The organism is Mesorhizobium sp. M0340, from assembly GCF_040321535.1.
Taxonomy (GTDB): domain Bacteria; phylum Pseudomonadota; class Alphaproteobacteria; order Rhizobiales; family Rhizobiaceae; genus Mesorhizobium.
In genome coordinates, this window is the sequence record NZ_JAMYRR010000011.1 from 1 (window position 1) to 115,343 (window position 115,343).

At 60.1% G+C, this 115,343-nt stretch carries 90 protein-coding genes and 4 pseudogenes (1 of these 94 running past the window's edge); 53 read left to right on the plus strand and 41 right to left on the minus strand.

Annotated features, from left to right (window positions below):
- Positions 1 to 1,042: 1,042 nt before the first annotated feature.
- Positions 1,043 to 2,077 (minus strand): LacI family DNA-binding transcriptional regulator, encoded by a 1,035-nt coding sequence (locus NKI79_RS17165; RefSeq protein WP_352802946.1) that lies wholly within the window; start codon positions 2,075 to 2,077, stop codon positions 1,043 to 1,045.
- Between the two features lie 166 nt (positions 2,078 to 2,243).
- Here NKI79_RS17165 and NKI79_RS17170 point away from each other — a divergent pair, with 166 nt between their 5' ends.
- The 11 genes and pseudogenes from NKI79_RS17170 (at position 2,244) to NKI79_RS17215 (ending at position 11,125) form a co-directional block, all read left to right on the plus strand.
- Complete coding sequence (locus tag NKI79_RS17170; RefSeq protein ID WP_352479343.1) at positions 2,244 to 3,290, plus strand: sterol desaturase family protein; 1,047 nt, start codon at positions 2,244 to 2,246, stop codon at positions 3,288 to 3,290.
- A 97-nt stretch (positions 3,291 to 3,387) separates the two neighbouring features.
- Positions 3,388 to 4,353, plus strand: coding sequence for a sugar ABC transporter substrate-binding protein (locus tag NKI79_RS17175; protein WP_352509023.1), 966 nt, complete (start codon positions 3,388 to 3,390; stop codon positions 4,351 to 4,353).
- 134 nt (positions 4,354 to 4,487) lie between these two features.
- Positions 4,488 to 5,497 (plus strand): annotated as a pseudogene (locus NKI79_RS17180) (ABC transporter permease).
- Between the two features lie 9 nt (positions 5,498 to 5,506).
- The gene (locus NKI79_RS17185; RefSeq protein ID WP_352704698.1) at positions 5,507 to 6,529 is read left to right on the plus strand and encodes an ABC transporter permease; all 1,023 of its coding nucleotides are present in this window, start codon (positions 5,507 to 5,509) and stop codon (positions 6,527 to 6,529) included.
- Between the two features lie 58 nt (positions 6,530 to 6,587).
- Positions 6,588 to 7,382, plus strand: a complete 795-nt coding sequence (locus NKI79_RS17190) for an ATP-binding cassette domain-containing protein (RefSeq protein ID WP_287219718.1) — start codon at positions 6,588 to 6,590, stop codon at positions 7,380 to 7,382.
- A 138-nt stretch (positions 7,383 to 7,520) separates the two neighbouring features.
- A complete protein-coding gene (locus NKI79_RS17195; RefSeq protein ID WP_352802950.1) occupies positions 7,521 to 8,525 on the plus strand; it encodes a Gfo/Idh/MocA family oxidoreductase in 1,005 nt (334 codons plus the stop codon).
- Positions 8,522 to 9,481 (plus strand): sugar phosphate isomerase/epimerase family protein, encoded by a 960-nt coding sequence (locus NKI79_RS17200; RefSeq protein ID WP_352479339.1) that lies wholly within the window; start codon positions 8,522 to 8,524, stop codon positions 9,479 to 9,481. The genes NKI79_RS17195 and NKI79_RS17200 overlap by 4 nt, the downstream gene beginning before the upstream one ends.
- Positions 9,482 to 9,493: 12 nt before the next feature.
- Positions 9,494 to 9,802: a MocE family 2Fe-2S type ferredoxin gene (locus NKI79_RS17205; RefSeq protein ID WP_352802953.1), complete on the plus strand. Its 309-nt coding sequence runs from the start codon at positions 9,494 to 9,496 to the stop codon at positions 9,800 to 9,802.
- A 5-nt stretch (positions 9,803 to 9,807) separates the two neighbouring features.
- Positions 9,808 to 9,894: pseudogene (locus tag NKI79_RS33245) on the plus strand (hydroxypyruvate isomerase); the annotation flags it as partial.
- 50 nt (positions 9,895 to 9,944) lie between these two features.
- A complete protein-coding gene (locus NKI79_RS17210; protein ID WP_352479337.1) occupies positions 9,945 to 10,769 on the plus strand; it encodes a 3-methyl-2-oxobutanoate hydroxymethyltransferase in 825 nt (274 codons plus the stop codon).
- Positions 10,770 to 10,774: 5 nt separating this feature from the next.
- Positions 10,775 to 11,125 carry a MurR/RpiR family transcriptional regulator gene (locus NKI79_RS17215; protein WP_352802956.1) on the plus strand — a complete coding sequence of 117 codons (351 nt, stop codon included), beginning with the start codon at positions 10,775 to 10,777 and terminating at the stop codon, positions 11,123 to 11,125.
- A gap of 644 nt (positions 11,126 to 11,769) precedes the next feature.
- On the opposite strand, the gene NKI79_RS17220 is transcribed toward NKI79_RS17215, so the two are convergent.
- Positions 11,770 to 12,639, minus strand: a complete 870-nt coding sequence (locus tag NKI79_RS17220) for a LysR family transcriptional regulator (RefSeq protein WP_352648298.1) — start codon at positions 12,637 to 12,639, stop codon at positions 11,770 to 11,772.
- A gap of 234 nt (positions 12,640 to 12,873) precedes the next feature.
- Here NKI79_RS17220 and NKI79_RS17225 point away from each other — a divergent pair, with 234 nt between their 5' ends.
- Positions 12,874 to 13,029 (plus strand): YjiS-like domain-containing protein, encoded by a 156-nt coding sequence (locus tag NKI79_RS17225; RefSeq protein WP_352802959.1) that lies wholly within the window; start codon positions 12,874 to 12,876, stop codon positions 13,027 to 13,029.
- Positions 13,030 to 13,039: 10 nt separating this feature from the next.
- Positions 13,040 to 14,023, plus strand: a complete 984-nt coding sequence (locus NKI79_RS17230) for an aldo/keto reductase (protein ID WP_352802961.1) — start codon at positions 13,040 to 13,042, stop codon at positions 14,021 to 14,023.
- Positions 14,024 to 14,132: 109 nt separating this feature from the next.
- On the opposite strand, the gene NKI79_RS17235 is transcribed toward NKI79_RS17230, so the two are convergent.
- The 3 genes and pseudogenes from NKI79_RS17235 to NKI79_RS17245 all read right to left on the minus strand — a co-directional run bounded on the left by NKI79_RS17235 (position 14,133) and on the right by NKI79_RS17245 (position 19,298).
- On the minus strand, positions 14,133 to 16,022 hold the full coding sequence (locus tag NKI79_RS17235; protein ID WP_352802964.1) for a calcium-binding protein: 1,890 nt from the start codon (positions 16,020 to 16,022) through the stop codon (positions 14,133 to 14,135).
- A gap of 1,090 nt (positions 16,023 to 17,112) precedes the next feature.
- Positions 17,113 to 17,706: pseudogene (locus NKI79_RS17240) on the minus strand (calcium-binding protein); the annotation flags it as partial.
- Positions 17,595 to 19,298 (minus strand): calcium-binding protein, encoded by a 1,704-nt coding sequence (locus NKI79_RS17245; protein ID WP_352802966.1) that lies wholly within the window; start codon positions 19,296 to 19,298, stop codon positions 17,595 to 17,597. The gene NKI79_RS17245 and the pseudogene NKI79_RS17240, both read right to left, overlap by 112 nt.
- An 885-nt stretch (positions 19,299 to 20,183) precedes the next feature.
- On the opposite strand from NKI79_RS17245, the gene NKI79_RS17250 reads away from it, so the two are divergent.
- From NKI79_RS17250 to NKI79_RS17265, 4 genes are read left to right on the plus strand one after another with little or no spacing between them, the layout of a single operon-like run.
- Positions 20,184 to 21,404 carry a glycosyltransferase family 4 protein gene (locus NKI79_RS17250; RefSeq protein ID WP_352802968.1) on the plus strand — a complete coding sequence of 407 codons (1,221 nt, stop codon included), beginning with the start codon at positions 20,184 to 20,186 and terminating at the stop codon, positions 21,402 to 21,404.
- A 44-nt stretch (positions 21,405 to 21,448) separates the two neighbouring features.
- Positions 21,449 to 22,657, plus strand: a complete 1,209-nt coding sequence (locus NKI79_RS17255; RefSeq protein ID WP_352802971.1) for an O-antigen ligase family protein — start codon at positions 21,449 to 21,451, stop codon at positions 22,655 to 22,657.
- A gap of 4 nt (positions 22,658 to 22,661) precedes the next feature.
- Positions 22,662 to 24,656 carry an asparagine synthase (glutamine-hydrolyzing) gene (gene asnB, locus NKI79_RS17260; protein ID WP_352802973.1) on the plus strand — a complete coding sequence of 665 codons (1,995 nt, stop codon included), beginning with the start codon at positions 22,662 to 22,664 and terminating at the stop codon, positions 24,654 to 24,656.
- A 1-nt stretch (position 24,657) separates the two neighbouring features.
- Entirely contained in the window at positions 24,658 to 26,874 is a 2,217-nt protein-coding gene (locus tag NKI79_RS17265; protein WP_352802975.1) for a GumC family protein, read from the plus strand.
- Positions 26,875 to 27,186: 312 nt separating this feature from the next.
- On the opposite strand, the gene NKI79_RS17270 is transcribed toward NKI79_RS17265, so the two are convergent.
- The 5 genes from NKI79_RS17270 to NKI79_RS17290 all read right to left on the minus strand — a co-directional run bounded on the left by NKI79_RS17270 (position 27,187) and on the right by NKI79_RS17290 (position 33,104).
- On the minus strand, positions 27,187 to 28,233 hold the full coding sequence (locus NKI79_RS17270) for a class I SAM-dependent methyltransferase (RefSeq protein ID WP_352480469.1): 1,047 nt from the start codon (positions 28,231 to 28,233) through the stop codon (positions 27,187 to 27,189).
- Between the two features lie 95 nt (positions 28,234 to 28,328).
- Entirely contained in the window at positions 28,329 to 29,372 is a 1,044-nt protein-coding gene (locus NKI79_RS17275) for a glycosyltransferase family 2 protein (protein WP_352480470.1), read from the minus strand.
- On the minus strand, positions 29,369 to 30,904 hold the full coding sequence (locus NKI79_RS17280; RefSeq protein ID WP_352802978.1) for a lipopolysaccharide biosynthesis protein: 1,536 nt from the start codon (positions 30,902 to 30,904) through the stop codon (positions 29,369 to 29,371). Before NKI79_RS17280 ends, NKI79_RS17275 begins: the two co-directional genes overlap by 4 nt.
- A 163-nt stretch (positions 30,905 to 31,067) precedes the next feature.
- Positions 31,068 to 32,150: an NAD-dependent epimerase/dehydratase family protein gene (locus NKI79_RS17285; protein ID WP_352803232.1), complete on the minus strand. Its 1,083-nt coding sequence runs from the start codon at positions 32,148 to 32,150 to the stop codon at positions 31,068 to 31,070.
- Between the two features lie 243 nt (positions 32,151 to 32,393).
- Entirely contained in the window at positions 32,394 to 33,104 is a 711-nt protein-coding gene (locus NKI79_RS17290) for a helix-turn-helix transcriptional regulator (protein ID WP_352507238.1), read from the minus strand.
- Positions 33,105 to 33,391: 287 nt separating this feature from the next.
- Here NKI79_RS17290 and NKI79_RS17295 point away from each other — a divergent pair, with 287 nt between their 5' ends.
- Positions 33,392 to 35,131: a PAS domain S-box protein gene (locus NKI79_RS17295; RefSeq protein WP_352480473.1), complete on the plus strand. Its 1,740-nt coding sequence runs from the start codon at positions 33,392 to 33,394 to the stop codon at positions 35,129 to 35,131.
- A 181-nt stretch (positions 35,132 to 35,312) separates the two neighbouring features.
- Here NKI79_RS17295 and NKI79_RS17300 read toward each other — a convergent pair whose 3' ends face one another.
- Positions 35,313 to 35,987, minus strand: coding sequence for a LuxR C-terminal-related transcriptional regulator (locus NKI79_RS17300; RefSeq protein ID WP_352480474.1), 675 nt, complete (start codon positions 35,985 to 35,987; stop codon positions 35,313 to 35,315).
- A gap of 510 nt (positions 35,988 to 36,497) precedes the next feature.
- Between NKI79_RS17300 and NKI79_RS17305 the strand changes: the two genes are divergently transcribed.
- The 6 genes from NKI79_RS17305 (at position 36,498) to NKI79_RS17330 (ending at position 42,674) form a co-directional block, all read left to right on the plus strand.
- On the plus strand, positions 36,498 to 37,220 hold the full coding sequence (locus NKI79_RS17305) for a nucleotidyltransferase family protein (protein ID WP_023675619.1): 723 nt from the start codon (positions 36,498 to 36,500) through the stop codon (positions 37,218 to 37,220).
- A 47-nt stretch (positions 37,221 to 37,267) separates the two neighbouring features.
- Entirely contained in the window at positions 37,268 to 38,404 is a 1,137-nt protein-coding gene (locus tag NKI79_RS17310) for a DegT/DnrJ/EryC1/StrS family aminotransferase (protein WP_352480475.1), read from the plus strand.
- On the plus strand, positions 38,401 to 39,075 hold the full coding sequence (locus NKI79_RS17315) for a sugar transferase (protein WP_352802982.1): 675 nt from the start codon (positions 38,401 to 38,403) through the stop codon (positions 39,073 to 39,075). The genes NKI79_RS17310 and NKI79_RS17315 overlap by 4 nt, the downstream gene beginning before the upstream one ends.
- 74 nt (positions 39,076 to 39,149) lie before the next feature.
- A complete protein-coding gene (locus tag NKI79_RS17320) occupies positions 39,150 to 40,154 on the plus strand; it encodes an SDR family NAD(P)-dependent oxidoreductase (protein WP_352802985.1) in 1,005 nt (334 codons plus the stop codon).
- On the plus strand, positions 40,151 to 41,425 hold the full coding sequence (locus tag NKI79_RS17325; protein ID WP_352803234.1) for a hypothetical protein: 1,275 nt from the start codon (positions 40,151 to 40,153) through the stop codon (positions 41,423 to 41,425). Before NKI79_RS17320 ends, NKI79_RS17325 begins: the two co-directional genes overlap by 4 nt.
- On the plus strand, positions 41,412 to 42,674 hold the full coding sequence (locus NKI79_RS17330; RefSeq protein ID WP_352802988.1) for a polysaccharide biosynthesis/export family protein: 1,263 nt from the start codon (positions 41,412 to 41,414) through the stop codon (positions 42,672 to 42,674). Before NKI79_RS17325 ends, NKI79_RS17330 begins: the two co-directional genes overlap by 14 nt.
- Before the next feature lie 37 nt (positions 42,675 to 42,711).
- Here the strand turns inward: NKI79_RS17330 and NKI79_RS17335 are convergent, their stop codons facing one another.
- The gene (locus tag NKI79_RS17335; RefSeq protein WP_352802989.1) at positions 42,712 to 44,010 is read right to left on the minus strand and encodes an HlyD family type I secretion periplasmic adaptor subunit; all 1,299 of its coding nucleotides are present in this window, start codon (positions 44,008 to 44,010) and stop codon (positions 42,712 to 42,714) included.
- A gap of 242 nt (positions 44,011 to 44,252) precedes the next feature.
- A complete protein-coding gene (locus NKI79_RS17340) occupies positions 44,253 to 46,004 on the minus strand; it encodes a type I secretion system permease/ATPase (RefSeq protein ID WP_352802992.1) in 1,752 nt (583 codons plus the stop codon).
- Between the two features lie 406 nt (positions 46,005 to 46,410).
- Here NKI79_RS17340 and NKI79_RS17345 point away from each other — a divergent pair, with 406 nt between their 5' ends.
- A complete protein-coding gene (locus NKI79_RS17345; protein WP_352802995.1) occupies positions 46,411 to 47,103 on the plus strand; it encodes a N5-glutamine methyltransferase family protein in 693 nt (230 codons plus the stop codon).
- A gap of 85 nt (positions 47,104 to 47,188) precedes the next feature.
- Here NKI79_RS17345 and NKI79_RS17350 read toward each other — a convergent pair whose 3' ends face one another.
- From NKI79_RS17350 to NKI79_RS17380, 7 genes and pseudogenes are all read right to left on the minus strand, one after another.
- The gene (locus tag NKI79_RS17350) at positions 47,189 to 47,455 is read right to left on the minus strand and encodes an acyl carrier protein (RefSeq protein WP_254819389.1); all 267 of its coding nucleotides are present in this window, start codon (positions 47,453 to 47,455) and stop codon (positions 47,189 to 47,191) included.
- 56 nt (positions 47,456 to 47,511) lie between these two features.
- Complete coding sequence (locus tag NKI79_RS17355) at positions 47,512 to 49,068, minus strand: class I adenylate-forming enzyme family protein (RefSeq protein WP_352802998.1); 1,557 nt, start codon at positions 49,066 to 49,068, stop codon at positions 47,512 to 47,514.
- Positions 49,065 to 51,086, minus strand: coding sequence for an asparagine synthase (glutamine-hydrolyzing) (gene asnB, locus NKI79_RS17360; RefSeq protein ID WP_352803000.1), 2,022 nt, complete (start codon positions 51,084 to 51,086; stop codon positions 49,065 to 49,067). The genes NKI79_RS17355 and asnB (NKI79_RS17360) overlap by 4 nt, the downstream gene beginning before the upstream one ends.
- A gap of 3 nt (positions 51,087 to 51,089) precedes the next feature.
- The gene (nadE, locus tag NKI79_RS17365; RefSeq protein WP_352803236.1) at positions 51,090 to 52,073 is read right to left on the minus strand and encodes an NAD(+) synthase; all 984 of its coding nucleotides are present in this window, start codon (positions 52,071 to 52,073) and stop codon (positions 51,090 to 51,092) included.
- On the minus strand, positions 52,070 to 54,808 hold the full coding sequence (locus NKI79_RS17370) for an AMP-binding protein (RefSeq protein ID WP_352803003.1): 2,739 nt from the start codon (positions 54,806 to 54,808) through the stop codon (positions 52,070 to 52,072). Before NKI79_RS17370 ends, nadE begins: the two co-directional genes overlap by 4 nt.
- 260 nt (positions 54,809 to 55,068) lie before the next feature.
- Positions 55,069 to 55,317: a hypothetical protein gene (locus NKI79_RS17375; RefSeq protein WP_352803004.1), complete on the minus strand. Its 249-nt coding sequence runs from the start codon at positions 55,315 to 55,317 to the stop codon at positions 55,069 to 55,071.
- 262 nt (positions 55,318 to 55,579) lie between these two features.
- Positions 55,580 to 55,891: pseudogene (locus tag NKI79_RS17380) on the minus strand (proline iminopeptidase-family hydrolase); the annotation flags it as partial.
- Between the two features lie 540 nt (positions 55,892 to 56,431).
- Here NKI79_RS17380 and NKI79_RS17390 point away from each other — a divergent pair.
- Genes NKI79_RS17390 through NKI79_RS17410 form a run of 5 tightly spaced genes read left to right on the plus strand, consistent with a single transcriptional unit; the run spans position 56,432 to position 61,002 of the window.
- Positions 56,432 to 57,640 (plus strand): ABC transporter substrate-binding protein, encoded by a 1,209-nt coding sequence (locus NKI79_RS17390; protein ID WP_352803007.1) that lies wholly within the window; start codon positions 56,432 to 56,434, stop codon positions 57,638 to 57,640.
- Positions 57,641 to 57,651: 11 nt separating this feature from the next.
- Entirely contained in the window at positions 57,652 to 58,425 is a 774-nt protein-coding gene (locus NKI79_RS17395; RefSeq protein WP_352803010.1) for an ABC transporter ATP-binding protein, read from the plus strand.
- Positions 58,418 to 59,128: an ABC transporter ATP-binding protein gene (locus NKI79_RS17400; RefSeq protein WP_352475717.1), complete on the plus strand. Its 711-nt coding sequence runs from the start codon at positions 58,418 to 58,420 to the stop codon at positions 59,126 to 59,128. Before NKI79_RS17395 ends, NKI79_RS17400 begins: the two co-directional genes overlap by 8 nt.
- A 7-nt stretch (positions 59,129 to 59,135) precedes the next feature.
- Positions 59,136 to 60,023 carry a branched-chain amino acid ABC transporter permease gene (locus NKI79_RS17405; protein ID WP_352803013.1) on the plus strand — a complete coding sequence of 296 codons (888 nt, stop codon included), beginning with the start codon at positions 59,136 to 59,138 and terminating at the stop codon, positions 60,021 to 60,023.
- 1 nt (position 60,024) lies between these two features.
- Positions 60,025 to 61,002 carry a branched-chain amino acid ABC transporter permease gene (locus NKI79_RS17410; RefSeq protein WP_352803016.1) on the plus strand — a complete coding sequence of 326 codons (978 nt, stop codon included), beginning with the start codon at positions 60,025 to 60,027 and terminating at the stop codon, positions 61,000 to 61,002.
- A gap of 19 nt (positions 61,003 to 61,021) precedes the next feature.
- Here NKI79_RS17410 and NKI79_RS17415 read toward each other — a convergent pair whose 3' ends face one another.
- The 4 genes from NKI79_RS17415 to NKI79_RS17430 all read right to left on the minus strand — a co-directional run bounded on the left by NKI79_RS17415 (position 61,022) and on the right by NKI79_RS17430 (position 65,050).
- Positions 61,022 to 62,002, minus strand: a complete 981-nt coding sequence (locus NKI79_RS17415) for an ABC transporter ATP-binding protein (protein WP_352803019.1) — start codon at positions 62,000 to 62,002, stop codon at positions 61,022 to 61,024.
- A 186-nt stretch (positions 62,003 to 62,188) separates the two neighbouring features.
- A complete protein-coding gene (locus NKI79_RS17420) occupies positions 62,189 to 63,331 on the minus strand; it encodes an extracellular solute-binding protein (RefSeq protein ID WP_352803021.1) in 1,143 nt (380 codons plus the stop codon).
- A gap of 22 nt (positions 63,332 to 63,353) precedes the next feature.
- Positions 63,354 to 64,175 carry an ABC transporter permease gene (locus tag NKI79_RS17425; RefSeq protein WP_352803023.1) on the minus strand — a complete coding sequence of 274 codons (822 nt, stop codon included), beginning with the start codon at positions 64,173 to 64,175 and terminating at the stop codon, positions 63,354 to 63,356.
- On the minus strand, positions 64,172 to 65,050 hold the full coding sequence (locus tag NKI79_RS17430) for an ABC transporter permease (RefSeq protein WP_254819522.1): 879 nt from the start codon (positions 65,048 to 65,050) through the stop codon (positions 64,172 to 64,174). Before NKI79_RS17430 ends, NKI79_RS17425 begins: the two co-directional genes overlap by 4 nt.
- A 252-nt stretch (positions 65,051 to 65,302) precedes the next feature.
- On the opposite strand from NKI79_RS17430, the gene NKI79_RS17435 reads away from it, so the two are divergent.
- The 6 genes from NKI79_RS17435 to NKI79_RS17460 all read left to right on the plus strand — a co-directional run bounded on the left by NKI79_RS17435 (position 65,303) and on the right by NKI79_RS17460 (position 72,262).
- Entirely contained in the window at positions 65,303 to 66,229 is a 927-nt protein-coding gene (locus NKI79_RS17435; protein WP_352803026.1) for an ArsR/SmtB family transcription factor, read from the plus strand.
- 184 nt (positions 66,230 to 66,413) lie between these two features.
- Positions 66,414 to 67,925: an arabinosylfuranosidase ArfA gene (gene arfA, locus NKI79_RS17440; protein ID WP_352803029.1), complete on the plus strand. Its 1,512-nt coding sequence runs from the start codon at positions 66,414 to 66,416 to the stop codon at positions 67,923 to 67,925.
- A 49-nt stretch (positions 67,926 to 67,974) separates the two neighbouring features.
- On the plus strand, positions 67,975 to 69,066 hold the full coding sequence (locus tag NKI79_RS17445; protein WP_352704757.1) for an ABC transporter ATP-binding protein: 1,092 nt from the start codon (positions 67,975 to 67,977) through the stop codon (positions 69,064 to 69,066).
- A 1-nt stretch (position 69,067) separates the two neighbouring features.
- The gene (locus tag NKI79_RS17450; RefSeq protein WP_352737326.1) at positions 69,068 to 70,003 is read left to right on the plus strand and encodes a carbohydrate ABC transporter permease; all 936 of its coding nucleotides are present in this window, start codon (positions 69,068 to 69,070) and stop codon (positions 70,001 to 70,003) included.
- On the plus strand, positions 70,000 to 70,848 hold the full coding sequence (locus NKI79_RS17455) for a carbohydrate ABC transporter permease (RefSeq protein WP_352803032.1): 849 nt from the start codon (positions 70,000 to 70,002) through the stop codon (positions 70,846 to 70,848). Before NKI79_RS17450 ends, NKI79_RS17455 begins: the two co-directional genes overlap by 4 nt.
- Positions 70,849 to 70,942: 94 nt before the next feature.
- Positions 70,943 to 72,262: an ABC transporter substrate-binding protein gene (locus NKI79_RS17460; RefSeq protein WP_352803034.1), complete on the plus strand. Its 1,320-nt coding sequence runs from the start codon at positions 70,943 to 70,945 to the stop codon at positions 72,260 to 72,262.
- Positions 72,263 to 72,441: 179 nt separating this feature from the next.
- Here the strand turns inward: NKI79_RS17460 and minE are convergent, their stop codons facing one another.
- From minE to minC, 3 genes are read right to left on the minus strand one after another with little or no spacing between them, the layout of a single operon-like run.
- Positions 72,442 to 72,714, minus strand: coding sequence for a cell division topological specificity factor MinE (minE, locus tag NKI79_RS17465; protein WP_023677151.1), 273 nt, complete (start codon positions 72,712 to 72,714; stop codon positions 72,442 to 72,444).
- Entirely contained in the window at positions 72,711 to 73,526 is an 816-nt protein-coding gene (minD, locus tag NKI79_RS17470) for a septum site-determining protein MinD (protein ID WP_254819515.1), read from the minus strand. Before minD ends, minE begins: the two co-directional genes overlap by 4 nt.
- 19 nt (positions 73,527 to 73,545) lie before the next feature.
- Positions 73,546 to 74,265 carry a septum site-determining protein MinC gene (gene minC, locus NKI79_RS17475; RefSeq protein WP_352475705.1) on the minus strand — a complete coding sequence of 240 codons (720 nt, stop codon included), beginning with the start codon at positions 74,263 to 74,265 and terminating at the stop codon, positions 73,546 to 73,548.
- A 239-nt stretch (positions 74,266 to 74,504) separates the two neighbouring features.
- Between minC and NKI79_RS17480 the strand changes: the two genes are divergently transcribed.
- Positions 74,505 to 75,365, plus strand: a complete 861-nt coding sequence (locus tag NKI79_RS17480; RefSeq protein ID WP_352803036.1) for an alpha/beta hydrolase — start codon at positions 74,505 to 74,507, stop codon at positions 75,363 to 75,365.
- Between the two features lie 93 nt (positions 75,366 to 75,458).
- Here NKI79_RS17480 and NKI79_RS17485 read toward each other — a convergent pair whose 3' ends face one another.
- Positions 75,459 to 76,565: a glycosyltransferase gene (locus tag NKI79_RS17485; protein ID WP_352803039.1), complete on the minus strand. Its 1,107-nt coding sequence runs from the start codon at positions 76,563 to 76,565 to the stop codon at positions 75,459 to 75,461.
- 8 nt (positions 76,566 to 76,573) lie between these two features.
- A complete protein-coding gene (locus NKI79_RS17490) occupies positions 76,574 to 78,124 on the minus strand; it encodes a GumC family protein (RefSeq protein WP_352803041.1) in 1,551 nt (516 codons plus the stop codon).
- 323 nt (positions 78,125 to 78,447) lie between these two features.
- On the opposite strand from NKI79_RS17490, the gene NKI79_RS17495 reads away from it, so the two are divergent.
- Both NKI79_RS17495 and NKI79_RS17500 read left to right on the plus strand, forming a co-directional pair.
- A complete protein-coding gene (locus NKI79_RS17495; protein ID WP_352803044.1) occupies positions 78,448 to 79,515 on the plus strand; it encodes an acyltransferase family protein in 1,068 nt (355 codons plus the stop codon).
- Between the two features lie 159 nt (positions 79,516 to 79,674).
- On the plus strand, positions 79,675 to 81,054 hold the full coding sequence (locus tag NKI79_RS17500) for a VpsF family polysaccharide biosynthesis protein (RefSeq protein WP_352803047.1): 1,380 nt from the start codon (positions 79,675 to 79,677) through the stop codon (positions 81,052 to 81,054).
- Here the strand turns inward: NKI79_RS17500 and NKI79_RS17505 are convergent.
- Positions 81,003 to 82,445, minus strand: a complete 1,443-nt coding sequence (locus NKI79_RS17505) for a glucosamine inositolphosphorylceramide transferase family protein (RefSeq protein ID WP_352475699.1) — start codon at positions 82,443 to 82,445, stop codon at positions 81,003 to 81,005. The two genes, NKI79_RS17500 and NKI79_RS17505, sit on opposite strands and share 52 nt — an antisense overlap.
- 201 nt (positions 82,446 to 82,646) lie before the next feature.
- On the opposite strand from NKI79_RS17505, the gene wecB reads away from it, so the two are divergent.
- From wecB to NKI79_RS17520, 3 genes are read left to right on the plus strand one after another with little or no spacing between them, the layout of a single operon-like run.
- The gene (wecB, locus tag NKI79_RS17510) at positions 82,647 to 83,801 is read left to right on the plus strand and encodes a non-hydrolyzing UDP-N-acetylglucosamine 2-epimerase (RefSeq protein WP_352475698.1); all 1,155 of its coding nucleotides are present in this window, start codon (positions 82,647 to 82,649) and stop codon (positions 83,799 to 83,801) included.
- Positions 83,794 to 85,125: a UDP-N-acetyl-D-mannosamine dehydrogenase gene (gene wecC / locus NKI79_RS17515; protein ID WP_352507205.1), complete on the plus strand. Its 1,332-nt coding sequence runs from the start codon at positions 83,794 to 83,796 to the stop codon at positions 85,123 to 85,125. The genes wecB and wecC overlap by 8 nt, the downstream gene beginning before the upstream one ends.
- A complete protein-coding gene (locus tag NKI79_RS17520; RefSeq protein WP_352803051.1) occupies positions 85,122 to 85,925 on the plus strand; it encodes a WecB/TagA/CpsF family glycosyltransferase in 804 nt (267 codons plus the stop codon). Before wecC ends, NKI79_RS17520 begins: the two co-directional genes overlap by 4 nt.
- Positions 85,926 to 85,969: 44 nt before the next feature.
- On the opposite strand, the gene NKI79_RS17525 is transcribed toward NKI79_RS17520, so the two are convergent.
- Positions 85,970 to 87,409, minus strand: a complete 1,440-nt coding sequence (locus NKI79_RS17525) for a lipopolysaccharide biosynthesis protein (protein WP_352803053.1) — start codon at positions 87,407 to 87,409, stop codon at positions 85,970 to 85,972.
- Positions 87,410 to 87,578: 169 nt separating this feature from the next.
- Here NKI79_RS17525 and NKI79_RS17530 point away from each other — a divergent pair, with 169 nt between their 5' ends.
- Complete coding sequence (locus NKI79_RS17530; RefSeq protein ID WP_352803056.1) at positions 87,579 to 88,697, plus strand: glycosyltransferase family 4 protein; 1,119 nt, start codon at positions 87,579 to 87,581, stop codon at positions 88,695 to 88,697.
- On the opposite strand, the gene asnB (NKI79_RS17535) is transcribed toward NKI79_RS17530, so the two are convergent.
- On the minus strand, positions 88,671 to 90,596 hold the full coding sequence (gene asnB / locus NKI79_RS17535; RefSeq protein WP_352803059.1) for an asparagine synthase (glutamine-hydrolyzing): 1,926 nt from the start codon (positions 90,594 to 90,596) through the stop codon (positions 88,671 to 88,673). The genes NKI79_RS17530 and asnB (NKI79_RS17535) overlap by 27 nt on opposite strands.
- 166 nt (positions 90,597 to 90,762) lie before the next feature.
- The gene (locus NKI79_RS17540) at positions 90,763 to 92,004 is read right to left on the minus strand and encodes a glycoside hydrolase family 5 protein (protein ID WP_352803062.1); all 1,242 of its coding nucleotides are present in this window, start codon (positions 92,002 to 92,004) and stop codon (positions 90,763 to 90,765) included.
- Between the two features lie 116 nt (positions 92,005 to 92,120).
- Here NKI79_RS17540 and NKI79_RS17545 point away from each other — a divergent pair, with 116 nt between their 5' ends.
- The 3 genes from NKI79_RS17545 to NKI79_RS17555 all read left to right on the plus strand — a co-directional run bounded on the left by NKI79_RS17545 (position 92,121) and on the right by NKI79_RS17555 (position 96,448).
- A complete protein-coding gene (locus tag NKI79_RS17545) occupies positions 92,121 to 94,049 on the plus strand; it encodes a heparinase II/III family protein (RefSeq protein WP_352803065.1) in 1,929 nt (642 codons plus the stop codon).
- Positions 94,050 to 94,286: 237 nt separating this feature from the next.
- On the plus strand, positions 94,287 to 95,282 hold the full coding sequence (locus NKI79_RS17550; RefSeq protein ID WP_352803068.1) for a sterol desaturase family protein: 996 nt from the start codon (positions 94,287 to 94,289) through the stop codon (positions 95,280 to 95,282).
- A complete protein-coding gene (locus NKI79_RS17555) occupies positions 95,279 to 96,448 on the plus strand; it encodes a GNAT family N-acetyltransferase (protein ID WP_352803070.1) in 1,170 nt (389 codons plus the stop codon). Before NKI79_RS17550 ends, NKI79_RS17555 begins: the two co-directional genes overlap by 4 nt.
- 112 nt (positions 96,449 to 96,560) lie before the next feature.
- On the opposite strand, the gene NKI79_RS17560 is transcribed toward NKI79_RS17555, so the two are convergent.
- The 5 genes from NKI79_RS17560 to NKI79_RS17580 all read right to left on the minus strand — a co-directional run bounded on the left by NKI79_RS17560 (position 96,561) and on the right by NKI79_RS17580 (position 101,691).
- Positions 96,561 to 96,872, minus strand: a complete 312-nt coding sequence (locus NKI79_RS17560) for a UBP-type zinc finger domain-containing protein (protein ID WP_036238601.1) — start codon at positions 96,870 to 96,872, stop codon at positions 96,561 to 96,563.
- Positions 96,869 to 98,560, minus strand: coding sequence for an FAD-dependent oxidoreductase (locus NKI79_RS17565; RefSeq protein WP_352803073.1), 1,692 nt, complete (start codon positions 98,558 to 98,560; stop codon positions 96,869 to 96,871). Before NKI79_RS17565 ends, NKI79_RS17560 begins: the two co-directional genes overlap by 4 nt.
- A 360-nt stretch (positions 98,561 to 98,920) precedes the next feature.
- The gene (locus tag NKI79_RS17570) at positions 98,921 to 99,847 is read right to left on the minus strand and encodes an NADP-dependent oxidoreductase (protein WP_352803075.1); all 927 of its coding nucleotides are present in this window, start codon (positions 99,845 to 99,847) and stop codon (positions 98,921 to 98,923) included.
- Positions 99,848 to 99,960: 113 nt separating this feature from the next.
- Positions 99,961 to 100,398: a CBS domain-containing protein gene (locus NKI79_RS17575; protein WP_352803078.1), complete on the minus strand. Its 438-nt coding sequence runs from the start codon at positions 100,396 to 100,398 to the stop codon at positions 99,961 to 99,963.
- A gap of 495 nt (positions 100,399 to 100,893) precedes the next feature.
- A complete protein-coding gene (locus NKI79_RS17580) occupies positions 100,894 to 101,691 on the minus strand; it encodes an AraC family transcriptional regulator (protein WP_352475745.1) in 798 nt (265 codons plus the stop codon).
- A gap of 277 nt (positions 101,692 to 101,968) precedes the next feature.
- Between NKI79_RS17580 and NKI79_RS17585 the strand changes: the two genes are divergently transcribed.
- The 6 genes from NKI79_RS17585 (at position 101,969) to NKI79_RS17610 (ending at position 110,962) form a co-directional block, all read left to right on the plus strand.
- The gene (locus tag NKI79_RS17585; RefSeq protein WP_352803079.1) at positions 101,969 to 103,435 is read left to right on the plus strand and encodes an alpha-glucosidase/alpha-galactosidase; all 1,467 of its coding nucleotides are present in this window, start codon (positions 101,969 to 101,971) and stop codon (positions 103,433 to 103,435) included.
- A 125-nt stretch (positions 103,436 to 103,560) separates the two neighbouring features.
- Positions 103,561 to 105,645, plus strand: a complete 2,085-nt coding sequence (locus NKI79_RS17590; RefSeq protein WP_352803082.1) for an ABC transporter substrate-binding protein — start codon at positions 103,561 to 103,563, stop codon at positions 105,643 to 105,645.
- A 104-nt stretch (positions 105,646 to 105,749) separates the two neighbouring features.
- The gene (locus tag NKI79_RS17595; RefSeq protein ID WP_352803084.1) at positions 105,750 to 106,757 is read left to right on the plus strand and encodes an ABC transporter permease; all 1,008 of its coding nucleotides are present in this window, start codon (positions 105,750 to 105,752) and stop codon (positions 106,755 to 106,757) included.
- Position 106,758: 1 nt separating this feature from the next.
- A complete protein-coding gene (locus NKI79_RS17600; protein WP_254819490.1) occupies positions 106,759 to 107,892 on the plus strand; it encodes an ABC transporter permease in 1,134 nt (377 codons plus the stop codon).
- A 10-nt stretch (positions 107,893 to 107,902) separates the two neighbouring features.
- Positions 107,903 to 109,570 carry an ABC transporter ATP-binding protein gene (locus NKI79_RS17605; RefSeq protein ID WP_352803238.1) on the plus strand — a complete coding sequence of 556 codons (1,668 nt, stop codon included), beginning with the start codon at positions 107,903 to 107,905 and terminating at the stop codon, positions 109,568 to 109,570.
- A 21-nt stretch (positions 109,571 to 109,591) separates the two neighbouring features.
- Positions 109,592 to 110,962 carry an alpha-glucosidase/alpha-galactosidase gene (locus NKI79_RS17610; RefSeq protein ID WP_352803087.1) on the plus strand — a complete coding sequence of 457 codons (1,371 nt, stop codon included), beginning with the start codon at positions 109,592 to 109,594 and terminating at the stop codon, positions 110,960 to 110,962.
- Positions 110,963 to 111,058: 96 nt separating this feature from the next.
- On the opposite strand, the gene ftsZ is transcribed toward NKI79_RS17610, so the two are convergent.
- Both ftsZ and NKI79_RS17620 read right to left on the minus strand, forming a co-directional pair.
- On the minus strand, positions 111,059 to 112,066 hold the full coding sequence (gene ftsZ, locus NKI79_RS17615; protein ID WP_352803089.1) for a cell division protein FtsZ: 1,008 nt from the start codon (positions 112,064 to 112,066) through the stop codon (positions 111,059 to 111,061).
- Positions 112,067 to 112,284: 218 nt separating this feature from the next.
- Entirely contained in the window at positions 112,285 to 113,403 is a 1,119-nt protein-coding gene (locus NKI79_RS17620) for an NAD(P)/FAD-dependent oxidoreductase (RefSeq protein WP_352803092.1), read from the minus strand.
- Positions 113,404 to 113,569: 166 nt separating this feature from the next.
- Between NKI79_RS17620 and NKI79_RS17625 the strand changes: the two genes are divergently transcribed.
- The gene (locus NKI79_RS17625) at positions 113,570 to 114,946 is read left to right on the plus strand and encodes an aspartate aminotransferase family protein (RefSeq protein ID WP_352803093.1); all 1,377 of its coding nucleotides are present in this window, start codon (positions 113,570 to 113,572) and stop codon (positions 114,944 to 114,946) included.
- A 5-nt stretch (positions 114,947 to 114,951) separates the two neighbouring features.
- On the opposite strand, the gene NKI79_RS17630 is transcribed toward NKI79_RS17625, so the two are convergent.
- Positions 114,952 to 115,343 carry the 3' portion of an alcohol dehydrogenase family protein gene (locus tag NKI79_RS17630; protein ID WP_352803095.1) on the minus strand. It continues 709 nt past the right edge of the window, so the window shows 392 of its 1,101 coding nt (coding positions 710-1,101); its start codon lies off the right edge, out of view — the gene reads right to left on this strand; its stop codon occupies positions 114,952 to 114,954.

Sequence of the window (115,343 nt, forward strand, 5' to 3'; positions counted from 1 at the left end):
ACACTATTTTTTGGACCCAACCCCCCCCAACATCAAAATACACCCCCCCGCGCCCCCCCCCGCCCCCCGTCCGCGGCGGCGGGGGCGGGCCCCCAAAATATAACGCCCGCCCCCGAGGCCGAGCTTGGCGGCATGACGCTCGATCCATGGAAGAAAGGATGCCGCTTTGACATCGCCGAGGATTGTCATGCGCTCGCGCGTAAAACGTCGATCTTGCTCGTTCATGAAGGACCCTAACAACGAAATTGATGTACAGATACGTCGTATCCAATCACGTGGCTAAGGGCGTGAAAAGGCGGGCGGATCTTTCGCCGACAAGAACGCTCGTCATCCTCGCCGACCGGTCAAGACCGGTCGCTGCCGTCCCGATGCTCCTTGGTAAGCGACAGACCTTTGACCGGCCATGTCCGGTAGCCCGTCATCGAGGGATCGGTTCGGAACTGCGTCGCAAGATCGGTCATCCGGCTCCAGGACTTTCCTAAAAGCGTATTTTCGGGAAACCAAGCCAGACGGCACCTGCGGAATAGTGGCGCCGGGGTCGCGGAACCATACGGAACGATGCGGGAAGATTTCTGATTTATACGAAAGGAGTACAATTCATTGAGGTCGGCCAGGAACCACCGACGGCTGGCGGTTGGCCAACTCCTGAAGGGCTCACGCAAAGGGCTGTATCGATGGCCACAGCGTTGGTTGTTCAAAGCGCTGCAGCCGGGATTGCTCGGCGCCGGAGATGGCGCGCAGCTCTTCGTGGATGATGCGAAGCAGGCATTTGGTGTGGCCAATTTCAAAGCGTCCGGTGGGGGCGGAACGATACGAGACAATACGGGAAACTCTCTGATTTAGGCCCACGAAAAAGCCAATAAAATCAATAGTTCGAGGACGTCCCCCAACAGTGCGCGACAGTGACCGTCCTACCAATAATGAATGGTGCCTTTAAATTGTTCATGCAGTCTCGACGAGGTTCGGAACCAGCGATCGGCAGCCTTGGCCGGACTAGCCCGATCCGCAAAGCACCGCTTGAATCATCGCCGAGATAAAAGCGTCAGATGTTTTCCGGCGTGACTATTTCAAAAGGTATAGACCGCTGAAGGGTCGCGACCGGTGCTTGCGGTCCAATCACGTCAATCATCGTCTGCACAAGGAGAGCCGAGGTCGCCTCGAGTGGATGACAAAGAGCTGCAGTGATCATTCCCTCGGACAAGCCTTTTCGCGTATCGGGGCCAATGTCACGGCAAACCAGCTTGATGCCCGCCCGCCTTTCAGCAGGGATCTCTCGAAGCGCACGGAGCACTCCAGTTATTCCGCCGCCCACGATCAGAATTCCTACGAGATCATCAGTCGTCTTCAGGAGTTCGGCCACCATACGGTAAGCCTCGCTCGATTCCTCATGAGTAGGGCGACTTTCTTCCACTGTGAGCCGCGGAGCGTGTTCGCGCAAATACGAACGGAAGCTGGCATCTGAAACGTCTTGGCATTGATATCGGTGATTTCCTATGAAAACCGCAATGCGACCCGGACCTTGGGTGGTTTGCGCAATCAAGAATGCCGCCGTACGCCCGAGCTTCCAGTTGTCCGTTCCCACATAGGCCGCTCGTTCCGGCGCGGATTGGTCCGTAATGTAAGCAACAACGGGCTTCCCCATTTCCTTCAGTGAACGGATTGCCTGTCCTATTATAGGGTGATCTGGTGCGATCACCGCGACTACGTCGCAGGTGTCGCCGAGCGCCACGAGTCGGCTAGAGATAATCTCCGGCGTCAGGAGATCCACAAACTCGACGACGGCCTCAACAATTTCGTCGCGACGATCGCGACAAGCTGCGATGATTTTCTTCCCGAACAGTTTGTAGAGTTCACGGGTCGATTGCTGCAGCAGGAAACCAAATCGGTGATGCGGCGACAGTTTCTTGGCCCGGTCGTCGATCGCCCCGAGCCCATAGAACCCGATTTCTTCGGCTGCGCTTTGTACTCGTTGCACGGTCTTTGGGCGAACGGAAACCGTCCCGCTGAGGATTCTGTTCACAGTCGCCACTGATACGCCAGCGGCTTGAGCGAGGTCGCGAATGGTAGGCCGCCTCATTGATCCTCCGCTACTGTATCATCATGATTGACACTAAATGATACGAATGCGACCTAAATACTATTTTTGTGTTCCGACGATATCAAGCCTCCGATATGAATCGCCTCTGCATTGAAGCCCGAACTGGTCCAAGGCCGGTTGGATGGTCGGTCAGGAGGCTATTAAGATGGATGACCTTCAGTATGGAACGCGCGACAAACGCGGAAACTGGGTCCCGCACCGCCGCGCCGAGCCGGTGCCGATCTGGCATCGCCCGTTCAACGCCAAGAAGGTACTGGCTTGGTTTCCCGAGTTTCTGTGGCCTTGGAACGCCTTCCACATGGCCACGGCAATCATCTGGGTCAACTTGCTCATTCCGAGCTGGGACAGCCTGGCAACATTTTCGCTGCTCAACTACCTTTGGCTGTACGGCCTGAACGCAGGGGGCATTTTTCTCTTCTACGGGTTCTTTGAGCTGCGCTATTACATCCAGCGCAAGCAAGAGACGCGCTTCAAGTATAATCCAAAATTCCCCTCCGACGCGCCGTCCGACGTCTTCTGGTTTCAGAGCCAGAATATCGACAATTTCAGCCGGTCGTTTTTCATCACTATACCGCTGTGGACCGTGGTCGAAATCGTGATGCTGTGGGCCTACGCTAATAGCTGGGCGGTCTGGCTGCCCTGGACGACGAATTGGCTTTACCTATCGTTCCTCGTCATCATCGCGCCGGCCGTGCATGAGATCTATTTCTTCTTCCTGCACCGCGCCATCCATTGGCCGCCGCTCTACAAATGGGTGCACTCGGTTCACCACAACTCGATCAACCCCAGTCCGTGGTCGTCGCTGTCCATGCATCCGGTGGAAGGGTTCCTCTACCATGCCGAAGCCTGGCTGCACCTGCTGATCCCATCCAACCCTGTCTGCGCGTACTTCACACTGCATGGGGCCGGCTTCGGAGCGGTGAATGGCCATCTTGGGTTTGAGACCTTCGAACTCACCGACAAGATCAAGCTCGATAGCCATTCCTATGTCCACTACCTGCACCACAAGTATTTCGAGGTGAACTACGGCGGTGACGGTCTGGTTCCTCTCGATAAGCTTTTTGGCACTTGGCACGACGGTAGCAAAGAAGCTGACGAGGCTATGAAGGCGCGCTTCCGCAAAAAGAAAGAAAAGCTGCGCGCGCAGCAGGAAGCCCGCGGCGGCCCGGCCACTGGAATGCCGGCGGAATGACGATCAGACGCTGTCTCGGCTAGGCCCGAGAGGAGCGGGTGCGGGGCAGCCAGGCTTTTGTTGAAACCCGCGGGGCGGGTAAACCGGGAGGAAGACTATGAAGCTTTTCAAGATACTTGTGTCCACAGCAGTGCTGGCTGCGTACAGCACCAGCAGCACGCTCGCCGCCGACATCTTCGTTATCGGCGGCAAGCCGGACGATCCATTCTGGTCAATCGTCAAGCGTGGTGCCGAAGACGCCGGTAAGGTGGTCGAAGCTCAAGGTGGTAAAGTCACCTGGCTCGGGCCGCAGAACTACGACAATCTGGGTGTGGACGCGGCCGAACTGATCCGCCAAGCCATCGACCAGAAGGCCGACGCCATTGTCGGTCCGGACTGGGTGCCGGAAGCCATGGATCCGGCGTTCAAGGCGGTTGTGGACGCTGGCATTCCGCTTGTTATCTACAATGCCGGCGGTTTGCAGGCGGCTGATCGCCTCGGCGCTATGAACTATGTCGGCTCGGACGATTACAAAGGTGGCGTCGCCGGCGGCGAGTATCTCGCTAAGGCCGGCAACAAGAAAGGCGTCTGCATCAACACACTGCCGGGTGCGGCCAATATCGAGGCCTACTGTGGTGGCTTTAGGGAAGGGATGAAGAATGGCGGCGGCGAGGCCGATGTGTTGCCGTTGCCAGCTACCTCCTTCGGCTCGGCAACAGCAGTGGCGCAGGCGGTGAAGGCCTATCTGCTGCAGCATCAAGCCGTGACCGCGGTGTTCACCATCGGCAATGTCGACGCCAATTCGGCCATGAACGGTATTACCCAGGCCGGCAAGGCCGGGCAGGTTCAACTCTGCGGCATCAACTTTGACGAGACCATCCTGAACAACATCAAGGATGGAAAACAGGCCTGCGCGATCGACCAGCAGGGCTACTGGCAAGGCTATCTCGCCGTCTCAATCTTGAATGGCAAGGTAAACTACGGGCTGACTGTGCCGACGCGCGAGATCCTCACCGGTCCTGGTATCATCGACAAGAACACTGTCGAGCTGACCATTGCCGGCGTGAAGGCCGGCGCGCGCTAGGTGTCCTTACGGCCGCCCGCCGTGTGAGGCGGGCGGCCAGTGCATTCTACTTCCATAGCGACCGCAATTTTTGGCGCTCGATAACTCGCGGATTACCCATGACGGCACATCCCGTGACATCCACCCCAACGCCGATGGCAAATCGCGGCCGTTCTGGACTGGCCCCAGGTCGTCTGGCACGGCGGCCCGAGACGGGCTCGTTCCTGGGCATGGTCGCAGTCTTTTTGTTCTTCGCCATATTCGGAGGCAGTGGCTTTTTGTCAGCAGCCGGTACGGCCAGTTGGCTGAGCATCGCCTCCGAGATCGGCATCATCGCTCTGCCGATAGGGCTGCTGATGATCGCTGGTGAGCTGGACATTTCGGTCGGCGCCGTGATTCCCGCGGCCTCTCTAACGGCCGCGATCATATCCGGCTACTATGGCCTGCCTGATTGGCTCGGCATCACGGCCGCCCTTGGGCTCGGTCTCGCCATCGGCTTAATCAACGGCGTGTTCGTCACGCGAACCGCGATCCCGTCCCTGATAATCACAATAGGAACGATGTTCGGCACAATGGGCCTGACGCTGGGCCTTACGGTGATGATCGCCGGCAGCACCGGTGTCTCGCTGGTACCCGACGAACTCACGAAGATGCTTCTCGGCCAATATCTCGGGGGCATGTTCCAAGTGACGATTCTCTGGTGGCTCGTCTACATCGCCGCCCTTCTCTGGCTCTCCACATCTCGCCCGTGGGCAACTGGATCTATGCACTCGGGGGCGACAAGGAGAGCGCGCGCAACGCGGGCATCCCCACCAAGCGGCTTACCATCGGTCTATTCATGCTTTCGGGGTTTTCCGCCGCGTTCGTCGGAGTCAGCCAGGTGATGGTCTACCAGAGCGCTCAGGTTCTGGCTGGGCAGTCCTTCATCTTCAATTCGATCATGTGCGTAGTCATCGGAGGCGTTCTGCTTACCGGCGGATTTGGCTCTGTCGTAGGTATCGTGTTCGGCACGATCACCTTCTCTATCGTAAACCAGGGCATCTACTTCACGAGTATCGATCCCAACATAGGAAGCGTCATCATCGGCGCGCTTCTCCTGATCGCCGTACTCACCAACGACACCTTTCGGCAGCTGGCGCTCAGCTACTCATCGAAGAAGGCTTGAGGGACCGCCATGACTGAGGCAATCAAATCCTTGTTGCGCCGCCCGGAAGCAGGCTCGATCCTCAGCCTGATCGGGGTGGTGCTGTTCTTCGTATTTTTCGGTGGCGTGGACCTGGGCACACTCCTTGGGGCGGCGAGTTGGGTGAACTTCGCCGCCAATCTCGGCATTGTCGCCATTCCGGTCGGTCTGCTGATGATCTCGGGTGAACTCGACATCTCCATCGGCGCATTGATTCCCGCGGGCTCTATGACCACCGCCATCCTTAGCGGCTACTATGACCTGCCCATCGCGGTGGGCATGGCCGGCGCCCTGGCGGTCGGTGTGGCGGTCGGCCTTGTCAATGGTTTGCTGACGATCCGCACCTCGGTGCCTTCGTTGATCATTACGCTCGCCACCCTGGTTGCGATGCAGGGCTTGGTGCTCAGTGGGTCCGTGTTGCTAACTGGCAACGCTAGCGTTGCCGTCACCGCGCCCGAATGGGCCAAATTCCTGTTCGGACAGCTTATCGGTGGAAGCCACCAGGTCATCATCGTCTGGTGGGTGGTGTTCGCTGTCATCATTGGCTTCGTGCTGCACAAGACCCGCTTTGGCAACTGGCTGTTTGCAATGGGCGGCGATCGCGTCAGCGCCCGCAATGCAGGCATTCCGACAAGCCGCATGACCATCGCACTGTTCGTGCTGTCCGCCGTCAGCGCCACATTCGTTGGCATGTGCCAGGCGATCCTGTTCAACTCGGCCCAGGTTTCCGGCGGAATGAACTTCATCTTCAACGCGATCGTGTCCGTGGTGGTCGGCGGCGTGCTGCTCACGGGAGGGTTCGGCTCGGTCATCGGCATCTTCGTCGGTACCATCACGTTCGCCATTGTCAGCCAGGGCATCTACTTCACCCAGATCGACCGGAACTGGTCGAACCTGATCATCGGCGTGATGCTTTTGACGGCGGTGCTGATGAATCAGGCATTCCGGGAACTGGCTCTGTCTTACCGGCGAGGTTCAAAACAAAGCGTGCCGAGGGCACCCATACAGCACTGAGCGATGCGGCTGCAGTTGCGATCAGCGACTGCTTGGAAGAACGAAAGATGCGATAATTATGAGCGAAAAACCTGCCATTCTCGAACTGAAAAATGTCAACAAGTCTTTCGGCCCGATCGACGTGTTGCATAACATCTCGCTGCAAATTCGCCGGGGTGAGGTCTTGTGTCTCCTCGGCGACAACGGCGCAGGAAAGTCCACTCTCATCAAGGTGTTGGCAGGCGTCCACAAGCCGACCAGCGGCGAGATACTGATGGACGGAAAGGCGGTCAGCTTCGACCGTCCGAGCGCTGCGCAGGAGCGGGGCATTGCCACCGTGCACCAGTTCGGCGGAACGTTCCCCTTAATGAGCATCGGCCGCTCCTTCTTCGTTGGGTTGGAGCCGACAAAGGGTTGGGGTCCGTTCAAGATCTACGACCGCAAGCGCGCCAACGAGATCGCGGTGAAAGCGGTGCGGGATTTCGGCATCACGCGTATCGACGACGGTGACCGGCTTGTTGGTGGCCTGTCAGGCGGGGAACGCCAGTCTTTGGCCATTGCCCGCGCCGTGCATTTCGGCGCTCGCGTTCTGATCCTCGATGAGCCGACAGCAGCGCTCGGCGTCAAGCAGGCAGCTCACGTGCTGCGCATCGTCAATGAAGCCAAGCGGCGCGGTCTCGCGGTCGTCTTCATCACCCACCAGGTGATGCACGCCATGGCGGTGGGAGACCATTTCGCCGTCCTCATTCGCGGTGCGATCGCCGCCGATTTCCGGAAGCGCGAGAAAACCCGCGAGGAGATCACCGATCTGATGGCCGGCGGTGAAACCATGGCTGACCTCGAGGCGGAAATCGAGCATGAATTGCATGCATGATCACAATGAAAATGCGCCGCCTCTCGAGCTGGATGGGCGGGCGGCCCGATCGTTTTCCTCGGGAAACCTCTGCCTTCGACCGGCCCTGATGACCCTTGGCGCCACCAGCCTCTTCACGTCGAACAAAGCAGAAGAAATATGACAATACGGATTGCGGTGATCGGTGCCGGTGTGATGGGCGCCGACCACGCCAGGATAGTGGCGGAAGACCTTCCCGGAGCAAGCCTTCAGCTGGTGTGCGACATGGATGAGGCGCGTGCCCGCACTGTTGCCGACACCTTTGGTGCGCTCGACATCTCCACCGATCCAGAAGGCGTTGCCGCGCGGAAGGACGTGGACGCAATCATCGTGGCGAGTCCCGATGCCACGCATGCGCCGCTGTCGAAAGCTTGTATTGCCGCCGGCAAGCGTGTGTTGTGCGAAAAGCCCCTCTCCCAAGCGTACGCTAACTGTATCGCGGTGATGGAGGCCGAACAGAAGTCGGGCGCGAAATTCGTCCAGCTTGGTTTCATGCGGCGCTACGATCGCTCCTACGAAGAGATTAAGCGGGCGCTCGCAGACGGCCGCCTTGGCCGGCCCCTGATGATGCACAATTTTCACCGGAATGTCGAAACGCCGGCTGCAGATTTCACCGGCGCAATGGCTATCACCAATTCGGCTCCACACGAGTTCGATGTCGTGCGCTATGTGCTCTCGACGGAATATGCGTCGATTTCGGCCTTCCAGCCGAAGCGCTCAGATGCCCGGGTCGCGCCTGTCTTCATGGTGCTGGAGACGGTCGATGGCCAACTCGTCAACATCGAGATCAACAACAATGCCGCCTATGGTTACGATGTCCGTGCCGAGCTGATCGGCGAGCGGGGCACCGTTGCGATGAACAACGTCGCCTACACTCGCATCGATTCTGCGCTTACACAGAGCACGAGCTACGACTCCGACTGGCGGACCCGCTATGCCGATGCCTACCGTCGGCAGAACCGCGACTTCCTACGCTTCGCCATGACTGGTGAGTTCCCGGCAACCGCTGCGAATTGCTGGGACGGTTATTGCGCCGCCGTCGTTGCCGAGGCGGGCGTGAAGGCGTTGCACGAGGGCCGCCGCGTACCCGTCCAAATGATCGCAAAGCCGGAGTTTTACGCGTGAAGCTGGGTTTCGTTTCAGACAGCCTCGGCAACCTGCCCTTCGAAACGATGCTGGATCATGCGAAGCGCATGGGTGTCTCCGGCGTCGAGGTGAACACCTGTGGCTGGTCCACCGCGCCGCATTTTCGGCTTTCGTCCATGCTGGGCAACAGGGAAGGCCAGAAGCGCTTCGTTGGCGCGTTCGAGGCGCGCGGGCTAGAAATCATCAGCCTCAACGCAAACGGCAATCCGCTGCACCCGACCGACCCGGCCCAGGGCGAAGGGCTGAAAACCACTATTCGCGTCGCGGGCGAAATGGGCATCCGGACGGTCTGCACCATGAGCGGCCTCCCGGCCGGCAACGCTGCAGATACAATGCCCAACTGGGTCGTCTCGTCGTGGCCGCCGGAAACACAGGCCATTTTGAAATACCAGTGGGAAGAGAAGCTGATTCCCTTCTGGACCGAGATCGTGGCGTTGGCTGAAGAGAACGGCGTGGAGCGCATCGCGCTTGAACTCCACGGCAACCAGTGTGTCTTCAACGTGCCCTCGCTTCTGAAGTTGCGACAGGCGGTCGGACCCGTCGTGGGGGCGAATCTGGACCCTTCGCATCTGTTCTGGATGGGTGCCGACCCGCTGGCGGCGGCTCAATCTTTGGGCGAGGCGGTATATCACGTTCATGCCAAGGACACGATGCTCAACGCACCAGTGCAGGCGACGACATCTCTGCTCGAGAATGGCAGCCTGATGGATCTTCCAGCCCGGTCATGGAGCTACATCACGCTTGGCTTCGGCCATGGCGAGGAGTGGTGGCGGCAATTCTGCTATCGCCTCAAGATGGCCGGCTATGACGGCTGGCTTTCCATCGAGCATGAGGACGTGCTCCTGAACTCTCTGGAGGGACTCGAAAAGTCCGTGGCGCTACTGCAGGGGGTCATGCCGTCCGCCCCCGCCGACTACAAACCGCAAGCCATCTGAAGGAAGGTTTCCATGCCTTGGATCGACGCCTGTGCCGCCGCCGACATCGAAGCCGAGGAAGCCAGGCGCTTCGATCATGGCGGTCGCACCTTTGCGATCTTTCGAAATGATGCGGACGAATATTTCTGCACCGACGGGCTTTGCACGCACGAGAGTATTCACCTCGCTGACGGTCTCGTAATGGGGAATACAGTGGAGTGTCCTAAACACGCATCCGTTTTCGACTTCACGACTGGGGACGTAGAGACCCCGCCCGCTTGCGAGAATCTCAAGACGTACAAGACGAAGGTCGAAAATGGCCGCGTCATGATCGAGATCTGAGCCATATGGACCAGCCGTTCCAGCTTGCAGCCTGCGCCGAGATGCTCTGGCGCGACCGCCCGATTACTTGGCGCGCCGAAATGAATTGGCCATTCATCGCCAAGGCGCTGTTTGACTGCCTGATCCCCTGCGGAGGCTGATTATGGGCATGTATCACAACCGTCCTCATGTCGAGGACATCCGCAAGATGAAGAAGAGCGGACAGAAAATCTCCATGCTCTTCGTCAGCACCCCGGATGAGGCGGCTGCCGCAGCCGCCGCCGGCATCCATATGCTCTCCATCGAAGGTCGATATTTCGATCCGGAAATGCGCCAAGCAGCCGGCGATTGTTTCGTACAAGTCGGTTTGCCATATGGCAGCTATGGGAGTTTCGCGGGCCGCCCGCTCGCAACAGCGGAGGACTATCTGCGTGCAGCGTTCCACTTTGCCGGCACAGGCGGCGACGCCTTTTATTGTGCGGCGTCATACGACATCCAGAAGACGTTATGCGACAACTACATTCCTGTCGTTGGCCATATCGGCCTAGTGCCGTCTTATATCACCTGGACGGGTTGGCGCGCAGTCGGCAAGACCGCGGACGAAGCAGTGCGCATTTGGCGACACACCCAAAAGCTGGAGCAAATAGGAGTCTTCGGCGCGGAGCTGGAAGTCGTCCCAGATCGCGTCGCGAAATTCCTCACCGAAAACTCCTCGCTTGTCATGCTAGGCATGGGCGCTGGCAAATATGCCGATGCGCAGTACCTCTTCACAGAAGACGTTTGCGGTTACGGCAAGAACCATAAGCCGCGACACGGAAAAGTTTATCGAAACCTTGGCCCTGAGCTGGAGAAGATTCAGGACGAGCGCGTCGCTGCCTTTAAGGACTACAAGGCAGACGTCGATTCAGGCAGATATCCCGGTTACGAGCACACGGTTCCGATTGTGGATGCCGAGTTCGATATCTTCATGAAGATAGTTAAAGGTTGAGAACTATGTCTGTGGGCTCATCTTATCCCTCACGGACATGCGGTCGACAGCGCGTATCAGTTGACAACCGACGAGCGCCATCGCTTGACGAGCTCAAAACGCTGATTGCCAAAAGGGAACTGACACTTCCGGAGAAGTCGGAGGCTGTCGCCCGGGTGATATTTGCGGAGCCGGATTACGTGGCTTTCGAAAATGCCGCCGCAATCGCGCGCCGATGCCATGTATCACCCGCGACCGTGTCCCGACTTGCATCGCGTCTCGGGTTTGGGTCGTTTGTGGAAATGCAGAGCTGCTTCCGAAATCATATACTGCATCGATTCAAACTTCAGGAAGAACACGTGAAGGCGAACTGCTGAGGATCATGTGCACGGACTTTTGACCCCGACAGCCGAGTGCTCTTTCCAAACTTGACGGCGATCGTAATTCCCGAGGCGGCTGTTGGGAGCTTTTTCGCTGACGCCCACCTTGCGCAGTTCCGGCCCCTGCTGAAGCCTGTCGAGAATGGCGACCTGGTGGGTGAGCGATTGAGGGCGGTCGCCCTGCCGGGTCATGCTCCCGGTCATACCGGCTAAGCGTTCGACACGGACGAGGACCGTTTCCTATTCTTCGGGGACGTCGTTCATGTGCCGGCCTTGCAGTTCGGCAATCCCGCGTTCAGTTGGGGCCATGACGACGATCAGCCGACGGCGCGCGCAACCCGCCTGAAGGTTTTCAGTGACGCGGCCAAGGCGGGGGACGTGGATCGCCGGCGCGCACCTTGGCTGGCCGGGCATCGGTCGCGTGGTGCGTAAGGGCGAAGCATACGGCTATGAGCCGGCAGGAGGACGAGTGACCGGATAGGCGGCCCGGTGCTGATCGGTTTATACCGCTCTCTTCGCCCAAGGCAAGGATCTCGACGAGCAGCGCGCCTCACTCCGGCGTCCTCAACAGCGGCGGCGCATCGTCCGGCCCACAAAATATCTGATTCTTGATCCACTGGCGGCCGATCGACGCCTGAGGCTTACCGGATCGGCGTCTCGCCGCGAAACAGCGGCTGGTGCGCCCGCATCAAGGCGGCAATCCGGTCGGCGACTTTTCGTACCGGCGGCGAGTGACGTTCCTCGTGATGGGTGACGATCCATTGGTCGGTTTCGAGCTCGGGGATAGGCTGAGCGACGCGAACCAGCCGCGGATCGCTGTCACCGACGAAGCACGGAAAGACCGAAAGGCCGGCGCCGGCGGCCACCAGTTCACGCACCGCATGGGTGTTGTTGCCACGTACGGCGATGCGGTCGCCGTGATGGGCTTGCAGCCAGCGCGCCGATGCAACGTTTGCGCCTTCGCCGGTGACGCCGACGAACAATCCAGCGGCGATGCCGTTGATCAGGTGACGTCCGGAATAAATGGCGTGAGCGACTTTGCCGCTCTGACGGCCGGCCAGCCACTGCTCGGTCGGACGCTCGCTGCGGATGCCGATGTCGGCGGCACGGCGGCCGATGTCGACCCGCTCGGTCGTGGTGACAAGCTCCACCCTTATGCCGTCATCGACCGTCCAGATCTCGCCGATATGGGCGGAAACGAAGGCCGACGTCCATGGCCCGGCCGAGACGCGGACAATGCGGTCGGGCAGGTTTCCCTCGCGCCAGCGGGTCAGCGACTGCATTGCTGCCTCGACGTCTTCGGCGCGCCGCAGCAGTTCTTCGCCGACCGGGGTCAGCCGGTAGCCGGTCTGCTGGCGCACGAACAGAGGTTCGCCGATCTGCTTTTCCAGCGCGGTGACGCGTCGTCCAAGGGTGGCTGCGCTGAGGCGCGTGGTTCCCGTCGCTGCGCTCAAGCCACCCAGCCGCGCAACGTCGAGAAACAACCTCAGATCGTCCCAGCCGATATCCATTTTGCAGAAATGAAAAACTCCTTGCGACCGTGGCTGTAGCGCGAAGGGCCATCATGCGCAAGTATGCAGGCGTTGGACGCGTTGGACATTCTTGCTTGGCGGGACAGTGACAAGCGCCTCGGCTGGCTAAGAAGCCACCGCAATCTTTTCGATCGCGCATGCGCTTCGCGCCGATGCTTTGCGCTTTCGACCAACCCAGGCGCGCGGGCATTCTGCACGCCAAAGGAGACGATCATGTTGGATGAACTTCGACACCGTTTCGCCCGCTGGCTTGCCTATCGCCAGACGCTTGCGAGCTTGAGGCGGGCCCCAGACAGCACACTTGCGGATGCTGGCATTTCTCGCGAAGAGATCCGCGAGCATGCCCGCCACACCAGCGTGCGTCGTTGAGGAACCGGGCATGCAGATGATTGAGCTTTGGGATGGCCGCTCGGTACCGGGCATTGGCATCGGCACCTGGGCGGCGGGTGGCCCCGCGCGTTGGCGTGACACGGCGACAACCTATGGCGAGGTCGATGACATCAGGTCGCAAGCCGCGCTGGCGATGGCCTATGAGATCGGCGCGCGGGTGTTCGACACGGCGGCCGCCTATGGCGCCGGCAATGCCGAACTGATCCTCGGGCGAGCGTTGAAGGGTAAGGACGAAGCCGTCATCGTCACCAAGGTCGGCTATTTCGGCGATCCCGAAACGCGCAAGATCGCACCCGAGGATGCCTCTGCCGCGGCGATTCGGACATCGATCGACAATTCGCGGCAGCGCCTGCAGCGCGATTGTATCGACGTCGTGCTGCTACATATCAACGAGTATCCGATCGAGCGCGCCGGCGAGGTGTTCAATACGCTCGATCTGTTGCGCCAGGAGGGCAAGATCGGCGGCTTCGGCTGGAGCACCGATCACCGCGAACGGCTTGCCGCCTACGCGCCGCGCGAGGGCTTCGTCGCCGTAGAGAACGACTTCAATGTGTTTACCCCGGCGAACGGGCTGATGGCCGTTGCGGCGCGCGAGAACCTCGTCTCGTTCAGCCGGCTGCCGCTGGCAATGGGGTTGCTCACCGGCAAATACACGCCGGCCATGCGGCTGCCCACCAACGATGTGCGCGGCGGCAATGCCGAATGGATGGTATTTTTCAGGGATGGCGCCGCCAACCCGCACTATCTGTCAAGGCTCTCGGCAATCCGCGACCTGCTCACGTCGGGCGGACGCACGCTTGCGCAGGGCGCGCTCGGCTGGATCCTCGCCAAGTCGGCAATCGCGCTGCCGGTTCCCGGCTTCACGCGGCCCGAGCAGGTCGAGGACAATCTCGGTGCGCTGGAAAAAGGGCCGCTGCCGGCAGCGGTGATGGCCGAGATCGACGCCGTGCTGAAAATTGCCGAGACTGCTTAGGGTGTGGCGAATCCGAAATTCGCATTGGCGATAACGCGGCCTTCAGTGGCGCAATGGACAAAGACGGAGCGGCGGACACGCTCGAGTTGAAGGTCCGCCGCTCCGGTTTTCAGATCAAAGAGTGATGCTGCCACGGGAGATGGGTGGCGAGCTGCGCTTGAGCTGCGCCGCCGACCGCGTCGCTGTCGAGAGAGAGCGACCCGGTTGAGCTGTCAAAGATGATGTGGTGGGAACCATCATCCGTGGCCGTACCAGCAGGAGACGCATGCAATGAAAGCCCGCCCGACTTAAGCTCGGCAAGAGCGGCTTGATCGAGGTGGAGCTTGTCCTGAAGCTTGCTGAAGTCGAAGGCATCGTTGCCTCCGTGACCCGACATGATCTCGGCGGCGGCGCCGTTCTTTGCCTGGGCCCCGACATTTTCACCGCTCTGGACGGTCTGGGCGAACCCATGGCCGGTCAGGTTGGTTGCCGTTCTGTCGGAGTGATTGTTGGTGGCGAGAAACTCCGAGCCGGCAGAAAGAGCATGGCTCAACACAGCCAGCACCCGGTCAACGCCGCTGCCCAAATCGTCCATCTTGTTGCCGCCAGTGTCGACATGGGAGGTGTCGTTGCCGCTATGGCCCGCCATTTCGTCGGTGCTTGCACTTGCATGGGAGGCATCACTGGTGGCCTTTCCGTGACTGGCCGTGCGGTGGGAAGTCGCAGCTCCAGCAGAATTACTATCGCTAGTGCTGGCGTCGGAAGGGGCGATGGCGGTAGCAGTCGCAGTAGAAGTGCCATGGCTGGTCTTGGAGTCGGAGGCGGCCACAGTAGAGCTATTATCGGCAGCGGTGGCAGTGGAAGGCACAGTTGCAGTGGAACTGCTATCGCCCGTCGCGGCTTCGGAAGAGGCCGCGGCAGTCGAACTGGTATTGCCGGTGGCGTCGTCGGAAGCGGCAGTTACAGTCGAACTGCTATCGCCGGTGGCGTCATGGGAAGGGGCCGTGGCGGTCGAACTGCTATCGCTGGCGGTGGCGTCGGAAGGGGCCGTGGCAGTCGAACTGATATCGCCGGTGGCGTCATGGGAAGGGGCAGTCGCAGTCGAAGTGTTGTCGCCGGTGGCGTCATGGGAAGGGGCAGTCGCAGTCGAAGTGTTGTCGCCGGTGGCGTCATGGGATGGGGCAGTCACAGTCGAACTGCTATCGCTGGCGGCGGCATCGGAAGGGGGTGTCGCGGCAGCGCTGCCGTCGCTGGTGTCGGAAGGTTCGGCCCCGGTGGTAGCGAGGTTGTGCTCCCGGAAAACGGCTTGCAATTCGGAGGAGCTTTCAAGCGCGGTGTCGCCGTTCTGCGTTCCCCATTTGTAGGTGTAGTCGAAGCCGGGCGTCGGAACCAATGCGGCCCAATGATCGATCATGGTTTGCATCTGTTCGGGGGTGGGCATGACATGTCTCCCGCCATCGGAAGTCTCCCAGTTACCGCCGCCAAAGGCCTGGTAGACCGGAACGATGTTGTTAGCCGGGATGCCCGACTTCACCGCTGCAGCCACGGCTCGATCGATCATGTCGTAATCGACCGTGTCCGTTCCCGTGCGCACCGGATAGGGGTCTATTCCGAAATAGTCGATATGCGTGTTGGCCGGATTGTAGGTGTTCGTAAAATCCGGATTGGTCGGGGACCCCATGTTCATCATGGTGATGAAGGTCTTGGCGCCTGGAAAATGCTCATGGATCCAGTCGGATTCCGCCTTCAGGTTCTCAGCGGTTGCGTAGGTGCCCCACCTGCCGGTGGGATCGGGCTCGTCAACAAGATAGAACCCAAACACATTCGGATTGCCGAGGAAGGGGGTCATTTTCTCGATGAAGGATGAGGTTACGCCCTCGTGCTCATTGAGGTAAACCAAACCCTTCATGCCATCCGGCAATGCGTCGACCTGGCTAGCATATTGAACATCGGCCAGATTGAAGCCAGCGTTTGCGATTTCGGTGGCGGAACCACCCGAGGTGTAGTGCAGAGTTGCCATCCAGTAATCCTTTTTCTCGTTCGATAGCGCCCGAGGCCTACCTACTAGAGGGTGTATATTAGCGCCAAATCACATAAAGACACTAGTTGATAAAATCATTGAGCGTTTGTAGGAATGCTGCATTAATTGTGGCTTTTTTTGATAAAAGCGGGCTGTACACAAGAAACTTATCGATTTTCTTAGGTCACAATCCCGGCGGAATCGCGACTTTATTTTGAAATAGCTGTGGCTTTGCAACTTATGACGTTTAAATTACAGGAAATTACATTCTTGTTTGTTTTTGATTTATCAATTTACCTTACGAGATGAAAATCAGACAGACGTTAACCACAAGAGCCAAGCCGCTCCGCGGTCTCACTGCCGCAAGCAATTAGTTGTGGACAATTCGTAGGCATCTGCGCGCTCAGCGAGCGGCAGATCTCCGTGATCGAGATCAGTCAATGTAGGAAGCCGCTCAAGGTGAGAATCGGGGCGGTTCCCAGTTGGAGCGCCTACCGCACTCGCCCATGACGAAGACTTAAGCGACATCAAAGCGGTTCGGCCCACGTTTACAAGCGAGCGACAACTGCGGAATGACTGCCGGGTTCGCGGTGCCTGGTTCCTGCTCTCGCGCTCAAGTAATTGGCAGTCCCGATTTATCGATCGTGATCTGCGAAGGGACGGTTTGTGAAGCCATGGCCGCTATTGCGCAGCGGATCTGATAGCGGCCCAGGGATCTGATAGTCGATACCGGGCTCAGATGGGATCTGACCGTTCGTTGCCGACAAGAATAAGAGTAAAGAGACGAGAAAGCGCGTACCGGATTGGTCGCGAAGCCGTTTGCTTCGTCGTCGTGCACCGTGCGATGAGCCTCTATTTCACTCAGATGCACTAAGTCCGTTCAAGACACGGAAGCGGGCCGCGAACCGCGCCGAGTAAACTCGGTGGCGGGCAGATTCAAGCCACCCTTCAATGATACCCTGCTAGCGAACCCGCTGGTGACGAAGGTTGAGTATCAGCCCGAATGGGCACCCGCTTTGGAAAAATCCGGTGCTGAACAAAGACGGAGCGGCGGACCGGCTCGAGCAGAAGGTCCGCCGTTCCGGGTCGTTCAGATCACAAGAAACGAACCTGCTGCAAGCGACAGACCTGGAGAGAGCGTGGCGAACTGTATTTGAGCTGCGCCACCGATCCCGTCGCTGTCGAAAGAGAGCGCCCCGGTTGAGCTGTTGTAGATGATATGGTCGGAGCTATCATGAGCGGCCGTGCCAGCAAAGAAAGCATCGGATGAAAGGCCTCCCAGCTTAAGCCCGGCAAAAACCGCGTCGTCGAGTTGGATCTTGTCCTGGAGCTTGTTGAAGTCGGTGATCCTGTCGATATTACCGGCTCCAAGAGCGCTGTTGAACACGAAGGCATCATTGCCTCCGTTACCGGTCAAGATGTCGGCACCGCCGCCACCATTGATGATGTTCGCGCCGGCGTTGCCTTGGATGGTCTGGGCAAAGGTGTTGCCCGTCAGGTTGATTGCTGACGTACCGGACGGGCTGGTGGTGGCGAGAAGCTCGATCTGTGAACTGGCCGAAAGCGCATGGCTCACAGCAGCGAACACCCTGTCGGTACCGCCGCCGACCGCCTCGTAAACTCTGTCGCCGGCATTGTCCACATAGTAGGTATCGTTGCCGCCATAGCCGACCATCGTATCAGCGCCACCGCCGCCATTAATGACGTTGGCGCCAGCGTTGCCCCCGATGCTCTGGGGAACTCATTGCCGGTGAGGTTGATTGCCGATGTGCCCGACGGGTTGGTGGCAAGAAGCTCAATCTGCGAGCCGGCCGAAAGCGTATGGCTCACAGCAGCGAACACCCTGTCTGTACCGCCGCCCGCCGCCTCGTAAACTCTGTCGCCGGCATTGTCCACATAGTAGGTATCGTTGCCGCCATAGCCGACCATCGTATCGGCGCCACCGCCGCCATTAATGACATTGGCGCCGGCGTTACCCCCGATGCTCTGGGCGAACTCATTGCCGGTGAGGTTGATTGCCGATGTGCCCGACGGGTTGGTGGCAAGAAGCTCGATCTGCGAGCCGGCCGAAAGCGTATGGCTTACAGTAGCGAACACCCTGTCTGTACCACCGCCCACCGCCTCGAACACCCTGTCGCCGGCATTGTCTACATAGTACGTGTCGTTGCCGCCATAGCCGGTCATGGTATCGGCCCCACCCCCGCCGTTGATGACATTGGCGCCGGCATTGCCCTGGATAGTCTGGGCGAACGCATTGCCGGTCAGGTTGATCGCCGTGGTGCCGGACGGGCTGTTGGTGGCGAGAAGTTCGATCTCCGATCCGGCCGCAAGCGCATGACTTACGGAGGCGAATGCTTTATCGGTACCGCCGCCCGCAGCCTCAATCTCCTTATCGCGGACATCGTCGACATAATAGGTATCATTGCCGCCATAGCCGATCATCGTGTGGCCGCCGGCTCCGTGGAATACATCGTCGCCACTGGTGCCATACAAGATGTCGCTTGTGTCGACGGGAGGCGGGATGGTTCCGGTGGTAGCGAGGTTGTGCTCCCGGAAAAAGGCCTGCAGTTCGGAGGAGCTTTCAAGCGCGGTGTCGCCGTTCTGCGTTCCCCATTTATAGGTGTAGTCGAAGGCAGGTGACGGCACCAATGCGGCCCAATGATCGATCATGATTTGCATCTGTTCGGGGGTGGGCATGACATGTCTTCCGCCATCGGAAGTCTCCCAGTTACCGCCGCCAAAGGCCTGGTAGACCGGAACGATGTTGTTAACCGGGATGCCCGATTTCACCGCTGCGGCCACGGCTCGATCGATCATGTCGTAGTCGACCGTGTCCGTTCCCGTGCGCACCGGATAGGGGTCTATTCCGAAATAGTCGATATGCGTGTTGGCCGGATTGTAGGTGTTCGTAAAATCCGGATTGGTCGGGGACCCCATGTTCATCATGGTGATGAAGGTCTTGGCGCCTGGAAAATGCTCATGGATCCAGTCGGATTCCGCCTTCAGGTTCTCAGCGGTTGCGTAGGTGCCCCACCTGCCGGTGGGATCGGGCTCGTCAACAAGATAGAATCCGAACACGTTCGGATTGCCGAGGAAGGGGGTCATTTTCTCGATGAAGGATGAGGTTACGCCCTCGTGCTCATTCAGATACACCAGGCCCTTCATGCCATCCGGCAATGCGTTGACCTGGCTAACATATTGAACGTCAGCCAGATTGAAGCCGGCGGTCGCGATTTCGGTGGCGGAACCACCCGAGGCGTAGTGCAGAGTTGCCATCCAATATTCCTTTGTCTCATTCGATAGCGCCCGGGGATTGCCTACTAGAGGGTGTATATTAGCGCCAAATCACATACCCGCAGCCTCTGATAGAATGGTTGATCGCCAGTAGGAATGCTGAACGGAGGGAGAAATCCCAATAGATGTTTTAAATAAATATCAAGGATTCAATCGACGTTAAGCTCGCATAGCTATGCAGATCAATCCAATTTAATTGGAAAGCGATAGATTACTTGTCTAAAATTTAGCCTACATGTTGCGATATTGAATTGTTAATTTAGCAGTTAACCTGCGAATTTAGAGATCAGAAGAACTTTTAATCTAGGGGACAAGGCCTTCGTAGTCTCATTTCCGCAACCAATTAGTTGTGGACAATTCGTAAGCGTCTGCCCGCTCGTCGCGGGATATCGGTCGGCAGATCAGGTTTCCGACATCGGAGGGGTCGAATCGGCTTGCCCGCTGGTCGCAAGGAGGCAAGCCGCGTCAGGGGTTGTGGGTGAGAGGGCTGATCATCATGCCTGGTAACACGCGGACCGACAGGGAGCTTAGGAATCCCAGCGTAGAGCAGCCGTACAGCGCACCACTGTCGGAAGCGCTTTCTTCGGTTGGCTGATCAGTGACGAATCCGGCTTGGCAGAACTCGCTAGAGTTCGAGGCACAATTCATCGGCGTATCCGCAAGATGCCGTCGAGGTGCTTCGCGCTATGCGTAAGGCCGTGATCCCAATGCGGTTTACCTCATTCAAACAGACGAGGACAGTAGGCAAGCCTCCTCCTACCGTACCCTTTCACGCGCACAGAAGTAACGAAGCAAAGCCATGAAAGCAGATGCGAAAGGTAGTTACTTCATGCGACCGAAACACGGCGCACGGACGGGAGCTTCGGGATGAATCCGCATCTCGTTTGTGTGGGAGGCGAAGATCACGCCCTGAGAATTCCGTTCCTAATGTCGCTGCGCGAAAGCGGCTTCCGGGTCACTGCGGTTTCGACCGGCGATGAGGCCGCGTTTTTGCGGCATGGCATTCCGCATCGCCGCTACGGTTTTGACCGATTTGCCAGCGGCGGTGGCGAGTGGACCGCCGTAAGAGCGATTCGGAAACTGGTTGCGGAACTCCGGCCTGACATTGTCCAAAGTTTCGACACCAAGCCTAACCTGCTGGCACCCCTTTCGCTGCGCGGAACAGTCCCGGTCGTACGCACGATCAACGGCCTGGGCTGGACATTCTCCTCGCTGGAACCGCGGGCTCTAGCCTTGCGTCCAATCTTTTGCGGACTGCAGTGGCTTGCTTCCTTCTGGACGGCCGCGACGGTGTTTCAGAACCGGGACGATGAGGCCTTCTTCAAGCGCTTTCGATTAATTGAACCGGGCAGCGGAAGAGTGATCCGCAGTTCTGGCATCGACGTCGATGCGTTCGCCCTGGCGAGGCATCTTGCTCCGCCGGCAACGAAAATGCGCAAGGAATTAGGGCTCCAGTCAGCGGAGATCGTGATTTTTGTGGGCCGGCTGACCCGCCAGAAGGGCATCCCGATACTGCTTCAAGCAGTGCCCCGCGTCCTTTCCAAAAGACCTAACGCTCGTTTCGTGCTTGTCGGCCCTTGGGAGTCCGAAGGTCCATTTGCAGTCGACAAGTCGGAAATCGATCGACACGCTCCTCATGTTATCGCGCTTGGCCCACGACGCGATGTTCCAGCCCTTCTTGGCATGGCCGACGTGTTCGCCTTCCCCACACAATATCGGGAAGGAATCCCGCGCGTCCTGCTCGAGGCAGGGCTGGCGGGTTTGCCCATCGTTGCCTCGAACATGCCCGGCTGCAATGAAGTGGTCGAGGATGGATGGAACGGCTATCTTGTCCAACCGCACGACGCCGATGGTCTTGCATCTCGAATAGTTGACATCCTTTCCGACCGCAGTCGCGGAAAAGTCATGGGCGGTCGTTCCGTCGAACTTGTCCGGGAGCAGTTCGCGCTGCCGCGGGTGGTGGCCCAATATTGCGATCTGTACAAAAATATCCTTGGCGCCAAACCCCACAGCGATCTCGCCCGACCGGCGTCTCCGATCTTGTTTGGAGAGGGTGCTGCGAGAAGCAGATTGGACTGGCGCCGATGATCCGGGACGCAATCCTGGCCTGCGGCCTCGCAACGACCTATGCGGTGCAACTCGACATTCCAGGGTCGCCCTTAGGGGTTGGCGAACTGTTCATCGTACTTTGGATCATGCTGTCGATTGGGCGCGTACTCGCCGGGGGCCACCTGGAGACAAGGCCGGCGCTGACACGCCTTGTGAGCTTCTGGACGATCATGGCGCTTGCTCTCGGGATCGGCACCGTCGTCGGCTATCTGACCACAATTCTATATCTGACGGGCCTGATGCACGATACGATGGCCTACCTGCTGTTGGTCAGCATCACCTGCCTTGCCGCTGCAGAACCCGACGCTGATCGCCGGCTGCGTCGTACTGGCTGGTGGGTTGTGGGCATCGCGAATATCGCGCTTGCCGTTCAGCTGGGACAGGGCTGGGGCTGGATCCCCAAAGCAGGCGTCGATCCCTGGTATTGGGACCGCTTTCGTGGCTGGTCGCATAATCCAAACCAGCTCGCGCTCTACTGCGCAATCTTTGGCCCGCTAGCCTTGCATCTTGCGACCACCACCAGCAATCGATGGGGCAGGTTTCTTGGGATCGCCAGCTTGTTCCTGACCTTCTATGTCGGGAGGCTGACAAAGAGCGATACCTATTTGTACACCAGCATCCTGACCTGCCTGACGTTCCTCGGGCTGCGGATCAGGACATGGCTCAAGACCGGTGGCAACAGGGTCAGCTTTTCACGGCAAGCCGTCCTCCTGTTGCTTGTCGGTATCCTTCCGTTGGCGATCGCGATAACCCCTTACGCCGTAACTGAGGCGAGCGTCCTCGAAAATTTCGCCAAGGGCCTGACCAAGGACAAAGGCGGCGAGGCCACTGCCGAAACCGCCGCACTCCGCGTGCATCTCTGGAACGAAGCGTTGGAGAAGGGCGCCGAATCCGGGTCGCTGGGCCTTGGTCCAGGTCCGCATCTCGAGCGCCCATCAGTGTTCGACTCGCAATTTCTGGAACGGCCCTTCGAGGCTCACAACACGATCCTCGACCTGTACACTCAAGGTGGTCTCATTGCGGTTCTGGCGCTGGTCTGGATAGTCGGCGCCGCCATCATATCGGTGTGGCGTGCGAAGCTCGACGCGCTGTTAGCGCTCGTGGTGTCAATTATCATCTTCGGGATGCCGCACCTGATCATCCGCCACCCGATCGTATGGTTTGCGCTAACCATCTGCCTTGTCGCCGGTACGCCGAAAGCAGTTTCTGCAATCTCCAACAATCCGGGGTAATGGTATGTGTGGTATTGCCGGAATTCTTCTTGCCTCCGATTCAGCCGACACGAGGCCGCTCAGGGCAATAGAGCAGATGACGGCCGCACTTCGTCACCGCGGGCCGGATGGCGAGGCATTCTGGGTAAACTGTGAATCGGGGGTCGCCTTCGGTCACAGGCGGCTGGCCATAGTTGACCTGTCGGAGGCTGGCCGTCAGCCGATGCATTCTGAAAGCGGCCGATATGTCATTACATTCAACGGCGAAATATACAATTTCCGTGATTTGCGCCGTGAGCTGGAGAGTACAGGCCATCATTTTCGGAGCGCCAGCGATACCGAAGTCATGCTCGCCGCAATTGAGAGTTGGGGCCTCGAAAAAGCACTCACCCGTTTCGCCGGCATGTTCGCTTTAGGATTGTGGGACCTTAGGACAAGGACGCTCCATCTCGCCCGCGACCGAATGGGTAAAAAGCCGCTTTATATCGCCTCAACACGCGATGCACTTGTTTTTGCTTCCGAGTTGAAGGCGATCAACCGTTTTCCAGGGTTTTGCCAGGAGCTCGATATCGATGCGGCCGCGGCAATGCTTTCGAAGGGATGGGTACCGGATGACAGCTGCATTTGGCGAGGCGTGTTCAAGCTGCCGCCGGGTTCGGTCCTGTCGGTAACGGCCGCTGAGTTCTCCGGGGAACGCAGTGTCGCCTCTCTGTCGCATCGCATTCGACGCTGGTGGTCGCTGGCCGAAGCCGCCACGGAAGGGCGGGCGGAACAGGTCGCCGGCAGCGACGAGGAACTCACCAATGAACTGGACGGCCTGCTTCGACTTGCCGTTCGGGAGCGCATGATCGCTGACGTCCCGCTCGGGGCCTTCCTGTCGGGCGGAATAGATAGCTCGACGGTTGTGGCCCTTATGCAGGCTCAATCGGAAAAGCCTGTGCGCACGTTCACGATCGCTTTCGGAGAGGGCGGGTTCGATGAGGCTCCCCACGCTGCGGAAGTCGCGCGCCATCTGGGGACCGACCATACCGAACTCCACCTTTCGGCTGCCGTAGCGCGCGACGTCATTCCAGAACTGCCGCAGATCTGGGACGAGCCATTCGCTGACGAATCGCAGATACCAACTCTGCTGGTGGCGCGGCTCGCCCGCCGGCACGTTACGGTGGCTCTGTCGGGCGACGGTGGCGATGAATGCTTCGCCGGCTACGCACGCCACTTCATGGCGGCCCGCCTGCGACGACAGCATATTCTGCCGTCAGCACTGCGTCGGGCGCTCGCGGCAGGCACTGGGTTATTGGCCCGTGCAGCCCGCCACGATCTCGTCGGCAAGCTGCCGCTTTCGGAGGGTGCACGGCATGCGCTTCGGGGGGATCGGCTGAATCGCCTAGCTCAGCTGCTTGCTGCAGCCAACGAGGACGAGTTGTATCGGCGACTTACGGGATCATCGAACGAGAACCTGAGCCTCCACCAGCCACCCTCATCAATTCACGTCGAGCACCGGCTTGATGGGCTGCTGTCCCGTCTTTTGCATGACGATATGGCTGGATACCTCCCCGGCGATATATTGGTGAAGCTGGACCGCGCCAGCATGGCCAACAGCCTCGAGGGGCGATGCCCGCTGCTCGATCATCGGGTTGTCGAATTTGCCTGGCGCCTGCCGACGAATACGAAAGTTCGTAATGGCAAAGGCAAGTGGATCCTTCGTCAGTTGTTGCGCCGGTACGTTCCGCAGCGGCTGATCGAGCGGCCGAAGCAAGGTTTTGATGTTCCTATAGCAGTCTGGCTGAGAGGCCCGCTGCTGAGTTGGGCAAACGACCTTGTCGCCGATATGCGTTTGTCCGGAGACGGGATTTTCGACCTTGCAGAGGTGGATGCGTGCTGGCGCGATCACGTTGACGGCAGGCACGACCATTCTCGTGAATTGTGGCCCGCTTTGATGTTCCAGGCCTGGCACAACGAGGCAAGGCGTCCATCGCCCACAGCAACGGGTTCTCGCGTGCCCGAACTTACAGGAGATTAAGATGGAAGGGTCCATAGTTAGCCGCATCCACCTTCCGCACGTTAACGAAATGCACGTGCCTGCGCGCGAAATCGCTCCGCGCATGAAACGGCCTTTACGCGAACAGATGGACACGCAAACCCCATTCCATCAGCTCCTCATTACCCTATCAAGAAAAAAATGGTTCCTGCTGGCCATGGTCATCACCGGCGGTGTATTAGCCGCGCTTGCGGGGCTTGCACGGCCTGCCCTGTATGAAGCCACCGCACAGGTAATCGTCGACGCACCTAGTAGAGCGGCCCCTGCCGGCGGCTCGGTCTCTACTCAAGATGTGCTGGATTCCAGCATTGACGACCACATCACCATGCTCTCGTCGCAAGGCCATCTGCGAAGCGTGGTGGCAGCGCTACGCAAAACGGACGCTCTCAACAATACTAGAAAGGTTGATGCTGTTACCGAAAATTCTGCTGCTGACCCTGCGGGCGTCGAGCCGCCGAAGTTGCGCTCGGGTACAGCCGATCTGCTGGCCGAAATTTGGCCGCGCAGCACTCCGGCGGAGCCAGATGCGGCTGAACTCAAGATACTGCGTAAGGGTATAAGGATCGGCCAGGAGTTGCGATCAAGGGTCATCAGTGTCGGCTTCACCGATCACGATCCGGCGCGAGCTGCTTTGATCGCCAATACGTTCGTGCAGGTGTATATTGGCGATCTGGCAAGGAAAAGCCAAGCATCGGACAGACTGGAACTTGAATCAATAGTTGCTGGACTTCCAGCTACACAGAACAGTCTCGCAGAAGCGACCGATCGTCTTGAGAGGTATCGGCTGAGCCATGGCGCGATCGACCAAGGTGCAGCGGATAATGCCGCCAAGGAGATAGTCGAACTCACCCAGCAAATCTCCTTGTCGAAAGCCGATCTCTCCGCATCGGAATCTCGACTTCAACACATTCAGGACTTGCGAAAGGGGGGCGCGTCGGTTGCCGCGGTAGCCGAAACCATCGGATCACCCGTGCTGGCCGATCTCTTGGCACGCCAGGCCAACGGCACAACAGATGAGGATGTCACAAATGCGATCGATCGTGAGATCGAACAAGAAATCGCCCGCGTCGCTGCCGAGACGAACATCTATCGCTCCCAAATAGCGGTGCTGCAAAAGCGTAAGGACGTCCTGGATGCGGTTGTGGCCGATACAGCCGGCCGGCTTTCCGGATTGCGCGCTCTCGAGCCCCAGGTCGGCATCCTGACGCAGCGCTACAACGACCTTTTGACCCGGCAACAAGACTTGATGCGGCGTATTGCAAGTCCATCCCCCGGGGTCAGGCTTCTCTCAGCGGCGTGGCCTCCTACCAATCCAACGACTCTTTCGCCAATATTTCTTATTCCGCCCGGCATGGTTGTGTTTGGCCTGATTGGGGGGATCTTCATACTTGTCCGCCAACGCTTCGATAGCACCTTGCACGGAGAGGCCGAAGCTGAAGCAGCGCTCAAAGTTCCGTGCCTCGGGCTAATACCCCAGGCTGCCACAACGCACGCGAGGCGACTGCAGCAGCTGGTTTCAGGTCAGCAGGAGTCAAGATACAGCCGCGCCGTGACGGCCCTGCTTGTCGCTGCAGCGCCCCAGCGGGCGAGGGATTGCTCGAACATAATCTTGATAACATCCTGCAGTGAGGATGATGGCAAGACCGAGCTCGCATGGAGCATGGCCTTGGCGGCCACAAGACTTGGAGGGCGAGTACTCTTTATTGATCTGGACCGCACGGACCGCCGCCTTACAGGCGAGTTTGTGAAGGAATTCAGCGCACGTAAGCCGCACAATTTTTTCGGAGACTATATCAATGACCGTTGTGCGCTGCGCGATGCGATAGCTGGAATGTCGGCAATCGGAATCGATTTCATGGCGCTCGCACCGTCGGAGGATCTGCTGCCCTTACTGTCCAGTGTCGATGGCTCCCCTTTCAAAGATGAACTGCACTCGGTCTATCGGGTGGTCATCATAAATGGGCCGCTGGGGCTTGAGGGACCAGAGGCCAGACTCCTGACAGGCTGGGGTGACGTGGTTCTTTTCGCCATTCGCTGGGCGAAAACGCGACGCAGCATCGCGCGAGGCGTCCTAGACTTGCTTGCGGGCGATACGCCAGCTTCGGTTCCCGTCGCAAGCGTTCTCACGAAGGTTAATCTCAGGAAGCACGCGGGTTACCGGTTCGGGGACAGCGCTGATCTCTTGCTGGAGGGAGCATGACGAGCTCGGCTTTTACTGTTGCCTCTTTCCCACCACCGCTCGTTGAAAATCACTGTTTTGGGCGCCGATCGGCTGCCGGCGCAGGCCATTCGCTCGTAGCCGAGGTTGCCGCGGAGAGATCCGTCCGGAGCGTGGGGCCGAGGTGTCACAACGGAACCTACTGGCCAGGAGCCGCCGGACGGGCATTCATGAATTTCGGGAGCCACGCCTGAGGCGACGCCCCTGATGCCATCCTTCGTCTGCTTGGCAGGTCCAGCAGCCTGGTGGTGTCAAAATCACCTTCCCGCTGCAAGCGGCGTGGCGCACCGCTCATTACTGCTTGGCTTGGCGATGAATCTGTGGCGCAGGTGACGAGACTTTGTCGATTTTCGCCCAGAGTGCGCTCCCGCCCATCGTAGATGCGTTCCTGATGGCGTATGCCCATGCCGGCAAGCGTGACGGTGAAATCGCAAGGGCGGTCAAACCTTGCGCCATTCGTTGCGCTTTGCTTCGCGGCAAGGCCCGCACGAACTCACTCACACTACCTGGTTTTTGTCCCTTACGCAAAAAGCTGTGGACGATGTCTTGCTTCAGGAATTTGGCGAGATTGAACGGCTCGCGCTCGCATTTGCTCAATTGCAAGCCGTGCCGCCGACATATGGCATCGAAGGCTCCTTTCGTCCATCGGCCAATGTGGTTTGGTGGCATGTCTACGAGCGAACCGTGAGACTCCATATAGTACGTTCTGTTTTCATTTGGCACGGCAATGAAAACAGATCCTTGGGTTTTCAGAAGATATTTTAAGCGAGCAAAAACATCATCCACTTGGTCCATATGCTCGAAGACCTGAAACATGAAAATAAAATCGAACGCCTCTTTCATGGAATTGAAGCTGCCATCTCGAAAGTCACTTGCAAATGTCTTGAAGCCTTTTGACGCCAGTACTGATCGCGCCGTTTCGTTGTAGTCGACGGCAGAAATATCCGAAGTATGGAAGAATTTATTCTTGATGCGGTCGAGAAAATACCCAAACCCCGATCCCACTTCGAGAGCAGTCTTTCCGCCAGTATTCAGGCCCGCGAGCTCTTCGATTGTCCTTGCATATTCCCATTTCATAGTTGGATAAGAAGGGTACGCCCAGGCTAAGTTATAAAACTCAAAGCCGCCGGCGACGAACGGATCTGCGAAACCGAATCCGCAATCTGCGCATTTGCGAATGTCGCAAGTGTTACGGCCCCAGAGATCCGACAGGTGGCTTGTTAACTTTCGGGAGCGATCGGGGTCCTGACGCGGATTGATGAAATGTCGAGAGGCCTCGTCTGCTGTCACTTCGAACAATTTTGCGGTTGATACACTGCCACACGCCGGACAAATGGTCATCTCGCTATCCCTGAAGCCTGGACGAAGGAAAGCCGCCTTCGACGGTGTAGAATGCGTGCCAGCCGGCCAACGCAGGCCTCAATGATGCCGCCACGCTAAATTCGCCTCTGGCTACGCAACCGGCCCAGTCTCGGGCGGATGGCGAACGCGTAAGTAAGAATATGCTGGCTCGCAATTTTCATGACTGATGGGCGAAGAATTTGCATGGCATCTTGGATCGTCGCTCGCCATGACTGCTGGTGGAATCTGCTGGGAATACGAGCAACCCGCAGCGCCCGTAACAAAGTCTCGGGGCGAGGGAGGTGTTTACGATCCTGAATTAGATTCCAGTTAAGCTCTTTGACAGCAAGAGTTACTTGATCAACTTCGTCAAAATTCTTAGTTGTAGTGATGCTCGGGTGATTGGTCGCGTCGTAGAAAATCAAGCCGTCATTTATCGCGACCATGTCTCCGTGGCACGCCAGGTCAACAAAGAACAGCTGGTCGACTCCGGCCGGGATAGAATTGTGCGCGCGCATCAGGCAACCCGCGTGAATGACGTCGCGGTTGATCAACAGCGTCGACGGGATGATCCCGAGGCTCCGCGTCGTACGGACCAGATAGAGGTCCGTTAGGCATTGCTGGCTCGAGTAGACGGAGATCCGTTGTCGCCCTTGCGGTGGCAATCGGAATTTCATCCGATCGTCTTCAATTATATTCGCGGCACAGGTCATGAATGCAGCCGAGGGATGCTTGGTGGAAACCTCGGCAAAGGTCTTGAGTGCGCCTGGGGCGAGCCAGTCATCGTCATGGAGCAGCTTGATCCATTTTCCGACGCAAGCGAGCATGGCGTTGTTGGTATTCTCGACCTGACCCCGGCCCCGACCGTTCTCGACAATTCGGATGCGAGGCTCGGTCCGTGCATACTCGGCGACGATTGCCCAGGTCGCTCCCTCGCGGCCCTCGTCGTCGCTGACGACCAGCTCCCAACTGGCGAAATCTTGACTCAGAATGCTATCCATCGCCCGGCGGATCGTGTCCGGTCGGCGAAAGGTCGGGATGGCAACTGAAATGAAAGGGCGCAGTCGCGAAGCATCAGCGCGATGATGTTGGTCAACCACATCGGTCGTTGGAAGCTGATCAAGCTGCGAGTGCTTCATGGTGTTTTTCCCTCGAGATGATGACTCTGCTTTGGTATGGCGGCTCCCGATGGTTCGACGTAGTGGCGGAGAAGATACAGAGAGGCCGCCGTTTTCAATGCAAACCCGACGGCGCCGCCGGCCGCCATCAGATAAATGACTTTAAGTGGTTCCCAACCTGCCTCAGCACCGGCGAGTAGCGGGCCAAATACAAGCGCCGTCCGCGCGCCGTCGACGAGAAGTCGTACCTCTTGCCGCCGCAGAAGAGCCGGGACATCTTGAAGCGGTGTCGACAACGCCTGCATAGCACCCATGAACGCCAGCGCGGTCATAATGTCTGCGGCGGGAACCCAGGGCGCGCCCAGGAGGGGAACGACGATATATGGCGCGGCCAGGCCAAGCGCTAATATTGGCAATGCAGTGAGGCCGGCTGAAAGCATCAACAGGCCGTGCGCGGTGCCGAGCAAATGTGCGCGACTGCTGGTTTTGTTCGCCTCAGATACAAAAACATTGCTAAGCGGGTTGGCGATCAGCGTCACGGGTGCAGTCACCAGCCGTGACGCAACTCCCAGGTAACCGGCAAAAGCGGCGCCAAACAGCGAACCAACGAGTATCGCGGGAAGATTGATGATGGCAAAACTCGCTAGGGCCGAGGGAATGTCGAACAATGGAAACTTGTATTCTCGCCTGGCGACTGCAAAGACGGTCCGCCACGGCGCTCGGGCGATGCCGCCTATGTCCTTTCTGCTCAGAACCCGAGAGCCGAGGATTCCGATAAAGATGAATTGGCTCAGGATATGAGCATGCACCATCGCCTCACCTCCGAAATGGGCGAGCCCAAAAGTTAGTTGCAGCAGGGCCATGGTCGCCGGCAAAATCAGGCGGCCGAGGGCGAAGTCGCGTAGCAGGCCTACGCGCAGACTCCAGCAGTTCATTGCTTCGACGAGGCCGGCACCCCCCATCCCAAGTGGAACGAGCCAGGCGAGGTGGCCAACTCGCGCTGGAGCGATGCTCGCCCACAGCAGTCCTGCCGCAAAGGCAAGGACACTCGTCACCATGACAGCCAGGAGAATGAGCTTAACGGTCACGTATGCCTGCGCACTGTCCTTGACCCCATAAAGCGAGGCCTCGAAACGCAATGCTGCGATCGCACCGAGGATGTTTACGATCGACAGGTAAATCGTGAAGATCCCGAAATCTGCCGGGGAATAGAGCCGGGCCAAAACGGGAATGGCGGCGACCAGGGTCAGCTGGCCGGCAATCGCCATGGCCGAAACGCCTCCTGCCGCGCGAAGAATACCGCCGATCGGGCTTGGAGGAACACGGGTGATTATTTTCTCGACCGTAGGAACCGTCCTGGATCTCAGAAAGTAGCTTTGGGACATGAGCTCGCGATTCCGAGGAGGCAAAAATGCGGTCGAATAGAGCTTACGATGGGGCCTGAACGTCACCATCATCCATCTGAATGACATTGTTCGGCAGAACGCGGATGCGGCGAATTCTTTGTGCTCCGTGCCAAGTACAACTTCAGTCTCTGAATTGAGATCGCTCATTGGAACTGCCCGCGATAAGCTGATTTGCGCGAGGATCGCGCGGGGCATCGATGACCGGAAATTTCGTCGTTACGCTGTGCGGCATCAGCTTGATCTTCTGACCAGACCAGCAGCCGAGACAGGATAACAGACGCGTGGATCCGTCGCTCCGACAAGGCGCGGATCACACGGTGGCCTCTACATGCACCAACGTTTGTTGCCGTATGCTGGTCGCGGTATCCCTTCCATGAAAGTCCCGGTACCATTCGACAAAGCGTTGCACTCCGTCCTCAAGCCGCGTCGTCGGGGCGAAGCCGACGGCCTTGCGAAGATCGCTGACGTCGGCGCGTGTCTCTAAAACGTCGCCAGGCGGCAACGGCACATCCACGCGAAGCGCCCGGCAGCCAAGGGCGGTCTCGATGATCGAAATGAGCCGGTTGATCTCCTCGGGCCAGTCGTTGCCGATGTTGTAGACGCGATACGGCGCGGAACTTGTAGCAGGATCGGCGGTGAAAGGGTCCCAATGCGGATCGGGCCGCGGCGGTGCAGCAAGTGCTCGAACCACGCCCTCAGCGATATCGTCGATATAGGTGAAGTCTCGCCACACGCGGCCGGCATTGGCTACTTCGATTGGATTCCCCTCGATAATCGCACGCGTGAACATATAGACCGCCATGTCGGGCCTGCCCCAGGGGCCATAAACAGTGAAGAAGCGCAGTCCAGTCATAGGTAAGCCGAACAAGTGACTGTATGAATGCGCCATGAATTCGTTTGAACGCTTGGTTGCGGCGTATAGACTGACAGGATGATCGGCGCCGTGATGCTCGGAAAACGGTATGGTTCGATTTGAGCCGTAGACGGAGCTCGACGAGGCATAGACGAGGTGATTAACGCCGAAGTGACGGCAGCCCTCAAGGACGTTGAGAAAGGCTATTATGTTCGATTGCAGATAGGCATGCGGGTCAACTAGTGAATGTCGCACGCCGGCCTGAGCCGCGAGATGCACAACGTTTGAAGGTCGAACTTCTGAAAACAGCAACTGGACACGCGCCGCATCCGCCAGATCAATTCGCATCGGAGTGAAGCCCGACTCGGTACAGAGGCGCGCAAATCGCGCTTCCTTGAGTCGTGGATCGTAGTAGGGGGAGAAATTGTCGACGCCGATGACTTCGACACCCAGACGCAAAAGCCGCAAAGCGACGTGAAAACCAATGAAGCCTGCCGCGCCGGTGACGACGATCGGTCCGGTCCGTGCCAGTCTCTTCACCGCGCGGTCCGAACGCGATCGAGCGATTTCCACCTTCTCCGCTGCGGCAAGAACAGACTCGCTGCCTAGATCGTTGTCCAACTTGTCGCCTTTCGAATCCGTTCGACAGTACCGAATGGCCGGTCCGGGATTGCGGCCTCCGTCATGCGGTGCACGACCTGCCAAGTCATGACACTCCAACTTGCGCCGTCTGAATCCCCGGGCGGATGCCGACGTCCGGCGATGGTATCCAGTGGCCTGCCCCTACGGCAGGACCGAAATGCGGCCAAGAAGGGCCACCAGTTCCGCCTGGCGTTTTGTTTCGGTCTTGGCGAACAGCGAGGCAAGCTGGGAACGGATCGTGGTGCGGCTGAGGCGCCAGCTGCGAGCGATCTCCAAAGGAGCGTCGCCCTGAGCCAGGCGCAAGGCGAGGTGCGTTTCTGCGCTCGTCAGGCCAAACATTCTTTGCAACGTGCGAGGATTTGGCCCAGATCTGTTATCCCGATCCAGCAACGCCACAATGCTCGTTCCGTCGGGAGCGATAACGCCGTTCTCGTTCAGAATCACCGGACGGTCGCCTCTGCTGCGGATCACCACCCAGGATAGTGAGCCCGGCAGGAATTGACCCGGAACATTTGCGATCAGCCGCCTTAGGGCGGTCGTAAGCCCGCTCGCCGTGTCGGCCGCTTCGCCCTGGCGCTCAAGCGTGGTTTGGGCGGCTGCGTTCCACTCGACCACCTTTCTCTCGCGATTCAGCACGAGATAGCCACAGCCAATGCGATCAAGCACGCCGGTTATGGATTCCAGACTGCGGCCTTTTTGTTCGCCGAACCTTGCGTCCAATAGATCCGATGCGCGATCGGCAAGGTGACCAGAAGAGGGCCGCGTATTCCGCGCTTCAAAATCATACCTGGTCCTCGTAGCAATGTACCGATTGCTCGAAGAAGCATTCACCTGTCTATCGATCAGATTCATTTTCTACCCCTAACCCAAAGTTTCACACGCCCGAAATAAGTATTCGGGATTCATGTAGTCTTCTATGTGTCGCTGGATTCTAGTCTTCTATGCGCTGACGGATAATATGTTCATCGCCACCTTGAAAAACTTAATATGATCCGACAGTTCTAAGGCAGCTCTTAGGCCCCGCTGCGTCCGATAAAATGCGCGCTATGATAGCGGTATGGCAATCCGGCAGTGGTACTAAGCTGTACGTTTTTTGCTCTAGTCTCGACGGGCTAGTCAGAAGGTTGTAGTCTGTGTCCATGAGCTCGCAGTCGCGCAGGTCGAATTCGAACCCGTCGGGCAGATTGCTAACTCATATTGCCTCTGCATCGGTGTTAGCTGCCACACTGATATTTGAAATCAAATCGTCAGCATATATTGGGCAAGGCGCCAGTTTTCTGGAATTTATTCCGGCGATTATTATTATCGCCTATCTCGAAGACCGCGTGGCAGCGCTCGCGGCGACCATTCTGATGGTGACTGTCGGCCTGTGGGCGCGAGGACACGATCACATTTCAAATGGAGATTGGGCACGCGCAATCCTGCTTCTGGTTTCGGGCGGGGTAATTGCCATGACGTTCCATCGCCTTCGGCAGGACTTGCGTGAGTTGCTGGAAGTCGCGGAGGCCAGGCTAGCTGCCGTCGAAGCGACAGAAAGCCGCTATCGTTGGGCCTTCGAACGTGCTGCCCTGGGATTCGCGAACACCAACGAGAAAGGTGAGTTGCTGCAGTCCAACAAACGCCTTTGCGAGATGACCGGGTACAAGGAGGAGGAGCTTGCCCAATTGCGGCTCGATACGCTCGCCCATCCGAACGACCGGCATACCTTGGCGCAATTGTTGGCGAGGCTGGGCAATGACATCTCTTCGTTCGTTTCCGAGGTCCGTCTGTTAAGAAAGGACGGTATGGCATTCTGGGCTCGGCTAACGCTTTCTTCGTCCGTGCCCAAGGGGGGACTCTCGGAGAGCATCTTCGTGGTGGTCGACGATATTTCGGAACGACGCGCTGTTCACGAAGCGCTTCGGGCGCAGAAGGAATGGCTGGACCTCGCTCTGTCTGCTGGACGCTTGGGCACGTGGCGCATCGACCTTAAAGACGGGACAGTCACGGGCTCGGACACGTTCTGGGACATTCTCGGCCTGGCCCAGGCCAATAGCCGCAGTTTGGAGGAACTGTCAGCTGTCGTCCATCCGGCGGACTGGCCAAAGCTGGCCGCATCGAGAAAGGCCGCACCATCGGTCACGAATTACGATGTTGAGATACGTGTCCGCCGACCGGACGGACATATCCGCTGGGTTGCGCTGCGCGGAAGGGAGGAAAGACATGATGATGGTGGACAGCGGCTTGGAGTGGCTGCCGACCTGAGCGAGAGACGACAAACCACGCTGCTGCGTGCCGCGGCAAAGAAGCGGGAGCGCATCATGCTCGAACAGCGTCATAGATTCGGCAATGTTTTCGCGGTGATCACGGCGCTCGTGAAGATGGTCGATGTTCCCGGAAACAACGTCGCCAAATACAAGGAAATGCTGATCGATCGGATACGCGCGCTCGAGGCAACCCATTTGCTTCTTTCCCGCAATGGCAGCGTATCGGGGGCGATAAACGATCTCGTTGCGCAAGAGTTGCACCCTTATATGGGGACACGCGCCATATCGGTCAGCGGTCCGTCCGTGGCGATATCGGGAGGCGCCGCCGAGAGTTTTGCAATGATCGTTCACGAGCTTGCCACCAATTCCATGAAATACGGAGCGCTTGGCGATTCAAAAGGCCGGATCGACGTAAGCTGGACGTTCGCAGCTGAAGACACAGGCAGCGATATCGTGTTCGAGTGGGTCGAATCGGGGCGGCGGCGGACCTCAAGTGTAGTCCGTCATGGCTTCGGTTCCATGATAATCGGCGTGGATGGAGCGCCGCTTGTCGGTCACTCTCCCAGGCTGGAAATATCGGACCAAGGGTTGCGGTATTCGCTGCGGCTGTCGCGCAAGGAAATCGGATTGTAGTGCAGTGCTACAATCGGAAGCAGATATCTAAAGGCGGGTGGCGCTGAGCGGCCTTTGAGATGGGCAGTATTCTTTCCAAGAATGTCGTTGGCCCAAAACTGCGCCGTGGCTTTGGGATATGCAGTAATATGCGTGAGGAGTCATGGGATGCCGTTGCACGTCCAAAAGGACGCGCGGCGCTCTAGCTGGCATGTCTCGAAAGCCAAGTCTTCAGCATAACGGCAGCCTCAGTCCGATTGCGTACCCCCAATTCACGCAGAACCGCAGCAGCGTGGATTTTCGTGGTCGCCTCCGCGATTTCCAGATCGCGCGCAATTTCCTTGTTTGAATAGCCTTCCGCCATCAGCTTGAGGACTTCCTTTTGCCTCGAGGTCAGCCTGCCAAGGTTGACGCCAGCGGTACGTCGCTGTGGGCCCTTCTCGGAGTGGGTATGCGCGTGGGTTGCTTGCGTTGCACCCGAGCGTGACAGAAGTGCGGGAACATAGATGCGCCCGGAGAGGATTTCATTGACGGCTAAAACAACCTCTTCGTCCGTCTGCGACTTTACGATGTAACCGTGAAGCCCGATCGACAGAGCCGTGAGTATTTCCGAGCGTGAATCGTTTCCGGAAACGATCGCAAATCGCGTATCCGGATAGGCGGACAGGATCCCGCCGAGCACTTCTTGATTGAACAGGCCTGGCATATTCAGATCCAGGATCGCGAGATCCACGAACGATTGCTCCGCCAGCAAACTGAGCACCGCGTCGAAACAAGACGCTTCAAATATCTCTACACCTGGAATGCCTGCGGTCAGTGCCAATCGCAAGCCGCGACGATACAAGCCGTGATCGTCGGCGATGACGATTCGATACATTGAACTACCCCAACGCGTATCTGAATGGATTGAACGGTGATGGGCCTGAAGTCGTAGCCATTCACTCGTCATTCATCCAGCCGACGCCGCGGCACCCCCAACACCGCAAACGCCGAATTTCTAATATAATCTTAAATAACGGGAAACGCTCCTCTTTTTTTTGCCCCTTATGAGCGAACCCGCCGAACGTCGTCGAACATACGTTCTGGCCTTCTGGAAAGCTGACAGACCGGCTGGTCGTTCAGCACTGCCATAGATCCAAAGATATAGAACAGCAAAACGGCCGAATTGTTACCATTCGAATGCACGACGACATCCACCCCGACGGCCACATACCATCCAGATGCAATGTCCGGATCAGGGATCGGCGGGGAAATCTCACCGGTCTTCTACGGGAAATCTCACCGGTTCTTCGGAGGGGCAAAGAACGTGTTTCCCGGGTGCTGATCAAGGCAGGATAGCCGGCCCGTGACGATAGCGTTCAGGCCGAATGAACAAGGGAGGACCAGGATGAAAGCGGTGATTCAATGTGGAGGAATGGGAACACGCCTCCGCCCCTTCACTTCGGTCTTGCCGAAGCCGCTCATGCCGATCGGCGCACGGCCGGTTCTCGAGATGCTTCTGAAATGGTTGCGACGCAACGGTATTCAGGAAGTCTATATTACAACTGGGTATCTTGGCCACTTGATCCGCACCGTGTGTGGAGATGGCTCGCAGTGGAACCTGAAAATTCGATATACGCAGGAGATGGAGCCGCTTGGCACCATCGGGCCACTGTCTTTGATCAGGGATGAACTGACGGAGCCGTTTATCGTTCTCAATGGCGACGTCCTTACGGATCTAAGCCTCAGTCGATTTGTAGCAGCGCACCGTAAGCACACCGATCCGGTGACGATCGCAACAGCCTGTCGTCTGATCAAGATGGATTTCGGCGTCATCGACGAAGTCGACAATACCGTGCAGGTCTTTCGCGAGAAGCCGACCCTCTCGCATCTGGTCAGCATGGGAATTTACTGCATGAACCCGGACGTTCTGCAGTTTATCCCATCCGGCATACCCTTTGGGTTCGACGACCTGATGCTGCAGATGATGCAGAACGGCACAACCGTGCACGTGTACAAGCATGAGGGTCTCTGGCTCGATATCGGGCGCGTCGACGACTTCCAGAACGCACAGACCATTTCCTGGGAAGACCAATCGGCCTCGATCGAGGTCACCGCGACGGCTGCATGATGAAGTCACGAGCTCGGTTCCCACAATTATCAGTCTAGGAGGTTGTGATGCTCTTGGTCAGTGCCCCGATCCTGGGTGTGCCGGAAAAGACTGCTTTGACCAAGGTCATCGACAGCGGCTGGCTGACAATGGGGGAGCAGGTACGAGCCTTCGAACAAGCTTTTGCCGACGTCCATGGTGCGGAGGATTGCGTCGCGGTCGGTTCTTGTACGGCAGCGCTTCATCTCATTTTGCACGCACTTGGCATCGGACCGGGCGACGAGGTGCTGGTGCCATCCTTGACTTTCGTGGCGACCGCAAATGCGGTCCTCTATGTCGGTGCGACACCGGTCTTCGTGGACATCGAGTCAGCCGACGTGCCGCTGATGTCGATCGTGGAAGCCGAAGCGAAATGCACGACCCGCACCAAGGCAATCATTCTCGTCCATTTCGCCGGCTACCTCGCCGATCGGGAACAATGGCAGAGGTTCGCCCGTGCCCGGGGGCTGCATATCGTCGAGGACGCGGCGCATGCGCCGGGCTTGAAGGAGGTGGGGACATTTGGTGCCGCGGCCGCCTTCAGCTTCTACGGCAACAAGAACATGACCACGGCGGAAGGCGGGGCTGTGATCGCCAGGGATGCCGGTCTGCTCGAGACAATCCGCCAGGCGCGTGGACATGGGATGACCACCGGGACACGTCAAAGGCTGAACAGCCGCACCCCTCAGTATGATGTCACCATGCTCGGATTCAACTATCGCATGGATGAATTGCGGGCTGCGATCGGACTCGTCCAGCTGCAAAATTTGCAGGAGTGGAATGAGATCAGGCGTATCCTGGTCATGCTGTATCGCCGTCTCATAGCCAAGCATTGTCCGGCCGTGACCATCCCGTTCCACGAGCCGCGGACGTCGGCCTACCACATCATGCCTATCCTTTTGCCACGTTACGCCGACAGGCAAGACGTCATCGACGCACTGCGCGCGCAAGGGATACAAACCACTATCCACTACCCGCCGGTGCACCAGATGACTCTCTATCGTGAGCTTATCCCCGATACTCATTTGCCGCGCACCGAAGATTTTGCGCAGCGCGAGCTGACGGTACCGCTGCATCCGCAGGTCACGGCACCTTTGGTCGAAACGGTGGTTGTCGCTCTTGCCGCAGCGGTTAGCGGTTGCGCTCAGACAGGAACAGCCGCATGAATGCCCTGGACCTAGCCATTCACCGGCCTAACGTCTCAAGTGCCGCCCATGGGACTGTGAGACGAGCAATTGATCTCGTCATTGCTGCGGCCGCGGCGATCGTCTTTGCTCCGCTGATGTTGCTGATTGCCGTGGCGCTGCTGCTGGAAGGCGGTCGGCCCATCTTCTTTACGCAGACCCGCGTCGGGGCCGGTGCTCGCCCATTCCGCATGTACAAGTTCCGCAAGTTCAGCGTGCAATGCGATTCCGGAGGCTTGGCGCTGACCATGGCCTATGACAGCCGCATGACGCCGGTAGGACGGTTCCTCGCCGTCACCAAGTTCGACGAGCTGCCGCAGCTTTGGAACGTCTTCAGGGGCGAGATGGCAATCGTCGGGCCGCGCCCGGAGAGCCTTGTCTTCGCCGATTGTTTTCGCGGGGGCTTCGAGGGTATTTTACAATACAAGCCAGGCTTGCTTGGTCCAGCCCAGGTTCTCTTCCGGAACGAAGCGCATTTTTATCCGCGATCCGTGGACCCGTTACTGTTCTACCGCGAGGTCTTGTTTCCGGCCAAAGCCAGGCTTGACCTTTCCTATTATCCGCAACGCACGATCGTCTCCGATGTCGTCTGGATGGTGCGCGGCCTGCTGGCGGTGCTTGGCGTCGTTTCGCCGCCGCCGATCGGAACTTGAGAGCAGTTGGGACATCGGCGCTCTCGTGGATTTGCAAAGTCAGTGCCTCACGTCATAGGGGGAACGCTCGGGTCATGGCATACAAGGGCAGGAAAGTTCTGGTTACGGGTGCCGATGGGTTCATCGGTTCGCATCTCACCGAGGCGCTCGTCCGTAGCGGAGCCGACGTCACCGCGGTGGCTCTCTACAATTCCTTCGACAGCCACGGCTGGCTGGACGATTTACCGGACACTATACGAAGCCGGTTGAACCTCATCCGCGGCGATGTTCGCGACAGCGCGTTCGTTAATCGGATCGTGCGCGGCCAGGCGGTCGTGTTTCATCTCGCCGCACTGATCGCTATCCCGTATTCGTATGCCGCCGCCCAGTCCTATGTGGAAACCAACATCCTGGGCACGGTCAACGTCCTCGAAGCGGCGCGCCAATGGGAGACTGAGCGTGTGGTGCACACCTCGACAAGCGAGGTTTATGGCACCGCGCTGACAATGCCTATCAGCGAGTCCCACCCATTGCAGGGACAGTCACCATATTCGGCATCCAAGATCGGTGCGGACATGATGGCGGAGTCCTACGCCAGATCGTTCGACATCCCCGTGGTTATCATGCGGCCCTTCAATACGTACGGCCCACGCCAAAGTGAGCGGGCCATCGTACCGACCATCATACGTCAGGCTCTCGATAAAAAATGCCCTGCGATCATGGTGGGAGACACAAGCCCGATCCGCGACCTTACTTTCGTGGAAGACACCGCGGCGGCGTTTTTGACCGCAGGTTCGGCGGAGCTCGAATTTGGCCATGCCTACAACGCCGGAAGCCAGCGCGCTGTGACGATCTCGGACATATTGGATCTGGTGATCGAGTTGAGTGGCTGCAAGAAACCAATTCACCGCGACGAGCGCCGGCTGCGGCCGCAGAATTCCGAGGTGCGTGCCTTGCTGGCCGATTCTTCGCGCCTCGAAAGCAAGACTGGATGGCGCGCCCAGACCAGCCTGCGCGAAGGCTTGGAGCGGACCATCGGATGGTGGCAAGGGCGCCTCAGCGAAGGCCGGGTGCGACACGAAATGGGCTACATGACATGACCTTTCGCCCACGTGGGTTGGCTCCGCTGTTGATTGCGGCTGCCTTGTCGTTGGATTTGTCCACGGCCAGCGGCCGGCAAGACAGCGCGCCGACACAGTTTGTCGCGCCAGTGATGATGGATCTGCCCGACTATCTCCAACCCGCGACGGATCCAGCCTTCGGGACAGTTTTCATGCGCATCACCAAACCTGGCGCTCTTGGCAACGGCGTCGTATGCGAGAAGAAATTTTGCAGCCACCGTTATTCCAGCTCCCAGGCGTGGAATTCAGACCAGAGCCTCCTCGTCATCACCAACGGCTGCAATGGCATGTGCTTTTTCGACGGGCACACCTATGTCCCGCTTTTCCGTCGCGCTCGATCGGCTGAATGCGAATGGCATCCGCAAAATCCCGATCTGATGATTTGCGTTCAGGACCGGAAAATTTCGACCTGGGCGCCACGGACCAATCGCGAAGACGTGCTGTTCGTGTCGCCGAATTACCATGATCTTCAGTTCGGTCCGTCCAAAGGCAATCCTAGCCGCGACGGCGATCGCATAGCAGTGCGCGCGATCCGTGGGGATGGTGCGATGGTTGCCTTTGCCTATGATCTCAAGCAGCGCCGGAAATTTCCTGATATCGATCTTGCCCAGCTTGCCGGAACGGTCAGCGCCTGCTCGATTTCCCCGCTGGGAGCGAACATCCTGTGCTTTCAGAACGTGAACGAAGACACAGAACAGCGAGCTATTTTCTCCGTCGACGGGACGTTGCGGCAGAGGTGGACGGACCATCATCGGCCCGGCCATGGCGATATGACGGTCGATGACGACGGTAGCGAAGTTTTCGTGGGCATCAGCAAATCCGACCCTGACAAATATCACGTCATCAAAAGGAGACTGATCGACGGGAAGGTCACCTCGCTTATGAGATTTGGCGAAGCGGAGCATGCGTCCGCGCGGGCACTGGACAGGAGCGGCTGGGTGTTCGTGAGCTATGGCGGCAATCCCGATGAGATATCTGCCAATCGCGACTGGGCGCCATATGCGCGAGAGGTGATCGCGCTGCGCCTCGACGGCAGCGGTGAGGTTCGACGAGTTACGCAAACCCACAACGTCCCGTCCGACTATTGGAGCGAAACCCATGCCTCGCCGTCCCCCGACGGCTCGCAGGTGATCTGGTCGAGCAACTGGGGCGTGCCTGGCGGGCCAGTCTACGAATTCATCACCCGTCTCGATTGGCCGGAAGAGTCGCGGTCGAACCAGAAGGAGATTGCCGCCAATGGTCCTCGTTAATCGAATCCTTCTTGTCGTGCTCGGCATGCTAGCCGCGATGGAAACGGCCGCTGCGGCGGAAGCGCGGGTTGCTTATCGACTTTCCGCCGGCGATACCGTCGAGATAGGAATTGCCTCCATCTCTGAGCGAACGCAACGTGCGGTGGTCCAGATGGACGGCACGATCGCGCTTCCCGAAGTCGGGATGGTTTCGGTTGGCGGCCTGACTCCGGCCGAACTGCAGACACGCATGCAGACGATCTTGCCAACCAAAATATTCCACCAGCGGCTGCCTGACGGGCGGGAGCAAATGATCGTCATCAAGCCGACAGACGTGACCGCCGTGGTTGCAGAGTACAGGCCGATCTATGTGACTGGCGACGTGCTCACTCCCGGACAGCAGGCCTATCGCCCGCTGATGACCGTGCGGCAGGCGATTGCCGTGTCAGGTGGCTTCAGCCTTTTGCGGTCCCGGGCAAACCAGGTTGGCCCCGATCCGGTGGATCTGCGGCGCGATTATGAGTCGCTTTGGGGGGAATACACGAGAGACTATTTTCACAGCGCCCGTCTGCGCGCCGAACTTCAGGGTAAGTCGACTTTCGACATGCAGCCACCACAAGGGTCGCCCTTGTCGGCAGGTTTTGCGTCGGCGATCGCCCAGGCCGAAGCAGAAGGGCTGAAGCTCTCGTTGGACAATTTCCAGAAAGAGCAGAGCTTTCTCGATAAAAGTGGCAAGGATGCTGCAGCACAAACTGAGACCTTGCTCGAGCGCGAGCGGGCCGAAGCGGATGGGGTGAAGGCGGACGAAGACGAACTGGCGCGCGTAAGGAAAGCGTTTGAGTCGGGAAATCTAACCAATACCCGGCTCGCCGACGTCCGGCGCGCTTTGGTGCTCTCTTCCAGCCGGGCACTCGAAACCTCGGTTGAACTTATGAGAGCACGACGTCAGCAGGACGATTTTGCCAGACAGCGCGAACGCAATGACAACCAAAGAAGGATCGGTCTGCTGACCGAGCTGAAGGATACCAACGTGCGCCTTGCCGATGTTAGCGCAAGACTTCGCGCCGCCAGCCAGAAGTTGCAGCCCTCGGGAGCGGCCGCCCTGCCGTTGCCGGTTGCCGGCGAAAGGATCCAGGCCGAGGTCACGATCGTTCGCAAGCTCGGCGAAGAATGGCGGAAACAGCTTGTCCAAGAAGACACCGAGGTCATGCCGGGAGACACGATCGAGGTCAGGTTCAGCAGCGCTCTCGAAAATGCGGCGACCCGATAGATCGGCCGGGCTGCCGGTTGAGAGTGTGGCAGCCCCCTCACTGCCTGAAGGCCCTGGAGAACTGGTCGGTAAGAGGCTTCATCAAGTAGGACCAGACACTGCGCTCGTCGGTTCTTATGTGGACTTCGGCGGGCATGCCGGGTTTGAGTATTTTCTCTCCAGTCAGGCAGGTCGCTTCATTCTCGACGTCGATGCGGGCCGAAAAATAGGAAAGCTGGCGTTGCTGATCCTTGATCAGATCCGCTGAGACGCGCTTGACCGAGCCTTCGCAAGCAGGTGTGGTGCCGGCGTCGAACGCCGGAAAGCGGATCGACACCTGCTGTCCGGGATGAATCTCATCGATACGCGACGGAGGAATGGAAGCGTCGACAACAAGGTTGTCGGAATCGGGCACAATCATCATGAGCACCTCTCCGGCGCCAATTACGCCTCCGACGGTGTGGACCGAGGATTCTTGTACCGTGCCCGACTGCGGGGCACGAATGTCTGTCCTGCCGAGTTCGTCTTCGGCCACCACCTTGCGCTCACTGAGTTCGGTCTGCTTGGCTTCCGTTTCGCGAAGTTCGTTGGTCACGTCGCTCCGCATTTGTTCGTCGAGCTGAAGCACCTGCAGGTCCGTTTCACTGATGTGAGCCTGTACCTCCGCTATCGCCGCGACAAGGCGTCCCGATTCGCCGCGAGTCCGGGTCTTCTCCAGGCTGACATTGCTCAACCTCTCCTTGGACACCAACTTCTTTGCGTAGAGAGATTCGACATCTGCAAGGTTCTTGGTCAGCAGATCCAGAGACTCGTCGGTCGCAGACTGCTGGGACTTGAGGCCATCGATCTGACGTTCCAGCTGCTTCGCGCGGCTTTGCAATTGTGCTTTCTGGCCAGCCAGCGCCGCAGCACGGCTTTCAAACAAGGCACGCTCGCCACTGACAAGTGCCGCCACTTGCGGGTCACCCATTTGAGCGCGAAGGTCGGGCGGGATCTGCATTTCCGGCAGACCCTGGCGCTCGGCCTCCAGTCGGGCCAGACGAATGGTGGCGCGATTGAGGTCCTCGGTAATTATCTGCAGGTTTGCTCGGGTCAAGGTGTTGTCCAGCCTGACCAACACGTCGCCGGCCTTCACATGATCGCCGTCCTGCGCGAAGATTCCGCCGATGGTGCCGCCGGTTTGATGCTGCACTTTTTTTATGTTGCTTTCGACCACCACAGTCGCAGGCGCAATCACCGCGCCGGCAATCTTGGTCAATCCCAACCAGAGCCCTCCGCCAAAGACCAACAGCAAGCTGGTTGCCAGGCCCAGGAGCAGATTGGCCCGAATGCCATCCGGATCTGGCTTCGTCCCCAACGAACGGCTCTCGCCACCGGCGGCGACGTATGACGACACGGTAACAGTGGAGCGATACCTGGCATATGCTCGGCCGCACCTTTGCGCGGCGGAACGACAATTTGTTGCCAGGCTCCGGACCAGATTACTCCAGAGTAGATTGGCTCGGATGCCATCCGACTCCGGCTTCGCCCCGGTCGGCTGGCCTTCGCCGCCAACCGCAGCATATGACGACATGGTCACGTTAGACACTAAGCAATACCTCACGCATGCCCGCTTGCACCGTGCTGCAGCGGAACGACAATGTTTGGCTTGTCCGGACGCGGGAAGGGCCGGACCACATTTGCCAGAACGTCTTCGCGCGAGCCGAACGAATGGAGCATCCCGTTCGACAGGACGAGTACCTGATCGATGTTGACGAGAGCGGAGGGGCGATGCGCAACGACGATCACGATACCGCCGCGCTGACGCACAGCCAGGATTGCGCCGGCCAAAGCAGCATCGCCGTCTGCGTCCAGATTGGAATTTGGTTCGTCAAGAACGACGAGGAAGGGATCGCCGTAAAGTGCCCTGGCAAGCCCGACGAGCTGCCTCTGCCCAGCCGAAAGGGCCGCGCCGCCTTCTCCGATGCGTGTTTGAAAACCCTGCGGAAGACGCATGATCATCTTGTCCACGCCCGCAGCCTTGGCAGCTGCCAGCACGCCTTTTGCGTCGCTTTTGCCACCGAACCTCGAAATGTTATCGGCGATCGTCCCGTCGAACAGCTCAACGTCCTGTGGCAGGTAGCCAATATGAATGCCGAGCAGTTCTGAGTTCCACTGATCGAGCGAGGCGCCATCCAATCTTACCGTGCCACGAAGCGGCTTCCACGCCCCGACCAAAGCGCGTACGAGCGTGGTCTTGCCGGAGCCGCTCGGGCCGACGACCGCCAACCCTGCGCCTCTTGCCAAGCGGAAGGTTACATTGAAGATGGTTGGCTTCTGCAGGCTTGGTGGCGCGACAGTCAAATCTTCGACCGCAAGCTCCGCCTTTGGGCGCGGCAGTTCCATTGTCTCTTGCTGGCTAGCAAAGGCATCCAGCGCTGCCGCCAGCTCGGAATAGCTCTTGCGGGTTGCCAGAAACCCTCTCCAGTTTGCGATGGCCACATCGACCGGCGCTAGTGAGCGGCCCAGCAAAATGGACGATGCAATGATCACGCCGGGCGAGGCCTCGCCCCCGATCACAAGGTAGGCACCAAGCCCCAGCACACATGATTGCAAGGCCATTCGCAGTGTCTTCGACAGTGAGCTTGCTGCGCCGACGACGTCCGAAAGCCGTTCCTGGTTCTTCAGATAAAGATGACTGACCTCGTTCCAGCGCCGGCTAAGCGGAGCAGACAGGCCCATCGCCTGAACGACCTCTGCATTGCGGCGGCCGGAATCCGCCAGCAGCCGCTGCGCGACGAGTGTTTCAGATGCACGAGCCGCAGGTTTGCGGCCGATGATCTCGGCAACCACCGTCAAAAAAACAACGGCGCATGCACCGAGCGTTGCCAGCACGCCAAGGGCGGGGTGCAGCAGATAGATGACCACCATATAAAATGGTATCCAGGGAGCATCGAATAAGACCGTCGGCCCCAGCCCGGAAAGAAAGCCACGTAGCTGGTCCAGATCACGAAGCGGGTGTATCCTGTTCGCATCCGGCCCGGCGACGAGGGGCAGGGAAAGCGAGGCTGCAAACGCCTTTTGCTGCAGATTTTTATGCAGGCGGCTGCCGATGCGGACCAACAGGCGAAGCCTCACGAAATCGAGGAGCCCATAGGCCGCGTAAAGTCCCAGCATCCCGACGGTAAATCCGACAAGAGTCGGCACGCTCTGCGAAGGCAGCACGCGGTCGTAGACCTGGAGCATGTAGACGGAGCCGGTCAAGGCGAGGATATTTATCAATGCGGAGAAAACGCCTACGCCGACGAGGCCGTGCACACAGCCAAACATTGCGGAGCGTAGATCGAGCGAGCGCTCTTTGGTCGACTTCATGATGCGCGCTCGTTGACGCGAAATTGCCGCGCAATCTCGTCGATTCTTTCGATGAGGGACAAACTTTAACCTTCCGGGAAGCAGCAGCTCCGCCCCGCTGCTGGAACATTACGAATTGCTTACATATGTGCCTTCTTTGATTAAAATGTAGCAAAATCGTGACGCCAGGCTGAGAATTCGGCAACTGGCTCGTCAGCCTGGGGATAACCGGCTCGAGTAAGGAGATATTCCTAATCATGACACGGCGCAGAAGCTTATGGTCATCTTTGTAGCATCAGGGCTTCAAAGCGTCTGAGGCGGGATTGGGTTTTGATTTTGTCGATCGAGAGTTAAGCGGTTTTAAGATACACTTTATCCGTGCGCCATTGTCGGCCACCAACGCCGGGTAAAACGGGAGGTGAGTATCGTGAGCGAAGAGATCAATGTCGCCGATGCCTATGGCAGGGGCCGCAGCACCTTCATGGGACTGCAGTTGCTCGTCTCGCCCGGTGCTCTTGTTCCTCGACCGGAAACGGAACTGCTCGGCAACGCCGCTCTCGATGTTCTGAGCCAACTGAACTTGCCGGTACCTCGCGTTGTCGACATGTGCTGTGGGGCGGGCAATCTGGCGTGCGCCATCGCGCACCACGCCCCCACCGCGCGCGTGTGGGCAAGCGATCTTACCGACGGATGCGTGCAGGTCGCGCGCCGCAACGTCATCCATCTTGATTTGGAGGAGCGGGTAACGGTGCTTCAGGGCGACTTGTTCAGCGCCTTCTCCGGCCTGGAGCTTGACGGCACGATCGATGTGGTCGTTTGCAACCCGCCCTACATTTCGGAAAAACGGCTCGAGGGCGACCGTTCGCATCTGGTCGAACTCGAGCCGCGTGAAGCATTCGCAGCCGGCCCCTACGGCCTGAGCATCCACATGCGGGTGCTCAAGGAGGCGCCGCGTTATTTGCGGCGCGGAGGCATCCTGCTTTTCGAGGTCGGCCTTGGCCAAGACCGGCAGGTCATGAGTTTGCTCGAGCGTTCCAAGGTCTATGAGAGTATCCGGTCAGTCACCAATCCAGCCGGCGAGGGCCGGGTGGTTGTGGCACATACAAAGGCGCAGGCATAAGCGCCACAGTCGCGGCAGGCTTCAGACGCGCTGTCGCGGCTTAAAACAGCCGGGGATTTGAAACAGAGCTGCGGGCTTTCGGCAATCAGTTTCTCTTGCGCATAACGTATCGCGCAATTCCCTGGATGGAATCGAGGTTCTCGGGCAGCAGCTCGCTGTCTTCGACCGTGATGCCGAAGGTCTCCTCGATGAAGCCGATAACCTCGAGCACCCCCGTCGAGTCCACGATGCCCTGGTCGAGAAGCGAGGTGTCGCTCTCCAGACTGTCCGGATCGGCTATATAGAAATTCGAGGCCAGGAAAGCGCGAATTTGTTCACTGAAGGTATCGGTTCTATCTTTGGTAGATAACATTGATTTCGCCTCCGGTACAAAAGATGAATGCTGATCAACTTCGCTTTGGTGCCGACTCATGACAGGGCCGTTTTTTTGAGTTTGCCCGTGTCGGTCATCGGCAGACTGGGTACGATGACGATGGACTTCGGAACCATGAAGTTTTCCAGCCGTCTCTGGCACTCTTTCTGCAACTGCTTTTCGCCGAGCATGCTTCCCTGCTCCATCACGACAAACGCCTTCACTGCTTGCCCGAGCAGCTCGTCCGGAACGCCGATGACCGCGGCTTCCCGTACGCCGGCAATGTTCATCAACGCGTTTTCCACCTCCTTCGGCGCTATCTTCTCTCCGCGCGATTTTATGATCTCGTCGCCGCGACCGACAAAGTAGAGATAGCCCTCGGCGTCCATCCGGCAGTAGTCGCCGGTGTACAGGACCTGCTCACCCGGCAGCGGTCCGGGTTTGAGCTTTCTGGCTGTCGCCTCCGGCTTGCCCCAATAGCCCTTCATCACCGTCGCTCCGCGGATGACGAGCTGACCAACGACGCCGGGTCCGACCCGCCTGTCATGCTCGTCGACAATCCACATTTCCGTGTTGGGGATGGCGATGCCGACGCTCAACGGCTTTCGCTCCAGATCGTCCGGCGGCAGGTAGGTGCAGCGCTTGCATTCGGTAAGGCCGTACATCGAATAGATACGGGCGCCAGAAAACAGCTCCTGCAGCAGGAGAATGTGCTTGAGCGGCAGGGCGGCCGCAGTGTTGGTGACATAGCGAATGCTCGAAAAATCCTGATCCCTCAGAGACTTGAGCTCCCCGAGTGCGGCAAAGATGGTCGGTACGCCGGGAAAGCCCGTCACCCTTTCTTGCTTGATCAGCCCAAGGATCTGCGCCGGGAAGGCGAACGAGCGCTCAAGCACCAGCCGGGCGCCCGCGCCGAACGCCATGATCATCTGGTAAAGACCGTAGTCGAAGGCGAGCGGCAGGACATTGAGGATCACCTCGTCTTCGGCAAGCGCCAGGTACGAGGAAATCGAGGCGCATGCGGCGATCATGTTTCGATGCGTCAGCATCACGCCCTTGGGCTCGCCCGTCGAGCCGGACGTATAAATGATCGCAGCGAGATCGATGTCGATGCAGCGGCGCGCGGGCGGCGTGCTGCGGGCTGCCGCGACCGCAGTATCCCAGCGCACAGCATGCGGAAGTTCTTGCAGGTCGTTGCGTTCGATCGGCCCGGAGACGATCATGCGGCGCAACGATGGGCAATTCCGCGCCGGATCCCTGAAAATCGAGTGCAGGTGTTTGTCGGTGATCAGTGCCGTCGGGCGGCAATCGTTGAGCAAATAATCGAGCTTGTCGCTTTTGGTGAGCGGATTGACGATGCACACCACGGCGTTGGCCTTGAGCACCGCCCAGAAAGCGACGACGGCCTCGACAGCGTTGTCGGCGAAGATCACCACTCGATCGCCACGCGCAATTCCAGCCTCGGTCAAATGGTGCGCTATGGCGTTCGAGCGCATGTCGAGATCGCCATAGGTGACACGTTGATTGCCGCACACCAGGGCCACCTTGGCGCCGAGCCGGCTGGCAGAGTTGGTGAGATAGTCGTGCAGGAGCGGTACGGCGTCATGCATCATGCGAGCACCTCTTCACGATACTCGCGGTCGATATCGATGCTGAGCTTGAGCGTGCGAGCCCCACTTGGACGGCTCGCGATAAATTGCCGATGGAGAAGCTGTGTCGACAGCACTCCGACCAGCGCCATATTGTCGGAGTTGGACAGGTCGCCGCCGCCGGCGCTGGCTTGGCACTTGCTCAGGAGCCGGGTAACCGATTTGGGATCGAAGACGTTCGCTTCGCGCAGCGCGGCCTCCGAAAGTGCTTCGCGAATGTAGGCCGGAGCGCCATCTGCGACGAAGCAAAGCGCGTTGGGGGCCCGGTAAGGCTGTTTCTTGCGGGTGACGATTTCCGACGGCACGATCGGTTGCGCCACACGTTTCAGCACATGCTTTTCGTCGAGCACGCGCAGCTTGTAGGCGGCCGGAAGCGAATTCGCGAGCCTCACGAGTTCATGGTCGAGGAACGGGAAGCGCCCCTCGACGGAATGAGCCATGAGCATCCTGTCCCCTTGTGAGGACAGCAGGTAGCCCGACATCAGCGTCTGGATCTCGATATACTGGTCCTGCGCAAGAGAGCCCCATCGCGAAAACTCCGACGGCAGGCGGGCAAGCAGCTCGGACACGGCGTTATGGCGCTCCGTTTGGGCGCGCATGTCTGCCGAAAACAGCCGCTTGATGGCGCTTGTGGTACGCCAGCGCGTGCCATGCGCAAAACCAGGCGCGTCACAGGCGTGGATGTCGCGCCCGAAGAACTGGCGTGCCATCGCTTGCTGCTGTACCGGCGAGCGGCTGAGATAAGGATAGAGGCGCTCCAGCAAACGGGAGCGTCGCTTCGAGGCGGGCTGGCGTCCCCAGAAGCGGCGGACCTTGCCTTCGCGGAACAAATCGTAGCCGGCGAACATTTCGTCGGCCCCTTCGCCGGTCAGCACGACCTTGATGCCATGCTGGCGCACCAGTCTCGAGAGCAGGAACAGCGGCGCCGGCGCGGTTCTTAGGATTGGCCGCTCGGCATGGTAGATCACCTCAGGGAAGATGCCAGCGATATCGCTGCGCGAAACAACCACCTCATGATGGTCGCTGCCGGCTACGCCGGCAACCAGCCGCTGGAAATGCGTCTCATCATATTCGGCGTCGGCAAAACGCAGCGAGAAAGTCTGGAAGCGCTCGCCCGCGAAGCGTCTCCCCAGCGTGGCGACCAGTGAGCTGTCGAGCCCGCCGGACAAATAGCAGCCAACCGGCACGTCGGCGCGTACTATCCTGAGCGCCGTCGCGGCCTCCAGGGCGCTGCGCACTTCCTCCACCGCGTCATCAAGCGAGCCGCTGAATTCATCATCACCAGGCCCGTCAACCTCTGGATAGGCAGGCTTCCAAAAAGCCCGCTCGCGAACGACGCCGCGGTCATAAATGCGGACATGCCCAGGCGTGAGTTCGCTTACTCCTCCAAACACGCCTTGTGGCGGCGCGACAGTCCAAAGAGTAAAAGTCTGATCGATGCCGGCTGGATCGAACACGCGGGGTATGTCCGCATCGGCCGCGAAAATGGCCTTCACCTCGCTGGCGAAGTAAAGCCGTCCGCCATGCTCGCAAAAGTGCAGCGGGCAGATGCCGAACCGATCCCGCGACAAGACGAGACGACCAGCCACGGAGTCCCAGATGGCGACTGCCCACTGCCCATTCATTCGCTCGAAGGCGGCCTCGCCCCAGGCATGATAGGCATGGACGATGACCTCGGTGTCGCTGCGTGTGCGGAAGCGATAGCCGAGCGCGGCCAGGTCTTGTCGCAGCTCGACGTAATTGAAGATTTCGCCGTTGAAGACGATCCACATCGTGTCGCCCGCGCCGGCGAGTGGCTGCTGGCCGCTCGCGAGATCGATGACGGACAGGCGGGCATGCGCCAATCCCGCACGTCTGTCCCGGTAAAGGCCGCGCTCGTCCGGGCCGCGATGCGCCAGCGCGCCCACCATCTGCATCAGCGCATCCCGGGAAGGGGGAGCCGCGGCGCCGCTCAGCGACACAATTCCGGCGATGCCGCACATCGCCTAGCCCTCGCCCATTGAAGAGGACACCAACGGCCGCGCGTGAAGATAACGTGCGGCGCGCCGCTTGCTATCGATATCCTTGAAGACTTTCTGGACCTGCGCCACGGTGAGGCCGGTTGCCTCAGCGACCTCTTCGTTGGCTATCCCGTGGTTCAAGCCGTAGAGGCACAGATCCATCAAATAATAAGGCAGCGCGAAGTAGAACTCCTCCTGACTCTGCGGCATCGAGAAGGTGTCCGTGGTGGGCGGTCTTCGCCGGACCTCTTCCTGCACCCCAAGATATTCGGCCAATTGATAGACCTGGGTCTTGTAGAGGTGGACGATTGGCATCAGGTCGGCAATTCCGTCGCCTTGCTTGACGAAGAAGCCCTGGTCGTACTCCAGGCGGTTCGGCGTGCCCGCTACCGCGTAGTTGAGGCGGTCGGCATGGTAGTATTCGGTCATCTTGCGCAGGCGCTGCTTGTAATTGGTTGCCGCGACGATCTGCAGATAGGCTGCCGACGGCAGACGCACCGTGTCGGTCCTGCCCTCGGGATCCTGAACCGTGAGGCGAGTGATGTTGAGACCGTTGCTCTCGAGAACCGAGGCGAGCACCAGCTTGCATTTCCAGCCGTCCCCATATTCGGGAACGACAGTCTTGATTGCTTCGGTCTGCCGTCTGTAGGCGCCGATCGCTTCGAGGGCCGGCGTTATATCCTCCAGGACCGTATCGATACCAAGCTGCGCGGCGACGGTGCGGCCGAGCCTTAGCGAGTCGCCGGAGGAATGGCGCTCCGGCATGAATATCCCGAGGACCTTGTCTTTTCCAAAGGCGCGAACACACAACGCCGCGACGACTGAGCTGTCGATGCCGCCTGAGAGGCCGACAACCACCCCTCGACGTCGCAGCGTGCCAAAGACCTGCTGGCGCAAGATCTGGACGATGCGATCGACTTCCGCGCCAGCGTCGAGCACCAGCGCGTCCTTGCCGAATGTTGAGATCAGGTCGATGGCTTGTACTCCAGTTTGCGAGACTCGGTTGGCGAATAGGTTTGCGCCACCGCTTTCTCGATAAGGGGACGGTTGGTGGCGAGGTGAGGCTCTATGACGAGGTCGATATGGGTGCCGACGATCGGAATCACGTCCAGATGGGCGAAAACGCGATCCCAGCCGATGGCCAGAGTCATTCCGGGTCGAGCACAGCGAAACAGGGTGCCGGTGATCGGCAGCGCCGGCTTCGGCTCTGTCAGCCACTGGAAGAAGGCCCGTGCCCGCAAAACCTCCTGCAGTTCCAGTTTGGTTCTAAAGCTCGTCGCATTGAATTGTCCCTGAGCGTAGCGATCGAGAAACCGGACCAGTTGCGCCTCTCGCCGCATTTTCACGGCGACTTTCGCGAGGGCGCGGCAAGCCATCCGGGAAGCGGATACGCGGTTGGTCCGGATTCGATTGAATGTGCGCGTAAACGTCTCCAAGTAGGCGCTTCGCTCGCCGATGAGGCTGGTGTCGAGGATGCCGAGGAACTTTACAGTTCGCCCCGCGGCCAGCAGCCGCGCCGCAACTTCGAAAGCAACAGCCCCGCCGAGCGAATGGCCAAGAAGTCGTATGTTACCCGAAGGTTGAGTGCGGCGGATCTGCTCGACGGCGGCATCGGCCATGTCGGCGAGGCTGTTTTGCCCGCGCAGTATCAGAGCCAGGGCCGGATACCTGATCGGGGCAACGCGGGTGACCTTGCCCATCGCTGCTGCAAAGGCAGCAAGGCTCGGGCCATAGCCGACCGACCCCGGGAACAGAAAAAGAATGGGAGGGTCGTGCTTCTCGGCGCGCGCGCTTTGGTCGCCTGCCTGTGCAGACACGACCGCCTTGACCATTTCGTCCAGGCTCATCCCGACGGTGAAGGCCTCAAGACCGAGTTCCTGCCCGATAGCGCTTTCGATTTCCATGACGCAGTGCAGCAGCTTCAGTGAATCTCCTCCGGCGTCATCCCAGCGCCCTGCCGCCACCCGCGTATTAAGAATGCTGGTCCATGCCCGCTGGACGACCTGCTGCGCCGTCAGCTTGCCTCGCGGCTCGAGCGGACGCTCGATCGCTGCCGTCTCTCTGGCTGAAAGATCCATGTCTGCAAGTGTCGTGATGTCGACTTTGCCGCTCGGCAGACGCGGCATCTCGGCGATCGTGTGCAACCGCAGGGGACGCAGCGGCGGCGGCAGATTGGACCTGACAAGCTGGCGAAGCTCGTCTGAAAAGGTCGCTTCGGCCGAGCGCCGAGGAACAACAAAGGCGACAAGCTCATTCGCCGCAGCCACGATTGCCACAGCATCCGCAACAGAGGGTGCGCAACGCAGCACCCGTTCGAGCTCGGCTGGCTCGACGCGTCGACCATTGATCTTTACCTGGCGCCCCTTGCGACCGACGATGTGCAGTAGGCCTTGGTCATCAAGTCGAACGAGGTCACCCGTCGCAAAAATCCGAAGGCTTGGATCGTCCGGGTCTGATGTTGCCTGCACAACCGCCCCGTCCTCCCAATGGCCAAGCAAGACATAGGGGCTCCTGATCAGAAGCTCTCCGCGGTGGCCGGGTTGAACGCGGCGGCCCGCTTTGTCGACAATTGCAAAGGTGATGCCAGGCAGTAGCCAGCCAACTGGAACCGAATCTCCATGCTCCGGCCAGTCTCGCGGCAGGAACCATTGCGAGCCCGTGGTCTCGGTTGACGAGTAACCGATCTGGATGAGGCACGTATCGGAGACGGTCTTGCGCAGCAGGGCGATGTCGCTCCACGGCACCTTCTCGCCACCGATCCGGGCGACTCTGAGTGAATGAAACGCTTCCGCAGGTCCGTCTGCCATAAGCGCGCGAAGCAGTGCCGGCACCAGATAGGTGATTGTCACGCCCGCGGATCGCACCAGACGTTGCACGGCGCGCAAGCCGACCGCTTCGACTTCGACCAGATGCAAGGTGGCGCCGGTGAGAAGAGCCGCAAGAATTTCCCGGCACCCGGCGATTGTGGCGGGTCCGGTCAATGGCAGGAAAACATCATCCGAGTTGATGTGGCATGCATCGACATATTGCTGGACCCGGCACAGCAAGCTGCGCTGGCTGTTAACGATGCCTTTGGGCCGGCCCGTGCTTCCTGACGTATAAAGCACGATGGCGGGCGCATCGACCGAGGCGGAATAAGACTGAGGCACTTGCCCACCCTGCGAGGCCGCACTGGTCGACACATCGATCCAACTGACCCGGTGAGGCAAACCGTCGGGTCGGACATTGCCCTCGCCCAGAATAGCTGAGAGTCGCGCCCCGGCCACGATTTCAAGAATCCGCGAGCCAGGATCTCGTGCGTTGAGCGGCACCGAAGGGCGCTCAGCCGCCATGCTTGCCAGCATGGCGATGGGATACCAGGCTGAGTTTGCCTGAAGAATCCCTATCGCCTGTCCATCTGGGACGGCCGCCGCGATCTGGTAGGACAGCGTCTCGACTGACCGGAGAAGCTGGGAATAGGTCAGACGATTGGCGCCGTCGCTGATTGCAAGCTTGTCGGGGTACTGGCGGACGATATTTCTCAGGTGCTCGAAGGCCGCAATGTTGGCAAAATCGGCGCCCAATCTTTGAAATGGGCGCAGTACGGGACCACCCTGATCCAGTGGGTATTGTGGGACACTTGACCAATTATCGGAGGTCGTTGTCTGACAATCCACCGCTAGATCCTGATCCGCGACTTCTGATCCCAAATATGCCGAAGACATGAGTTGCCTACGCTAAGATTAGGGTCAGTTATCGCCCCCCGCCCCGATCTTTTCATCGATCATTCTGATGATGCCCTTCGCCTGTTTCGCAAGCCGCGGGCCGAGCCACTCATGCCGAGCTCGCTGGCTGCCGTGGTGCGCATGACACGGCAAGCACCGGCGTTTGTGCCAAGTTGGCAACACCTGTTGGACACATGCCAAGGCGGGATCGAAGACCAAGGTGGGTTGAAGACGGAATTGCCGCTGCGCAGGCATATTGCCTATTCTGTGTTTCTCCCGGGCGATACAGGCGATGCTTCGGTGTCGGAATAGCTGCCGGGGACGAAACAATATGCATAGATCTGTCCCCGATTTTCGTCGGTCACGCGAATCCAATCCTTTTCCCACGTTCGGAAGGTAATACGCCCGCCCGTCATCATAGCTGCGGCTCTGAACGGACTCGGCGCGTTGACAACGCGGACCGATATAACATCGTCGCCGTCCATACGCTCGACGAGATACGTCTGCATGAAAGCCTCCCCATGCCCCGCTAGATCACCCGCACTTTAACGACGGCTAATCAATTCGGTTGCAACGTGTTTTGCGAAACTTGGAGGCGATAGTTTCCATACCCACCGGCGCCGGAGGTCCCTCCCACTCCGTATCCGTCAGATTTTTCAGCGACGGGAAGCCAGTACAGGTGAAGGCAGGCTGATTCCGGCCATGCCGGCCTTCATGACCACTGCGCCGTGTCGACGATCCGTCGGAGCAGAAGGCCCTGGTGCTGCAACGTCAATCGTATTTGGCCAGGAAGCGCCCGACGGCGGCGAGGCAGTCGTGCTTTTCCTCGACATGCGGCATGTGGCTGGAATTCGGGAAGACCAGGCCTTCGACGCGCGGGATAAGATCCAGAAAGGGCTGGACGCAGGCCTCGGTCGCTTCGTCGTAGAAGCCACGGAAAACCAGGGTCGGCGCCTCGATCCGATGCAGGCGGTCGACGATGGTCCAGTCCCGCATCGTGCCGATGACGTGGAACTCATTGGGACCATTCATGGTGTGATAGACGGTCGGATCTTCCTCGATTGCCGCAAATGTCCGGGCGACCATTACACCGCGGCGCTGCGTTCCGCCCTGCCGATACCCGGCATCGACCGGGCGCGGCGCGGCCGGCTGGTGCTCAAGGGTGACCTGCCCAGCCCGATGAACCCACCCTCGGGTGCCGGTTCCACACCCGTTGCCCAGCTGCCACCCCGATCTGCCGCAGCGAGCGCCCGCTTCTCCAAAGCATCGGCGAGGGCCGCCTGGTCGCCTGCCATCATCCAGCCGACGGCTGACGAGGGGAATTCTCGTTCAACGATATCCGGACCGTCAGCCGTAATCGTTGCTTCGGCGAGAATAGAGGCCGATCTGGACGCCGCACGATCCGGCGCTATGTTGCGCTTCGGCGGCCGGGCATCGCGGATGCCTAATACTAAAGTAACTGTTCTCGCGTTGCCGAGCGATGCTACGATTTGAGGACGGCGGCCGTACAGCGCTGCGTGATTTTGCGCCGGAGAGGATGGAATGTGGGAGGCCACTCTTCGTGTCGCAGCAGCCAGCCGCCGACATGTGCTCGGTTGTCGACCATAGGGGAGGAAGTCACCAATGAAGATATCGTACCTGGTCTCGGCCACGCTTCTTGCAGCGACTGCAATGCCTGCCGCAGCCGCCGAGATTTCCGACGGCAAGGTCAAGATCGGCATTCTCAACGACCAGTCGGGCGTCTATGCCGATTTCGGCGGCAAGTGGTCGGTCGAGGCCGCCAAGATGGCGGTCGAGGATTTCGGCGGCAAGGTGCAAGGTGCGCCGGTCGAGATCGTCAGCGCCGACCACCAGAACAAGCCGGACATCGCCTCCAACATTGCGCGGCAGTGGTATGACACCGAACAGGTCGATTCCATCATGGAACTCACCACCTCCTCGGTGGCGCTCGCCGTCCAGGGGATTTCCAAGGAAAAGAAGAAAATTGATATCGTCACCGGCGCCGCGACTACCGAGCTAACCGGTAAACAGTGCTCGCCCTATGGCTTCCACTGGGCCTACGACACGCATTCGCAGGCAGTGGGGACCGGTGGCGCTCTCGTCCAGCAAGGCGGCGACAGCTGGTTCTTCGTCACCGTCGATTATGCATTCGGATATTCGCTCAAGGAGCAGACCGCAAAGTTCGTCGAGAGCCATGGCGGGAAGGTGGTTGGCGAGGTGCGTTACCCGCTCGGCTCGACCGACTATTCATCCTTCCTGCTGCAGGCGCAATCGTCGGGCGCCAAGGTCATCGGCCTGGCGAATGCCGGCCTCGACACCTCCAATTCGATCAAGCAGGCGGCCGAATTCGGTATCGTGCAGGGCGGTCAGCGGCTTGCAGCACTTCTGTTCACGCTGGCCGAGGTGCATGGGCTCGGTCTCGAGGCGGCGCAAGGCGTGGTGCTGACCGAAGGCTTCTACTGGGATCGCGATGACAAGAGCCGCGAGTTCGCCCAGCGGTTCTTCAAGCGCACCAACCGCATGCCGAATATGATCCAGGCCGCCACCTATTCAGCGGTGACACAGTATTTGAAAGCGATCGACCAAGCCGGCACCGATGGAACCGAGGCGGTCGCCAAGGAATTGCATTCGATGCCGGTGAACGACGTCTTTACGGCGAACGGCAAAGTGCAGCCCGACGGCAACATGGTTCACGACATGTATCTTTATCAGGTCAAGTCGCCGAGTGAGAGCACCAAGGAGTGGGACTATTACAAACCCCTCGCCACGATCCCCGGTAACGAGGCATTCCTGAGCGCCAAAGAGAGCGGCTGTCCCACGGGCGGCGAGTGATTGGCGGACCGATGGCGCCGCCTGAACCGGATCGGCCGCAGGTAGTGCTTTCCGCCCGCGGTTTGCGGCGCGACTTCGCCGGCTTCGTTGCTGTCAGGAATGTCGATCTCGACGTCTACCACGGCAATATCCACGCGCTGATCGGACCCAACGGCGCCGGCAAGACCACCGTGTTCAACCTGCTCACCAAGTTCCTGCCGCCGACCAGCGGCAGGATCGAACTGCTCGGCCACGACATCACCCGCACCTCGCCGGCCAAAGTCGCGCGGATGGGCCTGGTGCGCTCGTTCCAGATATCGGCAGTGTTTCCGCATCTCAGCGTGCTCGACAATGTGCGCGTTGCATTGCAGCGACCGGGCGGGCTCAGCGTTCAGTTCTGGCGCTCGCTATCGGCGCTCGATAGATTGACGCCGCGCGCCGAGGAGCTTTTGCGGTCTGTCGGTCTCGACGATGCCAAGAACAGGCCCGCCGCCGATCTCTCCTATGGCAGGAAACGTGTGCTCGAGATCGCCACGACGCTGGCGCTCGAGCCGAAAGTGCTGCTGCTCGACGAGCCGATGGCCGGCATGGGGCATGAGGACGTGCGTACGGTTTCCGACATCATCCGCTCGGTGGCCAGGGATCGCGCCGTGCTGATGGTCGAGCACAATCTGACAGTGGTGGCCGATCTTTGCGACTGGATAACCGTCATGCAGCGCGGCGAAATCCTTGCCGCCGGCGACTACGCCACGGTCAGCCGCGACGAGCGGGTGAGGATCGCCTATATGGGCACCGCCGATGACTGACGCCGCGCCGCTTCTTGCAGTCCGCGACCTCAACGCCTGGTATGGCGAGAGCCATGCGCTGCACGGTGTCGATCTGGAGGTCTTTCCAGGTGAAACTGTGACGTTGCTGGGCCGCAACGGCGTCGGCAAGACCACGACATTGCGCGCCATCATCGGGCTGATCCGCCAGCGGACCGGCCAGATTTTTTTCGACGGCAAGGATCTGATGCGCCTGCCATTGCACCGGACCGCGCATCAAGGCATCGGCCTGGTGCCGGAGGAACGCGGCATCTTCGCGACGCTGACCGTGGACGAGAATCTGGTGCTGCCCCCGATCGTTGCCGAAGGCGGCATGAGCGTGGAGGAAATATTCGATCTTTTCCCCAATCTGAAGGAGCGCCGCAACAGCCCCGGCACCAGGCTCTCGGGCGGCGAGCAGCAGATGCTGGCGATCGCGCGCATGCTCAGAACCGGCGTGAAAATGCTGCTTCTCGATGAGCCGACCGAGGGCCTGGCTCCGGTCATCGTGCAGCGCATCGGCGATCTGCTGGCGACGATGAAAAAGCGCGGTATGACGATCCTGCTGGTCGAGCAGAATTTCCGCTTTGCCAGCCGCGTCACCGACCGTTTCTACCTGATGGAGCACGGCAAGGTCGTGGCGGCCTTTCCGGTCGGCGAACTGCCGGATCGCATGACGCTGCTGCATGAAGTGCTGGGTGTATGATGGCGCCATGACGATGATCTTCGGAATACCCGTTCAGGCATTCCTCGGCCAATTGCTGGTCGGCCTCATCAACGGCTCGTTCTACGCAATGTTGAGCCTGGGCCTTGCTGTCATATTCGGCCTGTTGCGCGTCATCAATTTCGCTCACGGCGCGCTCTATATGCTCGGCGCCTTCATCGGCTATCTGCTTCTCACCAGGTTCGGCATCGGCTACTGGCCGGCTCTGATCCTGTCGCCGCTGATCGTCGGCGGCTTCGGCGTCGTGGTCGAGCGCCTGGCGCTGTCGAGGCTTTACGACATCGACCCGCTCTACGGGCTGCTTTTCACCTTTGGCCTCGCGCTCGTGCTCGAAGGGGTATTCCGTTACTACTATGGCGTATCGGGAAGTTCTTATTCCGTGCCGCCGCTGCTGTCCGGCGGCACCAATCTCGGCTTCATGTTCCTGCCCAATTATCGCGGCTGGGTGGTTGTTGCCTCGATGATCGTCTGTTTCGGCACTTGGGCGCTGATCGAGAAGACCAGGCTGGGCTCCTATCTGCGCGCGGCAACGGAGAACCCCGGCTTGGTGCAGGCTTTCGGCGTCAACGTGCCGTTGCTGCTGACCCTCACCTACGGCCTTGGCGCTGCTCTTGCCGGGCTTGCGGGGGTTCTAGCCGCGCCGATCTATCAGGTGAGCCCGCTGATGGGATCTGACCTCATCATCGTCGTTTTCGCCGTTGTCGTGGTCGGCGGCATGGGATCGATCCTTGGGGCGATCGTCACCGGTTACATGCTTGGCCTCGCCGAAGGCTTGACCAAGGTTTTCTATCCCGAAGCCTCCAATCTGGTGGTCTTCGTCATCATGGCGATCGTGCTTCTGGTCCGGCCAGCCGGCCTGTTCGGAAGGGATGCCTGAGATGGCCGAACTGACACTTCGCGAGACGCGTGCCAAGAATTCCGCACGGCTTGAATGGGCGCTGGTCGGGCTCGGCATCCTGGCGCTGCTGGCGGCGCCTTTCTTCGTCTATCCGATCTTCCTGATGAAGATGCTGTGCTTTGCGCTGTTTGCCTGCGCGTTCAACCTTCTGCTCGGCTACACCGGCCTGTTGTCCTTCGGCCATGCGACGTTCTTCGGCGGGGCGGCCTATTTCACCGCATACGCGGTCAAGGTCTTGGGCTGGCCGCCGGAAGCCGGCATCCTGCTCGGCGTCCTGGGTGCCGCGCTGCTCGGCCTTGTGATGGGCTTCTTTGCCATCCGCCGGCAAGGCATCTATTTCGCCATGATCACGCTGGCGCTGTCGCAGATGTTCTTCTTCTTCTGCGTGCAGGCACCGTTCACCGGAGGTGAGGACGGCATCCAGGGCGTGCCGCGTGGCAGGCTGCTTGGAATGCTCGACCTGAACGTCTCGATCAACATCTATTATTTCGTGCTGGCAGTCTTCCTTATCGGCGTGTTCGCCATCTGGCGCATCATCAACTCGCCTTTCGGCATGATCCTGCGTTCCATCCGGGAAAACGAGAGCCGGGCCATTTCGCTGGGCTATTCCGTCGCCAACTACAAGCTGGCGGCTTTCGTCATGTCGGCGACATTGGCCGGGCTGGCCGGCGCGCTCAAGGCGATCGTTTTTCAGTTTGCCACGCTCACCGACGTCACCTGGCAGATGTCGGGCGAGGTGATCCTGATGACGCTCCTCGGCGGCATCGGCACCATGGTCGGGCCGATCATCGGGGCCAGTCTGGTCGTCGGCCTGGAAAACACACTCGCCACCTCGAGTTTTCCGGTGACCATCGCCACCGGCCTGACCTTCATGGTCTGCGTGCTGGTTTTCCGGCGCGGTATTGTCGGTGAGGTTTATGCGCGGTTTCTCGGGCCAAAGGGTGACGCGAAAGACTGAACGGTTCAGTTCCGCCTCGCTACGCGATGCGTAAGCCTTGCGCGTCGAGAAGCACGCAGCTCAGAGGATCGAAGCAGACATCGACCATTTCGCCTTCACGCAGCGGCTGGCCGTCGATCAGCGTGTTGGCGCGCACCAGCGTGCCGGCGCCGATGTCGATCTCGTAGACCGCATTGCCGCCCAGATAGGAGGTCGAGACTATCCGTCCCGCCAGCCTGTTGGCAGCACCGACGGTACCGACGGTAAGCTTCTGCGGGCGAACCACGACGGTGACCGCGCTGCCGGTCGCGAGCGCCTTCGGCGCGGCCGCCTTTACGACGTGGCCGCTGGCCAGCGCGATCGTCGCCATCTTGCCGTCCATCACTGTCACGCTGCCAGGCAGCATGTTGGCCTTGCCAAGGAAATTGGCGACGAATGCGGTGGCCGGCTGGTCATAGACCTGCGCGGGGGAGCCGATCTGCTCGATCAGGCCGGCATTCATGACAACGATGTGGTCGGACATCGACAAAGCTTCTTCCTGGTCGTGCGTCACGAAGATAGCGGTGATGCCCGTCTCCCTCTGGATTTTCTTGATCTCGACGCGCATGTCCTCGCGCATGTTGGCGTCGAGTGCCGACAAGGGCTCGTCCAGCAGCAGCACTTCCGGCTCGAAGACGATGGCGCGGGCCAGTGCGATGCGTTGCTGCTGGCCGCCAGAGAGCTGTGATGGCAGCTTTGTCTCACTGCCGGGCAGCCGCACCATATCCAGCGCCTTCTTGACCCGGCGCACGATTTCCGGTTTCGGCACATTTCGATATTTCAGGCCGAATGCGACGTTGTCGAAGACGTTCTTGTGCGGAAAGAGCGCGTAGTTCTGGAACACCAGACCAATGTTGCGCTTGTAGATCGGGGTGTTGTCGACCCGTTTTCCGCCGATCGAGATCTGGCCGCTGGAGATGTCGACCAGGCCCGCGATCGATCGCAGGATCGTCGTCTTGCCGCACCCGGACGGCCCGAGCAAGGTGACGAAACTACCCTTGCGGATCGCAGTGAAAAATCGCGCACAGCGGCGAACTTGCCGTAAAAAATATCAATGTCGCGGAACTCGACCGCAGGCTTTCCTGTCGGCTGCCTCTCGCCTTGGGCGAGCGGGTCGCCAGCAGCCCCGGCCGAAACCGGCCGGGGCTGCTGGTCGTGGCTGTCGTCGTCATGCACCTTTCGACACCCTGTCCCATTGCTTGGTCCAGGCGTCTTCGTTCTTCGCCCAGTAGAGCGGATCGGCGAAGGTCAGCGACTTCATCGATCCTGTCGGGTCGAAGGCCGGAAGTGCCGCGATCTTGTCGGTCAGCTTCACCTTGGTCGGGTCAAGCGATGGCGGATAGTTCTGGCCCTCGGCGACGGCGATCGACGTTGCCGGATCCAGCATGAAGTTGATCAGTTCCTCGCATTCGGCCATCGGCGAACCCTTGAGCACCAGCATGTCCTCCATCCACGCGTATGAGCCGGCAGGGTCGAGATAGCCGATTGGCTGGCCCTGCTGCTGCAGGGCGGCGACACGTCCTGACCAGGCGTCGGTGACGACGATCTCGTTGCGCGACAGGAGGTCCATCAGTTCCGCGCCGGAACTCCAGAACTTCTTGGCCAGGTCGCGGGTCTCGCGAACCTTGGCCCAGATGGCATCCATGTCCTGGATGTTGTTGGGGTCCTGTTTCGTCTGCAGCGCCGCATACCAGACGCGCGTCGTCATATCGGCGTAGCCGCCGATCTTGCCGGCATATTTCTTGTCGGTAAGCAGGTTGGCGCCCTTTTCCTTGGCTTCCTCCGGTGAGATGACCTTGTTGTTGTAGGCGATGCCGGTGGTGCCGTAGTCATAGGGCACTGCCGACAGCTTCGGCGTGATCTTGCGGAACGGCTCGATCATGGCGGTCAGCACATTCGCCATGTTTGGAATGTTCGCCTCGTTGATCTCCGAATTGAAACCGCCATTGACGTATTTGATGTAGTAGTTGACGCCGGAAGAATGGACGATCTGGAAGTCGCCCGGCTTCGACGTCTTGATCTTGGTGATGATCTCGTTCTCGTCGCCGAAGGTGCCCTGGACGACCTTGACCTTGGACTTGGCGGTGTAGGGCTGGAACGCGTACTTATCGATCGCTTCCTGCACCACGCCGCCCCATCCGTCGAAGCGCACTTCCGAAACCGCGGCCAGCGCCCGTCCCATCCAGGGCATGGAAAGCCCGGTGGCGGCGGCAGCGGCGGCCGTCAGCGTCAGGAATGATCGCCGGCTGATGTCGCCATCGGCATATCGTTCGTTGAGCCGTTCCAGTCGTTTGGTGGTTGTCAGTTTCATTTCCGTTCTCCCATTTTCATTTTCACTTGCCTGCCTTGAACCAGGTGAGGCTTTGCAGGATGAGCCCGCCAGCCAAGGGGATGCCGACCGTCAAAAGGATCATGACGGTTCCGAGCGCGTTCACCTCGGGGCTGATCGAGATCTTCAGCATCGAAAGGATCTGCGTCGGCATGGTCTCGACGCCCGCCGGCCGCCAGAACAGGCTGGCCGATGTGTTGTCGAACGAAATCGTGAAAGCGAGCAGGACGCTGGCAAGCACTGCGGGAATGAGCAGCGGCAGCGTAATCTCGCGGAATGTCGACACACGCGGCGCCCCGAGCGACAGCGCCGCCTCCTCATAGGAACGTTTTATGCCGACCATGCGCGCCTGGACGATCAGCACCACGTAGGGGAGCGTGAGCAGAATGTGGCCGAGCACCAGCAGCGTCATGCTGCGCGGCTGGTCGACGGCTTTGATCATGACCAGCAGGCCGACGCCGAGTATCGTTTCAGGGACCAGCGCGGGAAGAATGACAAGCGTGTTGATCGCCTGCTTGCCACGAAACTCGAAGCGCACCAGCGCTAATGCCGCCATGATGCCGAGCAGCGTCGTCACCGTTGCCGTTACCAGGGCAATCCACATCGATGTCCGGAAGGCGTCGAGAACCGGCTCGTTGGTGAGCAGCTTCTCATACCACCGCAGGCTGAAGCCGGTGAGGGGAAAGCCGCCGAACATCGAGGCGTTGAAGGAAAGCACGACCGTGGCGAGGATCGGCGCAAACATGAAGATGTAGACGCACACCGTGACCACGCCGGTCAGCCGCCAGGCCCATCTGCCTTCGCGATCGGGATGATCCGCTCTCATGCGCTGAGGCCCTTCATGATCTGCGACAGGCCCATATAGCGGCTGTAGGCGGCCGCGGCGGCGCCAAGCAGGACGAACAGGACGATGGAAAGCGTTGCGCCCATCGGCCAATTGAGCTGCCCCATAATGGTATCGTAAATCAGGTTGCCGAACAGCGCATCGCGGCTACCGCCGAGCAGCTGCGGCGTCACATAGGAACCGGCCGCCAGCACGAAGCAGAGCAGCAGCCCAGCGCCCAGCCCCGGCATCGATAGTGGCAAGGTCACTTCGCGGAACGCCTGCGCGCTGGTACAGCCCATCGAGCGGGCGGCGGCGATCAGCGTGCGGTCGATGCTTTCCAGGCTGACATAGACGTTCAGGATCATGTAGGGCAGCAGAAAATGCAGCAGCCCCATGATGACGGCGCCCTCGGTGTAGAGCATCGGCAACGGCTCGTTGATGACGCCCAGCCTGATGAGCGCCACGTTGATCAGCCCCTGTTCGCCGAGGATGTGGATCCACGAGAACGTCCGGATGGTGAAGCTGATCCAGAACGGCACGATGAGCAGCAGCAACAGCAGCCATTTGTGCCTGAAGGTCGTGGCCCAGATGAAATAGGCGGGGAAATAGCCAAGGATCGCGCAGATCACCGCGGTGATGGCGCCGACGCGAACGGTCTTCCAAAGAAAGCCGTGATAGTAGCTGTCGGTGAGGAATTCCTTCCAGTTATCGAAGGTCAGCACCGCCGACTCAACTCCGGCGGTGACGAAGGTGAAAAACGTGTAGACCGTCATCATCGCGATCGGCAGCAGCAGAAGCAGGGTAAGCAGTATAAGCACAGGCGCGACGAGGACCCAGGCCAGTCGCTGATCGTATAATTTCCACCCTTTGGTCACGACCCGTCCACACCAATTTATGTGCAAGCCGCCATCACCGGGGCTCGGCTCGGGACTAGATTGGGCGATCGGCGTTCAGGTGTCCACTCTGCATGTGACTCCAGTACAAACTCTGTGCAGGGCCACCGGTTGACCCTCGCCCTGCCGGATTCAACAAATTGCCCGGCGTTCCGCCTGCGCATTGATTAAATCAGTTATCTCGATATACAGGGTAAATTTCGGATATGGATTTCGCATGGGCCGGGCAATTTCATGAGTCGCAATTTTCTGGTGATTGAACCTGAGGAAGGCATTGCCGTGCTCAAGGGGCTTGCCTCCTCGGCGCGCATCTCGATGCTGAAACTGCTGCATGAAAAGGGGCCGATGAATATCAACGAAATCGCCGCCGTGCTGTTGCTACCGCAGTCGACCGTCTCGACCAACATCCAGGTGCTGGAGGATGCGGGGCTGATCCGAACCGAGAACCTGAAAGCGAAGAAAGGCAGTCAGAAAATCTGTTATCCGACGGCCGAAGAAGTGCTTGTCGTGTTCAAGAGCGAATACCGTGCCGTCAAGAACGATGCGATCGAAGTGTCGATGCCGATCGGGCTTTACACCGGCTTCGAGGTTACCGCGCCCTGCGGCCTTTGTTCGCCGGACGGCATCATCGGCTTGCTCGATGTGCCGAACACTTTCCTTGATCCGGATCGCATGAAAGCCGGTTTGCTGTGGTTCACGCGCGGCTTTGTCGAATACCAGTTCCCCAACAATGCCAAGCTTGCCAATGCCGAGATCACCGGACTCGAAGTGGCGATAGAGCTGTCTTCGGAAGTGCCGGGCACCAGCGCCGATTGGCCCTCGGACATCACGCTGACGATCAATGGTGTCGATGTCGGCACCTGGACGTCACCGGGGGATTTCGGCGACAAGCGCGGCGTCTTCACGCCCTCCTGGTGGAAGCTCAAGGGCTCGCAATACGGAAAGCTGAAGAACTGGCGAATTGCCAATGACGGCACCTATGTCGACGGTCTCAGGATTTCCGAAACCGGCCTCGCCGCACTCGATCTGAAGAGCCATCATTCAATCCGCGTCCGTATCGGCGTCAAGGACGATGCCGAGCGCCCCGGCGGGATCAACATTTTCGGCAAGGGCTTTGGAAATTACGATCAGGACATCCTGCTCAGGATCAAAACTGGTTGATATCATGAAACCGGGTTCTGAAGATAACTTAGCAATTTCAACTAGCTGGCTTTCTGCCGTGCCAAAGCGTTCGTCTAATTGTCCTACATTTGGGTATTTTGGCTTGACGAAGGGCTGTCAATCCCGCTTTGATATCGGGCAAGATGATTTAAATCATCATTTTTGATATCGATGGGAGGAATGCATGAAGGCAGCCGTTACGGCTCATCCGCATTATGTTGTCTCGGAAATCGATCCGAGGCTCTACGGATCCTTCATCGAGCATCTCGGGCGGGCAGTTTACACCGGCATCTATGAGCCCGGCAATCCGACAGCGGATGTCAACGGCATGCGTCAGGACGTCATCGATCTCGTCAGGGAACTCAATGTTCCGATCGTCCGCTATCCCGGCGGCAATTTCGTCTCGGCCTACAATTGGGAAGACGGCATTGGCCCCAAGGAAGAGCGCCCGGTGCGGCTCGACCTCGCCTGGCACACGTCGGAAAGCAACGAAGTCGGCCTGCATGAATTTGCCGATTGGTGCACCTGCGCCAACACCGAGATGATGCTTGCCGTCAATCTCGGCTCGCGCGGCCTCGACGAAGCCCGCAACCTGCTGGAGTACGCTAACCATCCCGGCGGCAGCAAATGGAGCGACAAGCGCATCGCCAACGGCCGCAAGGAGCCCTTCGACGTCAAGCTCTGGTGCCTCGGCAATGAAATGGATGGCCCCTGGCAGATCGGCCACAAGACCGCGGACGAGTATGGCCGCCTGGCGCATGAGACGGCCAAGGCCATGCGCGCCTTCTCCAAGTCACTCGAACTGGTGGTCTGCGGCTCTTCGAACGCCAAGATGCCCACCTACCCTGAATGGGAAGCGACGGTTCTCGACCATACCTACAACGAGGTCGACTACATCTCGCTGCACATGTATTTCGACAACGAAGCCAACGACGCTCCGAACTATCTCGCCATGAGCGAAAAGCTCGACGCTTACATTGTCTCGGTCGCCGGCGTCATCGACTATATCAAGGCCAAGAAGCGCTCCAACAAGCAGGTTTACATCTCGTTCGACGAATGGAACGTCTGGTACCATTCCAAGGAGCAGGACAAGAAGATACTCGGCGGCAGCGACGGTTGGCCGTTCGCCCCGCCGTTGCTCGAAGACATCTATAATTTCGAGGATGTGCTGCAGGTCGGCCTGATCCTCAACACCTTCATCCGCCGTTCCGACGTCGTCAAGATCGCCTGCCTGGCACAACTGGTCAATGTCATCGCGCCGATCATGACCGTTCCGAATGGTCCGGCATGGCGGCAGACGATTTTTTATCCCTATCTGTTTGCTTCCAACTATGGCCGCGGCAATGCGCTGGATCTCAAGGTGGAAAGCCCGACCTACAGATCCAGCGTTGCGGGCGACGTCGCCTATGTCGATGTTGCCGGCGTGCACGACAGGCAAACCGGCCACGTCACCTTCTTCGCCGTCAACCGCCATTCGAGCGAGGCAATCGAAACAGTGGTCGACCTCTCCGGCTTCGGCGCGGCGGAGATCGTCGATCACCAGGTGATGGCACACGCCGATCTGAAAGCCGTCAATTCGGCCGAAAACCCTGGCAATGTCAGCCCCAGGAAGGGTGAGGGCGCCGCAGTCGCCGGCGGCAAACTAAACCTGTCGCTGCCGGCGTATTCCTACCAGTTCATACGCCTGAGGCTCTGAGTTCGGGCGGATCATCGAGAAAGCGCAAACGCTGAGGAGGAGCGTCGACGTGACGGCCGATATCGAGATCAGGAACGTGAGCAAGCAGTTCGGTGCCATGACGGTGCTGGATCATCTGTCGCTCTCCATAAGGGCACGCGAGTTCATCGTGTTCCTGGGGCCGTCCGGCTGCGGAAAATCGACGCTTCTTCGGATGATCGCCGGTCTTGAAGCTGTCGATAGCGGCGAGATTGCAATCAACAACGAGCGCATCGATCATCTGCCGCCGGGCAAGCGCGGCATTGCGATGGTGTTCCAGTCCTATGCGCTTTATCCGCATATGACGGTGCGCGACAATATGGCCTTCGGCCTTGCGAATATCGGCGTACCAGGCAAAGTCATCGAGGCGCGCATCAACGAAGCCGCCCGCATCCTCGAAATGCCGCATCTGCTCGATCGCAAGCCGGGCCAGCTCTCCGGCGGTCAGCGGCAGCGCGTTGCGATCGGCCGTGCGATCGTCAAGGAGCCGAAGGCCTTCCTGTTCGACGAGCCGCTCTCCAATCTCGATGCGGCGCTGCGCACCCGAACCCGCATCGAGCTTGCCCAGCTTCACCAGCGGCTGCAATCGACGATGATCTTCGTCACCCACGACCAGGTCGAGGCAATGACGCTGGCCGACCGCATTGTCGTCATGAACAATCGCAAGATCGACCAGATCGGTACCCCTATGGAGATCTACGAACGCCCGGCGACCAAATTCGTCGCGGGTTTCGTCGGTGCGCCGGCGATGAACTTCGTCGATGCGATACTCGACAGATCGGGCAAGAACGCCACGGCCAGATTTGCGGACGGCATCTCGGTGCAGACCGAGATCGCCTCCAGCCAATTGACCGACGGCAACTACACTTTCGGCATCCGTTCGGAAGACGTGCGCATCGTTGCCGCCGGACAGGGCAATGCCGACGGCGTCGTCGATGTGCTCGAGCGGCTCGGCGAACGCACCCTGATCTACGCGCGGCTGGGCGATGGCCAGCAGATCGTCGGCTCCGATGCCGGCAACAGCCGCGTCGCCGTCGGCGACAGAATCGGGCTCGCCTTCGACGGCCAGAAATCGCATCTGTTCAACGAGACCGGCCGCGCCTGGCATGCGAGGGAGGCCTGAGATGGTTGACCGGCTGGCGACGTCCCCGACCGCGACGCTTGCTGTCGGCGTCAGAGCCCCTACCGCCGACATCTATGCGCCGCAATGGCGAAACTTCATTTTCGTTGCGCCATTCTTGTTCTTCTTCACCACGCTGCTGCTCTTCCCGCTGCTCTGGGGGATGTGGCTGAGTTTCCACAAGGCCGACACGTTTTCGTCCGGAAATTTTGTCGGTCTCGGCAATTACGCCAGGCTGTATCACGACAAGGTCTTCCTGCAATCGATCTGGAACACCTTCTACTTCGTGCTTCTGACGGTGCCGACGCTGGCGCTGATCGGCCTTTTCCTGGCGCTTTGCCTCAACCGCCGCACGCGCACTGCCGCGGTTTTGCGGACGCTGTTCTTTTCCTCGTCGGTGCTGTCGGTCACCATCGTCACGCTGATCTGGCGCATCGTCTTCATTCCGAATGTCGGCCTGTTGTCGACGATCTATGGATGGTTCGGCGCAACCGCACCGGCCTTCATTTCCGACCCCAGCCTTGCGATGATCGGCATCGCCATTGCCACCATCTGGTGGTGCATTGGCCTGCCGATGATGCTCTTTCTCTCGGCGCTTCAGCAGATTCCACAGGATATTTACGAGGCGGCAGCGCTGGACAACGCCAATCGCTGGCAGACGCTACGCTCGATCACGCTGCCGTCGATCAAGCGGACCTTCATCCTGGTGATCATCATCCAGATCGTGCTGCAATTCCAGCTGTTCGGCCAGGCCTGGCTGATGACGCGGGGCGGTCCGAACAACCTGACCAAGCCGATCGTGCTCTACATCTACGATACCGCATTCCGTCGCTGGGATCTCGGCCTGGGCGCCGCGGCATCGGAAATCCTGTTCATCCTCATCCTGGTCGCGGCCATGGCCCAGTACCTGGTGACGCGCAGCAGGGGAGACCAGGCATGAGCGCTCCGGCCGCTTCCATCAAGGGACGGGCATTTGGCGACCATGTGTTGCTGGCCCTCGTCATCCTGCTTTCGATCGTCATGATCGCGCCGGTTCTGTGGGTCATCGGCCTGTCGCTCAAGGACAATACGGAGCTGATGGCCGATCCGAACTCGGTGTTTCACGCGCCCTATACGCTGAAGAACTACATCAACACCGTCGGCACCTCGTCGGTGTTCATCTGGGTGCGCAACAGCATCATCGTCTCGGGCGGATTGACGCTCGGCACGTTGATCCTGTCGTCGCTCGCCGGCTACGGCTTTGCACGGCTGAATTTCCCCGGCCGAGACGTGCTGTTCGTGATCGTGCTGTTCGGCCTGGCGGTTCCGGAACAGGCGGTGCTTGTCGCCCGCCACCAGATATTCAGCATGCTGAAGTTCCACAACACCTATCAAGGGCTCATTCTGCCGGGCCTTTCGGCTCCGTTCGGCGTCTTCCTGATGACCCAGTATTTCAAGGCCATCCCGAAAGAGCTGGACGAAGCCGCCATGCTCGATAACGCCAGCCGGCTCAGGATTTTCTGGAAGGTGCTTCTGCCGCTCACGCTGCCTGCGCAGGCGACGCTCGGCATCTTCACCTTTCTCGGCGCGTGGAACGACTACTTCTGGCCGCTGATTTCGGCGACGAGGAAGGACATGTTCACGCTGACGGTCGGCATGGCCTCGACCCAGACCAATTTCGCCCAGTCCGAAGGCATCGGCTTCCTGATGGCGCAGGCGGTGTTCGCCGGTGCCCCGATCCTGATCGTCTACCTGTTCTTCCAGAAATACATCGTCACGGCGGTCTCCGGCGCTGCGGTGAGATAACGAAGATAGCCTGACGGCCGGGGGAATGCGCGGCGATTGAAGCACGAAAGCCAATCCAGGGTGGAGCGGCGGAAACTCAGTAGGAGGAACTGATATGAAACTGAAGAAAATAGTGTTTGCCGCAGTCTCTGCGGGCGCAATGCTGCTCGCAGCTCCAAGCTTTGCGGCCACGGAACTGAGCGTGCAGCGCTTTTTCGGCGCCTGCGATGCCGATTTCGGCACCAACACCGATGCCACCAAGGCCGTTGGCGAATGCGGCATCATTACCTCGCTGATCAACAAGTTCAACGCCGACAATCCCGATGTCCACGTCAACGTCACCACCGTGGAATGGCCCGGCTATGATCAGCTGACCGCCCAGTTCGCTTCAGGCGACGCTCCGGACATCGTCACGATCCATGAATCCGTACTGTCGGATTATCAGTCGAAGGGCCTGTTGATGCCGCTCGACGATCTCTTGAAGTCGGTCGGCGTGACACCCGACGCTTTCACCGACGCGGCACGCAACGGCGCCACCAAAGACGGCAAGATCTATGGCCTGCCGATCGACAGCTGGACGATGCTCTATCACGTCAACATGGATCTTTTCAAACAAGCCGGCCTCGTCAATGCCGACGGCACGCCGATTTTTCCAAAGTCGCCCGAGGAACTGCTCGCCCAGGCCGAACAGTTCAAGCAGAAGACGGGCAAGCCTTATTTCGTCCAGAACCTGGCCAATGAGACTGCACTCTACACACGCAACCTCTACACCTATCTTTTCCAGCAGGATTCCGATTTCTTTGCCGATCCGAAGCATGTGAAATTGAATACGCCGGAAGCCAAGAAGGTCGTCGAGATGTACAAGGCGATCTTCGAGAAGGGCTACACCACCAAGGATCTCGACTATGGCGGCTCGATCAACGCCTTCCTTGCGGGCGAGGGTGGCGTCCATCTCAACGGTACGTGGGTGGTCGGCGATTACAACGCCCAGTCCGAGACCAAGGGGACGGCGCTCAACAAGGGCGGATATGCGGTCTATCCGTATCCGCAGCTGTTTGGCGGCGCCCATGCGCAATATGCCGACGGCCACACCTGGGCCGTTTCGCAGAAAGACCGCACGCCTGAACAGATCGCGGCTATCGGTAAATTCCTGAAGTTCTTCGCCGACAACGACTTCGAATGGTCGCGCACCGGCCACTTGCCGGCCTACAAGGCCGTCATCACTTCGGACGCCTTCAAGGCGCTGCCGCATCGCAACACGATCTCTGCGGTCGCTGATCTCGGCAAGCCGCTGCCGTCCGCCGTACAGCGTCAGTTCGCGATCCAGGACATTATCGGCGAAGAGATGAGTGCAGCAATCAGTGGCCAGAAGGACGTCGACACCGCCCTTGCCGACATGGAAAGCCGCGTCAACGAATTGCTCGCCAACATTTGACCACGGGTTTCGAAAGGCCTCCCAAGGCGCCCCGCGGCTGGAAACGGCCGCGGGGTTTTGGTGAGGGAGTGGTTATTGTCCTCGAATTGCGAGAACTTGCCGGCGACCGGCTCAAGCACACCAACCACGGCGCCGCAATTTCGGCAGCAGCCGACGCAAGCCCTGACTGGAGGGTTTCGTTAGAACGCCGCGGCCATGGGCATTGCGACTTTGTTGGGGATCTGGATGTCGATCTCCAATCTCGACGTCGTTTCGCCGTGATCCATGCTTACCTGCAGGAAATCCTGGTCGACCTGAACATGCCGGGCGATCACCGCCATGATCTCCTCGCGCAACACGGAGACGAGATCGGGCTGGTTGCGGCTTCGACGCTCGTAAGCCAACAGCAGTTGCAAGCGCTCGCGCGCCACGGGCGCGCTGCCACGGCGCTTGAAGATATCGAGCAGGTTCATGCTGCCCTCCTTCCCAACAGCCGGTCGAGGAGGCCCCTCCGTTCGAAAGGCAGAATGACCGGCAGGTCCTCGCCCTCGAGTCTTCTTGCCGCGTCGATATAGGCGCGTGCGGCGGGGTTGGTGTTTTCGCTGAGCGTAACCGGCGCGCCCACATTGGATGCGCGCAGCACGTCCTGGCTCTCGGGAATTATTCCCAGCAGAGGCGTGGACAGGATCTCAAGAACGTCATCAATGCTGAGCATCTCGCCGCGGGCAGCGCGGGCAGCGTCGTAGCGCGTGACGAGGACGTGTTTGGCAATCGATTCACCTTGCTCGGCTTTCATCGTCCTGGAGTCGAGCAGGCCGATGATGCGATCGGAATCGCGGACCGAGCTCACTTCCGGGTTGGTAACGATTACCGCCTCGTCGGCAAAGCGCATGGCAAGTTGCGCGCCCCGCTCTATGCCGGCCGGGCTGTCGCAGAAGACGTAGTCGAAAACCGATCGCAGCTTGTCGATGACATCGGCGACTCCTTCCTCGGTGAGAGCATCCTTATCGCGCGTTTGCGAGGCCGGCAGCAGGAACAGCGTTTCGAGCCGCTTGTCACGGATCAGCGCCTGCGAGAGCTTGGCGGTTCCCTGAATGACGTTGACGATATCGAAAACAACGCGCCGCTCGGCGCCCATGATCAGATCGAGGTTGCGCAGGCCGACATCGAAGTCGACGAGGGCCACCCGCTTGCCGGTTTTCGCGACCGCGGCGCCGAGAGCGGCCGTCGAGGTCGTCTTGCCGACACCCCCTTTGCCGGATGTGACAACCACTACCTTGCCCATATTTGTGCCTCCAATGTTGTTAGTTGAGCGGTGCGACGCAAAGTGCGCCGTCCTCGAGAAAGGCCTGTACCGGCCTTCCTCGCGAGGAGGCGTCCATCTCCTCGGCGGTGCGGTACCAGCCGTCTACCGCCAGAAGTTCGGCTTCATTTTTCCGGCAAAAGATGCGAGCTGCGGAATTTCCCGTGGCGCCGGCGAACGCACGTCCACGCAACGTGCCGTAGACGTGGATCGATCCTCCGGCGATGATCTCGGATCCGGAACTGACGGAGCCGACAATGACCACGTCGCCATCGGGGTGAAAGATCGACTGGCCGGAGCGGATCGGTGCCTTGATCATCAATGAGTTCGGCGCCTGCGGCTCTTCCGTCTTGGCCTCAGCGGCGGCCTTCGGGTTCGGCTGCGCGTAAAGCGCATCAGCGGTGGCCTCCTTGGTGCCAACGAGGAGCGGCGGCAGATCGGCATCAAGAGCAACATTGCCATCGGCCTCGATCGCGTAAATGCGAATCCCGCGCTCCGCGAGTTGTGAGACAAGATCCCGCATCTCGCCCACCTCGGGCTTGAACATAGTCAGATCGAGCACAACCGGGCGGCCGGCAAAGAAGCCGGGAGAGTTTTCGGTCCAGTGATCGAGGCTTTGCAGCCATTCCCCTAGCGGGGCCTCAGGGGTGAGGGTGAAGGCTACAAACGAGCGCGCTCGAAAGCGTATGGACTTGTTTTGGATGGGAGCGACGCAGGTCACAGAGGCGAGTCCTTACTGATTGGTTAAGGCTAGCCCGGCATGGTTAACGAAAAGTTAATGGCGGCTGCCCGAGGCGTTGGCGGAGGCATTCTTTTTGCCTCCGATCGTCCCACCGGCGACCTGCTTCCGGTGCAAGACGAGGTCCTCCTCGCGGCTGCCTGGAGGCGCATCCAGTTCACGAGGTCGGCCGACCGGTATAAGATTGCCGTGAACGCCGGGCGTATTAAGGAGTTATCGGTTTGACAAGCGTTGCCAGGGGGTCTGTCGCAGATCGCGGTCGCGCTACCTATGACCTTGGCGCGACCGCCATCTTTGCTTCCAAATCAGACCCGCGCTTTCACTATTGCCTGTATGTGCCTCCCGCGGTTGGAGAAGGGGCCAAAGTCGACCTGATGGTCGCTGTCCATGGCACCGGCCGCACCTCTTTTCTTGGATTCCGCGACGCGTTTTCCGAGTTCGGACGCTGGAACGGCTGCGCCGTTTTGTGTCCGCTGTTTCCGATCGGCGTTCTCGGAGATGATGCCCGCAGCGGGTACAAATATATGCTCGAGGGCAACATACGCTACGATCAGGTGCTGATCGCCATGATTGAGGAGGTCAGCGCCAAATACAGTCAGGATTGGAGCCGCTTTGCCATGTTCGGATTTTCCGGCGGCGGGCATTTCACGCATCGTTTTGCTATCCTGCATCCCGACAGGCTCTGGGCGGCCTCAATCGGCGCGCCAGGCTCGGTGACCTTGCTCGATCCGACGCGTGACTGGTGGGTGGGCATTCGCGATCTGCCGGAGAAGTTCGGCATCACCTTCGATGCCGCAGCGCTGGCAAAAGTGCCTTTCCAGATGATCGTCGGCGACGCCGACCTGGAGACTTGGGAAATCACTCATGTCCAAGGCAGCACCCATTGGATGCCAGGCGCCAACGATGCCGGGCGAACACGGCCGGAACGCCTCATGGCCTTGTGTCGATCGTTCGAGCAGGCGGGTGCGCGCGTGCGCTTCGATTTGCTGCCAGGCGTATCTCATGAACGGGACGCGGTTCTCGATTCCGTCAAGGACTTCCTCGCCCAGCAACTCAAGGAACGACGGGACGCCTCACCATGAGCCGCTGCGCTCCAGCTTGTGAAGAGATTACGGCAATCAAGACCCGCCCGCGTCGATCGCATCCAACCGCGATCTGCTGGCCGTGCGCGACAACTAGAGCAACGCTTCGTAGCGATCGCCGATCTTGTCGACTGTGAAATCCAGCGCCCTGTTTCTCAGCACGGCACCAGGGATGGGGTGATCCAGCATTTCGGCCATCGCCTTTGCCAGGGCTGCGGCGTCACCGACCGGCACCAAGGCGCCGAAGCGGCCGTCACCGAGTATTTCGCGCGGGCCATGCGGGGCATCGGTGGAGATTACGGGGACACCTGCAGCCATGGCCTCGACCAACACGTTGCCAAAGCCTTCGCTGGTCGATGACAGAACGAACAGATCGGCTGCGGCATAGCAAGCTGCGAGGTCGTTGACGTAGCCGGCAAAGAGCACGTGCGCGCCGATGCCGGTCTCTTCGGCATAGGCGTGCAATTCGGCAGCCAGCGGACCTTCGCCGAAGATGACAAGCCGGGCAGGGCGGCCGGCGCGCAGGGCAGCGAAGGCCCGCAGCAAAGTCCGGTGGTCCTTGACCGGCACCAGGCGTCCGGCGGTGGCGATGACCGGGCCATCGCCCATCGCCGCCAACGCTGCCTGCCAGGCATAGGAAGTCCCCTGCGGTGCTTCAGCCGGCGGCAGCGGGTTGTTGATGACGACGACCTTGGATTTGGGGAAGCCGCGGGCGATGATGTCACGGCCGACACCCGCCGAAACGGCGATGGCTTTGGTTGCACGCGCTGCAACCAGCGCGGAAAGCCCGATCGCCAGTCTCGCGCCGAGGCCGCTGGCAGGCAGCGAGGCGGCGGCGTGGAAACTTGGAAAGAATTTTGCCCGGCTTCTGGCCAACATGAGTGACAGCGCCATCACCAGATTGGCGAATTCCGGGGCACTATAGACCGCATCAGGATCAAGGCGGCGGAACAAATTTGCGCTTCGCACGATGCCTTTCAGCGTCGCCGACTTGGCGTAACCCTCGCCGCGCAAGAGAAGGCCGAAGTCGACCAGATGCACGGCAGCGGAACGCAGCGCGGCGTTAGGGCCTTCCGCGTTCCAGGCAAAAAGCGTGACCTCGTGGCCACGCGACGCCAGTTCATTTGCCATCAGGACGAAGACACGTTCGGCGCCGCCGCCCCTCAGGCTGGCGATGTGGAAAACGATGCGCTTCACCATGCCTTGCTTCAGGCTCGGCTGGCGGCAAGGCCTGGTCGGTTCGGCGGCCGACGCATGTCGCGGATGATGCCCATGCCGATGGCCAGCAGCATGCCCAAGGCAAAGCCTGCGAACGCTCCTGCGCCTGCTACCAAGGCAGTGCGCGGGGGCCATGAGCGCGCGGGCGGGGGCACCGCGGTCGAAATCACCTGTACGTTTGTCGTGTCGATCTGCTCGCGCTCGCTGATTTGGCGTGCACGTGACAGGAAGCTCTCATAGACGGCTCTCTTCGAGGCGGCATCGCGTTCAAGTTCACGCAGGGCGACTTCGGACTCGCTGTCGGTGAAAACATTGCTCTTCAGATCGTTCATCCTGGCGTTGAGAGAAGCCAACGAGGCCCTGGCCTTGTCCAGGCTGGCCTTTGCCGTGCCGACGGTGCGGGAGAACTCGGCCCGGAGTTGCGAGTTGACGGTCTCGAGCTCCGTCCTGAGCCTGACAATCGTCGGGTGACGCGGGCCGAAGGTCATCGACTGTGAATCGATCTGCTGCCGCAGGCTGTTTGACCTGTCGCGCAGCGCTGCGAGCGCTTCCGAAACCGTGGGGTCGGGATTTGCCCCATTGATGCCGGAGGCAACCAGGGCGTCGTAGCTTGCCTGCGCGGCGATGACGCGCGATTGCGCATCGACGATTTCGCCATTGAGCTGCGTCAGCGTCTGCGAACTGACAAGCTGGCCATTGCTGGTGGACAGATTGTGGCTACGCCTGTAGCTCTCGACCTTCTCTTCGGCTGCTTGCACATCGCTCTTGAGTTGGCCAAGCCGGCTGTCGAGGGCTGCCGCGGCACGGCTGGCGCCGGCAGCTTCTGCCTTGGCCAGTTCTTCCTGGAAGTTTTTGACTAGGGCCTGCGAGATCAGGATCGCCTTGGCGGTGGTTTCCGCAGATACCGAGAGGGTTGTGACGAACGATGTCGGGTCCGCGATGGCGTCTACCCGGTCCGCCAGATTCTTCAAGGCGATGAGCCTCGGGTCGGGCTTCGCCACAGCGCCAGACGAGGATATGCTCCGGTCCGGATCGAAGAATTCTGGATCGTGAGTCAGATTCAGTTCGTCCACCACACGGGAAAGCACGTTGCCCGAGGTCAGGATGCGCTGCTTGCTGCGCGTGCTGAGCAACTGGCTATCGACCTGGCCCGGTTGCGAGTAGAGGTCGTTTTCCACAACCTGCAAATTGGAAGGGTTGATGAGGACCTCGGTCGTGACGGTGTAACGCTGCTTGCTCAGCAATGCATAGGCGCCGCCAACAATGCCGCCGATTACCGCCAGCATAAGCGCCAGGGCCAGGCCGGCCCGCAGCCAGACGAACAGGCGTCGAAAATCGAGCTCGAGGAAATCGCCGATCTTGTCCAGGGTCACCGTGGCGACAGGCTCCGGAGGTTGCGGCGTCACCGGTGCGGAGCTTAGCGCCGCGACTGGGCCATGCTGTTGCAGCAATGCCCTGCGCCGTGCATTGGCAATACGCTCGAATGCACTGTTGTTGGAAGCCGCCGCGGAGATAGGGGGGGTGCCGGAACCGGCAGACATGGTGACAACCCTTGTTAAATCATTACGCTTGGCCTGCTCTACAGAAACATCGTTAACATCTTATTTTCCAAGTTGGCCCATTTTGCCGTTCATACCCGTTCGTCCGGTGGACGTTGAAGGGATCCGTTGCCCAGAATCTGGTGCGAATCCTTGCCAGCGCCGGATTGGCGCCCGAACCGGGTGCGTGATTTTCATGAAATCGGTAACGAGCACTTAACGGCGCGCTTGTATTGAAAGCATTGCAACGCCTTTTGGATGACAACTGAAGCACTGACCGCGACCTGCAGGATGGCATCAGTCGCCTGCAATTGCAGGAGAGGAACGTGAACAAATTCTATTCGATCCAGTATCTTCGCGCCTGCGCTGCCTTGCTGGTTCTGTTCGCGCACGCTTTTTCTTACCAGATCGGCATCAACAATCCGATTATCGTGACCGCGGGGCGCCTTGGCGTTGTTCTGTTTTTCGTCGTTAGCGGGTTCATAATGGTCTATATTACAGGAAATGGTGTTTTCTCTGCTCCAACCTTCCTGAAACGCCGGGCGATCCGGATTGTCCCCCTCTACTGGCTTTTCACAAGCGTCGCCGCACTTCTGGCCGCTCTTGCACCAAGTCTCTTCCAGACGACTGTCTTTACGTGGCCCCACTATCTCCAGTCGCTCTTCTTCGTTGTCCACGAAGCGCCCGAACGAGATGGCGTCAGCCCAATTCTGGCACTCGGCTGGACGCTCAATTATGAGGTCTATTTCTATATCGCATTTGCGGCGCTCGCGTTCCTGTCAGTGACCGCGCGCGTAATTGTGCTGACGGTCTTTTTCATTGCGATGTGGCTGGCCGGGCTGCTGATGGCTCCCACCAACCCTGTTATCCAGTTCTATCTGAACGCTTCTCCGGTGGCGTTCGTCATCGGCATGTGGGTAGGCCGGCGCTATCTGGATGGCGGCTTTGTTTCCGGCACACGCCATGCCTGGCTACTCGGCCTCATGGCCGCTGCAGGTGTGGTGCTTGCATTCGTCGATGACGGCACGCCGCTGATGAGCCAGATCAGCTTCGTAGGGCAGGTAATGTGGGCAGCCAGCCTGCTTCATCTTGGCCTCATACTGGAACCGAAACTGAAGCACTGGAGCCTGCTCGAAGAGCTCGGCGACGCCTCCTACGCGCTTTACCTGTCGCATATCTTCGTGATCGGCGCCGTGGCCTATTTGGCCAGGCGCACCATCGGCTACGAACATCCGGCGACGGTGTTGCTGGTCTCCGTGGTCAGCATCGTGACGGCCTGCATAGCCAGTCTGGTGATCCACCAGATGATCGAGAAGCCGATTCTTCTCGCTCTGAACGGCAGAAGAACGATCAGAAACACATCGCTTCCTTACGCTGTCACGGGGAACAAATAAGGAGACCGTGCAAACGTACGGGCATCGAATTTAACGGTTGTGGCAAACGCATGGCCCGGCGCATATTTCGCCGGCACACACAGGCCGCCTCCCTTCGGCGGTCCTTGAATGGATCTCGTTGGCCGGAATGCCGTTTGAACATCTTCACCTGGATGGACCATGAGCTATCCCGCTGCCGCATCGGAACGATTGTTGTCCACCCAGGCGCGCCGTCAGAACGCGCTGTCGCTGCTGTTTTTCCTGTGCGCGGCGTTCGCGTTCCTGCTTCGCTTTACGGTGTCGCCGCAGGTGATGAACATGGTCGTCGACTATACGGCCCAGGGAGGCTCGTTCTACGAGAAGCTGCATTTCGGCACCTATGCGATCTTCCTGCTGCTTGCTGTCGTTCTTTTCAGCCGACCGTTTCTGCTGCAGGGCGACGAAATTGGAATGTTCAAAGCGTTGATGCGCTATTCGGTGCTGATGTTCGCGCTGGTGCCTTATCTGTTCGTTACCGGCCGCGCGGGCTCCTCCGGGTTCATCATCGATACCTATCTGGTGGCCGGCGCCGCAGGCCTGTTGATGCTGGCATTAAACGCGGAGTCGCGGCGGGCGCTGGGCGACGTCGTGCTTGGAATGGCCATCCTCAGCGCCGTGATCGGCACGATCGAGGCCGTGACCCAACATCGATTTCTGCCGTACGGTATCAACGAACTGCAGTTCAGGCCGATCGGCCTGGCAGCCCACCCGCTGTCACTGGGCGCGCTCTGCGCCACAGTCATCGGCTTCGTACCGCTGACGCGCTGGCGCATATGGGTGCGGGTGGTGGCGATCTTCGTATTGGTCGTCGGTTGTGCTGCATCGGGCGCTCGCGCCGCACTGCTGCTCGCTGCCGGAGAAATCCTCATTCTACTGCTGTTCGTGCCTTGGCCGGGCCTGTCGCTCAAGTATGAGCGGCAGGCCAAATTTGTCGTGCTGATGTTCACCGTGACGGGTGGCGCGGTGCTCGTAGCGATGCTGTTTGCGGGCGGTCTGCTGAACCGGTTCAGCAACACCATCTTCGACCAAAACTTTATGGCCCGGGTGACGATCTACCAGGTGTTCGGACTTGTCAGCTGGAAAGACATCCTGTTCGGCATGAACGGCGACGAACTCCTGAAGATCGTCAACGAGAAGCTGCATCTCCCCTTCATCGAGAGCGCGCCGGTGGTCATCATCATGCTCTTCGGCCTGCCCATAGCAGTGCTCTTTACAGTGTTGATATTCTGGTTCATTTTTCGGCTGCTGCGCGGGGCGCCGCTGCCTGCCTGGATAGGCACCATGACTTTCTTGCTTGCCGCGCTGTCGAACAACGCGCTCTCTTCAAAGTCGCCGGAGATTGCGATTATGGTGGTGTTGCTGCTTGCCTTCAGAAAGCAGCCCTATCGGGGCCAGATCGAAAGCATTCCTTCGGCCGCTGCGTCCCACCCAACCCGGCTGGATCTCGTTAAGCCCGACCTCAGATCCGGTCAGCCGGCGCTATCCACGACCTCAACACTGCCGGCGCGGTTGAGCGTGTGAATGCCCGCGCGGGCCCATGCCGGCCCCGGATCGATTGGGCGGGGTAGTTCGAAACGGATATCGAAATCATCAAGCCGATCCAGTCGCATTAACCCCAGGCCGCCACCATAGGCTCTTGAGCCGTTTTGCACCGGCAGCAGCAGCGAGCCCTCCTGGCGGATAAAGGCGCCGCCTGGCCGAGTGGCGGAGTGGTCGACCGCGACGGGATTGAGCGCGTGCGCAGCCCACGGCCCACGCAATGCCGGGGCGGAATAGACCGCCATCGTGTCAGACGCGCTACCGTGACCGAACCGCTCTGTCCCCAACAGCCAGAAGCGGCCGTCGGATTCGAGCAGCGTGGCGTCGTTGAAATCCCTGTTCGTCATCAGCACCGTATCGCGTACCCAGCGATCCGGAAACTGCACGGCACGGTAGAGCACCAGTTCGCGCGCCGCAGCGCTTTCCGGGATCATGAAAATCTCGCCGGAGTGAGCGAACACCTGCGGATATGACAGGTGATGCGCTTCCTCCAGCACCACCTTCGGCACGCCGAAAGTGCCGTCGGTGCCGAGTTCGGCCACCGAAATCACGCCGCGGCCCGTGGCATAGGGAAATTCCTCGACAAACAGAAAATGGCGGCCGTCGCGCTCGAGAACGAACGGATCGGCGTAGAAGCGCTGCCCGTCATCGGCAAGCACGGTGAACGGCTTACCGTCGAGTCGTCCGGTCTCGGCGACGCCTGGACCGTCGATCAGCCGGTAAGCAACCTGCCAATAGAAGGGGCGCCGACCACGTCGCAGTTTTTGCACCGCGCGGTCGACCATTCCCCTGCCGAAAAAGGGCAGATAGTGCCTGATAAATCCGCCCTTCTGCAGGGGCGGCGCCGGCCTCTCAATAATCGGCGCAAGTTTGCCCGCTGAAAAGCCGGCGACACATTGGGCAATCACGGAGATGGCGCCGGCGAGCAGGTCGTTGCTGGTCCGGGAGAGCCATAGCCGATCGCTGATCATCGGCCGTGCCCTGGCGACGGCAACGCCGTCGAGGCGCGCGGTGAGTTCGGGCAACCGCCCGCTCGCCAGCATCTCGGTCATACCCGCGGCAAAGCTGCTGTGGCCGCAAAATTCGAGCGTCAGGACAGGCGTGCCCCGTCGTGCGGCGCTAGCGGTGAGATCGACTATAAGATCGACTGGGCCGGTGTCGCCGGATGGCAACGGCCGGGAACGGCTTGCCAGTGAGGGGCCGAAGCGCCGGCCCTCGAGCGCCAGCACATTATCCATCGAGCGCGCATTGGGTTCAGGCGTCGGCGCGCGGCTACTCGAAACCGCATGTCCAGCCGCACTCAACCGCGCCAGAAGCTCATTTTCCCAGCGCCGGGATGCGCCGGCGTGGCCGATGATTAAAATATTAGTCAATCCAATATATTCTTTTTCAAGACTACTGCCATAGACTACTTGTCAGCCCAACCTTTCACAAGAGTTAACCCGGGAGAACGCGGCCTTGGTTGTTAATCATATATTAAGAATTGAGATCACGAAGGCGCTTCTCGACGCTATTATAACTCGTGCGGGCAATAGTCGGCATGTCCCGAAGGCTGCAGGCGACCAGGATCAGCGATGAACGTCCTTTCACGTCCAAAACTGCCATCGAGGCAGAAACTGCTGATCGTGTTCGGCACGAGGCCGGAGGCACTCAAATGCTTTCCAGTGGCGCGTGCCGCCCTTGCTCATCCAGGCTTCATCACCGAAATATGCATAACCGCCCAGCATCGCGAAATGGTCGACCAGGTTGTCGAGCTGACCGGCCTGCCTGTGCATCACGATCTCAACATCATGCAACCCGGCCAGTCGCTGTTCGACGTGACCTCGCGCGTGCTGCTGGGCATGGCCGAGGTGCTGGACAAGGCCAAGCCCGATATCGTCATGGTGCAGGGCGACACCACCACGGCGATGGCTGCGGCTCTGGCTGCCTTCTACAAGCGTATCCCGGTCGCTCATGTCGAAGCAGGATTGCGCAGCCACAACATCAACTCGCCGTTTCCTGAAGAACTGAACCGCAAGATTGCCGGCGACATCGCCACCTGGCATTTTGCGCCGACCGTTCAGGCGCGCGACAACCTCATCGCCGAAGGAAAAGCCGAAAGCACCATCTTCGTAACCGGTAACACGGTGATCGACACACTGTTGCATTTTTCAAGCGCGATCGATGCCGACAGGTTGATGAACGCGAAGCTCGCTGCCCGCTTCCCTTTCCTCGACCCTTCCAAGAAGATGATCCTCGTCACCGGCCATCGCCGCGAGAATTTCGACGGCGGCATCCAGCGCATCTGTACGGCGTTGAAGGGATTGGCGGCGCGCGGAGACGTGCAGATCGTCTACCCTGTCCATCCAAACCCCAATGTGCGCTCAGTGGTCAACGCAGACCTGGAAGGCGTGCCGAACATCCACCTGGTCGAGCCGCAGGACTATCTGCCGTTCCTGTACCTGCAGAAGCAGAGCTATCTGGTGCTTACCGATAGCGGTGGCGTGCAGGAAGAAGCGCCTTCACTCGGCAAGCCGGTGCTGGTAATGCGCGAAAATACCGAGCGACCCGAGGGGATCGTGGCCGGCACCGCCCGTCTTGTCGGCACCGATGTCGAGAAAATCCTGTTCAACGCCAATCGCCTGCTCGACGATCAGGCTGCCTATCGCGGCATGGCGGAACGACACAACCCATATGGCGATGGCCGGGCCAGTAACCGGATTGTTGAGGAACTGCTGCATCATGGCTGAAATCAAAACCGTTTCCGTAATCGGCATGGGCTATATCGGCCTGCCGACCTGCGCCATTTTCGCCAGCCGCGGGCTCAACGTCATTGGCGTCGATGTCAACGGAGCGGTGGTCGAGAAGGTCAACCGCGGCGAAATCCACATCGTCGAGCCGGACCTTGACGGTCTGATCCAGAAGGTCGTGGCGAACGGCAAGCTCATGGCCTACAGCACGCCGCAGCCGGCGGACGCCTATATCATCGCCGTGCCGACCCCGATGACCCACGACCATAAGCCGGACGTAACCTACGTGCTCGCGGCGGCACGAAGCATCGCCCCAGTGCTGAAGCGGGGAGACCTTGTGGTATTGGAGTCGACATCGCCGGTCGGAACCACGCGGATCATGACCGGGCTGCTTGCCGAATTGCGGCCCGATCTCAAATTTCCTGTCCAGCATGGCGAAGACGCCGATGTGCTGGTCGCCTATTCGCCCGAGCGCGTGCTGCCGGGAAAGGTGCTGACCGAGCTGATCAACAATGATCGCTCGATCGGTGGATTGTCCCGCAAATCGTCGGAACGGACCGCGGCACTCTATTCGACCTTCGTCACCGGCGACCTGTTCATGACAACGGCCGAAAGTGCTGAGCTGGTGAAACTGACGGAGAACGCATTCCGCGACGTCAACATCGCCTTTGCCAACGAGCTTGCCGCAGTGTGTCAGGATCTGTCGCTCAATGTATGGGAAGTGATCGATCTCGCCAATCGGCACCCTCGCGTGAACATCCTCCAGCCGAGCCCGGGCGTTGGCGGTCACTGCATTGCGGTCGATCCATATTTTATCATCGATGCCGCACCCAACAGCACGCGGCTGATGGCTTCGGCACGCCGGATCAATTCCGAGCGGCCCATGTCGGTGGTCAGGGATATCGAGGCCTTGCTCGATCCCTCCCGCAAGCAGACGATCGCCTGTCTTGGCCTCAGCTTCAAAGCCAACATCGACGATTTGCGCGAGAGCCCGGCCGTCGAAGTGGTGAAGCTTCTGTCCGATATCCCCAATGTGAAGATCATTGCGGCTGAACCCAACACAAATGCGCTGCCGCACGAGCTCGAGGGCAGAGGCATCGTGTTCACCGATGCACTTTCAGCCATCGACAAATCCGATATCGTCGTCCTGCTGGTCGACCATCGGCAATTCAATCTGGTCGACCCCGAAGCGCTCAAGGACAAGAAGCTCGTCGATACGAGGGGCCTGTGGACGTGGCGCAAGGCGCGCAAGCCGGACGCCCGCATCGAAGGCAAGAAACCAGAGATCGCACAAGTGCCGCTTGCAAGGGAGCAGGCCGCATGAACGCGCACGCCCCGGCATGGGCGCAGCATTCCCTGTTGGCGTCACGGCGCCGGGAGTTCCTTGGCGCACCTATCCATGCGCTGACCATGGCAGAGACGCTGGCCATCGCCGAAGAGGCGATGACCCTGCGGCGGCCGCTGCACCATGTGGTCGTGAATGTCGCCAAGCTGGTGACCATGCGCCAGAATGCCGAACTGCGCGACGACGTGGCCGGGGCGGACGTCGTCAATGTCGATGGCATCGGAGTGCTTTGGGGCGCGCGTTTGTGCGGCGTCGCGTTGCCGGAGCGGGTGGCGGGCGTCGACATCATGATCAATCTGCTGAGCCTCTGCGCGATGCGTGGATTCAGGCCGTATCTGCTGGGGGCCGAACAGCACGTTCTCGACGCGGTCGTAGCGAGACTTGCCAATGACCATCCGAGCCTCAGCATAGCGGGAACGCGCAACGGCTATTTCAAGCCGGAGGACGAGGCCGGGATCGTCGCGGCGATCAACGCCTCGGATGCCGACTGCCTGTTGGTGGCCATGCCGACACCGCGCAAGGAACGCTTTCTCAAACGCTACCGCGGTGAACTCGCCCCAAGCTTCGTGATGGGCGTGGGCGGCAGTTTCGACGTCTATGGCGGCAAGGTTGCCCGTGCGCCGAAGCTGATACAAGCGGCCGGCCTGGAGTGGCTGTTCCGCGTCGTCCAGGAGCCGCGACGCTTGTGGCGCCGCTACTACGATACCAACACTGCCTATGCCGGGCTGCTCTGCCGGGAGTTCTGGGAGCGTCGCTGGCGCCGAAACGCCGGTTTATAGATTCGCGTTCCCTCACAAAACAGGCGTCGGCCCTGGACTTCGCCTTACGCGATCCGCAGCCGCTCCCGCAACTGGGCGACGAATTGCGTCGCTGCTACAGGATGGAACAACGAGGTCAGCCCGAAGAAGACCGCAGCGCCGGCGGTGCCGCCGGCGACAAGCGAGAAGATCGCCGGCACGTCGCCGGCCACCATGCTGGCAAGCTTGGCGGCCACCCCCGTGCTGAGCGAGATGATTACCGAAACACCGATGTCGCGCCACGGCACTGGCACCGGCGTGAGCCGCTCGCTGATGACAATGCAGGTTATGGAGCCCACTACCGAGCCGCCCGCAAGCGCCAAAGCCGCACCGATCTCGGCCATCGGGGGGATCAACAGCAGGGACAATGCGATTGTTGCCACCGAGCCGAAGAGGTTGGCGATGATCAGCAGCCACGGCCGCTTGTGCGCGTGCACCACCACGCCATAGACGAAGCTGGTGAGGTTGGCGCACAGCACGCTGAAGGCAATGATTGGAAACAGCAGGCCGAAGCGGCCGTGATATTGCGAGGGCAGCATGAGCTCGGTGATATCGCCGCTGAGCGCGACCAGCATCGCTGCAATAGGCAGGCAAAGCCGCATCATCAAGGCCATCAACTGCGACAGCAACCGACCCGATGCCGCGGGCCCGTCCTCGTCGAAGCGGCTGACCACCTCGGGAAAGGCGCCCATGTTGATGGCGTTGGCGACCATATCGATCGGTTGGCGGGCTAACGCATAGGCTGCGGCGAAGATCGCCACGGCGCTGGCATCGTAATAGAACTTGAGGAACAGACGCTCCGCGCTGTTGAGACCGAAGCCAACCAGCGCCATGATGATCAGCGGCACACCGAGCGCAAAGAAGTCTCTGTGGGTGAAACGCGGCGGACCGTTAACGACGCGTCGGGATGCCATGATCCCCGCCACGATGCCGGCAATCAAAGCGCCGAGGCTCGAACCGAGCGACACCGTCAGAAAGCTGTCCTGAAAGACAAGGATAGCGCCGATCGGTAACGCGAGTTGCAGCAGGGCACGCAGGGCTTCTAGCATCGAATAGACCGAATGGCGCTGCTGCATCTGCAGCACCGTCAAGGCGAAGCGGCTGATGGACCCGGCGACCAGATAGCCGCAGACCGCGATCGCGAAGTCGACCCAGCGTTCAGGCACGATCACCGCCGACGCGCCTACCGATATGACCAGCGCCAGGGCCGTGGTCGCAAGCAACACCTGCCCCGCCAGCATCAGGCTGCCGCGGCTGACCTCGCCCTTGCCGCCAAGCCTGAGCAAGGCGATGCGCAGCCAGTTGGTGACGGCAATGTCGGTCATTTCACCGACGGTCACCACCAGGGTGAGCAGGCCATACTCGGTCTGGTCGATCAAACGCGTCACGACGACCAGCAGGAGCAGCGCCGAAATTCGCGTCAGCAGGATCGCCGGAGCATAAATGAGCGTGGAACGGAGCAGCAAGGGCGTGTCCCTGGAAAACTCACCTTCGACTAGCCGCCGACGGGCGGAAAATCCAGCGCGATGACAGCGAAGGGTGAACAGATTCAGTTTGAACTAAAAGATTTGCCGTAAACCTTATCGGGAACGTTTGCTTTGCAGTTACCCGGTCTGTGTTATTTAGAGTACCATCATGTTGCAGCTCCTCATATCCGATCGAAAAATACATGTCCTGGTCGCGACGCCGTCGGGCGTTTCGGGGCAGGGCGGCATCGACCGCATCATGGGGGCGCTGAAGCAGGAGTTCGAACGGCAAGAAATCGCCGACATCGATGTGTGCTTCCTTGCCAGCCGTGGCCCGGGGCATGTCGGACTTTCGATCTTCTATATGCTCGGCTTTTGCTTACGGATGCTTAAAGCGCGTCTGGCTGGGCGTGCCGATGTCATTCACATCAACATCTCAGTTTCCGGCAGCACCTACCGCAAGATGGTGATCGCCGCCTGCGCACGGCTGCTGTCGATACCCTATGTCCTGCATTTGCACGGGGCGCAGTATCAGACATTCTGGAAAGCCGACCGCGGTTTCATAAGCCGCCGTATTAAAGCTCTGTTCGAGCACGCCGATCGGGTGATCGTTTTGGGCAGGCTTTGGCGCGATTTCGTCGCCAGCCGGGCGCCGGGCGCAGCCGGCAATATTGTGATCGTGCCCAATGCGACCGAAGTCCCGTCGCTGGCGCATGTCGGCGGCGGCGACCATGTGCATATCCTGTTCCTGGGCCGCATCGGCGACCGCAAGGGCGTACCGCAATTGCTGGAGGCACTGCACCGCATGAGCCCTGTCAAGAATTGGCGCGCCACGATTGCCGGAGATGGCGAAGTCGAGGCGGCACGGACAAAGTCAGCCGCGCTGGGGATTGCAGACCGGATCGCCTTTCCGGGTTGGGTGGGACCTGACGATGTCGCATCGCTGATCTCTTCGGCCGATATTCTGGTTCTTCCCTCCTTCGCCGAAAATCTGCCGATGTCGGTGATCGAAGGCATGGCAGCCGGTTTGGCGGTGGTCGCGACCCCGGTTGGCGCGGTCGAAGACATAATCACCGAGGGGCAATCCGGGCTGCTGGTGCCGCCAGGCGATGTTACAGCGTTGACCGACGCGTTGAGCCGCCTCGTGGAGAACCCGGCACTGAGGGCAAGGCTTGGTGCCGGTGCCATGGCCGTGCATCGGGAACGGCTTGAGCTCGCCCCGTTTGTCGGCGCAATCTGCGATGTCTGGCGGTCGGCCGCGTCAAGCCGTCAACCGGTCAAGCGCTGAGGCCGACGATCGCGGCGGCGCTTCGAGCCTGAATTCGCGGTGGAATATCTCCAAATTCAACAGCGCCCATATCAGTTTTTCGTGGTCAGCGGCACGCGTGGTGTGTTCGGAGACGATTTGATCAAGCTGTTTCGGACTCAGATAGCTGCGAATGACGGAGTGAGGCGAGCAAAGATGGTCATGCACGTAGTTCCTCATCGATCCGCGAAACCATTCGGCGACCGGTACCTTGAACCCGACCTTGCGGCGGCTGAGAATTTCCTCCGGAAGGATATTGGCCATGCTGTCGCGCAGGATCTGCTTGCTGTGCAACCAACCCAGCCTGTAGCGATCGGGCAATTTGCTGACGAACGAAACCAGGTCGCGATCGAGGAACGGCATTCTTCCTTCGATTGAACCCGCCATCATCATGTGGTCGCCTCGTTCCAGGAGATTGTCAGGCAGCCACGACGTCTGATCAAAAAACAGCACGCGGCGAAGATGGGAGGCCGCAGCGCTTGACGAGAACGGAAAGTCGTTGTGCTCATAACGGCGACTTGCGGACGCACCGATCAGGCAAGCGCGCTGCTGCGCGGAAACGGCTCCAAACCAGGAGACCATCCGGGCGGCAAAGTCCCTTTCGCCCGCGGTGCGGGCAAACGTATCGACCTTGGCCGACGCGCCCGGCATCGCGCGTACCACAGGGGAAAGGACGTTGTCGTGCAGCGAGGCTGGGACAAGCGACCGGTAGATCCCGGCCAGTGATTCCGCGCGATGCTTGGGATAGCCGCCGAGAATCTCGTCGGCTCCTTCGCCGGTGAGCACCATCTTGACGTCTTGCGAGGCGCGCTCCGACATCAGGTAAATTGGAATATCGCTGCTTTGCGAAACAGGTGCCCCGCGTTGGCGAACCATCGTCGGCAGATGATCCATCAGATCGGCCGGCTGGATTACAAGCTCGCAATGATCGGTCTTGAAATGATCGGCAACGCGTCGGGCGAATGCAAATTCGCTATAGGCTGCGTCGTCGAACCCGACAGAAAACGTGCGAATGGGCGTGGCGCTGTGCCTGGCCATCAGCGCGACGATAGCCGAGGAGTCGAGCCCTCCGGAGAGAAAGGCCCCAAAAGGTGCATCGCTGCGCATCCTGATCTCGACGGAATGGTCGAGCAGTTCCAGAAATCGCCGCTTTGCGGTTTTTCCGTCGATCCGCTCGGTCAGGGCAGCCTGGTCCGGAGGCGTATAGTAGCGCGTTTCCTTGACTACCCCTTGCGACCAGACAGCATAGCTTCCGGGATTGAGCTTGCGGATCTGTTTGAAAAGCGTGCGCGGTCCCGGCACATAACGCCAGTTCAGATACTCGTGCACGGCATCCAGATCGAGTTCCTGAGCATCTTGCTGCGATGACAGCAATGCGTTGATCTCCGAGGCAAACAGCAGCAATTTTTCGCTTTGCATGAGGTAAAGCGGCTTTTCCCCGAAGGGATCCCGGGCGAGAATCAATTCCTGCCTCTGAGCATCCCAGAGTGCAAAGGCGAACATGCCGCTCAGCCGGTCGAACATGGACAAGCGCCATTGATCGTAGGCTCGGAGCAGCACCTCGGTATCGGAGCGCGTTCGAAATTGATGGCCAAGGCCGATCAGTTCCTGGCGCAACTCGATGTAGTTATATATCTCTCCGTTGAAAATTATTTTGAGACGGCCGTCCTCAATCTGCATCGGCTGATTTGACTCAGGCGCCAAGTCAATGATCGCCAGGCGGCGATGGACCAATGCCAATTGTTGCTCGCCGGTATTCAGGTCCAATATCTCGGAGCCTTCGGCATCGGGACCGCGATGCCGCAATGCGTTTGACATTCTGGCGGCCCGCTCTTGTGGATTTTTAGCCCTTCGACCGATCCATCCGGCAATTCCACACATTGTTCCCCCTAGGCGCGCGCATTCCTCACTTCAGTACAACAAATGTGTTAAACACTTCGTGCCGACACAACCCGACCGGGAGAAAGCTGCCACGGGCCATCCTCGATGGAGCCTGGCGGTCAGGGGTTGCCACCGGTTGTTCGCTGGTGAGGGCGAGTGACGGCACCTATGGCAGGCCCAATGCCTGCAGCATCTCCGGGTCGGGTACCGGGGGGCCATCGGGCAGGATGAGGCTCATCCCATAGGGATTGGAGAACTCCCAGACAGACCATGGGATCGCAAAGCGTTCGGCCTCTCCGCGCACTGCCTTGAGATAGCGCGAACGGTCGGCCTCAAAGGCGCCCATGCGGCCGTCCGCGGACATGAGGATAGCGCCGAATTCGCCCATGAAGAGCCGCCGACTGGGGATGCCATGGCCTTCAGCCCAGTCGACAGCCTGGCGAAAGCTCGCGTCCAGTTGGCTCTGGCCCCAGTTCTGCTCGAAATACCTCGCGATTGCTTGGCACGCGGTGGCCATGTTCATGACCTGCTCGACCCTGCTCAAGCCGGCAGCCTCCATCCGCGCTCTAAGGGTTTCGGTCACCACTTCGGGTGTACTGCTGTCGGCCGGCCAGGGAAGTCCCGAAGCAAAGCTGATCGTGTCATCGGGCCGCTGGTGGGTGAAGCTGTGCGGCTCATACATATGGAAGCTGTAATAGAGGTTTGGGTCATCAAAGCCGGGGCTGAGGTTGACCAATCCGGCAATGCTGCCGCCGCAGGCGCCGGTTGCAACGATGGTAAGTTCACTGCTGACCGATCGAATGTCGTGGACGGTCCCTGCCATGATCCGCTGCCAGTCATCGCTGCCGCTCGCATCGCAAGGGTAGTATGCGGGCTCGTTGTAAGGTTCGAGGGCGACTTTGTCGGTGCCTATCTTGACCAGCATGGCGGCGACCGCCACAACCATTTGACGATAGCGGGCAACGCCCTCGCTGTCGGCGCCGCCATAGATCATCTCCATGCTGTAGTCGGGAACCTGAGTGACGCCATGCAGGTCGAAAACCACCTTGAGGCCGGTCGACGTGATCCGCTCGACGGCGGCGGCAAGTATGTCCAGCGCCTGTTGCCGCTTGACGCCCTCGCTGGCAAGCAGCGGGCCGGGATCGACGCTCAGCCGGACGAAGTCGAAGCCCATCGATCGGATGTGGGCAAACACCTCCCCGGACGGCCAGTCGGCGAGCGGCCTGCTTTCCGCAAGCCACTCCTTTTCGCTGCGATAGGGCGGCCAAACGTAGGTTCCATCTTTTTCCACCGGCGACCAGTTGAGCCACTGATGCACGCCAATGCCGCGTTTGAGAGGGATGGGCGCTGCGTCGGCCGCCACAAGCAAGGCGAGCACCCAGGCAACAACACACGCCGCTTTTCGCATCGCTCTCTCCGTATGGTCGCCGGAGATATTAACCGCAACGAACGGGAAAGAAGATTGCCGGCCCGCAGCTTTTCGACGGCATGGTATACAAGGACCGAAACGTTGACGGGGCGTGCATGAGAATCGGCTGGTACATCAACCGATTGCGCAGCATGGGACCGGCCGAGGTGCTGCACCGGCTGGTGGAGCAACGTCGAAGAATCGCGTCGCGCCGCCGCGATGATGGGTGGGGGCGCTATCCATCGCCGCGGTTGCACCCAGTGCTGCCCGGATTTCGCCATGCTGTGCTGGCAGCGACCGACGCCCAACGGCAAGCCATAGCGGCGGCCGCGCAAGAGATGCTTCAGGGCCGGTTTTCTGCACTCGGGCGGACATGGCCAAAGCGTGAGCCCGAACTGTTGTTTCCTGCCGAGCTTTGGCGTCTTGATCCGGTGACCGGCAGGCTTTGGCCTGGCCCCGAGGCTCATACTTTCGACATCGATTTTCGCCATGGCGGCGACCTTGGCGATATAAAATATGTCTGGGAGATCAACCGGCTGCAGCAATTGCCGCCACTGGCTGCACACCTGCTCCTCTGCGAGGACGATCGATCCCGGAGTGCCATCGAGGCGGCAATCGGTAGTTGGCATTCCGCCAATCCACCGTTCCGAGGCATCGGCTGGGCGTCCGGTATCGAAGTAGCGCTGCGGGCCATCAGCCTGATCATCACCCTGGACCTCGTCGGCGACCAGCTTGACCCAGTGACGCTGCGGAAAGCTGGTGAGATACTCGCGGCAAGCGCCTATTGGCTGCCGCGGTTTCCGTCGCGATATTCCTCCGCCAACAACCATCTCGTCGCAGAGTTGGCCGGCGAATATCTGGCCGGCCTGGCGCTCGGGGCCGGATCCGAAATCGCCCGCGGCGCCCTCCTAAATGAGACGCACAAGCAGATACTTGCCGATGGCGCAGGTGCCGAGCAAACACCGACCTATGCAGCCTTCAGCGCCGAACTCATCTTGCTGTGCGCCGCCGCGGCACGCCAGGCGGGAACGCCGTTTCCCTCGGCTGTCGAAGCGCGTCTGGGCGCCTTCGCCAATTTCGTCGGCTGGCTGCCACAGAAAGCCGCCCGCTTCGGCGACGACGATGAGGGCCACGTGCTGAAGCTGGGGGACGAGCCGAACTATATCCGATCCGTCGCGTCCGCCATCCAAGGCTTACTGGGGACGCCGGGCAACGCGCCGGAGCCCGACGACTTTCGTTCGCTTTTCTTTGGTGCGCCGTCGGGTCCGGCGCCCGTGGTGCACGGCTTGCAGACATTCGCGCAAGGCGGGCTCTCAGTCTGGCGCGGAGCAATGAATGGCCGCAATGTCGAACTGACGTTCGACCACGGACCGCTCGGATATCTCTCGATAGCGGCGCACGGCCATGCCGACGCGCTGTCGCTCACCCTGTGCATCGACGGTGAGCCGGTGCTGGTCGATCCAGGCACCTGGCTCTACGGCTCGGGAGGCGCCTGGCGCGACTGGTTCCGCTCCACACCGGCGCACAACACGCTGAACATCGAGGGCAAGAGCCAAAGTACCATCGCTGGAAATTTCAACTGGTCGCACAAGGCAGTCGCAGCGCTGGTGGAGAGCGAGCCGGGACCGCACTGGAGGCTGAGCGCCCGGCATGATGGCTATAGAAGCCGCTTCGGCGTCGTGCATCAGCGCACTTTGGCGCGCCAGGCCGATGGCATCCTCATCACCGACCAACTGCTCGGCGGCGGGCGTCAGTCCGAGATCGTCTTCCAACTGGCCGCCGGCCTCCATGCCGACCGGCACGAAGATACGGTCACGGTATTACGCGGCGACGAGGCGCTGTTGGCCATCCGCTTTCCTGACGCTGCGCTCGACGTCGGCGCCGGCGGTGACATGCCGGGGCAGGGCGGTTGGGTTTCACTGCGCTTTGGCACCAGGCAGCAGGCCGAACGCCTCGCCTGGCACGGTGAAGTGGGCGAAGCCGGAATCCATATCCATCTTGCCCCAATTCACCCGCCACAACGGCAAAAACCGGCGCCAACGTAGAGTTGCCGGGCGAGTTCCAGCCGTATTCGACATTAATTACGTTTGGACATTTAGCGGTTTCGTTACCGTTGATCTGCTAGTCTCGCACCATCCAGCCTGCTTTGCCCGCTGCGTCCGCAACAGCCACTGGTTGCAGGCGGCGTAGCGGGTTTGGCGGGAATTTTGTGCTTTGCTATTCGCCAGATCGCCTTCGTACGACCCCAGACTGCCTTCTTACGACCAGGAGCCGCTGCAACGATGTTTTCCGAATTTGCCAGAGCGATTGTGGAAAAGCTTTCGAACGTCAATCTGACCACGCTCGGCCTGCTTCTCCTCACCGCACTGGGCAGCGCGGTGGTCGCCTACTGGCGAACTGCCGAACATAAGTCTCTCAGGGATTTTTTCGACTTCGCCTTCCCCCAGGAAGTCATCCTGCACCCGTCGGCGCGAGCCGACGCCCTGTTCTGGATCACGAAACGGGCGATGATGCCTTTCCTGCTTATTCCTGCCGGCGTCACCTTCGTCGTCGCGGTGGGCTATGGCACACGCGAGGCAATCGGCTGGCTCCTTAACATTCACGCGCCGCTTCTCGGCGGCCCGGCGGGACCGGTGACGATCGTCATCTTCACCGCAACCATGCTGGTCGCCTATGATATTTCATACTACCTCTACCACGTCGCCCAGCACCGCTTCCCGTTCCTGTGGGAATTGCACAAGGTGCATCATTCGGCCGAGGTGATGGTGGGGATCACCAAGGACCGGGTTCATCCGCTGGACGATCTGATGAACCGTATGTGGGATGGCGTCATCCCGGGCATCTGCTTCGGTATCTGGAGCCTGATCGCACTCGATCCGGTAGAGGTCGCTATCTTCGGCATCAACGTCTACGTCATCCGTAACATCCTGATGATGGACTTTGTTCGTCATACGCATCTCAAGATCTCGTTCGGCCCGTTGAACAACATCATCCTGTGTCCGCACTGGCACCAGGTGCATCACAGCATCGACCCTCGTCATTATGACAAGAATTTCGGCCTGCTTTTTTCGTTCTGGGATCGTCTGTTCGGAACGCAATTTGTCCCGGAACCGGATGAAGACCTGAAATTTGGCCTGATCGATCGCGATGTGCGCGATTATCAGTCGCTCTTTGGGCTTTACATCCTGCCGCTCAAGAAGATGGCAAGGCATGTCATGCGACTGTTTCACAGGCGGCCCAATGTAGTCGCGCAGCCACAGGACAGTTCTCCTTCATGAACACTGTTGTTTCCATCGACGTCCTAGGCGCGGAGCGCCTGGAAATCGTCCGTTCGGCGGATCGTCTGGCTGCGGTCGAAGCCGCTTGGATGGACCTTTGGCATCGTACCGACGGGCTGATCTTTCAAAGCCATGCCTGGATTTCGGCATGGTGGAGTACCGTACAACACCGTGACCAGCGCGCGTTGCGGATCGGCCTGGTCTGGAAGGGCGAGAAACTCGTTGCTGTCGTTCCGCTGGCGATCGGCAGGCGCAGGGGGCTGCGGTTTCTCGAATGGGCGGCCGGCAGCTATACCGACTATGGAGATATTCTCGTTGCCCCGGAATGCTCGTTATCGGCGCTGCAGGAACTATGGACCCAACTCTGCGATGCAGGTGGCTTCGATCTTGCCTTGATCAGTCGTCTCTCGCCGGATGCGGCGGCCCGCAAAATTTTCACGCCGGGAGCTTTCGGCGGCATCAGGCTTCGTCACTTTCACCGAACGGAAGTCAGCTATCGCGTTGCCGGAAAATGGGAAAGCGGAGCGGCATGGTTCGCGGACCAGTCGAAAAAGACGCGCCAGAACTATCGGCGCGGCATCAAAGCGCTGGAAGAAACCGGAGAGGTGAGATTTCGCCTGCTTGCCCCCGACGAGCCGCTGCAACCGGTACTGGAGCGCCTCGCGGCCTTGAAGCGGAAATGGCTGACCGAGCGCATGCGTGAGTCAGACCTGTTCGAAGAGGGCGTGCCGGTACTCGCCGCGCTCGTCGATGCGTTGGCGCGCGCCGGCGTGCTGCATATCTTCGTCCTCGAATGCAATGGCGTGATGGTCGCGGTGTCGATCAACTTCGTCCAGCACGACGTGATGATGGCCTTCGTGACGACATTCGATCCGGATTTCGGCCGGGCGTCGCCGGGTGTGATCCTGTTGATGGATTACGTGCAGTGGTCGATCGATCACGGCTTGAGCATGGTCGATTTCCTCTGTGGAGCAGAGTCGTTCAAACACAAATTCTCAACGCAGGCGGTTACGTTGGAATCCGTCATCGGGACGCGCACGGCACAGGGTGCGCTTGCATCTCTTGCCGATCGTGTCCTCCAGACCGTCAGGCAAATGCGCGAGCGTTCATCGGCACCACCAGAGGGACGTGATACGCCCCCTCCAGCCGAAGCAGCCCTGGACTAGAACGGTTCTTCACGGAAACGCCGAACAGCTGCATCCTTTTTGACGCAATTGCGGACGAAAACCGTTCACACTTTTTCTCGAATTGCTCTAGCGGCCCGCTGGCAAAAAAAGCTCAAATGAAGCGCGGTATCGGTCCGTTTTGCGGCGTGGTGCGGTCGCCGAGGTCGAGGAAGATTTCGTCGATGTAGCACCATCCCCAGCCTTCCGGCGGATCGTAGCCTTCGATGACAGGATGGCCGGTTGCCCGAAAATGCTTGGTGGCATGACGGTTGGGCGAGTCGTCGCAGCAGCCAACGTGACCGCATGTGCGGCAGAGCCGCAGATGCACCCACTGCGAACCGCTCTTCAGGCATTCCTCGCAGCCGAGCGCGCTCGGCGTCACGTCGCGAATGTCCCCGGCGTGCCTGCATTCGTCTGCCATCATACGCTCCTGACCAATTGTGGCGCCACGGCTAGGCTGCCGTTTCGCGCGAGATATGCATGCAGCGCCGCAACCACCTGGGCGCCTTCGCCGACGGCATCGGCGACGCGCTTGATCGAGCCGGAGCGCACGTCGCCGATGGCGAACACGCCGCCGCGGTTCGTCTCCAGTGCACCACGTTTCTGGCCAATGTCAGGCCCGGTGCGAACGAAACCCTTCGTGTCCAACGCCACGCCGCATTGCGCCAGCCAGTCGGTGTTCGGATCGGCGCCGATGAACAGGAAGAGGTGGCGGATCGGACGTGTTGTCTCGGTGTCGCGGTTGCGCCAGCGCACTTTGCCAAGATTGCCGTCGGCGCCTTCCAGCGCCGTGATCTGCGTCTCAGCCAGCACTTCGATGTTCTGCTGTGCGCTGACGCGCTCCACCAGATAGCGCGACATGCTCGCATCCAGGCTGCTGCCGCGCGCCAGCAGCCATACCTTCTTCACATGCGCCGCCAAATAGACAGCAGCCTGTCCAGCCGAATTGCCGGCGCCGACCAGGGCTACCTCTTGCCCGGCGCAAAGCCGCGCTTCGATCGGCGAAGCCCAGTAATGCACGGAGGTTCCCTCGAATTGCGCCAGGTTTGCCATGTCGAGGCGGCGATAGCGCGCTCCGCTGGCGATCACCACCGACCGTGCCCGCACGGTCTCCCCGCCGCCGACGGCGAGCGTGTAGTGGGCACCGGACCTGTCGCTTGCGCTGCCCAGCAGCTTCGCCTCGTCCGGTATCACCATCTCGACGCCGAATTTCTGCGCCTGGTTGTAAGCGCGCGCCATCAGCGCCATTCCCGAAATGCCGGTCGGAAAACCGAGGTAGTTCTCGATGCGCGAGGAGGCACCCGCCTGTCCGCCGAAGGCACGGCAATCGAGCACGATCGTCGACAACCCTTCGGAAGCCGCGTAGACGGCCGCAGCGAGGCCGGCCGGTCCGGCGCCGACAATGGCCACGTCGTACAGCTTGCCGGCGTCGATCGGCCTCACCAGGCCGATGCAGCGGGCAAGCTCGTTCTCTCCGGGGTTGAGCAGCAGCTTGCCGTTTGGACAAAGCACGATCGGCAAATGGTGGATATCGACATGGAAGCGTTCGATCAGGGTCCTGGCGCAGGGATCGGCAGCCGAATCGAGAACGCGATGCGGCTGACCGCTGCGAGCCAGAAAACCTTGCAGCTGCAATACGTCGCCGCTGTCGACCGGTCCGACAATGATCGGGCCGGCTGTGCCGCTCTCGAGCAGGCCGACACGGCGCAGGATCAGCGCCCGCATGATGCGCTCGCCGAGGTTTGCTTCCTGCACCATCAGGTCCCTCAGCCTTTGCGAGGGGATGACGAGCGCCTCGACCGGCTCGATCGCCTCCACATCCACCAGTGAGGGCCGGGCTGAAAGCTGCGCCAACTCGCCGACGAAATTGCCTGCACCGTGCGTGACGATTGTTTCGCGCCGGCCGAAGCTGCCCCCCTGGATGATATCCACCTTGCCGGACAGGACCACGATCAGACCGGGCGCCAGCTCGCCGGCTTTAACGATCTGTTCGCCTGCGGCATAGGACACGGCTTCGCCGAAACGGCCGATGCGGTCCAGGTCCGCCTCAGCCAGCGCTGGAAACATCTGATCGCGACGGGCAATGGAGATCGGATTGGCGGGTTGAGACATGGTTCGAACCTATCGCCGGTTTCCGACAGTTTGAAGCGGTTTTTTGCGGCTTGCGGCCGGTAGGAACCTAGCCCGCCTGTCGGTAAACGCTGTGCCCTTCGCTTCGCAGTTAACTGACGGCGGCCGTGCGACGGTGTCGTCGTGACGTGCCTCACAATCCGTTGCATCTCCTTGATTTGTTTGATTTGCGCATCCCGGCAAACCCGGCGCATGCTGCTTCAACCGGCATCTGCCTAAGCCGGCCAGGCCCGGCGGGCCGTCCTGTGTCAAACTCTCGGCCGCCGGGCTTCTGGACGGCAGAAAACGGCCTGTGTCCGAGCGCTCCGCAAACTCGCCTGCGGCCTGTTGTTCGGCGAGTGCTCAGGCAGCTACCTGAAGCACAATCTTGCCGCGCGTGTGCTGCTTCTCGAGCTGTTCCTCGGCCCTGGCGACTTCCTCAAGAGGATAGATTGCCTGCACGAATGGCCTGACCTTCCCGGCGTCGATGAGGCGGCTGATCTCGGCAAGCTGCGCCGCGTTAGGCTTGGTCAAATAGGAAACGCCGCGAGCCCGATGCAGGCGGGCCTTCTCCGCCGACGGTTCGGAAAGCGTTGAGACGAGCGTCCCGCCGGGTTTGAGCACGTCCCACGAGCGGTCCTGTGTTTCACCCGCTACCAGGTCGAAGACGAGGTCAACGTCCTCGACAACCTCCTCGAAGCGCTGGTTCTTGTAGTCGACCGCCTGGTCGGCGCCAAGCGCGCGGATGAAATCGAAATCCTGCGCGGACACGGTCGTCGCGACAAACGCGCCCGCGGCCTTTGCGAACTGCACCGCCAGATGACCGACGCCGCCGGCGCCGCCATGGATAAGGACCCGCTGCCCGGATTTGAGGCCGCCGTGATCGAAAAGGCCTTGCCACGCGGTAAGGCCCGCAAGTGGCACCGCGGCGGCTTCGGCGTGGCTTAAGCGTTGCGGCTTCGCCGCCGCCTCCGTTGCCTTGACGACGACATATTCGGCGTTGCCGCCGCGGTCGTTGCCGAGCATGGCATATAGCGGATCGCCCTTCTTCAGCGTATGGGCTCGCGTGCCGCACAGTTCCACCACGCCGGACACGTCGCGGCCGAGCGTGACGGGCAGATCCGCGCCCGAAGAGCCCTCGCGAACCTTGTAGTCGACGGGATTGACGCTTGCCGCGTAGACCTTGAGCGTGACCTCGTCGTCATGGGGCTGAGGCAACGGAACCGCGTCCAGCGAAAGAACCTCCGGTCCACCAAAATCGTGGATACGGACGGCCTTCATAGTAATCATGGCTTGCTCCTCGTCGGGTTGAGTCCAATTCGCCTCTGAACTGTTTCGCCGGCAGACCGGCGTCTATCAAGCCGGCGGTTCGGTCGTGGCAAAGGCCGGCCGGTGGCGCGCCGTCAGTGTATCGTTTGCGAATGCTCGCCGCCGGGTTGCGAGATGCCGCTCAGCGCTTCACCTGCTGTCGTGGTCTCGCTGTTGGTGGCGAGGTCACCCAGCGAAACGATGCCGACCAGGCGCTTGTCACGGTTTAGCACTGGCAAGCGGCGCACTTTCAGGTCAGCCATGTTGCGCAGAACATCCTCCGCGTCTTCGTCTTCGAAGCAATACCTGACCTCGGTGCTCATCACTTCCCGTACCTTGGCGTCAGGTGTCTTGCCTTGGGCGACGCCGCGGATTGCGATGTCGCGATCGGTTACCATGCCGACAAGCCGATCGTTCTCGCCCACCGGCATCGCGCCGGCGTCGAGGCGACCCATCATTTCTGCCGCATCGCGCAGGGTTTGCTGCGGACTGGCGATCTCGACGTCCTTTGTCATGCAGTTGCCAACTTTCATTTTAACCTCCGTTGGTTGCAGGGCCCGCCGCCGAATTTCGTGATGGAAGGGTGAATGAGCGCCAGCGCAAAACGTTCCATGGCAAGACCCGTTTCGAGCGCTCCGCCAAATCACCCTTGCCATCCTCCACTCCGACCGCCTTCAGGCGGTCGGCCCGGGAAAGGTCGGCTCCGAAGGAATTTCGGAAGGCGTGCCAGGAGGAACTCCAAGTGGCTCCTGGTCCGGCGTCGGAATTGGATCCGGCGAGGGCGGGGGTACGCCTGGAGGTTCTCCCGGCGGAGTCTCCGGCGGGGCAGGCGGCCGGGCCGGCTCCGGATTGGGATTGTCCGGCAGTGGATTCGGGTTGTTCGGATCGGGGTTGTTCATCGATCACTCCCCTGACATCTGTGGCCTGATCTCCGCCAGAGCGGAGTGCGGCAGCGGCGAGCGGGCTCTCTTGTCCTAAACCGAGGGGAAGCAAAAGCGTTCCCTCACCTGATGCCAAGCGGGGCCAATCTATCGGGCGGTTCCCAGGCTGGCATACATTCCGTTGGTGCGGAACTGAGTCGGGTTGATGCCGTAGAGGCGGCGGAAGACCTTGGAAAAATAATTGGCATCCTCGAAGCCGCACATGATGGCGACCTCCTTGACCGGCAGGAAATCGGCCTTCGTCAGCAACTTCGCCGCGCGCTGCAGTCGCTGCTGCAGCACGAATTCGGCGGGCGGAAGCCCCTCGCTCTCGGCGAAGCAGCGCGAGAAATGCGCGCGGCTCAGGCCGCTGATCTCGGCGAGATCGGCAACGCGGAGCGGCCTGTCGAGATTGGCCCTGATGTGGTCGATGACCGGCTGCATGGCGCTCTTGTCGTCGGTGACGGCATGCGAGCCGAAGACATCGTCGTAGAGCGCCATGGCGGCTTCATAGGCGACGGCCGAGGCGGCTCCCGGCGAGACCGCGCCCGTGATCAGGCGTACGCTGCAATCCGCGAGATGATCGATCGTCGAGGGCTGCAGCCGCAGCACCGGACCGACGGCGGCAAGGATCGACTTGTGGATGCGCAGTGCCTCCTCGCCGTTCATCGATATCCAGAAGAACTCCCAGCGTTCGCCCTTAGCCAGCCAGTAACGGTGGTTGTGCGGCACGAGAACCAGCAAAGTGTCGCCCTTTTGCAGGCGGTAGTTCCGGTTCTCGTAGCGCAATCGGCCGGTGCCGCTGATCGTATGCTGGAGCACGGTAAACGGCGTCTGGCCGCGCTTGCGCCCATCCCAGTCGTAGACCTCGTTCTCGCGCACTTCATAGCCGGTGCTTGTCGGCATTGTGTGTAGACGCTGGCGCCCGCGCGGCAGCGATACCGTCCTGCCCGCCGGCCCGATGTCGATCAAGTTCCGCAGCACAAAATTACCCCTAAAAGCATAATCCTTCTCTGGTCGCGTGCCGAATAAGGCGCATAATCCCTCGAGAAAAGCAAAAGAAACTGCGGTCAACGAGCGGATAGGAGGAAGTGCCGGATTCCAGCCTGCATAATGTGGCAGGCGGGCCAGGCCTCTTTTCGCCGCCTTTGCCCTAGCGTTCGATCAGGTCGAGGTGAGGCTGATGAGTTTCAAGATCGCTATCATCGGTGCGGGAAGCGTCGGGTTCACCAAGAAGCTCTTCACCGACATTTTGTGCGTTCCTGAATTCAGGGATGTCGAATTCGCATTGACCGATCTCAGCGAACGCAACCTCCAGATGATCAAGTCGATCCTCGACAGGGTCGTCGAATTCAACAAGCTGCCGACCAAGGTTACGGCAACGACCGACCGCCGTGCCGCCCTCGAGGGTGCCCGCTACATTATCAGCTGCGTTCGCGTCGGCGGTCTCGAAGCCTATGCGGACGACATCCGCATTCCCTTGAAGTATGGCATCGACCAGTGCGTCGGCGACACGATCTGCGCCGGCGGCATCCTCTATGGCCAGCGCAACATTCCGGTAATCCTCGATTTCTGCAAGGATATCCTCGAAGTCGCCGAGCCTGGGGCGAAATTCCTGAACTACGCCAATCCGATGGCCATGAACACCTGGGCGGCGATCGAATATGGCAAGGTCGATACCGTCGGCCTTTGCCATGGCGTCCAGCATGGCGCCGACCAGATCGCCGAAGTGCTCGGCGCCAAGTCGCGCACCGAGCTCGATTACATCTGCTCCGGCATCAACCATCAGACCTGGTTCATCGACCTGCGTCTCAACGGCCGCAAGATCGGTAAAGACGAGCTGGTTGCCGCCTTCGAGGCGCATCCGGTCTATTCGCAGCAGGAAAAGCTGCGCATCGATGTCCTGAAGCGCTTCGGCGTCTATTCGACCGAAAGCAACGGCCATCTTTCCGAATACCTGCCCTGGTATCGTAAGCGGCCGGACGAAATCACCCGCTGGATCGACATGTCCGACTGGATCCACGGCGAGACCGGCGGCTACCTTCGTTATTCGACCGAAACACGCAACTGGTTCGAAACGGAGTTCCCGCAATTTCTGGAATCCGCCGCCAGGCCGATAGACCCCGCCAAGCGCTCCAACGAGCATGCCAGCCACATTCTCGAAGCGCTGGAGACGAACCGCGTTTATCGCGGCCACTTCAACGTCAAGAACAACGGCGTCGTCACCAACCTGCCGCAAGACGCCATCATCGAGTCGCCCGGCTTCGTCGATCGCTTCGGCATCAACATGGCTGCAGGCATCACGCTGCCGGAGGCCTGCGCCGCCACTTGCACTTCCTCGATCAACGTCCAGCGCATGTCGGTTCATGCGGCGATCTCCGGCGATATCGACCTACTGAAGCTCGCCGTCCTGCACGATCCGCTGGTCGGCGCGGTTTCGACGCCGGAAGAGGTTTGGCAAATGGTGGACGAAATGGTCGTCGCCCAGGCCCGCTGGCTGCCTCAATATGCCGATGCGGTGCCGGCCGCGAAGGAGCGGCTTTCGAAATCCAGGATCAAGACCCGTGAATGGGCCGGAGCGGCACGGCGCGACGTCCGTTCGATCGAGGAACTACGTGCGGAAAAAACGGCTCTCAAGCAGGCCGTCTGAATTTCGCCAGGACGGATCGCGGCAAGCTTTCGGGAGGAATTTTCGGCACCGCACCCGGAAGTACATTCGTTCGAGGAGAAATGGAGCGGCGTCAACGCGCTCCTGAACAACAGGGAGGAGAGACGATGAGGAATTTCCGAAACATTGGCATTCTCGCCGGGCTGGCGCTTAGCGTCTCGGCCTCGGCCCTGAACGCGTATGCATCCGAGCCGACTGTGCCGCCGGTGCCCGCGCAATTTCCGGCCGAGGGAAAGATCAAGTACGTCGCGCGCGACTCCATCCTGGAGTTCAAGGCACTTCCGGAATACCACGAACCCGATTGGGTCACCGACAAATACGTCAAGGCAGGCAAGCTGCCGCCGGTCAAGGACCGGTTACCGAAGGAGCCGCTGGTCTTCAAGACCGGCAATATGCCGGACGGCGTCGGTGTCTACGGTGATACGATGCGTCATGTCATCGGCGGCCGGCCGGAGGGCTGGAACTATGGCGCCGGCCAGACGCAGGGCTGGGGCGGCATCGACATCGGCCTTTCCGAATGCCTGACGCGCACCGCGCCGCTGTTCCAGGTCGAGGCCAAGGACACGGAGCCGCTGCCGAACCTCGCCAGGAACTGGGACTGGTCCAAGGACGGCCACACGCTGACGATGCATCTGGTCGAGGGCGCGAAATGGTCGGACGGCGTTCCGTTCAACGCCGACGATGTGATGTTCTACTGGGACGACGAGGTGATCGATCCTAATGTGTCGCCGCTGAACGGTGCCACGCAGGAGACCTTCGGCGTCGGCACGACGTTGAAGAAAATCGACGACTACACCGTCGAGTGGACGTTCAAGGACGCCTTTCCGAAACAATACCTTTACGCCATGGCTTACGGCACCTTCTGTCCGGGCCCGTCGCATATCCTCAAGCCCCAGCATCCGAAATATTCGAAGAACACCTACGAGCAGTTCAAGAACGCCTTCCCGCCGGAATATATGAACATGCCGGTGATGGGTGCCTGGGTGCCGGTGGCATACCGCCCCGACGACATCATCGTCATGCGTCGCAATCCGTACTATTGGAAGGTCGACGAGAAGGGCAACCAGCTGCCGTATCTCAACGAGTTGCACTACAAATTGTCGACCTGGGCCGACCGCGACGTTCAGGCGGTCTCCGGGGCGGGCGACTTCTCCAATCTGGAGCAGCCGGAGAACTTCGTCGCCTCGCTGAAGCGCGCGGCACAAAAGGACGCGCCGGCACGGCTTGCCTTCGGTCCGCGGCTGATCGGCTATAATCTGCGCATGAATTTCTCAGCCAATGGCTGGGGTAACCCCGACGAGCGCGGGCAGGCGATACGCGAGCTGAACCGCAACGAGGATTTCCGCAAGGGCGTCACCATGGCGCTCGACCGCAAGGCGCTCGGCGACTCGCTGGTCAAGGGTCCGTTCACTGCCATCTATCCCGGCGGCTTCTCCTCGGGCACGAGCTTCTACGACCGGAAGTCGACGGTCTACTACCCCTTCGATCTCGAAGGCGCCAAGGCGGAACTCGCCAAGGCAGGCCTAAAGGACACGGACGGCGACGGCTTCGTCAATTTTCCTGCCGGCACCGCCGGCGGCAAGAATGTCGAGATCGTGATGCTCGTCAACAACGATTACACCACCGACAAGAGCCTCGCGGAGGGCGTCGTCGGTCAGATGGAGAAGTTAGGTATTCGCGTTGTCCTGAACGGGTTGAACGGTACCCAGCGCGATCAGGCCAATTACTCCGGTCGCTTCGACTGGCTGATAAGGCGCAACGAAACGGAACTCACCTCGGTCGTGCAGAACACCGAGCAACTGGCGCCGGTCGGCCCGCGCACCAGCTGGAACCACCGCGCTCCGGAAAACGGCCAGGTAGATCTGATGCCCTTCGAGAAGGACCTTGTCGATATCGTCAACAAGTTCGTCTCGGCGCAGGACAATGACCAGCGCGCCAGCCTGATGAAGCAGTTCCAGAAGATCTCGACGGAACACGTCTATACCGTCGGGCTCACCGAATATCCCGGCGCGCTGATCATCAACAAACGTTTCTCCAATATCCCGCAGGGAACGCCAATCTTCATGTTCAACTGGGCCGAGGACTCGATCGTCCGCGAGCGGGTCTGGGTGGCCGCCGACAAGCAGCAGAAATATGAGCTGTTTCCCGAACAGCTTCCCGGAAAGCCCGGGGACAAGGGTCCGACGAACTGAGTTTCCTCCCCTGACTTGAAAATTCCCGGCCGCGCTGCTGGCGCGGCCGGGACAAAGCCAGCGGTGAGGGATAACTGAGAATCTGAGCGAGGAGCAAACGGTCGATGCTGCGATTTCTGCTTATGCGCATAGCATCCGCAATACCGGTTCTCGCCATTTTGAGCGTGGTTACCTTCGCGATCATCCAGGCACCGCCGGGTAACTATGCCGACTATATCCGCTTGCAGCTCATCAACCAGGGTGGAGCCTCCTTTGCCGAGGCGGATGCTCAGGCGAAGGCTTACAGCGTGGAGCACGGCCTCGATAAGCCGGTTCCGCTCCAATACCTGAACTGGATCGGCGGCATCATCACCCGCGGTGATTTCGGCCACAGCCTGTATTACAACAAGCCCGTCGCCGACGTGGTAGGCGAGCGGCTGCCGCGCACGCTGCTGCTTGCGCTTGTCTGCCACCTGTTGGCATCGGTGCTGGGCATCGGCTTTGGTATCTGGGCGGCGACCAGGCAGTACAGCTGGATCGACAGTACGCTGTCAGCGATTTCCTTCCTCGGAATGACGGTACCGCGCTTCCTGATGGCGCTGATCATCGTCTATCTGCTGGTCTTCCAGTTTAACGTCTCCGAGATCGGCAGCTTCTTTTCGCCGCAATTTGGCGGGGCGCCGTGGTCCTGGGCGAAGTTCGTCGATCTCGTCCGGCATGTCTGGCCGGTTGTCGCCATCGCGACCTTCGGCGGGCTCGCCTACAACATGCGGGTGATGCGCAGCAATCTGCTCGACACGCTGAACGCGCAATATGTCGAGACCGCTCGCGCCAAGGGCCTCAGCGGCGGTGCGGTCGTCATGCGCCATGCGGTGCCCAATGCGCTGCATCCGCTGGTTATGTATCAGGGCGTGGTGCTGCCCTATATGCTGACCGGCGAGATCGAGACTGCGATCATCTTTGCCCTGCCGACCGTTGGCCCGGCGATCGTCGGCTCGATGGCGGTTGGCGACGTCTATGTCACGGCGACCTTCATGATGGTGCTGTCGGCGACGCTGATCGTTGGCAACATCATCGCCGACATGCTGCTCGTTATGCTCGACCCGCGTGTGCGCCAATATGCAGGGTCCTGAGATGCTTGCCTTCGAGCCCTCGCTGCCGCCGCTTGCCGAGGAATCGGCCAAGATCAAGCCGCGCGGCAATGAGAGCTACATCGCGCTCGTCTGGCGCCGCCTGAAACGGTCCTGGACCGGCATGGCCGGGCTCATCCTGGTCGCGTTTCTGGTGCTGCTGGCGGTGTTCGCCGACTTCTTCGCACCGATGGATCCCAAGGTGACCGATGTCGGCTTTGCCCCGCCGCAGATGATGAGCTTCCATGACAAGGATGGCAACTTCGTCTTCCAGCCACGCGTCTATGCCCTGGCGGATTCGGAAGACCTCGACCCGGTTACCTTCCAACCCGTCGTCGGGCCGGACTACGACCATCCGCGGCTGCTCGGCTTCTTCGTCAAGGGCGCGGAGTACAAACTGCTCGGCCTGCTTCCCGCGAACCGGCACTTCTTCGGCTCGACCGACGGCCAGCCGGTGCATTTCCTTGGCACCGACAAATTCGGCCGCGATGTGCTGGCTCGTGCGATCTATGGTTCGCGCATCTCGTTGATGATCGCATTGACCGTGGTCTTCATCGTCACCGTGATCGGCACGACGGTCGGCATGGTGTCGGGCTATTTCGGCGGCACATTCGATGTCTGGGTCCAGCGCTTCGTCGAACTGGTGCTCGCATTTCCGCAATTGCCGCTTTATCTGGCGCTGACGTCGCTTGTTCCGGTGACGGCGCCGACGAATGTCTTCCTGGCCTTCGTGATCGTCGTCATGTCGGCGCTCGGCTGGGCGCAGATGTCGCGCGAGGTGCGCGGCAAGACCCTGGCACTGGCGCGGATCGACTACGTCCGTGCGGCGATGGCGGTCGGGGCCACCGACGGCCGCATCATCATGCAGCACATTTTTCCAAACGTGATGAGCCACGTCATCGTTGCGGTCACGTTGGCAATCCCCAGCGTCGTCCTGCTCGAATCCTTCCTCGGTTTTCTCGGCTTCGCGGTGAAGCCGCCGCTGATCTCCTGGGGCCTGATGCTGCAGGACACCGCGACCTATTCGGTCATCGGCACCTATCCCTGGATCCTCTCGCCGGTCGGCTTCGTGCTTATCACCGTCTTCGCGTTCAACGCGCTTGGCGATGGATTGCGCGATGCGGTCGATCCGTATTGAGCGTGACATGATGCAACACGCGCTCGTCAAATCCTTCGCACCGCCTGTCCGGCTCGACCATGACGGCCGTTCGGAAAACCCGGTCATCGATGCCCGCAACATCGCCGTCGATTTCAAGGTCGAACACGGCATGATCGAAGCCGTCAAGGACATCTCCTTTCAGCTCTATCGCGGCGAGACGATCGCCATTGTCGGCGAGTCGGGATCGGGCAAGTCGGTGACGGCGCGCACCGTCATGGGACTGTTGTCGAAACGCGCGGTCGTGTCGCCGAAATCGACCGTCGAATACAACGGGGCGAACATCCTGAAATATTCCGAGCGTGCGCGGCGCAAACTGCGGGGTGACCGCATCTCGATGATCTTTCAGGAGCCGATGAGTTCGCTCAACCCGATCTACACGATCGGCAGCCAGATCGTCGAGGCGATACGGGTGCATCGCAAGATGAGCCGCAGGCAGGCCGAAGCAAGAGCGCTCGAACTGCTGCAGCAGGTGCAGATTCCTGAGCCCCAGGCGCGGCTAAAACAATACCCGCACCAGCTTTCCGGCGGCCAGCGCCAGCGTGTGATGATCGCCATGGCGCTGGCCAACGATCCCGATGTGCTGATCGCCGATGAGCCGACGACGGCGCTCGACGTCACGGTTCAGGCGCAGATCCTCAATCTCATCCGAAACCTGCAGAAGAAACTGCGCATGGCGGTGATCCTGATCACGCACGACCTGACCGTGGTGCGGCAGTTCTCCGACTATGTCTACGTCATGCAGCATGGGGAGATGCGCGAGCACAATGTGACGGAGAGGCTGTTTGCCGATCCGCAGCATCCCTACACCTGTCACCTGCTTGCCTCCGAGCCGCGCGGCCAGGCAAATCCGTTGCCGGAAGGCGCCGACGTTATTCTTGAAGCCAAGGATGTGCGCGTCTCCTTCATGCTGCGGCACGGCACGTTCATGAGGCCGGACCTGCGCGAACTCGTCGCCGTCGACAGTCTCAGCCTGACCCTTCGGCGGCACGAGACGCTGGGTCTCGTCGGCGAATCCGGATCGGGCAAGACCACCTTCGGCGAGGCGCTGCTCAGGCTCAACACCACGGACAGCGGCGAGATCTATTTCGATGGCCAGCCGATCCATGGCTGTTCGCGGGCGCAGATGCGGCCGTTGCGGTCGCGCATGCAGGTCGTCTTCCAGGATCCGTTCTCGTCGCTCAACCCACGCATGACGATCGGCCAGATCATCGAGGAAGGGCTGGTCGTCAACCGCATCGGCGCCACCAGGAACGATCGGATCGAGCGGGTGCGCGAGGCGCTGATCAGCGCCGGCATGCCCGGCGATATCCTGTCGCGCTTCCCGCACGAGTTTTCCGGCGGCCAGCGCCAGCGTATTGCGATTGCCCGCGCCGTCGCGCTCGAACCGGAATTCATCGTACTCGACGAGCCGACATCGGCACTGGATCTCTCCGTCCAGGCGCAGATCATCGAATTGCTGCGCAAGCTGCAGCGAGAACGGGGCCTGAGCTACATCTTCATCTCGCACGACCTCAAGGTCGTTCGGGCGCTGTGCCATCGCGTCATCGTCATGCAGCACGGCAAGATCGTCGAAGAGGGGCCGGTCGACGAAGTCCTGTCCCACCCCAAAACCGCTTACACCGAACGGCTGGTCAAAGCCGCTTTCGAGGTAGCCTGATTGCTTAAGCCGGAGGTCGTTGTGGCAAGAAATCCCAAGGTCGCTTTCATCGGAGCTGGCTCGACGGTGTTCATGAGGAACATCGTCGGCGACATATTGCAGCGTCCGGCCTTATCCGGCGCGACGATCGCGCTGATGGACATCAATCCGCAACGGCTCGAGGAAAGCGCAATCGTGGTCGGCAAGCTGATCTCGACGCTCGGCGTGAGGGCCAAAGCCGAAACCTATTCGGACCAGCGCAAGGCGCTGGCGGGCGCCGATTTCGTCGTCGTCGCCTTCCAGATCGGCGGCTACGAGCCCTGCACCGTTACCGATTTCGAAGTTCCGAAGAAATACGGTCTGCGCCAGACCATCGCCGATACGCTCGGTGTCGGCGGCATCATGCGCGGCTTGAGAACCGTGCCGCATCTCTGGAAGATCTGCGAGGACATGCTCGCAATCTGCCCGCAGGCGATCATGCTGCAATATGTCAACCCGATGGCGATCAACACCTGGGCGATCGCTGAGAAATACCCTGACATCAAGCAGGTGGGCCTCTGCCATTCGGTGCAAGGCACGGCGATGGAACTGGCGCACGATCTCGACATTCCCTACGAGGAGATTCGCTACCGCTCGGCCGGCATCAATCACATGGCCTTCTATCTGAAGTTCGAGCATCGCCAGCCGGATGGCTCCTATCGCAACCTCTACCCGGATCTGCTGCGCGCCTATAGCGAAGGGCGGGCGCCGAAGCCGGGATGGAATCCGCGCTGCCCGAACAAGGTGCGCTACGAGATGCTGAAACGCCTCGGCTACTTCGTCACCGAGAGCTCCGAACATTTCGCAGAATACACGCCCTATTTCATCAAGGACGGGCGCGACGATCTGATCGAGAAATTCGGTATCCCGCTCGACGAATACCCGAAGCGCTGCATCGAGCAGATCGAACGCTGGAAGGGGCAAGCGGAAGCCTATCGCTCGGCTGACAAGATCGAAGTGGAGCAGTCGAAGGAATATGCGTCCTCGATCATGAACTCGGTCTGGACCGGCGAGCCGTCGGTGATCTACGGCAACGTCCGCAACAATGGCTGCATCACGTCATTGCCATATAATTGCGCGGCCGAGGTGCCATGCCTCGTTGACGCCTCGGGCATTCAACCCACCTTCATCGGCGACCTGCCGGTGCAGCTCACCGCGCTGATCCGCACCAATATCAACGTCCAGGAGCTGACGGTCCAGGCGCTGATGACCGAAAACCGCGAGCACATCTATCACGCGGCGATGATGGACCCGCACACGGCGGCCGAGCTCGACCTCGACCAGATATGGTCGCTGGTCGATGATTTGCTGGTTGCGCATGGCAATTGGCTGCCGGCCTGGGCGCGTGGAGCGCGCAGCGTTCGGGCGGCCTGAGTATCGGATACAGCTCGCGAGCAACCGTCGGCTGATAGGAAGTCGTCGACGGCGCGCGGCTCTAGTGACTCGAGGCTGGTAATCAACGATACGCGTTCAGTTCATGCGAACTTCCGGTTCGGCAAGCAGTGGAATCTCCAGGCCACGCCGCAAGCCGGTCGCCACGACCGATACCCTGAATTTTCCTGCGAGTGCCTTGTCGAAGATGGCGCCGACGATGATGTCGGCATCGTTGTCTACCTCCTCGCGGATGCGGGTTGCGGCTTCGTCGACTTCGAACAGCGTCATGTCCATGCCGCCCGATATCGAGACAAGGACGCCTTTGGCGCCCATCATCGAAGCTTCGTCGAGTAGCGGGTTGGCGATTGCCGCTTCCGCCGCCTTCTTGGCGCGGCCTTCTCCGGCAGCCTCGCCGGTCCCCATCATGGCGCGGCCCATGTCGCGCATCACCGACTTTACATCGGCGAAGTCGAGATTGATCAGGCCTTCCTTGACGATCAGATCGGTGATGCAGCCGACACCCGCATAAAGAACCCGGTCGGCCATGGCGAAGGCGTCGGCGAACGTGGTTCTGGCGTCGGCGATCCTGAACAGGTTCTGGTTGGGGATGACGATGACGGCATCGGCGCTTTCGCGCAGGCGCTCGATGCCCTCGTCGGCAGCGTACATGCGGCGCCTGCCTTCGAAGACAAATGGCTTGGTAACGACGGCGACGGTCAGTATTCCGGCTGCCCGTGCTGCCTGCGCTATAACAGGCGCGGCACCGGTGCCGGTTCCGCCTCCCATCCCGGCGGTCACGAAGCACATATGCGTTCCAGCAAGGTGATCCATGATCTCGTCGATGGATTCCACGGCCGCGGCACGGCCGACCTCGGGCAGGGACCCGGCGCCGAGACCTTCGGTGATATGAGCGCCCAACTGGATCAGCCTCGTTGCCTTTGACATGGCAAGGGCCTGGGCATCGGTGTTGGCGACGATGAATTCCGCGCCCTGCAGGCCTTCGGCGATCATGTTGTTGACGGCGTTGCCGCCGCCGCCGCCCACCCCGACGACGGTGATCTTGGGCCTCATCTCCGAGATTACCGGCCTCGTCGCGGTGTTCATTGCCGTTCTCCCTGGATACGCCGAGTGGTCGCTGGAAGCTTGTCCCGGGCGCACTGCGAAAACTTTGAACCGGGCAGTGCGAATCAGGAAAGCCCAGAATGCAGGGAATCAGAGCGCGGAGCGGGCTGCAAGTGCGCGATGTGCCTCATAGGCGACTTGCGCCTGAAAGTTCACGCAATGCGCCTTGATACAGTGCAGATCGTGGCGCGCGCCGCACACTACAACTTTGGCGCGAGGCGCTGCGCGACATGGTCGGCAATCGCCAGGCAGGAGGTCAGGCCGGGGCTTTCGATGCCGAACAGGTTGACCAGGCTATCCACGCCGTGCACCGCCACGTCCTGGATGACGAAGTCGGCATTGGCCTCACCGGGACCGGACAGTTTTGGTCGGATGCCGCTGTAAGCGGGCTGCAGGCTGTCATCGGCCAGCTCCGGCCAGTATTTGCGGATCTCGCTGTAGAAGCGCTCGCCACGAGCTGGGTCGACGCGATAGTCGAGTTGATCGGTCCATTCGACGTCCGGCCCGAAGCGGGTGACGCCATCGAGATCGAGCGTCAGATGAACACCGAGCCCGCCGGGTTCGGGCACCGGATAGACCAATCGTGAGAACGGCGCCCGGCCGGTCACCGAAAAATAATTGCCCTTGGCATAATGGAGCTTTGGCACGAATTGCTGATTGAGCCCTTCAAGCGAACCCGCAAGGGCTGCCGCGCCAAGCCCGGCGGCATTGACGAAACGCGGAGTGGCGATCTCGAAGCGCTCGCCGCCGGCAGCGTCCACCGTCTCGAGCACGACGCGGCCCGCTTCGATGCGGCCGGAGGCGATGCGCGTGTTGAGACTAAGTGCCGCCCCGTGCGCTTCGGCATCAGCCAGCAAGGCGAGCATCAGGGCATGGCTGTCGATGATCCCGGTGGCCGGCGACAGCAACGCTGCCGTACACCTAAGGCTGGGCTCCAGCGCATGCGCCTCGGCTTCGCGCAACGGCACCAGGTCGCCGGCGCCGCAAGCGCGTGCATTGGCCCGGATTGAGGCGAGCACCGGCTCCTGTTCGGCATTTGTGGCAACGATGAGCTTGCCGCAGCGCGCGTGCGGGATCGCCCGCTCCTCGCAATAGCGATAGAGTCTTTCCCGGCCGGCCACGCAGAACCGGGCTTTCAGCGATCCAACCGGATAGTGGAGGCCGGCATGGATGACCTCGGAGTTGCGCGAGCTTGTCCCGGTGCCGATAGCGTTCTCGGCTTCCAGGACCAGCGTATCGATGCCGCGCTGCGCCATCTCTCGCGCGATCGCCAGGCCAACAACGCCGGCGCCGGCGACAATGCAGTCGACATGGTCCACGGTTAGGTCAAGCCGAAGTTCTGCATGCGTCCACCCATCCGCTGGCCCTGTCGAAAGCGCTTGACACTATACCGTTCGAGAAAGATGCATCAAACGGCATAATGCACGGGGACCTGCCGAGCCGGCCCGGCGGCAGGACTGTTTCGCGTGCAGCACAGGAGCCATCATGGACTCACGACCGAATTCACCCGAAGCCCGCGACATAAGCTTTCACATGCATGGCTATACGAATGCGCGCAAGCATCAGGAGTTGGGGCCGCTCGTCATCGAGAAAGGCGACGGCATCTATGTCGAGGACCTTGCCGGCAACCGCTATATCGAGGCGATGGCGGGGCTCTGGAGCGTCGCGGTCGGTTTTTCGGAGAAGCGGCTGGTCGATGCGGCAGTACGGCAAATGTCGAAGCTGCCTTACTATCACGATTTCGGCTCCAAATCGCATTCGCCGCTGATCGATCTCGCCGAGAGACTGGTGCAGATGGCGCCGGTGCCGATGAGCAAGGCGTATTTCACCAATTCCGGTTCCGAGGCCAACGATACGGCCATGAAGATGATCTGGTACCGGTCGAATGCGCTCGACCAGCCGGCGCGCAAGAAGATCATCAGCCGCAAGAAGGGCTATCACGGCGTCACCATCGCCTCGGCAAGCCTGACCGGACTGCCCAACAACCACACTTCCTTTGACCTGCCGATTGCCAATGTGCTGCATACCTCGACGCCGCACCATTGGCGCGAGGCGCTGCCGGGTGAAAGCGAAGAGCTGTTTTCGACGCGGCTTGCCGACGAGCTGGAAACGCTGATCCTCGCCGAAGGACCGGAAACCATCGCCGCCTTTTTCGGCGAACCGATCATGGGCGCCGGCGGCGTCATCGTTCCGCCGGCCGGCTACTGGGAGAAGATACAGGCGGTGCTGTCGAGATACGACATCCTACTCATCGCCGACGAGGTGATCTGCGGCTTTGGCCGAACAGGTGAGATGTTCGGCTCGCAGACCTTCGGCATCAGGCCCGACATCATGGTGTTGTCGAAACAGATCTCTTCGTCCTACCTGCCGATCTCAGCCCTGCTGATCAACGACAAGGTATTCGAGCCGCTCGCCGACGAAAGCAACCGTATCGGCACCTTCGGCCACGGTTTCACCGGCGGCGGCCATCCAGTTGCGGCAGCGGTCGCGCTCGAGAACCTGAAGCTGATCGAGGAGCGCGACCTTGTCGGCAACGCGCGCGCCGTCGGGGCGCACATGCAGAAGCGGCTGCGCGATCTCGCTTCGCACCCGCTTGTCGGCGAGGTGCGCGGCATCGGCCTGATTTCGGCGGTCGAACTGGTCGGCGACAAGGCGAACAAGGCGCCGTGGGGCACGGTGGGTGCCTTGGGCGGACTCGTCAACGGCTTCATGCAGCAGAACGGCGTCATCTCGCGCAATATGGGCGATGCGCTGGCTTTCTGCCCGCCGCTGATCATCACCGAGCCGCAGGTCGACCAGGTGATCGACGCGTTTGAACGGTCGCTCGAGGCTGCCGCCAAGGAGGTCCGATCGCAGAGCTGATCGTGCTATTTAGCGACGCCGACCGCATCCGGCACGACGACCAGCTTGCCAACGAAATCCTTGGCGATGAAATCGGCCTGGGCGCGATGGAAATCGGAGAGCTTGTAGACGCCGCCGACCAGCGGCCGGATCTTCTTCTCCTCGATGTAACGCACGATGCGGCGGAAATCCGCGCGTGTGCCCTGGCTCGAGCCGTGCAGCTGGAGCTGTTTCAGGTACATGGTGCGCAGATCGAGCTGCACGACCGGGCCGGCAATCGCGCCCGCCGTCGTGTAGCGGCCTTCGGGCCTGAGGATGCGCAGCAGGTCGTTGAAGATCGCGCCGCCGACGAGGTCGGCAACCACGTCGATCGGCCGGCCGCCGGTCGCCTCGTTGACGGCGGCCGGCAGATCGGCAA

What these genes read in the sequence shown, in the direction of transcription:
- NKI79_RS17165 (WP_352802946.1), bottom strand. Translation starts at nt 2,077, where the DNA reads ATGAGGCGGCCTACCATTCGCGACCTCGCTCAAGCCGCTGGCGTATCA.
- NKI79_RS17350 (WP_254819389.1), bottom strand. Translation starts at nt 47,455, where the DNA reads ATGTTATCTACCAAAGATAGAACCGATACCTTCAGTGAACAAATTCGC.
- NKI79_RS17250 (WP_352802968.1), top strand. Translation starts at nt 20,184, where the DNA reads ATGAATCCGCATCTCGTTTGTGTGGGAGGCGAAGATCACGCCCTGAGA.
- NKI79_RS17215 (WP_352802956.1), top strand. Translation starts at nt 10,775, where the DNA reads ATGTCTGTGGGCTCATCTTATCCCTCACGGACATGCGGTCGACAGCGC.
- NKI79_RS17230 (WP_352802961.1), top strand. Translation starts at nt 13,040, where the DNA reads ATGCAGATGATTGAGCTTTGGGATGGCCGCTCGGTACCGGGCATTGGC.
- NKI79_RS17220 (WP_352648298.1), bottom strand. Translation starts at nt 12,639, where the DNA reads ATGGATATCGGCTGGGACGATCTGAGGTTGTTTCTCGACGTTGCGCGG.
- NKI79_RS17595 (WP_352803084.1), top strand. Translation starts at nt 105,750, where the DNA reads ATGCTGCGATTTCTGCTTATGCGCATAGCATCCGCAATACCGGTTCTC.
- NKI79_RS17590 (WP_352803082.1), top strand. Translation starts at nt 103,561, where the DNA reads ATGAGGAATTTCCGAAACATTGGCATTCTCGCCGGGCTGGCGCTTAGC.
- NKI79_RS17565 (WP_352803073.1), bottom strand. Translation starts at nt 98,560, where the DNA reads ATGTCTCAACCCGCCAATCCGATCTCCATTGCCCGTCGCGATCAGATG.
- NKI79_RS17185 (WP_352704698.1), top strand. Translation starts at nt 5,507, where the DNA reads ATGACTGAGGCAATCAAATCCTTGTTGCGCCGCCCGGAAGCAGGCTCG.
- NKI79_RS17235 (WP_352802964.1), bottom strand. Translation starts at nt 16,022, where the DNA reads ATGGCAACTCTGCACTACACCTCGGGTGGTTCCGCCACCGAAATCGCA.
- NKI79_RS17545 (WP_352803065.1), top strand. Translation starts at nt 92,121, where the DNA reads ATGAGAATCGGCTGGTACATCAACCGATTGCGCAGCATGGGACCGGCC.
- NKI79_RS17555 (WP_352803070.1), top strand. Translation starts at nt 95,279, where the DNA reads ATGAACACTGTTGTTTCCATCGACGTCCTAGGCGCGGAGCGCCTGGAA.
- NKI79_RS17195 (WP_352802950.1), top strand. Translation starts at nt 7,521, where the DNA reads ATGACAATACGGATTGCGGTGATCGGTGCCGGTGTGATGGGCGCCGAC.
- NKI79_RS17400 (WP_352475717.1), top strand. Translation starts at nt 58,418, where the DNA reads ATGACTGACGCCGCGCCGCTTCTTGCAGTCCGCGACCTCAACGCCTGG.
- NKI79_RS17190 (WP_287219718.1), top strand. Translation starts at nt 6,588, where the DNA reads ATGAGCGAAAAACCTGCCATTCTCGAACTGAAAAATGTCAACAAGTCT.
- NKI79_RS17295 (WP_352480473.1), top strand. Translation starts at nt 33,392, where the DNA reads ATGAGCTCGCAGTCGCGCAGGTCGAATTCGAACCCGTCGGGCAGATTG.
- NKI79_RS17265 (WP_352802975.1), top strand. Translation starts at nt 24,658, where the DNA reads ATGGAAGGGTCCATAGTTAGCCGCATCCACCTTCCGCACGTTAACGAA.
- asnB (WP_352803059.1), bottom strand. Translation starts at nt 90,596, where the DNA reads ATGTGTGGAATTGCCGGATGGATCGGTCGAAGGGCTAAAAATCCACAA.
- NKI79_RS17460 (WP_352803034.1), top strand. Translation starts at nt 70,943, where the DNA reads ATGAAACTGAAGAAAATAGTGTTTGCCGCAGTCTCTGCGGGCGCAATG.
- NKI79_RS17275 (WP_352480470.1), bottom strand. Translation starts at nt 29,372, where the DNA reads ATGAAGCACTCGCAGCTTGATCAGCTTCCAACGACCGATGTGGTTGAC.
- NKI79_RS17300 (WP_352480474.1), bottom strand. Translation starts at nt 35,987, where the DNA reads ATGTATCGAATCGTCATCGCCGACGATCACGGCTTGTATCGTCGCGGC.
- NKI79_RS17450 (WP_352737326.1), top strand. Translation starts at nt 69,068, where the DNA reads ATGGTTGACCGGCTGGCGACGTCCCCGACCGCGACGCTTGCTGTCGGC.
- minE (WP_023677151.1), bottom strand. Translation starts at nt 72,714, where the DNA reads ATGAACCTGCTCGATATCTTCAAGCGCCGTGGCAGCGCGCCCGTGGCG.
- wecB (WP_352475698.1), top strand. Translation starts at nt 82,647, where the DNA reads ATGAACGTCCTTTCACGTCCAAAACTGCCATCGAGGCAGAAACTGCTG.
- NKI79_RS17340 (WP_352802992.1), bottom strand. Translation starts at nt 46,004, where the DNA reads ATGAAGTCGACCAAAGAGCGCTCGCTCGATCTACGCTCCGCAATGTTT.
- NKI79_RS17600 (WP_254819490.1), top strand. Translation starts at nt 106,759, where the DNA reads ATGCTTGCCTTCGAGCCCTCGCTGCCGCCGCTTGCCGAGGAATCGGCC.
- asnB (WP_352803000.1), bottom strand. Translation starts at nt 51,086, where the DNA reads ATGTGCGGCATCGCCGGAATTGTGTCGCTGAGCGGCGCCGCGGCTCCC.
- NKI79_RS17320 (WP_352802985.1), top strand. Translation starts at nt 39,150, where the DNA reads ATGGCATACAAGGGCAGGAAAGTTCTGGTTACGGGTGCCGATGGGTTC.
- NKI79_RS17585 (WP_352803079.1), top strand. Translation starts at nt 101,969, where the DNA reads ATGAGTTTCAAGATCGCTATCATCGGTGCGGGAAGCGTCGGGTTCACC.
- NKI79_RS17560 (WP_036238601.1), bottom strand. Translation starts at nt 96,872, where the DNA reads ATGATGGCAGACGAATGCAGGCACGCCGGGGACATTCGCGACGTGACG.
- NKI79_RS17405 (WP_352803013.1), top strand. Translation starts at nt 59,136, where the DNA reads ATGACGATGATCTTCGGAATACCCGTTCAGGCATTCCTCGGCCAATTG.
- NKI79_RS17520 (WP_352803051.1), top strand. Translation starts at nt 85,122, where the DNA reads ATGAACGCGCACGCCCCGGCATGGGCGCAGCATTCCCTGTTGGCGTCA.
- NKI79_RS17425 (WP_352803023.1), bottom strand. Translation starts at nt 64,175, where the DNA reads ATGAGAGCGGATCATCCCGATCGCGAAGGCAGATGGGCCTGGCGGCTG.
- NKI79_RS17395 (WP_352803010.1), top strand. Translation starts at nt 57,652, where the DNA reads ATGGCGCCGCCTGAACCGGATCGGCCGCAGGTAGTGCTTTCCGCCCGC.
- NKI79_RS17570 (WP_352803075.1), bottom strand. Translation starts at nt 99,847, where the DNA reads ATGATTACTATGAAGGCCGTCCGTATCCACGATTTTGGTGGACCGGAG.
- NKI79_RS17175 (WP_352509023.1), top strand. Translation starts at nt 3,388, where the DNA reads ATGAAGCTTTTCAAGATACTTGTGTCCACAGCAGTGCTGGCTGCGTAC.
- NKI79_RS17270 (WP_352480469.1), bottom strand. Translation starts at nt 28,233, where the DNA reads ATGACCATTTGTCCGGCGTGTGGCAGTGTATCAACCGCAAAATTGTTC.
- NKI79_RS17530 (WP_352803056.1), top strand. Translation starts at nt 87,579, where the DNA reads ATGTTGCAGCTCCTCATATCCGATCGAAAAATACATGTCCTGGTCGCG.
- NKI79_RS17390 (WP_352803007.1), top strand. Translation starts at nt 56,432, where the DNA reads ATGAAGATATCGTACCTGGTCTCGGCCACGCTTCTTGCAGCGACTGCA.
- asnB (WP_352802973.1), top strand. Translation starts at nt 22,662, where the DNA reads ATGTGTGGTATTGCCGGAATTCTTCTTGCCTCCGATTCAGCCGACACG.
- NKI79_RS17330 (WP_352802988.1), top strand. Translation starts at nt 41,412, where the DNA reads ATGGTCCTCGTTAATCGAATCCTTCTTGTCGTGCTCGGCATGCTAGCC.
- NKI79_RS17280 (WP_352802978.1), bottom strand. Translation starts at nt 30,904, where the DNA reads ATGAGCGATCTCAATTCAGAGACTGAAGTTGTACTTGGCACGGAGCAC.
- NKI79_RS17310 (WP_352480475.1), top strand. Translation starts at nt 37,268, where the DNA reads ATGCTCTTGGTCAGTGCCCCGATCCTGGGTGTGCCGGAAAAGACTGCT.
- wecC (WP_352507205.1), top strand. Translation starts at nt 83,794, where the DNA reads ATGGCTGAAATCAAAACCGTTTCCGTAATCGGCATGGGCTATATCGGC.
- NKI79_RS17210 (WP_352479337.1), top strand. Translation starts at nt 9,945, where the DNA reads ATGGGCATGTATCACAACCGTCCTCATGTCGAGGACATCCGCAAGATG.
- NKI79_RS17455 (WP_352803032.1), top strand. Translation starts at nt 70,000, where the DNA reads ATGAGCGCTCCGGCCGCTTCCATCAAGGGACGGGCATTTGGCGACCAT.
- NKI79_RS17315 (WP_352802982.1), top strand. Translation starts at nt 38,401, where the DNA reads ATGAATGCCCTGGACCTAGCCATTCACCGGCCTAACGTCTCAAGTGCC.
- NKI79_RS17575 (WP_352803078.1), bottom strand. Translation starts at nt 100,398, where the DNA reads ATGAAAGTTGGCAACTGCATGACAAAGGACGTCGAGATCGCCAGTCCG.
- NKI79_RS17540 (WP_352803062.1), bottom strand. Translation starts at nt 92,004, where the DNA reads ATGCGAAAAGCGGCGTGTGTTGTTGCCTGGGTGCTCGCCTTGCTTGTG.
- NKI79_RS17355 (WP_352802998.1), bottom strand. Translation starts at nt 49,068, where the DNA reads ATGATGCATGACGCCGTACCGCTCCTGCACGACTATCTCACCAACTCT.
- NKI79_RS17305 (WP_023675619.1), top strand. Translation starts at nt 36,498, where the DNA reads ATGAAAGCGGTGATTCAATGTGGAGGAATGGGAACACGCCTCCGCCCC.
- NKI79_RS17370 (WP_352803003.1), bottom strand. Translation starts at nt 54,808, where the DNA reads ATGTCTTCGGCATATTTGGGATCAGAAGTCGCGGATCAGGATCTAGCG.
- NKI79_RS17550 (WP_352803068.1), top strand. Translation starts at nt 94,287, where the DNA reads ATGTTTTCCGAATTTGCCAGAGCGATTGTGGAAAAGCTTTCGAACGTC.
- NKI79_RS17290 (WP_352507238.1), bottom strand. Translation starts at nt 33,104, where the DNA reads ATGAATCTGATCGATAGACAGGTGAATGCTTCTTCGAGCAATCGGTAC.
- NKI79_RS17375 (WP_352803004.1), bottom strand. Translation starts at nt 55,317, where the DNA reads ATGCAGACGTATCTCGTCGAGCGTATGGACGGCGACGATGTTATATCG.
- NKI79_RS17410 (WP_352803016.1), top strand. Translation starts at nt 60,025, where the DNA reads ATGGCCGAACTGACACTTCGCGAGACGCGTGCCAAGAATTCCGCACGG.
- ftsZ (WP_352803089.1), bottom strand. Translation starts at nt 112,066, where the DNA reads ATGAACACCGCGACGAGGCCGGTAATCTCGGAGATGAGGCCCAAGATC.
- minD (WP_254819515.1), bottom strand. Translation starts at nt 73,526, where the DNA reads ATGGGCAAGGTAGTGGTTGTCACATCCGGCAAAGGGGGTGTCGGCAAG.
- NKI79_RS17625 (WP_352803093.1), top strand. Translation starts at nt 113,570, where the DNA reads ATGGACTCACGACCGAATTCACCCGAAGCCCGCGACATAAGCTTTCAC.
- NKI79_RS17435 (WP_352803026.1), top strand. Translation starts at nt 65,303, where the DNA reads ATGAGTCGCAATTTTCTGGTGATTGAACCTGAGGAAGGCATTGCCGTG.
- arfA (WP_352803029.1), top strand. Translation starts at nt 66,414, where the DNA reads ATGAAGGCAGCCGTTACGGCTCATCCGCATTATGTTGTCTCGGAAATC.
- NKI79_RS17325 (WP_352803234.1), top strand. Translation starts at nt 40,151, where the DNA reads ATGACCTTTCGCCCACGTGGGTTGGCTCCGCTGTTGATTGCGGCTGCC.
- NKI79_RS17485 (WP_352803039.1), bottom strand. Translation starts at nt 76,565, where the DNA reads ATGGTGAAGCGCATCGTTTTCCACATCGCCAGCCTGAGGGGCGGCGGC.
- NKI79_RS17420 (WP_352803021.1), bottom strand. Translation starts at nt 63,331, where the DNA reads ATGAAACTGACAACCACCAAACGACTGGAACGGCTCAACGAACGATAT.
- NKI79_RS17490 (WP_352803041.1), bottom strand. Translation starts at nt 78,124, where the DNA reads ATGTCTGCCGGTTCCGGCACCCCCCCTATCTCCGCGGCGGCTTCCAAC.
- NKI79_RS17605 (WP_352803238.1), top strand. Translation starts at nt 107,903, where the DNA reads ATGCAACACGCGCTCGTCAAATCCTTCGCACCGCCTGTCCGGCTCGAC.
- NKI79_RS17225 (WP_352802959.1), top strand. Translation starts at nt 12,874, where the DNA reads ATGTTGGATGAACTTCGACACCGTTTCGCCCGCTGGCTTGCCTATCGC.
- NKI79_RS17500 (WP_352803047.1), top strand. Translation starts at nt 79,675, where the DNA reads ATGAGCTATCCCGCTGCCGCATCGGAACGATTGTTGTCCACCCAGGCG.
- NKI79_RS17205 (WP_352802953.1), top strand. Translation starts at nt 9,494, where the DNA reads ATGCCTTGGATCGACGCCTGTGCCGCCGCCGACATCGAAGCCGAGGAA.
- NKI79_RS17580 (WP_352475745.1), bottom strand. Translation starts at nt 101,691, where the DNA reads ATGCCGACAAGCACCGGCTATGAAGTGCGCGAGAACGAGGTCTACGAC.
- NKI79_RS17245 (WP_352802966.1), bottom strand. Translation starts at nt 19,298, where the DNA reads ATGGCAACTCTGCACTACGCCTCGGGTGGTTCCGCCACCGAAATCGCG.
- NKI79_RS17170 (WP_352479343.1), top strand. Translation starts at nt 2,244, where the DNA reads ATGGATGACCTTCAGTATGGAACGCGCGACAAACGCGGAAACTGGGTC.